Source organism: Cellulomonas taurus, from assembly GCF_012931845.1.
In the GTDB taxonomy this organism is placed as follows: Bacteria; Actinomycetota; Actinomycetes; order Actinomycetales; family Cellulomonadaceae; genus Cellulomonas; species Cellulomonas taurus.
In genome coordinates, this window is sequence record NZ_CP051884.1 from 1,935,332 (window position 1) to 2,050,674 (window position 115,343).

Genomic DNA, 115,343 nt, shown 5'->3' on the forward strand with positions numbered 1-115,343 from the left:
GCGCGTCCTCGAGTGGCTGCTCGGCGACGTCGACATCCTCCACCGCCACCCAGCGCTCCACCGTGTCGACCGCGCGGCCGATCGCGCCCGGTGCCGCCTCGAGCACGATCTGCGACCGGGAGACCTCCACCACCGTGACGCCCGTGAGCGCGCCGAGCTCGGCGACCTGACCGTCGGTCAACGGCTGCACGAAGCGCACCCGCACCCGTTTGTCCCGACCCGCCGTGGCACGGATCTCCGCCAATGAGCCGGAGAAGGTCAATCGTCCGTCGCTGATCGTGAGCACCCGCCCGCACAGCACCTCGATGTCCCGGAGGTAGTGGGAGGTGAGCAGCACCGACGCCTGCGTCTGGGCGACGTACTCGGCGATGAAGGTCCGAATCTGCTGCTGTGCCTCGAAGTCCAGCCCCAGGGTCGGCTCGTCCAGCAGCACCACCGCAGGACGGTGCAGCAACGCCGCGGCGAACTCGCACCGCATCCGCTGGCCCAGGCTCAACCGTCGGGCCTGTTGCATGACATAGGGACCGAGTCCCAGCATCTCGACCAACTGATCGCGGGTGTCGGCGAACTCCTGTTTGCCGAGCCGGTAGATCACCCGGTGCAGGTCGAATGACTCCCACACCGGCAGATCGACGTGCAGCTGCCAGCGCTGACCCATCACGAACCCGATCCGCCGCAGAAACTCGGAGTCGCGGGCGGCAGGGTCGTAGCCGAGGACCCTCACCCGCCCGGAGGTGGTGGTCAGCAACCCAGCGATGCACTTGAGAGTGGTGGTCTTCCCGGCTCCGTTGGGTCCGAGGAAGCCGACGATCTCACCCGCTCCCACCCGGAATCCGATGTCGTCGACGGCGGTGATGGTGCGCGACTCCCGGTGCACCACCGACCGCAGTGCGCCGCGCAGGCCGGGCGGGCGGACGGTGATGTCGAAGGTGCGGACAAGATGGTCGACCTCGATCATGCGGCAGCTCCTCGCAAGGCACCGACGAATGCCCCCACCAGGTCGCGCTCGTCGGCAGCGATCTGCTCGATCAGCACCGGTGCGTCATCGATCTGCGCGCGGTCGCCGGTCATCAGGACGGTGCGCAGCGTCCATGCCAGCCGCTCGATCCGGCGCAGCCCGGGCATCAGGTCCGCGACGTCGACACCCGCCCGCAGACAGTGGTCGGCGCGTTCCAGCATCACGTGCTTGTGCTCCCACAGCACCTGGGCGTCGATCACGCTCATGGTGGTTCCCTGCGCCGATCCTCTGAGCCGTTCGATCAGATAGGGGTACGCCTGAGCACCCCAGATCCGGTCCATCGGTTCGGCGGTTGCCTGGAATCGAGCGGACGTGTCGGCACCCGTCAGGTACTCCTCGAGCGAGTCGGCGATGAATCCGTGGTCCAGGCGGTAGTGACCGGACGGGCGCGGCCGGTACAACACGATTCCGGTGTCGTAGAAGGGCTGATCCCCGAGGTACTCGTACGCGTCCCGGAGCAGATCCTGGGGAATGGTCGTCGCCGCGAACTGCTGACGCTCGTCGTAGCCCAGGAGGTCGAAGTCGCCGGCGCTGTCGTCGCACCCGAAGATCAGCAGGTCGTGCGGGTAGTCGGTGTCGTCCAGGTGCGCGAGTCGGTGCGGCACGTACCGCTCATTCACGGTGAGGTAGACGTACCACCCGTCAGCCAGGGCGTCCCTGGCGACCGAGACGATGTCGTCACCGCGGCGTGCCAGCCACTGCCGGGTCAGGCGTTGGGTGTCCCACCACGGCGACCGGGTGTGGTCGTCGAAGTAGAAGCAGAACGGCACCGGTGAGCCGGGGTCGGGGTCGAGGGCGAGTTGGATGTAGTTGCTGAACACCCAGTCATCGCTGGCGGGTACCTGCTCGCACACCATCAAGGGGAACGCATAGAACTGGTAGGCGTAGGCCCGCGGCCTGCGCATCGGCAGCCGCATCCTCATGGCCGCTCCCCCTGCCGGTAGAGCTCGGTGATCGTCGCCAGGGTCCCCAACGCGTCGAGCGGGGCGAACATCATGGCGCGGTGCTCGCTCACCGCCGCGCAGAAGTCGGCGATCTGTCGACGGTGCGAGACCCCGTAGTAGGCGAGGCCGGGTGGGTCTTCCTGGACGCCTCGGGCCTGCTCCGCGCTCGCCCGCTCGCACAGCGCGGGCGATCCGTGCCAGTCGTGCAGTCGGCCCGGGTGATCGAGGTCGAAGCTGACCGACCCCTCGGTGCCGACGATCTCGATCCGGGTGCGCCACTGCGCGGCACTCGCCACGGTGATCCCGAGCAGCACGGGTGCGCCGGCCGACGTGGTCAGCAGTCCGCACAACGTGTCCTCGGTCTCGATCACGTCCGCGAGCGCCACGGTGCGCGACACCGCACGTTCCACCTCGAGGTCGCCGCACAGCCAGCGCAGGACGTCCAGGCAGTGGTACCCCTGGTTGATCAGTGCCGAACCGCCCTCCCCCGCACGCCGTCCGCGCCAGGTCGACTCGCTGTAGTAGTCCGGCGACCTGTGCGCCTGAAGCGTGGCGGTCGCATAGACGACCGTGCCGAGCAACCCTTCGTCCAACCAGGACCTGACGGCCGCCACCACCGGGTCGTAGCGGTGCTGCGACACCACCGTGAGGGTGAGGTCCTGGGTGGCGGCGTACCGCGCGAGGTCGCGGGAACGCTCCGGGTCCAGCCCGAAGGGCTTCTCCACGATCACATGCTTGCCCGCGCGCAGCGCCGCCTCCACCAGATCCGCGTGCGCGTGGTGTCCGACAGCGACCGACACGCTGGTGATGTCGTCATCGGCGAGCACGTCCTCGGCGCGGTCGGTCCAGGCGGGCACTGCGTATTCGGCCGCGAAGGCTGCCGCCCGGGGCTTCTCGTCGCAGACCAGAGCGACTTCCCAGCCGTCCACCGCGGCGAAAGCGTCGATGTGGTTGGGGGCGACTCGCCCGCAACCGATGATCGCGTGTCTCAGCATGTCGTCGTCCCCATGTCACAGATATCCATAGCTCAGCCAGCCCCCGTCCACGACGATCGTGTGGCCGGTGATGTACTCCGCCTCGTCCGAGGCCAGAAAGCGCACAGCGCCCGTGACGTCCGCTGGGGTGCCCCGGCGGCGCATCGGGATGCGGCGCACGATCGCGTCCTCGGTCAGGTCTCCGGCGACCACCGCCGGGTGCGGCGTCTCGATCCGGATCATCCCGGGTGCCACCCCGTTGACCGTCACCCCGAACTCGGCCCATTCCACTGCCAGCGCCTTGATCGTCTGGGAGACGGCACCTTTGCTGGCGGCATAGGCGGCCCGCCCGGGGAAGGCCGTATACGACAGCAGCGAGGCGAAATGGACGATCCGGCCGAACCCGGCCTCGATCATCGGGGCCGCCACCGCACGGGAGACCAGCAGCGGGCCGATCGCGTTCACCGCGATCATGTCCCGGGTCAGCTGCGGGTCGAGGTCGAGCGTGGGACCCATGCCGAAGACGCCAGCGCAGTTGACCACCGTGTCGAACGCTCCACCGAGCTGCTCGGCCAGCTCACCCACCCCCCGGGTCACCTGATCCGGGTCGGCGACGTCGACCACCGACCACGGAGCGGGACGACCACCGATCGAAGCGAGCTCACCGCTGACGGCGCGCAGCTCCCCCGCCGTCCGGCTGAGCACCGCCACTGCCGCTCCCTCCCGGGCGAAGGAGAGCGCGCAGGCACGGCCGATCCCACGACCGCCTCCGGTCACCAGGACGCGGCGTCCGTCGAACCTCGCCGTCATCCGGTGACCCGCTTGCGGTACACCGCGAGCCAGTGCCATTGGTCCGGCCGCTTCTCGGTGGGAAGGTTCCTGAACCGCCGCAGCTCGTCGATCTCGAAAGCGCCGATCCAGGGCAACACCATGTCGTCCGGCGACAGTCGGATCGGACCCGTTCCCGGGGTCATCCGGTCGGAGAACTCGGTCATCACCACAAGGCCGCCGGGCCGCAGCACACGTGCCACCTCGTCCGCGTAGCGCTGCCGGTGCTCGGGACGAATGTTGTGGTAGACGAACGAGTCGTGGACCACGTCCACGCTGGCGTCCGCGATCGGGATGTCCAGCACGTCGCCCTCGACCAGCGTGATGTCCTCGCCGTAGAAGTCAGCGAGCTCACGCGCCCGGCGCAGGGCCGCCGCCGACCGGTCGATGCCGGTGACGTGCATGCCGTGCCGAGCGAGGAAGACGGCTGTCACGCCGGGTCCGCAGCCCAGATCCAGCACGGTGGCCCCGCGTCGCAGGACCTGGTCGATCACCAGCTGCTCGACCGCCGGATTCACCGAGGTGGTGACCCATGACAGCTCGCCCAGCCGCTCCTCCTCGTACGCGTCGGTGAACTTGTCGACCCACCGTTCGGTGAAGGCATCCATCGTCATCTCCTCGCTTCCAGTTCGGACAGGTCCAGGTCCACGTACTCCGGCACCGTCAAGGTCGTGGTCCGGCCCAGGCGCATCCGCCGGATGCCATCGAGCTCACCGTCGACGGTGAAGCCAGCCAGCCGATAGACCAGGTACATCTGCCGGTTCACGTCATTGGGACGGAAGTCGGCGACCAGATCGCGACCGGCAGCCCCGGCCCGCTCGGCGAGCACCGCCAACACCGCCCCGCCGACGTTGCGTCCCATCACGCGGCACGACATCAGGAACAGCCGGATGCGCCACTGCCGCTCTTCCAGCGCGACCACCACCAGCCCGATCACGCCGTAGTCCCCGAACTGGTCGCTCAGCGACACCGACCACACCAGGCTGTCGGCATCGTCGATCAGCTCGGCCAACTGGGCGGCGCTCAGCTGCAGTCCGGTCGTATTGAGCTGATGGGTCCGTTGCGTCAGCTCGGCGGCTCGCACCAGATCCGCCGCGCGGGTGGGGCGCACCACCAGACGCATGTCCAGCGATCGCAGGAAGTCCGACCGCGGACCGACGAACCCCTCCTCGTACGTCCGGCGGGTGGCGGCTTCCCGGTACAGATGCCGTCGACGGCTCGCCTCGACGGTGATCGGGAGATCGAACTCGCTCCGTTCGGTCAGCCCCGACAGGTCGTCCAGGTCGAAGCACCGGACCTCGGGCAGCGCGTCGGCGACCTCAGCGCGCTCGAAGGCCGAGTCGTCGACGAATGCCACCGTGTCCACGCCGATCCCAAGCCCGGCGGCCACCCGTTCGATCAGGACGGACTTGGCGTCCCAGGAGATCTGAGGCACCAGGAAGTACTCCGCCAGGCCGAGGCGGTCGAGTCGGCGCAACGCCGGTCCCGGTTCGTTCTTGCTGGCGATGCTCTGCAGGACTCCGCGCCGGTCGAGTTCCAGGACGGTCTCGCGCACACCGTCGCGAAGTCGGGTGCCACCTCCCTCGGCCAGCACGCCGTGCCACAACGTGCCGTCCAGATCCCAGACCACACACTTCACCCTGGCGGCCGGACGCCGATCAGTCATCGTCGACCCCGCTCCGATGCCGGGCGATGACCTGGCCCGCGACCAGATCCTGGAGCAGCTGGGTGTTGCCCTCGATCACCTCGTACACCCGGGCGTCCCGCACCATCCGGTCGACCGGAGACCCGTCCAGCAGCCCGGCGGCCCCGGCGATCTGTGCGGCGACCGAGGTGGCGAGGGTGGCGGCCCTGCTGGCTGCCAGCTTGGCGATCAGCACGTCCTGGATCAGCCACTCGCCGCGGTCCTGCATCGAGTCGGCGGCGCGTCGACACAGATCCTCAGCCCCGTGCACCGCGACGGCTGCGTCGGCGAGCAGCCCGCGCACCAGCTGTCGCTCGTGCAGGGCGTGTCCCGACGGGTGCCGGGCGACCGCCCGCTCGGTCGCCGCACGCAATCCCGCCTGGGCGAGACCCAGCGAGGCGAACGCGACCGCGAGGCGGCCCAGGAGAAGCGCGTCCGTCGCCACATGCGCGAGGGCACTGCCGGTCCTGCCGACCTGCCGCGAGCTCGGTACCCGACATCCGTCGAATCTGATGGTCCCCAGTTCGGCCTCCGCGAACCCACTGGTGCGGGGGCACTCCTCCACCTGCACGCCGGGGGTGTCACTGTCCACCAGCAGCGCGACAGCGCCCCTCTCGGTCCCCGCGAACACGAGGAAGACGTCGGCGGCCCGACCGTAGGTGACCCAGTGCTTCGACCCGGTCAGCGACCACCCGTCCGCCTCTGGCTCACAGGCGATCGACAGGTTCTGGATATCACTTCCGGCCGTCTCCTCGGACAGCGCGAAAGCCGCGATCCGCTGCCCGGTCGCGAGCTGCGGCAGGTGGGCACTGCGCAGCTGCTCGTTCCCCCACCGTTGGACGGCCCGGCACACCATGGCGTGCACCGTCAGCAGTGCCTGCCGGGACGGGGACGACGCGGCGATCAGCCGGCAGACCTGGCCGAACTCCTGGTAGCCGCGGGCCGCACCACCGTATTCCGGCGACACCAGCAGACCGAGCGCCGACAGATCGCTGCCGTCGAGGAATCCCGCAGCCAGAGCGCGGGCGTCGGTCCCGGTCGTGACGCTCACCGGTCGAGCTTCCTGGTGACCAATGCGGTGATCGCGGCGAGGGAGTCGAAGTTCGCGATGTCAAGGTCCTCGTCCGCCACCTCCAGGCCGAACGACCGTTCGAGATGACCGATCAGTCCCACCGCCGCCAGCGAGTCCAGCCACCCGGCGGAGATCAGACGGTCCTGGTGCAGCACTGCCTCGTCGTCCACGTAGCGGGAGAGATAGGCCACGACGACGGAGCGGATCGCGTTACCGTCCTGGGGGTCGATCGATTCGCGGGTCGTGGTGGGCATCCAGATCAGCTCTCCTCGTAGTCGTAGAAGCCCGCCCCGGTTTTCCGGCCGAGCTTTCCCGTGCGCAGCATCTCCAGCAGGGCCGCGGAAGGGGTGAACCGTTCGGGCCCGTAGTGGTCGGCCAACACGTGCAGCGTGTCGACGATGGTGTCGATCCCGATCAGGTCGGCTGTACGGAGCGGCCCGGTGCGGTGACCGAGACATCCGCGGAACAGCGTGTCGACCTGGGGCACCGTCGCCACCGATTGATCAACCAGGTCGGCCGCCTCGTTGATGAACATCATCAGACAGCGGTTGATGACGAAACCGGCGGCGTCCTCGACCACGACAGCCGACTTGTCCAGTGCCCGGAGCAGCGCACCGAGGGTGGCGAGCGCATGCTCGCCGGTCGTCGCGGCACGGATCACCTCGACCATCGACGATGTCGCCACAGGGTTCATGAAGTGGGCACCGACCACTCGGCTCGGGTTGGAGTACCCCAGCGCAATCGAGGTGATCGGCACCGCCGAGGTGTTCACCGCGACCACCGCCTCGGCCGACAGCACCCGGTCCAGCTCGCGGTGGACGACAGCCTTGATCTCCGGGTCCTCGGTCACGTTCTCGATCACGAGTCGACAGCCGCCCACCGCGTCGAGCTCACCGGCAGTCCGCAGCGCGCCTGCGGCTCCTGTCTGGTCCCGGCCGGATGCCAACCGCGCGATCCGACGGTGTCGACCGATCTCGACCTCCGCCGACGCGCGCGCCGCATCGTCGGTGTCCACCACCACCGCCGGGATGCCCACGGCCGTGATCGCATGGGCCAGACTCAGTCCCATCACGCCGGCACCGACGATGCCGACCTCGGTCGACCAGCTGTCATCCATCGTGTCCGCCGTCCCCTCGTTCGTGTTCCACCCATCGGGTGATCCGCGCAGCCATCCGGTCGAATCGCGATTCCTCGAACATGACCACCGCCGGGACATGCACGCCGGTGCGGCGTTCGACCGCTCGGATGAGTTGCACGCTCATCAGCGAGTCACCGCCCAGATCGAAGAAGTCGTCCCGCGCGGTCGGGCTCGTGCCGAGGACCTCCTGCCACGACAGATCGAGCGACACGCTCAGCGCATGCGTCCGATCCGCCGGGTCCGGCTCACTCGCAGCGGATGTCGGCGCTGCGGGTGCTTCCGACTCCCGGTGCTCGCTCGGCCCCGCCGTGCCGCGTGCGCCGGTCGGTGCCCCGTCCAAGACCACCTGCTGGTCTGCGTCGATCCGGAGCAGCCGCTGGTCCGGAGCGGTCGTGGGCATCGACACCCGGCGTCCGCCCGTGGCAGGCAGCGCCGACCACCGGGGCTCCTCACCGTGTCGCCACAGCGTTCCCAGCGCGCGCAGTAGCACGTCCCGGTCCGGCTCGTCCTGGTAGTCGCGCCGCACCGTCCCCACGACGACCGCGCCCGCCAGGTCTCGCTGAGCCTGCGCGGCGAGGGTCCGCAACGGCCCCGGCCCCACCTCGACCAACGCCGACGACCCGGCCGCCACCGTCCGCAGCGCCGCACCGAAATGCACCGTGGAGGTCAGGTGCCGATGCCAGTACTCGGGGTCGGTGTACGCCTGGTCCGCCCAGCTGCCGGTCACGTTCGCCGCTGTGCGCACCCGGGCCTGCGACCGAGTCATCCGCGCCACCAGGGGGCGCAACGCGTCGGCGACCGGTCGCATCAACGGGGTGTGCAACGCCTGGGCGGACGACAGCAGCCGTGCCGGTGCTCCGCGCTCGGCCAGCTGGTCCGCGAGGGCGACCACCGCGCGACGTTCACCACCGAGCACACAACTGCGTGGCGAGTTGACGGCTGACAACCACACCCGGTCGCCCAGCAGTTCGACGGCCGCCTGCTCGGAGATGCCGACCGCCAGCATCGCCCCGTCGGTCAGCTCGGACAACAGTTCTGCACGCCGGATCACCAGCTCGATCGCGTCGCTCTCCTCGAACACCCCGGTGAAGGTCGCCGCGGCGAGTTCGCCCAGGCTATGGCCCACCACCGAGCTGATCGACAGACCCCATGCCTCCAGCTGCCGAGCGAGCGCGACCTCGACGCAGAACAGCGAGGCGTGCACCCTCACCGTGTCGATGTCAGCGAGGGAGGTGACGTCCCGCTCGGCCACCAGCCGACGCAGCCCGGGTGCGCGTGCTCCCGCCGGTGCCTTCGGCTCCGGCGGCGGGATCGTCAGTTCCCGGCCGGCGCGGTCCGAGCAAGCGGCCAGCAGTCGGGTGAGCTCGCGCTCGTAGTCGGGAAGCCACGTTCGTAGACCGGCGGTCATCCCGGCGTAGTGGTCGCCCACCCCGGGGAACACCAGGCTCACTCCCCGGCCTTCGGGATTGCCGGCCGGCGGCGTCGATTCCTCCAGCAGCCCCTGAGCCAGCGTCTCCGCATCCGCCCCGACGGCGAACCGCCGGACAGCCCGGTGGCGACGGCCCCGCTGCGACACGGCCGCGGCATCCTGCGGGGACGCGCCCGCGCGCAGCGCCTCGGCCCATCGTCCGGCAGTGTGCGACGTCGCCTGCTGGGAACCACCCGACACCAGCACGAGGGTCGTCCGGCGATCCGGATCCGCGACGGCGCGTTCCGGCGGCTGGTCGACCAGCACGTGCGCGTTCGTCCCGCCCAGTCCGAAGGCGCTGATCCCGGCGCGGCGCGTCCCGGACAACGGCCAGCTCTGCGCAACCCTGGCCAGCTGGAGGTGGGTGTCGGTCCGGGTGAAGTCGGCGGCGACACCCACGTTGATGACCGGGGGGACACGTCCCTCCCGCACGCTGAGGATCCCCCGCACCAGACCAGCAAGTCCCGACGCCTCACGCAGGTGCCCCAGGTTCGACTTCACCGAGCCGACCAGAGTGGTCTCCGCGCGGCCGTAGACGGATGCCAGAGCCGCCCATTCGGTCGCATCGCCCAGTGCGGTCCCGGATCCGTGCGCCTCGATGCTGCCCACCGAGTCGGCCTCGACCTCGGCGAACAGCAGCGCGTCGCGGATCACCGCGCGTTGCGCGTCAGCGCTCACCGAGCCGTACCCGCTCTTGGCCCCATCGTTGTTGACAGCCGACCCGCGCACGATCGCGTGGATCGGGTCGTCGTCGGCCACCGCTTCGTCGCCGCGCTTGAGCACCAGCGCCACTGCCCCGTCACCAGCAACGGCCCCGGTGGCGCGAGCGGAGAACGGCCGGCACACCCCGTCGGCCGACCCGATGCTTCCGGCGTAGTGGAGGTACCCGTGTACGTCCGGCACCCGCACCGCAGCGGCAGCGACCACCGCGACGTCACACTCGTAGGCAGCGAGCGCCTGACATGCCTGATGGAGGGCGACCAGCCCGGTGGAACAGGCGCTCTGCACGGTGACAGCCGGACCCGTCAGGTCGAAGCGAAACGCCACTTTGGTCGTCGCGTGGTCCTTCTCGTTGCCGATCTCCAGGGCGAGTTCGTCCGCCGGCTCTCCGGTGCCGGCCAGCACCGCGCGCACCAGATCCTGATGACGGTTCCGTCCGACCCCCGCGTAGACCCCGACCCGGGCACCAGGAGCCAGCACCAGCGCGGCGTCCTCGAGCGCCTCGGCGACCAGGGTGAGCAGCAGGCGGTGCTGCGGATCGGTGAGGGTCGCGGCCCGTGGTGACATCCCGAACCGAGCGGCGTCGAAGTCGAACGCACCCGCGATCCGGCCGGAGGCGCCGATCCAGCGCGCGTCGTCCAACAGGTCATCCGGGACCGAACCCCGCAGTTCCTGCACCGTTCGCCGGGTCAGACAGTCGCGTCCCGCCAGCAGCTGAGCCCAGTAGCTGGCGACGTCATCGGCACCCGGCAACCGTGCCGACATGCCGAGCACCGCGATCCCGTCGTTCACGACCGCGCCTCCCCATCGCGACGCAGCGCTGCTCGGCGTGCCCGCTCGTCGGCGAGCCGACCCACCCCGGCCCGTCCGACACCGACTCGTTCACCAGTCGGCAGCCCGCGGCCACCGGGCACCAGCAACGGCAGCTGGGACCTGACGGTGGTCGCTGCCATCAGCGCTGCGACGTCCACCGGGAGATCGAATTCGTCCTGCACCGCGGCGCGGAGCAGGAGGACACGCAACGAGTCGCCACCCAACGCGACGAAGTCGTCGTCCATCCCGACGTCGTCCGTTTGGAGGACCCGCCGCCACAGGGCGATCAGCCGCGCAGCCTCCGGGCCAGTGCCCGGGGTCGGACGTGGGAGCGTGGCCGGCCGGCGCCGCTCGGGCAGGCGGAGCGCACGACGATCGATCTTCCCGCTGGGCAGCGTGGGCAGCGACGCGACCACGACCAGATGCCGCGGGACCATCGCGGTGGGCACCCGTTCGGCCAGGAAGGCACGCAGTTCCCTGTCATCGACATCGCCACCCGGGGCGGCGACGAAGGCCACCAGCACGGCACCCTGATCGGGATCCGGGTAGCCGAGCACCGCGGCGTCGGCCGTCGCCGGATGCTGCCTGATCCAGTGTTCCACCTCGCTGGGTTCGACCCGCTGACCCCGGATCTTGACCTGGTGGTCGGCCCGCCCGCCGAACATCAGGGTGCCGTCCGCCAGCACGGTGGCCAGGTCACCGGTCTTGAACACCGTGCGCACCTGCGGATCGTCGAACGGATTCGCGATGAACCGCTCAGCCGTCCGGTCGGGGTCACCGAGGTAGCCGTCAGCGAGCCCGGGGCCGCCGGCCCAGATCTCCCCCACAGCGCCCACTGGCACCCGACGACCCACCGGGTCGCAGACATACACCCGCATGTCGAGGGGCCGTCCGATGTTCACCACGCTGCTGTCGGTCTGGACCGCCGGACCGCCTCGATGGCTGACGTAATCCGCCTCGGTCAAGGTGTAAGTGGTGTGCACCTGGGGTCCCAGCTCCCGCACCCGGGACTCCAGATCGCTGTGCAGCGCCTCCCCGCCGACGAAGACGTGCCGGAGCGAACGCAGTGCCGCGAAGCCGGCATCGGCGACGAGCACCCGCAGCATCGACGGCACGATGCTCAGCACCGACACCTCGCACCGCTCCATGATCCGGAGCAGGCGCTGATCGTCGCGGTCGTCCCCTGGGGGGACCACCACACAAGCGCCCCCGGTGGCCAGCGGCCAGAAGAATTCGCGGGCGCTCAACGGCAGCTTGAACAGGTGCCGATCACCCGGGCCCTGGGGGTACCTGCCTTGTTCCAGAAAGATCCGACTGGTGTGCAGGTGGTGGGATCGCCGCACCGCTTTGGGGACACCGGTCGATCCGGAGGTGAACAGCACGTAGGCCGGGTCGCGCGACGTGACCGCCACCGCCGGGTCGTCCTGGCTCGGCGCGGCGAGCAGCTCCGCCATCGCCGGCATCTCGACCACGACAGCGTCCGTCGGCACGGACTCGGGGGCACCGCCGCCGATGATCAGGTGCGTCGCCCCGCACACCCCGACAAGCTGGTGCAGCCGTTGCGGTGGCAGTTCCGGGTCGAGGAAGACGAACGCGGCACCGGCCTTGAGTGTGGCGACGATCGCCACGCACAACTCGAACGACCGCTCGGCGCACACGCCGACAGCGGCACCGACCTCGACGCCCGCGGCGACCAGCCGACCAGCCAGAACCGACGACGCGTGGTCGAGCTCCCGGTAGCTGATCGATGTGTGCTCGTCGAGCAGGGCGGGAGCGTCCGGGGTACGCCACGCCTGCAGCCTGACCAACTGGTGCAGGGTGAGGGCCGGATAGTCCGGCAGGCGCGCCGGTGTTCCGCCGTTGGCGACCCGTTCGGCGGGGGTCAGGACGTCCAGTCGGCCCAACGGCGGCACCGTGTCGGTCGACCAGTGCGCAACCAGCTGGGCGAGCTGCTCGCCGAGCAGCTCCGGCACACAGTCATCGATCGGGGCGTCGACCCAGACGTCGACCTCCGCCACCCCCGGCTGCAACCGGACTTCGGCGTCGGCCACATCGCTGCCGTCGTCCACCACGACCCGAGGCCGCACCCGCCCGGTGTCGGCAGCCGCTGACTCGACAGCAGCCAACAGCCCGCTCCAGGTCGCCTCCGCCCCCTGCGACTGGAGATAGGCCAGCGCCGCGGTGCCGGGCCCGGTATCCGCGCCCAGACCTACCGGGTCGCGACGACCGTGCCGGTCGAGCAGCACGCTGAGCGCTGCCAGGAGCAGCGTTGCCGGTGAGCTGCCCGGGTGAGCGCGCAGCACGTCCTGCCAGGCCGGAACCGGCCACCTGTCGTCACTCGCCTGCTGCACAGGTCGCACGGCATCCCCCTTCATCGCTGGAGGACCGCATCCGCCGCGACGACCCCGGTCGCCGCGCCATACGTCACTCCGATGATCTTCGACGAGCTGTCCCCGACGAAGTACAAGCCCGGCGCAGTGCTCTCCAGATCATGCGAGAGCACGATGTCGGGGAACACCCGTTCGATCACCGGGGCGGCCACGACCGTCTCCGGACCGATCAGGCCGGGCATCATCGGTTCGAGCAGCTCGCTCATCCGGCGCACGTCGTCCACCATTCCGGGTCCGAGCACCGCACCGAGGTCTGTCCAAGCGGCCCGCACCAGGCTGGTCCCGGGACGCTCGCCCCCCAGCGCACCGCCGAGCAGCTCCACCAGCGACTGGGCCACCGGGAGCCCGCCCCCGGCACGGGTGACTCGACGCGCGTAGTCCAACGCGAACTCGGTGCCGGAGGTCCCGTCGGGGACGGCGGCGGTGGTGATGACACCGAAGTTCGTGCGCCGGGTCGGCGTGGTGATGCAGTGCTGCCCGTCCAGCACCACCGCGTCGCCGAAGGCGTACTGCATGATCCGCCCGCCCTCGCAGACGCAGAACGTGCGCACCGGCTCGTCGCGCGGGTTCACGAAGGTCAGCTTCGGGTTCAGGCATCCATCGGTGAGCGGGGCCGCGATCTGCGCCAGCGTCTCCACCCGCACCCCGACATCGACCCGGCCGCTCGACCGATATTCGGCCCCTACCGCGTCCAGCAGCGTTGTCACCCACCCGACGCCCAATTTGCCGACACCGACGATGACCGACCGGGTGCGGATCTCCGCACCGTTCACCCGCACCATCCATGTGCCGTCCTCGACACGTTCCACCTGCTCGGCCCTGGCCGCGAGCCGCACGTCCGCACCGGCGGCGACCGCGGCGTCCAGCAGGGCGTCGACCAGCAGCAGCGACTCGTCGACGGTGATCGCCACCGAGGTCGAGGCGTCAGCGACGTCGAACCCCTCCGGCGGCACGGTCGGGGTCTGGCGGGGGGTGTCGTCGGCCTCGGGAACCGCCACGCCCATCTGACGCATCAGGCGGTAGATGTCGGCGACCGCTGCGGACGCCCGGTCGAAGTCCCCCAGCGCGCGTTCCAGCCCGCTGTAGGACCGGCGTCGCCCATCCGGTTGAACCTCAATCTTGGATCGGGACAGTCCGCCGACGTACCCGAGGTTCGTGTCGAAGTGGAAGGCGGCACCACCCACCCCGGTCAGGCAATCGCAGCGGTGGCACTGCAAGCGGAACTTCTCAGCTTCCCTGACCGTGCGGCCCTGGCGTTGCGCCTCGACCTTCGCGCACAAGCTGGCTCGCATCCCGCCACCCGCCTCCAGCAGCGTGACCCGGGCACCACCAGTGGCCAGTCGCCAGGCGGCGAACAGCCCCGAGGGTCCCGCACCGATCACCACGGCGTCCTGGACCGGGGCGGCGTTCATCGACCCACCGCCAGGTGCTCGTCCGGGCGAGCCGTGAACCGCCGACGCAGGGGGCCGAAGAACAGATGCTCGGTGGGCCGCCCCTCCGCCGCGATCCGGTGTTCCATCGCGGCGCAGAACACCGGCGTCAGTGCGAGGACGTGCTCGGGTGACTCACCGGTGAGCTCGCCGTAGCGCTGTAACGCCGAGCGTGCGGCGCTCTGGTACGGGCCCTCGTCTCCGTACATCCGGTCGAACAGCCACGCGAATCCACGTTCACGGTAGGCGGGATAGGCGATCAGACCGGCGGTCAGCACCAGATTCAGCACGTCGAGCCCGACCAGGCCATCAGGCTGGTAGTCCTCCCAGTCCAGCAGCCGGGTGGCCCCTGCCTCGTCCACCTGGACGTTCCACGGACCCAGGTCCCCGTGTACCGGGCCACGTCGGCTGCGCGCCACCGCGGAGAGGGTGACGTCGGGGAGTCCTGACAGGTCGTGCGTGCCGCCCGTCGGCGCCCCGACCGCGACGGGGACCGACCCGTGCACCGTGGCCGCCGTCGCCACCGATCGCTGGAGCAGCTCGTGCCACCGCTCGGCGTCCGCGTCGGCGAGGGCGGTCGGGAGGTCGCCGGTGCCGACGTGACCCATGACGAAGCCTCGTTCGATCGGACCCATCGGCTCAGGGACGTCGATCCGGCCGCGGAGCGCCATCAGATTCGCCCACTCGCCCGACACCTTCGCATCCGCGGGGTCGAGCGCCACCTTGGCGACGAACCGCGGGACACCGGCGACAGCGACGCCCACGAACAGCCGCTGTCGGTGTCGGCGTTCGCTGCGCGGAATCCACTGACGGAACTGCGGCTCACCGTCGAGCCTGTCACCGAGCAGATCGATCAGCTGGGCCGTGACCCGCTCGACCGCCTCCCCTGTCACGGCGCTCATCGACGGCTCACGAGCGGACGGCTCATCGCTCCCGCGACCAGGTCGGGGGCCGCCTCGCGCAACGCCTCCGCGAAAGTAGGGCCGAGGAGTCGGTCGCGCAGTTCGCGTACGCCGTCCTGCCGCTGCTGGTCGCTCAGGCCCAGATACCGCGCAATCCCCGTTGTCGCCCGGTCGGCGAACCGCCGGTAGGCGCCCTCGTCCGCCAGCAGCCGCCCCACGTGATCGGCGATCGCGGCCGTCCCGGCGAAGTCGTCGGCCGGGACCGCGTAGCCGTCGATCAGATCGTCGAACCGGAGGCCGTCCGCACCGAATCTGGTGCCTGACAGGCCCGCCAGGTTCGTGATGTGGCCGTAGTGCTCCTCGGGCAGTGCCAACGGGAACCGGCCGAGGGCGATCGACTCGTGCAGCGCCGTGAGCCCTGGCGTCACCAGATACGCCCGCGCGGACGCGAGCGCGGACATGAACTCGCGCTGGGGAAGACAGCCGAACGTGACCTCGCCACCACCGACCAGCTCGGTGTAGCCACGGGAGCCGCTGTAGGCGCCACCGCACACGGCGACTCGGCGGAACTGCGGGTGCCGGGCGACCAGTTCCGGGATCCAGCGCGAGATCAGGCGCACGTATTCGTTGTGCGTGTCGTAATCCAGCAAGAAGTTCTTGAACCCTCCGATGTTCACCAGCAGGTCGAGACCGTCCGGTTCGGGCTGGGGCAAGGCGAGGCCGACCTCGTCGACGATCGCACCGGAGAGCGTCGGTCTCGCGGCACCGAGCGCCGTCAGCTGCTCGATCCGCTCGGGCACACCGGGGAAGTTCTGTGCGATCGAGGCCGTCGCGGCCAGGTGGGCCGCGAACACCTGCTCGTGTGGGGTGAGCACCGACAGGGTTGTGCGCCAGTCGTCGAATCCCGCAGCGCGGATCCTGCCGACCACCTCGGCGATCTCGGCCGGGTCGCGTTCCACCAGCCAGAACGCCAACAGGCTGTCGATCAGGAGCACCGGGGTACCTGCCGCTAGCGCCGAGAAGACCAGGTCGACGTTCATCACCGACACCACCCAGTCGGCGCGCTCGATCTCCCGCGCGATCTCGGCCGCACTGGCCCCCTCGTCGATCAGGTGGTCGTAGGCGTCGGCGTTCTGCTCCGCGAAGTCAGCAGCCACCGTGGTCCCCACGAACACCCGGTCCGCGTGGTCCAGCAGTCGCGAGATCGCCGTCAGCTTCGACACCGGTCCGAAACCGCAGCTCTGAGCACCCATCACGATCCGCATCACAGTCCCCCATCCCCCTGATCGGTCATCGCGTGCAGGACGGAGTCCGCGTCGATGCCGTAGTGCCGTGCCAAAGCCTCGATCTCACCGGGCGGGGTCGGTCCCTCCCGAATCGCCAGGAACGCGGCAGTGCCGTGCCACCGGCCGCAGAGCGCCAACGCGGTCCGCGCACCGACGCCGGACCCCGCCAGGTGCTCCTCCACCACCACGATCCGGCGCGCCGACCTGAGCTGGTCCGCAACCGCCCGGTACGGGAAGGGCCAGACCTGCACCAGTTCGAGCACACCGCTGGAGATGCCGACCGCCTGTGCGCGCCGCACCGCCTCGTGGGCGGGTCCCACCGTGCTGCCGGTCGCGATCACCACGACCTCCGGTCGATCACCACCGCCACGGATACCTTGGGCAGAGGGCAGCGACTCCTCGTCGTGCACCGCTGCCACCTCCCGAGCCGCCAGGCGCACGTAGGCAGGGCCGGATCCGGTGATCGCCCGCTCGACAGCCCAGAGCGCATCGGGTATGTCGGCCGGACAGAACACCCGGGTGTGCGGCATCGCCATCATGGTTCCGAGGTCTTCGGGCACGTGGTGACTCGATCCGAGTCCGCCGTACCCCACACCGCCACCCACGGCGAGGATCGTCACGTCGAGTCCGGGACCGCAGACGTCGAGCCGGATCTGCTCCACCGCCCGGCGCACCAGGAACGGGGCCATCCCGCACACCACGACACGATGCCCAGCCCGTGCCAGCCCTCCGGCGACCCCCATCACGGTCGCCTCGGCGATGCCCACGTCGAAGAACCGGTCCGGGTGCCGTGCGGCGAACGGCAGAGCCAGGGCGCGGCCGTCGGCCGCGAGCACGACCAGATTCGGATCGGCATCGCCCATCGATGCCAGGAGCCCGGCGATCGGCGGACGCATCGATTGCCGGGGACGTGCCGGCATCGTCTCCAGGTCCGTCATCGAGCGATCTCGTTCAGGGCGGCGGCGTACTGGGCGTCGTCCAGTGTCCCGGTGTGCCATGCGGGCTGGTGCTCCATGAAGCTCACGCCTTTCCCCTTCACCGTGAACGCCAGCACGACGGCCGGTCCCGCGTTCCGGGCGTCGAGCAGCACCCGGCGCAGCGCGTCCACGTCATGGCCGTCGGCCCGGAACACCTGCCAGCCGAACGCTTGCCAGCGTCGCTCGGCGAGGTGCCCGGTCGGACCGTCCTGAGTCGGGCCTTCTTGTTGGAGGCCGTTGAGGTCCACCACGGCGACCAGCCGCCGCAGTCCCCTCCGGGACGCATACGCGGCGGACTCCCAGACGGTGCCCTCGTCGAGTTCGCCATCACCCATCACGACCACGACGGCCTCGTCGCTCCCGGAGAGGGCGCGCCCCTCGGCGACTCCGCAGCCGATCGCCAGACCGTGCCCCAGCGAGCCGGTGGACACCGTGATCCCCGGGTACCCCTCGTGGGGGTGGCCGGGCAGCTCGGTGGCGTCGGCATAGCGGGACTCACCGAGCGCTGCGAGCACCGCGTACCAGGCCCACACGCCGTGACCCTTACTCAGGATCACAGTGCCGACCGGACCCTCGGTGGCGGGATCCAGCGCCGCCGCGAGGATGTCGACCACCGACAACGAGGAGCCGACGTGGATGGTCCGCTGATGCGCGTACCGCAGGATCATCCGGCGCGCCTCGGCGCTCACATCGGCGGCGGAGCCGGTGCCGACCTGTTCAGTCACGGCGATAGACCGAGACATGCTGCCCGGAGCGCGCGGTGAACGGATCCTTGGTCCAGCTCCCGTAGCGGTGGACCAGGGAGAACCCCGCGAGTCGTGCCATCAGGTCCATCTCGGAGGGCCAGATGTAACGCAGGAACGCTGGGTAGAGCTCGATCTTGCCGTCCCGGATGTGGATGTGCTGCTCCAGGATCTGCTGGGTGGACGGGTCGTGCTTGTCAGCTTCGATCAACACGTGGTCCAGGCCGATGTCGTGCACCTGCGTCCACGAGTTTCGCCGGAACCGAGTCGGGTCCGGCATGAACGCCTCCACGATGAAGTGCCCACCGGGTTCGATCACCGACGCGGCGCTCTCGAAGCAGCTGATCTGCTCCTCCTGCGACTGGAGCGCGTAGATCGTGTTGAGGATCAGGAAGGCCATCGAATACTGGCGGTCGAGCGTGAATGAGCCGATGTCGGCCTGATGGACGACGATCTGCTCCTGGTCCTCTTTGGCGCGCAGGGCGGCGATCATCTCGTCCGAGGTGTCGATTCCCTCGATCTCGACACCACGCCGCGCAAGTGGGATCGCCACCCGCCCTGTGCCGATCGCCAATTCGAGCACAGGCCCAGATCCGACCCATTCAGCGAGGAAGTCGACCGTTTCGCTGGGCTCAGGCCACGGCAGCCCGTCGTAGATGCCCGACCAGCGAGAACCGTACGTCTGTGCGTTCCATTCCGACATTCGGCATCCGTTCATGGTGGGAGAATTGGGCACGCCAATTAAAGACCACCTTCGGCCCCCTCAGCGTCGCGCCGGTTTTCTTTCTCTTGTGAGACTACACTGATTGTTGATCGCGGTGAACCGTCAGGAACACTCGATTTCAGGTATGACCTGTAATGCGACCTGCTCAAGATGGTCGAGATCGCTCAGGTCCAGGAACTGGAGATAGATTCGACCGACACCGTGCGCGCGGTAGGACGCGATCTTCGCGACGATCGCCGCCGGGTCACCGGCCAGCCCGGTCGCACGCAACTCCGCCACGCCCCTGCCGATCGCCGCGGCACGTCGAGTCAGCTCCTCGCCCGTCCCGAGACAGACCACCAGGGCGACCGACAGGAGCAGCTCCGAAGGGTCCCGACCGTGTGCCGCACAGGCAGCTCGCGCCCGCTGGTACCGGTCAGCCGCGATGTCCGGCCGGACGAAACCGACGTTCAGCTCGTCCGCGTGGGCACCGGCCAGAGCAGGCGTACGCACCTCGCCGCGACCACCCACCACCAGCCGGGGAACCCCGGCCGCAGATCGAAGTCCCGGTGCAGACCGCACCTGGTAGTGCTCGCCATCGAACGAGAACTCGGCGTCGGGTGCGGTCCTATGCAGCCCTCGGATGATCGTGACCTGCTCCTCGAACCGATCGAAGCGTGGCCGATCGAACGGAATCCCGTAGGCGCGTTGTTCCTCTTCGAACCATCCCGCGCCGATACCCAGGGTCACTCGACCACCGGACATCGCATTCACCTGCGCGGATGCAATCGCCAGGTGCGCCGGATGACGCAGTGAGGCGGGCGACACTAGCGTGCCCAGACGCACTCTGCTGGTTTCCCGCGCCAACCCGGCCAAGGTGATCCACGCATCTGTCGGCGGCACGGCTGCGCCACGCCGTTCACCAACCGGGAGGTAGTGGTCCGAGCGGAAGAACCCGTGGAATCCGAGTTCGTCGGTGGCACGCGCGAAACTCAACTGCTCGTCGTACGTGGAACCTTGCTGTGGCTCGACGAACACACAGAAGTCCATTTTCCCCCTGACTCAACCAGGCAACACCGCGATGGTCCAGCACGTTCGATCGTGCCATGGCTACTGGCGCGGCGTGGGCGATTCGGCGATCGAGTTTGCGTCTTGGCCGAACTCGCCCCCATCCGCGATGAGCCGAGCTCGTCGGCGAGCCCCGTTGCTCGCCGACCTGCGGTGCCCACTCCGTCGCCGCGGCAGCCCGGTTCGCAGTCGACCGCGAGCAGGGCCGCCCACGGGGGTGCGTAGGTCAGTCGGCCACCGGGGTCAACAGCTCCTCCACCGCCGCCAGCACCTCGGGCGCGTTCGGCACGGTCCGCGGCCGGAACCGGCGCACCCGACCGTCCGGTGCCACCAGGAACTTCTCGAAGTTCCAGGTGATCCGCCCGGCCTTGCCGGAGTCGTCCGGTGCCTTGGTCAGCTCCTGGTACAGCGGGTGGGCGCGACGGCCGTTGACCGGTGTCTTCTCCAGCATCGGGAAGGTGGCGCCCCAGGTGGTCGAGCAGTACTCGGCGATCGCCTCGCCGTCGGAGAGCTCCTGCAGGAACTGGTTGCTCGGCACCCCGACCACGGTGAAGCCGCGCGGGCCGTACTCGCGGTGCATCGCCTCCAGCTGTTCGTACTGCGGGGCGAGGCCGCACCGGGATGCCACGTTGACCACCAGGGCGAGGCGACCGTCGACCAGGTCGCCGAAGGTGGTGTCCTCCCCGCGCAGGGTCCGGACCGGGATGTCGTCGAGCTGCATGCCTCGCAGCATCGCACCGGGAGGCGGGCGCGTCGAGGGGCGGGCACGTCGTCGAGAGACGATGGCACGTCGGGGACGAGCGGCACGTCGTGGTGGGCGGGCAGGTTGCGGACGCGGCACGTTGCGGGGTGTCGTCACTGGAAGTCCCGCGAGGTGCTGGCGACCTTCAACGACATCGGTGCCAGGTGTTCGGCGATCAGGTTGGTCGCCCCGTCGGCGCGTTCCACCCGGCCCCGGATCACCATCGCGCGGGCGGTGCGGGCGGTGTGCCGGAAGCGTTGCCACAGACCGGTGCTGCACACGATGTTGAGCAGCCCGGTCTCGTCCTCGAGGGACAGGAAGGTGACGCCGTTGGCGGTGCCGGGTCGTTGCCGGTGGGTGACCACCCCGGCCACCGCCACCCGGCGACCGGGGTCGTGCTCGAACACCTGGGACACCCGCAGCACCCCGGCACCGTCAAGGGCGTCCCGGACGAACTCGGTCGGGTAGGAGTCGACGCTCACCCCGGTGGCCCAGACGTCGGCGGCGGCGAGCTCGACCTGGCTCATCCCGGGCAGGGTGGGCGCGGCGACCCCGACCGAGACGCCGGGCAGGGTGTCCGGCCCCTCCTGGGCGAGCGCCCCGGCCGCCCAGAGCGCCTCCCGCCGGGTGACGCCGAGGGATTCCAGGGCACCACCGGTGGCCAGGGCCTCCAACTGGGCGGTGCTCAGTTCGACCCGGCGCACCAGGTCCCGCAGATCGGCGAACGGCCCGTGGGCCTCGCGCTCGGCGACCAGGCGTTCGGCGACCTTCTCCCCCACACCACGCACCGACGACAGGCCGATCCTGACGGCCAGACCGCGGCGGGCGCCCGGGGGCGACCCGGAGCCTCGGGTGGGGTCGGGGTCGGCACCGAAGCCCCGGACCGTCACCGGCCCGTCGGCGTCGTGGGCGGCGACGGGCAGCGCGGGCCCGACCGGTTCGGTGCCGGCCACCCCGGAGCGCAGCGGGGTCAGGGGTGGTTCACCCCCGTCGGGTTCCGGTCCGGTGCGTTCCACCGAGGCGAGCGACACGGAGTGCTGGACGTCGGCGCGCAGCACCGTGATGCCGTGCCGCCGGGCGTCGGCGACCAGGGTCTGCGGGGAGTAGAAGCCCATCGGCTGCGCGGCGAGCAGTCCGGCGTAGAAGGCCGCCGGGTGGTGCACCTTGAGCCAGGCGCTGGCGTAGACCAGGAAGGCGAAGGAGTAGGCGTGCGACTCGGGGAAACCGAAGTCGGCGAAGGCCTTGAGCTTCTCGAACACCTCCTCGCGGACCTGGGCGTCCAGTCCGTTGCGCGCCATCCCGGCCATCAGTCGCTCCCGCAGCGCCTCCATCTTGTCCAGGCTGCGCTTGGAGCCCATCGCCCGGCGCAGCTGGTCGGCCTCCGCCGGGGTGAAGTCGGCGACGTCGATGGCCATCTGCATCAGCTGTTCCTGGAACAGCGGGACGCCGAGGGTGCGTTCGAGCGACTTCTCCAGCTTCGGGTGCAGGTAGGTGACCGGTTCCCGGCCCTGGTACCGCTCGATGTACGGGTGCACCGAACCACCCTGGATCGGACCGGGCCGGATCAGCGCGACCTCGACCACGATGCCGTAGAAGCTGCGCGGTTGGAGTCGGGGCAGGGTGCCCATCTGCGCCCGGGACTCCACCTGGAACACCCCGACCGTGTCGGCGGCGCAGAGCAGGTCGTAGACCAGCGGGTCCTCGCTCGGCAGATCGTGCAGGTCCAGCTGGGGACCACCGCGGGCGGCGACCTCGGCGAACGCCAGCCGCAGCGCGGTCAGCATCCCGAGGCCGAGCAGGTCGAACTTCACCAGCCCGGCGTCGGCGCAGTCGTCCTTGTCCCACTGCAGGACGGTGCGGCCCTCCATCCGCGCCCATTCCACCGGGCAGACCTCGATCACCGGCCGGTCGCACATCACCATGCCGCCGGAGTGGATGCCCAGGTGACGGGGCAGCCGGAGCAGGCGGTCGGCCAGGTCGATCACCTGCGCCGGGATCTCCGCGAGGTCACTGGCCGGGGGCGGCCGATGAGCGGGCACCACGTCGTGCCCGTCGGCGGTGGGGGCACCGGCGGGGCGGAGTTCGTCGAGGGTCTCGTGGTTCCAGCCCCACACCACCCCGTCCGGGTCGCGCTGCTGGCGGGCGTACTGCTGCTGGGCGTTCAGCTGCTCGCTCCGACCGGCCGCCGACCACCAGGGGTGCTTCGGCTGCGGACCACGCAGCGTGCCCCAGCGTTCGATCGACTTGCTCCAGGCGTCCTGCTGACCGGTGTCGTAACCCAACGCGCGGGCGGCGTCCCGGATCGCCGACCGCGCCCGGTAGGAGATGACGTTCGCCACCTGTGCCGCATGGGTGCGCCCGTGGGTGGCGTAGACGTACTGGATCACCTCCTCCCGGCGGGCGGACTCGATGTCGACGTCGATGTCCGGCGGCCCGTCGCGTTCCGGAGCGAGGAAGCGTTCGAACAGCAGGTGGTGGCTGACCGGGTCGACGGCGGTGATCCGCAGGGCGTAGCAGACGGCGGAGTTCGCCGCCGACCCACGACCCTGCGCGAGGATGCCCTCCCGCCGACAGAAGTCGACCAGGTCGAAGACGACCAGGAAGTACCCCGGGAACCCGAGGTCCTCGATCACGCGCAGCTCGTGCTCCAACTGCGCATAGGCACCGGCGACCCGCTCGTCGTCGCGCGGTCCGTAACTGGCGGCGGCGCCCTGCCAGACCAGCTCCCGCAGCCAGCTCGCCTCGGTGTGCCCCGCCGGGACCGGGTACGGCGGCAGCTGCGGTGCGACCAGGTGCAGGTCGAAGGCGAGTTCGTCCGCCAGGTCGGCGGCGTTGCCCACCGCCTCGGGATGGCGGCGGTGCCGGTGCAGCATCTCGGCGGCGGACATCAGGTGTGCGCTGGGCGCGCCGGGCAGCCAGCCGTCCAGCTCCTCCATCCCGGATCGGGCCCGGACCGCCGCCAACGCCGCCGCCAGATCGGCGTCGACGGGGCTGGCGTAGTGCACGTTGCCGGTGGCGACCAGCAGCAGCCCGCACTCGTCCGCCAGGGCGGCCAGGGCGTCGGCGATCTCCCCGTCGTAGGGACCGCCGCCCTCGGTGATCTCGACCACGACGTTCTCCGCGCCGAACAGACCGATCAGCCGGTGCAGCTCGGTGCGGGCGCGGTCGATCCCGGCGGCGGTGACCGGGCCGGGTTGCGGGCCACCGTTCAGCGCCTGACGGACCGGCCCCTTACGGCACCCGGTCAGCAGCACCCACTGCCCGGCGGCCGCCTCGGCGAGATCGGACCAGCGGTAGTGCGCGGCGCCCTTCACCCCGGCCGACAGATGTGCCTCGGCGATGGTGCGGGACAGTGCCCGGTACCCGTCGGCGCCGCGGGCCAGCACCGGCAGGTGGATCGCCCGCGGGTCAGGGGTGCCGGTGGGCGGGTCCAGGACGTCGGGTCCGGTCGGATCGGGCACCGGCAGGTGCAGTTCGGCGCCGAAGACCGTCGGCATCCCCACTCGACGGGATGCCTCGGAGAACCGCACCACGCCGTACAGCCCGTCGTGGTCGGTCAGGGCCAGGGCGGTCAGCCCGAGCCGGTGCGCCTCGGCGGCGAGTTCCTCGGGTTGGCTCGCGCCGTCCAGGAAGCTGAAGGCCGAGTGCGCATGCAGTTCCGCGTAGCGGGGCGCCGTGGTGTCGGGCGGGGTCTCAGTCATAGACCGCCTCGCAGGTCCAGCCGTCCGGGTGGGCGGCGAGGAGCAGGGCACGACCGTCGTCCAGGGTGACCTGCAGGTGCACCCGGACCCGCGGACCGGACTCCTGCCACCACCCCTCGGCCAGCGGCCACGGACCCGCCCAGCCGGCGATCCGATGATCGGTGGTCCGCTGATCGGCGGTCCGGGTGCGGATCAGGGCGGGCGGGGCACTCATCAGCAACCGGGAGTCGAACCCCACCGAGGTGCCGTCGGCGTCGATCACCTGCACCGGGAACGGTTCCTCCGGCACGGTGGCCGGGGCGGGTGCCGGGAGCCGACCGGGCCAGGGGCGATCAGCCGGGCGTGCGACCTCCTGCTGGGCACCCCACGCGCGCAGGTGCACCTGGTCCCGGACATCGCGGCCGCCCTGCACCACGGCGGTCAGCACCCCGTCACCGCCGAGCAGCCCCTGCACCCGGTCCAGGGCACGATGCGCGCGCAGGTCACCGCCGGAGGAACCACCCCAGAGTCGACCCTGTTCGGCGCCGGCCGGTGCGACGTCCTCCGCCGTGACGGTGAGCCTCACGATGCCCACCGGGTCCCGCTGGTCAGCGTCGGCGTCGACCGGGCCGCTCAACGCACCGGCGGTCAGCCAGCCGTCGAGCTGCCACCGGATCCGGTCGGTGATCCGGGCCGCGGTGAGCCCACCGAGTCCACCGGTGTCGGTGCGCCAAGTACGGACCAGGTCGTCGCCGGTGTCGGTGCGCGCGGCGATCCGCAGCCGCCCGCAGCTCACCGCGTGCGCCGTCAGCAGGGCGTGCAGTTCCTCGGCCAGTCGACGTCCGACGAAGGTCGCGGTGTCCACCCGGTAGGCGGGCGGGTCCAGGGCGGTGTCCACCTCCAGATCGGCCTCGGGGCGGCGGCGGGCGGGTGGGCGCAGGTCATCGCCTCGGGCCAGGGTCCAGGCCCAGCTCCCCCAGTCACCGAACCTGGCGTGCACCTCGGCCCCCTGCAGCGCCGCCAGGTCCCCGAGGGTGCGCAGGCCGAGTCGGCGCAACAGGTCGATCAGGGCGACCACCGGGCGCTGGTCCTGCACGGCCGCCGCCACCAACTCGTCCACCGGGCGGGGGGCGAGGAAGGCGGCCGACTCCCCCACGGCGACCCGCTGTTCGGCGCGGGCAGCGACCAGTGCACCGAGCAGGCCGTCGGCGGTGCCGACCTGACACTCGTGCCCGGTGCGTTCGGCCACCGCGGAGACCAGTCGCTCGGCCAGCAGGTCCTCGGTGCCGTGGAACCGGGCTGCCCCGCCCGCGGGCAGCAACAGCAGTCCCGGACGCACCACCTCGATGCCGGGCACCACCGTCTCGACCGCGGCGGCGATCGGTTCGAACAGTCGGGCGTCCCGGTCGTCGTCGGCGGGCAGCACCACCAGCTCGGGGCACACCGACTGGGCCTGACGACGGCGCATTCCCCGGCGCACCCCCTCCCGACGGGCCAGGGCGGAGACGGTGTGCACCCGGGACCCGACCAGCACGGCGGCCGGGTGGTGCAGCGGGGTGCCGCTGGCCTCCAGAGCGGCGACCACGGGCCAGTCGGGCGCCCAGACCACCGTGGTGCGGCTGCCGGTGTGTGCGGCGCGGGTGCTCATCCGACCAACCGCAGGCCGGTGTCGGTGCGCCGGATGCGCGGCTGCTCCGGGGCGGGCAGCCCGTAGGGGTCGGTGTGACCGTCGTAGGGCAGGACCAGGCTCAGTTCCTCCGGGCGCCCCCCGGCGGCGCCCCGTCCGGTCCGGGTCAGGTGCAGTTCGCGCGCTCGCAGACGTCCGTCGCCCTCCCCCGGCCCGGTCCATCGGCCACCGGTGACGGTGAGCACGCAGCTCGCACCGGGCCAGGGCGTGGTGGCCAGCAGCACCGACCCCCGGTCCCGGGCCCGCGCCATCAGTCGACGACGATCGGTGTCCCGCAGGGCGGCACCCGGGCCGACCAGCACCACGTCCAGGCCGTCCAGCAGCGCCGCCAGCACACTGGGTGCGTCGGGGCCGGGCCGTGGCACCAGGGCGAGTCGGTCCAGCCCGACACCCGCCTCCTGCGCTGCCAGCAGTCCGATGCTCGGTTGTCCGACCACGGCCGCCCATGCCTCCCGGGTGGTGCAGGCGGCGGCGATCATGGCCAGCACCAGGGAGGTCGATCCGAGCACGGCGATGGTGCTGCCGCGGCGCAGGCCGTCGGGCAGCAGGGGCGTGAGCGCCGGGGGCGCCGGCAGGGGTGGCCGATCGGTGAGCAGCACCGACCCGTGGTGCACGGTCGAGGCGACGGTCGATGCGGCTGCCGACGCGACTGTCGGTGTCTGCGAGGTCGGCGGCGGCGGGGCGACGGCGCGGATCGACGTCATCTGAGTGTCCGCCCGAGGTGGCACCCTCGGTGACGCCATGGGCCGCAGCTCCGACACCGCCTGCCGAGCACCGGTCCGCAGTTCGGCGGTGGCCAGGGCGGCCCGGGCCAGGGCGATCCGCTCCTCCCGATCCGTGGTCGTCGTCATCCCGCACCTCCTCCCGATGGCAGTTGTTCGAACATGTGTTCGATTCTGCCAGTAGACGCCGACACTGCCGGAGGTGTCAATCCGGCTTCCGGTCGAGGCCGCGGAGCGTGCGCGGCATGATGACGCAGACGTCCGACAACCTTCAGGAGCGCCATGTCGTCCTCACTCGACCGCCCGCAGGCACCGGAGCCGTACACCCTGCTTCCGACGGTGCCCACCTTCGATCTGACCAGCACCGATACCACAGAGGGCGAGCAGCTCGACCCCCGGTTCACCGGTGACGGCGGAGACATCTCCCCCGCACTGGAGTGGTCAGGTTTCCCGCCGGAGACCCGGTCGTTCCTGGTGAACTGCTTCGACCCGGACGCCCCGACCCCCGCCGGGTTCTGGCACTGGACGGTGGTGAACGTGCCGGCGAGCACCCTCTCCCTGCCGCAGGGTGCCGGCGACCCCGAGAGCGGCCTGCTGCCGACCGGCGCGATCCAGCTGCGCAACGACGGGGGCGGCGTCGGCTACCTGGGCGCGGCGCCGCCGAAGGGTGACCGTCCGCACCGCTACGTGTTCGCGGTGCACGCCCTGGACGTGGAGCACCTGGACCTCGGCTCGGACGCCACACCGACCGCCGCCGCCTTCACCGCGCTGTTCCACACCATCGCCCGCGCGACCCTGACCCCGACCTACGCGCACTGACCCGTGATCGCGGCCCGCTCAGCTGTCCACAGCCGGGCGGGCCGCGCGTCGTCCCCACCGACCTGGACGATCGGTGCCGACCGTCGGTGGGGCGGATTAGCCTGCCGCCATGTCTCTCGGAAGCCTGACCTGGCACCCCGCCGTCGACCACCTCGACCTACTCGCCGCACCCACCGCCGCCGCCATCACCGCCTGGGCCGCCGCCGAGCCGGAGGTGGCGACCGCCCTGGTGGTCACCGCGATCGACCCGGAGCTGGCCGACACCGCCGCGCTCACCGAGGCCTACGACCTGCCGCTGTCAGGTTCCGGCAACTGCGTGCTGGTGGCCGGGAAGCGCGAGGGGCAGGAACGGATCGCCGCCGCCGTGGTGCGCGCGACCACCCGCGCGGATGTCAACAACGCGGTCAAGCGCCTGCTGGACGTGCGCAAGGCGTCCTTCCTGCCGATGGATCGGGCGGTCGCCGACTCCGGGATGGAGTACGGCGGCATCACCCCGATCGGACTCCCGGAGGAGTACCGGGTGCTGATCGACTCCCGCGTCGTGGCGCCGAACCCGGAGGCGGAGGACCTGGTCATCATCGGGTCCGGGCTGCGCCGGTCGAAGCTCGCACTCCCGGGCAGCCTCCTGGCCCGACTGCCCGGGGCGGAGGTGATCGACGACCTGGCGATCTGAATCCGAGCGACGCCATCGGCCGACCCCAGCGCGCTCTGCGATCCGGTGCGCGGTCAGCTAACCCCTGCGCGCTCGGCGGTGCGACGGGCCACGGCGTCCAGGTGCTCGGCCCGGGCGTCGATCACCCGGCGGTAGTGCCCGAACAGCTCGAAGGTCACCGTCCCCACCAGCTCCGTCCAGCCGTCGATCACCGCGAGCGCCCGTTCGGCCGGCACCTCGGGCAGCTCCAGATCCGGGCGGGCCACCCGCAGGAAGTCGATCAGCCGCTCGGCATCCGCCACCAATCCACCGGTGGTGCGCTGCGCCGAGTCGGCGGCGAAGGCGGCGGCCAGTTCGGCGCGTGACTCGACATCGGTCCTCGGCCCTGCTGTCGGCTCGGCCGTTGCCTCGCCCCTCGGTTCGACCCTGGCCACGGTCCTCGGTGCGGCCGTCGACGCGGCTCCGTCGAGTTCGGCGGCCCATGCCTCGCAGGCGATCCCGGCCAGCAGCACCGGCACCCGTGATGCCGGCTCGGCCGTCTCCTCCGGTGCGACATACCCGGGCACCGGCGACCCGTAGATCAACGCGTACTCGTGCGGCCGCGCCAGCCCCCACTCGCGGACGGCGCGGAACACCGCCCGCCACCGCCCGATCAGGTCGGCACGGTCCACCACACTCTCGGCCGCGGCCACTGCGTCGGCCAGTCCGGCATAGGCATCGACGATCAGGGTGGTGAGCAGCGCGTCCCGGCTCGGGAAGTACCGGTACACCGCCGACGGCGCCATGCCGAGCTCCCGGGTGACGGCCCGGACCGAGAGCCCTGCCGCTCCGACCTCGGCCAGCTGGGCGCGGGCGGTGTCGGCGATCCTGCGGACCGACTCCCGTCTGGCCCGCGCACGGACGCCCTCGTGTTCCACCACGGCCCCAGCCTTTCATCTCCCAGCACTGGATGAACGACCCCAGCCATCCGAGCCTTGCACTTCCGGCGCAAAAGGTGAACAGTGCTCACATCCGCGAACACTGTTCACACAAGGAGTCAGCATGGCACACCGTCTGGTCGTCGGCGCCGGGCCGATCGGCAGCGCCCTCACCCGCCGCCTGGCCGCCGACGGAGACACCGTCACCGTCGTCACCCGCTCCGGCCGCGGCCCCGATCTGCCGCAGGTCACCCGGATCGCCGCCGACGCCACCGATCCGGAGCGTCTCACCGCGCTGGCCACCGGTGCGGCCACGATCGTCAACTGCGCCAACCCCGGCGACTACACCCGCTGGGAAGCCGAATGGCCGCCGCTGGCCGCCGCCCTGCTCACCGCGGCGGAACGCAGCGACGCCACGCTGGTCACCCTGGGCAACCTCTACGGCTACGGACCGGTCGACGTGCCGATCAGCCGCGATCTCCCCCTGGCCGCCACCGGACACAAGGGCCGCCTGCGCAACCGGATGTGGCAGGACGCCCTGGATCGGCACCGCGCGGGACGGATCCGCGCCACCGAGATCCGCGCCTCGGACTACATCGGGCCCGAGGTGACCGTCGCCAGCGCGATCCTGCGCCGGTACGCCGATGCGACCCTGCACGGCCGTACCGCGTGGGTCTTCGGCGACCCGGATCAGCCGCACACATTCAGCGACACCGAGGACGTGGCCGCGATGCTCGCCATCGCCGCGGACGACGAACGGGCCTGGGGGCAGGCCTGGCACGTTCCGGCGGCCGCCCCGCGAACCCTCCGGCAGGCGCTGACCGACCTGGCCGAGCAGGTCGACGCACCGACCCCGCGGCTGCGGCGGGTGCCCGGTGCGGCGGTGGCGATGCTGACGCCGGTGGTGCCGATCATCCGGGAGCTGCGCGAGGTGCTGTGGCAGTTCGAGCGCCCGTACGTGCTGGACGCGTCGGTGACCACCGAGGTGTTCGGCGTGGTCGGGACGCCGTGGGCGGAGTCGGTGGCGCGGGCGGCGGCGGCGTGGACCACGACCGACTGACCTGCGCCCGGCTGCGGCTCCGCTTACCGTCGAGGCATGACATGCGACGCCGTGGTGGTCGGTTCGGGCCCCAATGGACTCGCGGCGGCCGTCACCCTCGCGCGTGCCGGGCTGGAGGTCGTCGTCCTCGAGGGACAACCGACAGCCGGTGGCGGGTCACGCACCGTCGACCTGGGCCTGGCCGAAGGCATCCGGCACGACCCCTGTTCCGAGGTGCACCCGATGGCGTGGGCGTCGCCGTTCTTCCGCGCGCTCGGACTCGCAGACCGGGTCGAGCTGCTCACCCCGGAGGCATCCTTCGCCCATCCACTCGACGGCGGCCGGGCCGCAGTGGCGTGGCACGACCTGGAGCGGACCGTCGACGAGCTCAGCCTCGCAGGAGGGGCGTGGTGGCGCCGGACGATCGGACCGCTCGGCGACCACGGCGCCCGGGTCGCCGAGCTGTTGCTCGAGTCACCGACCACGCAGCTCCGGCCCGATGTCCTCGCCCCGACCGTCGCCGTCGCCCGCGCCACCGCGACCCTCACCCTGCGTCCGCCCACGGCACCCGATGCCGCCGGCCTGATCTCGGGGGTAGCCGCCCACGCGATCGCGCCCCTGCGCAGGCCGACCGCCACCGGAACCGCGGTGCTGCTCGCCGGGCTCGCCCACACGGGTGCCGGCTGGCCGATCCCCCGCGGCGGTTCGCAGGCCATCGCCGATGCGCTGATCGCGGACCTGTTGGCGCACGGCGGCCGCATCATCACCGACCATCCGGTGCGCGGTCCAGCGGATCTTCCCCCGGCCCGCGCGACCCTGTTCGCGACAGCTCCCCCAACGGTCGCAGCCGCCCTCGGCAGCGCCCTGGCACCGGAGACCTCGCACCGGTTGTCCCGCCACCGAGCGGGCCCGGGTGCCGCTGCCAAGGTGGACCTGGTGGTGCGGGGACCGATCCCGTGGACCGACCCGCGGATCGGCGAGTCAGCGACCGCCCACCTCGGAGGGGGTCGCGGCCAGATCGACGCCGCCGAACGCCTGGTGTCCAGCGGCCAACACCCCGAGCATCCCTACGTCCTGCTCGGTGACCCGGCAGTCGCCGACCCGGATCGCGCCCAGGGCGAGCTGCGGCCGATCTGGGCCTACGCTCACGTCCCGCTCGGATCCACCCGCGACCCGGTGCCGATGGTGCTACGGCAGGTGGAGCGGTTCGCCCCCGGTTTCCGGGACACCGTGGTCGCCGCCCAGGGCATCCCCGCCGCCCAGATGCCGCTGCACAACAGCTCCCTGATCGGGGGCGACATCGCCGGTGGCACCCTCACCCTGCGTCGACTGCTCGCCGGCCCGTTGTGGCGACACGGCCCCTACCGGGTCGGGCTCGAGGGGGTGTACCTCTGTTCCGCCTCCGAACCGCCGGGCCCCGGGGTGCACGGGATGGCCGGCTACCGCGCAGCACGGCTGGCCCTCCGCGAGGTCTGGGGGCTCGACGACCCGCTCAGCGCATCCTGATCCCGAACGGCGTCTCGCCGGAGCTCAGCGCACCGACGCTCACCGCGACCTCACAGCTGGACTCCGGCTGCTCGGCCAGCACGCGGATGCCGATCACCTGGGCAGCGTTGCAGGCGGAGACCGTCACACCGTCCAACCCGGTGCCCCCGGTGAGCGAGGTGAGCAGATCGACCTCCATCCCGTCCGTGGTGTCCTGAGTGAACAGCTCGGTCTCGCTGCCCTCCGCCCCCGACGACCAGGTCGCCAGCACGCGGTACGGCACCACGGTGGACGAGCCGGTCAGGGTGACATCGGTCGGCTCGACCCGGATGCCGCTGACGCGTTGGATCGGGAACACCGTCCCGGTCGCCGCCGACAGCCCGGCATCCGTCGCTTGCTGGACGCTGGTCAGCCAGTCGTGGAAGTCGTCGGGAACTGTCCCGTCGACACCGACCAGCTCCAGGTCCGCTGCCAGGTCGATGGTCGTGGACTGCCCCGCCGCGATCGTGACGTCCTCCAGCCGGTAGCCGCACTCGATGTCCAGGCCGTCCGACGACGCCTTGACCCGTGCGACGACCCCCTGCTCCTCGGCCACCTCCGCACAGCCGGTGCCACCAACGCCGGGCGTGACCAGCAACAGGTCTCCCTGCAGGGGAGCATTCGGCGCGGCGGAGACCGTCACTGTCAGTCCGGTCGTGCCGGCGTTCGTGTCATAGGCGGCATCCAGATCCATCCGCAGCCCGGTGGGCGACGTCGTCCCGCTGAGGTGCGCGGCGGACGTCGTGATCTCCACCTCGGCGTCGGTGGTGCTCGACTCGAACACGCCCGTCTGCCAGAGCACCAGACCGGCACCCGCCATCAGCACGGCTGACCCCGCGCCGATCAGCACCTTCCTGCCGGTCGACATCCGGGCCTGCTCCGGACGCCGGGGGGCCAGCCGAGCGTCCGGACGGGCTGCCGCCTTCATCATGGTGGCGCCGGAGTCGTCCGGCTGGTCCGATTCGGCCAGCATCGGCGTCGGACGGCCCAACGGCTTCATGGGCTTGATCGACGTCGCGTCCATCCCGCCAGCAGCAGGTGCGTCATCCGGTACGGCGGATGCCACGCCCCCGAGGGCACGCTCGACATCGACCTTCGACGGCAGCACGATCGTGCTCTCCACCCAGTCTTCCGGCAGCGCCTGCACCGGCAGCGCCTCGGTCGACAGGACCCCGGACGGCAGCCGTCGCAGCAGACCCGCGGTGGAGGCAGCCGACGACCGTTGCGCCGGGTCCTTCGCCAGCATCAGGTCGATGATCCGCCACAGCGCATCGTCGATCGGCAATCGCGGAGGCGCCGCGTTCACCTGCCGCATCGCGATCGTGACATTCGTCCCCAGCCCCGCGAACGGAGTACGACCGCTGAGCATCTCGTAGAGCACGACGCCGACCGCGTACACATCCGACGCGGGGCCGAACTTGCCGTAAGAGACCAGCTCCGGCGGCATGTAGTTCGGGGTGCCGATCAGCTCGGTCGCCGGTGCCGCCTCGTCCAGCATGATCCCGGCGATGCCGAAGTCGGCCAGGCGGACGTCCTCCGGCGACGGCTCACCCGGGCGGGCCAGCATGATGTTGTCCGGCTTCACATCCCGATGGATCACACCCTGCCGGTGCGCACTCTCCAGGGCGTCCAACACGGAGGCGGCCAGTGGCACCGCCAGCGACGCCGGTAGGGTGCGCTGTTCCTGCAGCACACTGCCGACGCTCGGGCCCTCGATCAGGTCCATCACGATCGCGAGGTCCTGGCCCTCGACCACGAAGTCGTGCACCTTGACGATGTGCGGGTGGTCGAGCCCCAGAAGCACCGACCGCTCGTTGACGAACCGGGCCAGGATCTCCGGGTCTGAGCTGTGCTGCGGCCAGAGCAGCTTGGCCGCGACCGATTCCCCGGTCAGTCGATCCTCCGCGCGCCACACCTCGCCGGAAGCGCCCTGACCGATTCGCTCGGTCAGGGTGTACCGACTGCCCAGAGCTCGCCCGACACCTGTTGAGGTCACGACGCCTTCCCGACGAACCAGAACAGCGACGCCGCCGCGGCACCCTGGGGGTCGAGCGGACGCAGCCCCGGGTCGGAGGTCGAGGCGTGCAGCACCACGACGTCGTCGTCCGACAACGCCTGGGTCCGCCCGAAGTCGAGTGCCGGGCCAGCCAGGCCGTCGGTGTGGTCGAGCCGGAGCGACTCGAGCGCGACCCGCACCTGCGCAGGATCAGTCGACTCCGCCTCGTCCACCGCCCGGACCAGGGCCACCGCGGCATCGTGGCTGGCCACATCGGCCCGGGGTGCGCCCGCCGCACAGCTGTCGTCGCCGTACACATTCAGGCAGTCGACATCACCCGCCGCCAACCGCAGCGCCGCGAAGAAGACGGCCCCGTACTCCCCCTGCTCCGATTCGGCCGCCGACACGTGGTCGCCGGAGTCGGTCCCCGCGCTGTACAACCACCCCGCGGTGGTCCCGCCGCTGCTGAGCAGATCACCGAATGCCGGGGTCAGAGCCTCCGGGGTCAGCACGATCGGCAGCTGCCGGGCACCCAGTCGGCCCTGGAGCGCCACGACCAGCGCCGCCTGCTGCTCCGCCGCCGCGTCGATGACGACCGAGTCGATCTCCCGCGCTTCCAGGGCCGCGATGATCTCGTCCGCCAGCGCGGTGGCGTCGCCGAGCGTCCCGGTCCTGGTGGCGTTGATGTCCGGCGCACGCCCTTCGGCGACCGCCAGATACGGCCGCTCGGCATCCGCCTCGACCAACCCCGCTTCGATCTGGGTGACCACGGCTTCGGTGCTCGGTGCCAGCGACCATGCGGTGGCGGACCCGGCATCGGTGTAGGGCAGGAGAACGGCGGTCTCCGCCTGGTCGGCCAATGCCAGGGCCGACGTCGTGTGCTCCCCCTCGGCCGCCATCACGACGCCGGCCACCCCCGCGTCCAGCAACGACGACATGGCGGCCCGAGCTCCATCGGCAGTGCCATCGTCCAACGCCACCTGGTACTCCACCTCCGTGCCACCCAGGTCGAAGCGGTACCCGGCGACCCGCACGCCCTCGATCATCGATCGGAATTCCGACCCTTCGCCCTCCACCGGCGGGACCAGCACGCCGATCCGGATCGGACCGTCCTGACCGTGGGTCAGGCGCAGCTCCGGGCTCAGCGCCTCCGCCGCCGGTGGTGGTTCCTCGGTGCCACATGCCGTCAGCGCGAGCAGCACACCGGTCAGGACTCCCGCGATCATCGTGCGCTTCATCAGTGCTCTCCCCGCAGCTGGAAGACGAACACCGTCTCCAGATCGTCGTCCACCTGCGCGAACGGTCGGTAGCTGGCGCGTCGCGCCTCGGCCGCATCGAATTGGGCGGCCCGCAGATCGATGTCCCGCAGCTCGCCGGAACGCACGTTGCCGTAGGCGGTGGTGGTGGTGCCGACCGCGTCGAGCACCGTGCCGGTCTCACCCACCTGCGTGGTGATGCTGTGCAGCTTGCCCAGCATGCCGCCGCGGCTGGTCGGGTCCGGCGATCCCAGGTTCGCCAGCAGGTTGGTGAAGGCTTCATCGAGGGTGGCGGCCACCTGCGTCGACTGCGAGGCCGACCGCTGCATCGAGTCGGTGAGCTGCTGCAGCACCTGGCTGGACGTGAGGTCGTAGGAGGCGAGGATCGCGTCCAGCTCCTGCGTCATCTGCGCCTGGGACGCCGCGATCATCGCCAACGACCCCTCGGTGGCGGCGGCTCGCTGCTGGTCCAGGTTGGACGCCAGCTCGCCGGACATCAGGTCGATCTGCGCCTGCGCGCGGTCGAGCGCGCTCTGGGTCTGGGTCGCGGTGAGTGCGAGCTGGGAGTCGGTGCTACGCGTGGTGGTGTCGATCTGGTTGTCCAGGACCGTCAGGCGTTCACCGAGGGTGTGCTGCACACAGAGCAGACGATTGCTCAGCCAGATCACGCTCTGGCCGGCGGCGGTGGGCGGCTGGGCCGCATCCGCTGAACAGCTGCCGGTCCCGGTGAGCGGCTGCACGGCATCGTCCGGCCAGATCCCCTGGACGATGGTCACCAGATCTGCCAGGTCGGCGGCCAGGGCGCTCATGTCGCCGGCGGAGGCCGAGTCGGCCAGGGTCTGCACCCTGTCTGCCAGCTCGATCAGCACCCCGGAGGTCCCGTCCGGGTCGGACAACGCGGTCAGGGCCGCACTGAGGGTGCCACCGTCCACGGTGAGCGACTCGACCTCGCCGATCGCCACGTCCAACGTGTCGAAGCTGGTCCTGAGTGCGGCCAGGGTGTCGGTGGCGGCATCCGCATCCGCGTCCATCGCGGTGATCGTGCCGACCGTCAGGGCGTACCCGGTCACCATGTCCTGGCTGGCCACCGCGAGATCACGCGCCGGGCACCCGGCGACATCCAGCTGACCCAACGCGGCCACGATCTCCTCCGCCGAGGAGAAGGCGCTCAGCTCGGTCGCCCAGTCCGCCGCACAGCCGTCGACCGATGTCACCAGTGCGGTCAGGCCGGCTGCGTACTCGGAGTCGACGAACCACTCACCCACCGATGGTGTCCCGGTGTTGGCGGCCGCGATCGCGTCCAGACGACCGGCCACCGCGTCGGACCCACCGAACAGACCCGCATACAGTGCGTCGCGGGTGGCGCGCAGCGTGGAGACCGCCGTCCTGGCGGCCTCGACCTGAGTCCGAGCCGACCGGGTGGTCTCCCGGGCGCTGTCGACCAGAGCCGCGGTCTCCTGTGCCCAGGCCGCCAGGTCCGAGGAGACACTCGACGCATCGCCGCTGGCAGCGACCAGGCGATCGCGCAACGACGACAACGTCGCCGCGAGCCCGTCGACACCGCTCAACGCGCTGTTCAGCCCCTGCACCGGCAGCTGATCGTAGGACTCACGCACCTGGGTGCTGATGGCCGCCAGCTCGCCGAGGTCGTCCTCGAGCGCCCGGCGGGCGACCGCCAGCGTGCACGCGACGGTGCGCTGATCGGCGGGTGTCGCGACACAGCCCGCCATCGCATCCGGATCGTCCAACACCGACGGATCACCGATCGTCGCCCGCACCATCTCCTGCAACGCGGTCCGGCAGTTGTCGTCGGGCGCTCTGTTACCTGAGGCGAACAGATCCGTGATCGCCCGCAGCTGGGCATCTGCGACGAACACCGTGGCCGCGACCGTGCGGTCCTCCCCCTCGGCGAGGGCCGGCATCGTCACCGAGCACCCCGCGATCGCGGTCGGTGTCATGGCCGGCGCGCTCCTGGTGTTCCCCAGGATCGCGGTCATCGACCGGGACACCGCCTCGATCCCGGAGTGGGTCTGCATCCCCACCTGTTGGATCCCGTTCTGTGTGCTGCCCAGGATCGACTCCAGGTCGGCGGCGGTCGACTCCAGGTGGTCCAGCACCGTCTGCGCACTCGACTCCAGCTCGCCGTAGGTCTGCTCGCCGAGCTGTGACACGTCCTGTTCCAGCGTCTCGTGCACCTCATCCACGAACCGCAACGCCTCGGTCAGCTGCCCGTTGACGTTCTGCACCAGGCTGATCGTCGACGACTCCAACTGCGCCGAGTAGCCGTCGGCGCCGAAGGCACGGTCGACCAGCGCCGACACGGACGGGTCAGTCACCAGCCCCGGCTGCACCGTGATGTCGAAGTCCGGTGCCTGGAAGTCCTGGGTGTCGATCACCAGAGTGAAGTCGGCCGTCGGCGACAGCATCGGCGGGGCCAGGAATGCCGCCCACTGCACTGCACGCCCGGTGTCCGTGGTCTCGGCGAGCACCCCGTTGGTCACCCGCGTGTCATCGGCACCGTCGGCCACCTGCACCACCCGGTCACCCGACCCGACGCTCGCGCTGGCCACGACCGTCAGCGGCACTCCGACCAGCGCCTGCTGCCGATAGTGCGCGCCGTCGGTCTCGAAGCTCAGCTCGGTGGCCTCCGCCGTCAGGTCCTGCACGCTCACCTGCACCACGAACCGGCCCGACTTCCCGGTCAGCGCCGACAGGTCGGTCCCGGCGGCACCGTCGTGCCACCACGATGTCTGCACCCGGACCGGCAGGTCGGCGACCGCGTCGGTCGGGTCGATGTCCACGACGGTCTCGGTGACGTGGTCGTCGGCGTCCTTGGTCACGCTGGCGGTGCGGACGGAGGTGATCGTGGTGTTCGTATCCATGCCGACATTGATGGTCTGCAGGCCGTACTGCTCATTGGCGGCGGCGGGGCGAGTGAGGAAGACGGTGGCGAGAATCGCCAAAATCGCCAAAATGGCGACGGCAGCAATCACGCGCCGCCGACCCCAGCGGGCTGGATGAAACGAACGAGTCCCGGACACACGATCCCCTTGGAGTGACGGGTGACGACCGACGGAAACCGCCGAGTCGCACGGCACAGTGACAACGAGATCGTAACGTATCCGCAGCTCAGAGCGCGTTGACTCGCATCGTCGAACACCTAGGTGACACCACTCAGTTAAGCGATCGACCACCTAGTCAGACCGTCGCGAACACCCACATCATTCGGACATACCGCCATGTTCGCCGAACACGCGACGGTCGCCACACTCAAAAACCGTTCACAGTCGCGAACAGCGCCACATGCGGTCAACCACGACGGCTATCCTGCACCGCCCGGGCATTTTCCGTCCGTTCGATCACCACACAGGGGAGAATTCATGGCCAACTTGAACGTCAGCTACGCCGAGCTCGACAGCGCCGCCAACCAGCTGACCTCCGGTCAGTCACAGCTCGAGCAGCAGCTGCACCAGCTGCAGTCCTTCATCCAGAACCTGGTCTCGTCCGGCTTCGTCACCGACCAGGCGTCGGGTGCCTTCAACGAGACCTACGAGAAGTTCAACACCGCTGCCAGGAGCACGGTGGCGAACCTGGAGATCCTGGCCCAGAACCTGCGGACCACCGCCCAGGTGCTGCAGGACACCGACCAGCAGATCGCCTCCCAGCTGCGCGGCTGAGCCACCCCGGGTCGCGGGCGCGTCCCGCCCGATGACCTCACGTCCACGACCGCCCCCCTCAGCTGAGGGGGGCGGTCGTGCTGGTACCAGCACACCCGGCATCTGCCCTGAGGAACCATGCGCACGCGAGTCGTCCTGCGCCGTCCGAACGCGACGGCGACCCCGGTCACCATCACCACCGACGCCACCGCCACCGCCGGCGACCTCGCCGACGCGCTGGTCCGCGCCGATCCGAGTTCGGCTGTCGACGGTGCTCCCGAGCTTCGCATCCATCGACCCGACGACGTGGACTTCCGCCGGATCCGCCGGGCGACCAGCCTCACCGAGGCGGGCTTCCGTGCCGGCTCGACCATCGTGGTCTCCGCGCGCGACGCCTCGGAGGGCACCTCGGGCTCGGTGGCGGTCGCTCGACTGGTCGTGGTGGCGGGCCCCGACTCCGGTCGCGAGATCGAGCTCGGTGCGGGCATCGCCACCATCGGCCGGGGAGCCGACTGCGACCTCCAGCTGACCGACTCGCAGGTCTCCCGGCTGCACGCCCGCCTCCTGGTCGGCGACCAGATCGAGATCATCGACGCCGGGTCGGCCAACGGTGTGCTGATCGGCGACGGCCCGGTCACCCGGGGGGTGGTGCGCCCGGACGACATCATCGTGCTCGGCACCACCCAGCTCCAGGTCCTGGTCATCGACCCCGACGCCTCCCAGCACAAGGTCGGTGCGACCGGCGCTGTCCTCGCCTTCAACCGCTCACCCCGACTCGTCGAGCGCTACCCCGAGCGCAACGTGCCCGCACCCGAGGTGCCCACACCGCCGCAGCCGACGAAGTTCCCGATGCTGGCACTGGTCGCCCCGGTGATCATGGGCACGGTGGTGTTCAGCGTCACGCGCAACCCGATGTCGCTGATGTTCGTCGTCCTGAGCCCGATGATGATGCTCGGCAACTGGTGGAGCGGTCGCAGCACCGGGCGCAAGAAGCTCGCGGCCGAGACCCTCGCCTTCACCGAGGGCCTGGACCTGCTGCGACAGCAGATCGCCACCGATCACGCCATCGAACGTGAAGCCCGCCTCGCCGAGTCCCCCGCCACCCGCGAGACCGTCGGGGCGGCCCTGGGCATGGCACCGGTGCTCTGGTCGGCCCGTCCCCGGGAAACCGGCTTCGGCTCGATCCGGCTCGGCACCGGGACCGCCCCGTCCCGCACCACCATCGACGCCCCGCCGCGCGGCCAGGCCGATGCCACGATGTGGGCCGAGCTCCAGGCGGCGATGGCCGAGATGGCAGACGTTCCGGATGTCCCGCACGTCGCCGAGCTCACCGCACTCGGGGTGCTGGGTATCGCCGGAGAGCTCGCCGCCGCCGAACCCGTCGCCCGCGCGATCATGGCGCAGATCGCCTGCCTGCACTCGCCCGCCGAGCTGGTGATCGCCGGCGTCGCCTCCCACACCAGCGCCGCGCGCTGGGAGTGGCTGTCCTGGCTACCGCACGTGGATTCGTCGCACTCCCCGCTGTCGGCACACCTCGCGACCAGCCCGGCGGCCTGTGCCACCGTCGTCACCCAGCTCGAGGAGCTGATCGCCGCGCGGCTGGGCGTGGGCGGTGCGCGCAACGACCCCGCCCTGCCCTGGGTGGTCCTGCTGGTCGAGGACGACGCGCCGGCCGAACGCGGGCGTCTGGTCCGGATCGCCGAGGAAGGCCTGGCCGCCGGAGTGCTCGTGATCTGGCGCGCCGACACCCAGCGTCGGCTGCCGGCCTCGTGCCGCGCCGTCCTGGTCACCGAGGGCACGGGTGCCCGCACCGGCCGGACCGAGGACGGCATCTGGTACGACATCGTCCCCGAAACCCTGGATGCCGAGGCCGCGATGACTCTGGCCCGGCACCTGGCTGGTGTCACCGACGCCGGTGCCCTCACCGTCGACGAATCCGACCTGCCCCGAGCCGTCGGTTACCTCGCCGTCGCCGGAGCCGAGATCGCCTCCGACCCACGCGCCGTCATCGAGCAGTGGAACGAGACCGGGTCCATCCTCAACCGCACTGGCGACCCCGTGCGCCGCAGCTCCGACGCCCACCTACGCGGCATCATCGGCCAAGGCACCGACGGCGAATTCGTCCTCGACCTGCGCTCCCAAGGCCCACATGCCCTGGTCGGCGGCACCACCGGAGCCGGGAAATCCGAGTTCCTGCAAGCCTGGGTGATGGGGATGGCAGCCGCCCACTCCCCCGACCGCGTCACCTTCCTGTTCGTCGACTACAAAGGCGGCGCCGCCTTCGCCGACTGCGTCAAACTCCCGCACACCGTAGGCCTGGTCACCGACCTCGCCGGACACCTGGTCCGCCGCGCCCTGACCTCGCTGCGCGCCGAACTGCGCTACCGCGAACACCTCCTGGCCCAAGCACAAGCCAAAGACCTGCTCGCCCTCGAACGCACCGGCGACCCCCGCACCCCACCAGCCCTGATCATCGTCGTCGATGAATTCGCCGCCCTCGTCCACGAGATCCCCGAATTCGTCGACGGCGTCGTCGACGTCGCCCAACGCGGCCGCTCCCTGGGCCTGCACCTGGTCCTGGCCACCCAACGACCCGCCGGCGTCATCAAAGACAACCTGCGAGCCAACACCAACCTCCGCATCGCCCTACGCATGGCCGACGAATCCGACTCCTCCGACGTCCTGGGCACCCCCATGGCCGCCCACTTCGACCCCCGCATCCCCGGCCGCGGCGCCGTCCGCACCGGCCCCGGACGCCTCGCCATGTTCCAAACCGGCTACGTCGGCGGCCGCTCCGACTCCGCACCCCCACCCGTGTCCATCGGCATCGAATCCCTCACCTTCGGACCCGGCGAAGAGTGGACCATCCCCCCAACACCCGAATCGCTGCTGCCCCGACCCGCCGACGGCCCCACCGACGCCGCCCGCATCGTCGAGACCCTGCGCCGCGCGGCCACCGAGGCCGGTATCCCCGCGCCCCGACGACCCTGGCTGGACGAAATGCCCGCCGTAATCGCCCTGGACACCGAATCCGGACACAACGACGGCGACCTGCCTCTGGGCATGATCGATGTCCCCGCCGACCAAGCGCAGGTCACCTTCCGCTACCGACCCGACGAGGAAGGCTCGTTCGCCGTTTACGGCAACTCCGGTGCCGGAAAATCCACCGTGCTGCGCTCCCTCGCCGTGGCCGCCGCCACCGCCCAAGGACACGTGCAGATCTACGGACTGGACTTCGCCGGCGGGGCACTCGACATGCTTGATGCCCTGCCACAGGTCGGATCCATCGTCTCGGGCAATGACCTCGAACGGGTCCTGCGCGTCACCCACGACCTGGTCGACAACCTCGACGCCCGCGCCGAGACCTTCTCCGCAGCCCGCGCCTCCTCCGTCACCGACTACCGCCGACTCACCGGCAAAGACGAACCCCGTATCTTCCTGCTCGTCGACGGACTCGGCGCACTACGCGAAGCCCTCGACGCCGATCCGCAGCGCAAGTCCGCCTCAGCCGCACTCTCACGACTGGTCGCCGAGGGCCGCCCGCTCGGCATCCATGTGATCCTCTCCGCCGAACGCCCCAACGCGATGAGCTCCGCGATGGCCGCCTCCATCTCCAGCCGCATGATCATGCGGCAGAGCGAAGAGAACACCTACGGCACCCTCGGCGTCGCCAAAGACGCTCTCGGCACCGACCCACTCCCCGGACGCGCAGTCATGGCCGGCACCAGCGACGAAATCCAGGTCGCCGTACCCGACGGCATCGTCGACACCGCCCACCAGTCCCAAGTGATCGAACGCATCGGCGAGCGACTGCGCACGGACGCCACAACCCCCGCGGCACCGGAAGTGCGCCGACTGGAGATCATGATTTCTGCCAGTGCCATGCCGTCATCGGTCGGAGACGATCCCGTCCTCGGTGTCCCAGAAACCACCCTGCGCCCCCTGGGATTCGAACGCCGCGGTGCACTCCTGATCGCAGGAATGCCCGGGTCTGGACGAACCACCACCGTGATCAGCATGGCGTACTCGCTCAAGCGCCACATGCCCGACGCTCCCCTCTACTACATAGGAGGACGACGCAGTCCGGCCTTCCAGAACGACGTCTGGACCCAAGCGGTCCGGCGCGCGGAACACATCAAGACGCTCCTCGACGAACTGCAACCACACCTGGACACACCCGCCGAGGACGGCCAGCCCCTCACCCTGATGATCGAAGCGATCGGCGACCTCGCCGGAGGCGAGCACGAACTCGCGCTCGCTGCGGCGGTGCGTGCAGCCAAGCGCAACGGACACCTGATCATCGCTGAATCCGAGACACCCACCTGGACCACGATGTCCAGCACCCTCAGCGAAATCCGTGCATCGCGGCGCGGAATCGTCCTGCAACCCGCACAAGAAGACGGTGCCAGCGTTCTCAGAGTCGGATTCCCTCGCCTACGCACCGCCGACTTCCCGCCCGGCCGCGGCATGTACGTCGCCTCCGGCACCATCACCACCGTCCAGATCCCGTACCCCTTCACCAGCATCGACTGAGGCACACCATGGCAACCCTCCGCTTCGACGACGCCACGATCCGCGAGATCGGGGCCAGTCTCACATCCAACTCACAGAGCCTGGACTACACCACGCAATGGAACAACGCTTGCGACCTCGGCGACGAAGGGCTCAACGACTTACTGGCCCAGGTCCGCTCGACGATCAACAACGGTACCCATGGCGCGCAGACCGCATTGTTCTCCCTCGGCAGTGCCGCGATCGACAGTGCCGATGCGTGGACCGCGGCCGACCAAGCACAGGCAGGCTGATCATGTCCCAATGGAATAAGAACCACCCCGGCGAAGGCCAGCCCGGCGAAGTCACCACCGCAGCGACCACCATCCGGGAGATCGCCACCAAACTCGAGCAGGTCAAAGACAAGCTCAGCGCCGAGACAGCACGCGTCACCGACGCCACCTGGCAAGGCACCTCCGGCACCACCTTCCGCGACCGGGCCATCAGCACCCAGACGGACCTGCACCTGTTCGCACAGTGGCTCACCGACACCGAGACCGCGCTCAACGTCTACGGGCCTGGCCTGACGGACATCAAAACCCAACAAGCACACCTGCGTGCCAAGATCAAAGCCGACGAAGAAGAGAAGGCGGCCGCGCGCAACGGATCGACCGTCACCGCCGCGTACAGCACCGCCACTGCCGACCTCGCCGCCCATAGGACTCAGTGGGACGCGCTCGAAACCCAACGCATCAACCTGAACGCGGCACTGCGAGGGCAGCTCTCGACGATGCCGTCGGTCAGCCTCATCCAACTCGGTGCTGTCATGGCGGCCTCCGGGCACAAAGCCGGCAAGCCTCTCACTAACAGCGACATCCTCACCGCCCTGATCGACAACAGCGAAGACATCGCCGACGGCAAGAATGACCCGACCACTCTCGCAGGCCTGGCCGAACTCCTCCGCTACACCACCATGGACCCGGAACTCGCCGATTCGTACATGCAAAAGACCGGCGGCACCGAGCTGACCAACTTGCTCGACCGACTCGACGTCATCGACGCTAACGGCGGAACACACCAAACCATCGTCGACATCCAGTGCCGACTGCGCACCACGTTCTCGGTCGCGTCAGCCACCTGGGACCGCGACGCAGCCGACTCATTCAACTCCGCCATGATGGAAGGCACCAACGCACCCCTGGCCGTCGCCTACCTCTATTACGACGCCGCCAACGCCCCCATGAGCCAGACCATGAGCCAATCCATCGCCGAGCTCATCCAGATCAAGGAACTCGCGGACGGACGACCGTGGGTCTGGAGCGGCAACGTCACGGCGATGGCCGGGCAGATGGACGCGTTCGTGCTGACCAACGGAGTTGACCGCAGCACACTCGCCGACCCCGCATACAGCGCGCTCGTCCAGATCGCCAACCAACCCGACGCAGCACTCGACTGGATCACCAGCGACGACCACCTGGAGTTCTGGTACTCACAACGAGACTGGAACCACGGCGAAGGTGCCAGCGCACCCTCCATCCTGTGGGCGTCCATCCAAGACACACCCGGCGCGCTCCTTGGCGAGGACTGCGACATCGACCGCGTCCGGCAACTCGCCAAGGCTAATGCCGACATCATCAACTACTGGAAAGACACCGTCCTCACTGGTAAATCGAGCATCAATGAAGACGGGCTCCAGGCCCTTGCGCACGTTGTGACCACCCAGATGCCCTATTGGATCGAAACCGGAATCTGGCAGGTCAACGGGTTGAAAGAAGGCGCACGATACGACCCGAGGCAGGAAATCGACTGGATGAACGGGATCACCGGACCCGCGTGCGTCATCTCTGACAGGGCTCTGATCGATTTGCTCCGCTTGATCAGCAATTCCGACACTGCGACGGAGACCGTGATCGAGGGAACAGAAGGCCTTGCGCACGCAATGATGACCAACACCCAAGGTCAGATCGAAGCCAGTAGTTACAGCGAATCCCTGGGCAAGGTCGCAGCCATCTATGGGCTGATCGACGGATCTGGGATCGCGCATTCGCTAGCGGCAGCACAACTACACGATGCCATCGCCCAAGGCTGGATCGACTCACTCTCGTTTGCGTCTGGATTCGCCCCCGGCGGCACGGTCAAGGACGCAATCGCCGCCGGCGGCGCGACCGTGGCTTCCAACGCCTGGGCCGACACCTACGCCACCCGAGTGAGTGAACTATTCAATGGCACCAATCCCAACGACCAACAACTAGAAGAAACCCGCAACAGCCAACTCGCCGACCTCGCTAACCAATTCATCCCCGTGGAGATCCTTGCGAATAAGGAGGGTGGCTCTCAAGACTTTGCCGACGAGGCTGCGTCCCGCTACGAACTCAACCGCTACCCCGGAGCCATGTCGTGAACCGCCGCCCCACATTCATCGCCGTAATCTGCACAGCCGCCGCCGTAGTTGCTGGTTGTGCAAGCCCTCAAACCTGGCCATCCCAAGATGCCAACGGCTTGCACATCCCATCCATCGTCTGGCCCGAAGGCCCACCAAAACTTGAGGACGAACGCGTTTCCACAATCATCAACGCCGAGGTGATCCTCGCGGCCGCCAACAACGCCCACGACTATTCCAGCCCCACATTGCGTCTATACCTCACCGAGGAATACATCAGACGCCAAGCCAAACTCTCTGGCGGGTCTGCTGTCGACCCCGGCGGTGCCTCCGCTGACTTTCCCTACTATTTCACAGCAGGTCCAGACCCGTTGAAAGTCGAAGAAGTCCGAGACACCGGTACTGGAGCCGAAGTCGACGTTTGCACCGGCGGGGGTGGCTATCCGTGGATCAACAACAATGATGATGTAAATCCTGTCGCATATCTGGGTGAACACAAAACTGGCGTCGCTTGGATCTATGTCCTCACGCGGCAATCGGACGGCACGCTTCTCGTCTCTGACTCACATCTCCGCAGCGCGGACGACTGCAGTACCAACAATATCAAGTATGGGATCTTCGACCCGCAGCCACCCTACGGTGACGTAGTGCACGAGGACGAGTTTATCCAGCCCGACGGATCCCACGGCCGTCTAGACGAAGGTGACGCTTCCTGATACGTCGTCCCTACAACATTTTCAAGCCAGGCGAGAACGGGAATCACAATACGGGATCGGCCATGAGAGGAGACGTGTCGTGACCTGGATTCGTTCGCACCTAGCTCTAGTAGTCAGTTCAATCGCAGTCGCAGTTGCCGTGTGCGCTATCGCGGTGCTCTACGCGACCGCCCCTGCACGGCGAAATGCCGCAGCACAACCAAGCCCCGTACCAACCATCGACCTCAGCGCTCCTGCACCCGACTACGAACTCACCCCAGCACTTGACGCATCCAACCCTCTCGAGGACACCGACGCGGTACGCACGATCCGCGAGACCTATTCAGCCTCAGCCTGGGCAAACCTTACAAACAACAACAATTTCGCCCAGTACCGCCTCTATGTCGCACACTGGAACTCGCCAGTGGCCGGTAACGGTGCACCCGGGCAACGCATCAAGAGCGATCTTGTCCCAATAGGTCCAGTCCCTTTCACCCCCGTTTCAGTTACCGAGAACACTGATGGTTCCGCCACGGTGTCCGTCTGCATGAAGGGTGATACGCAGTCTTTTAAGCCGTCTACAGGCGAGTCCGGGTCGCAAGGGCTCGGCGCCCTGGTTCAAGAAACCTATGCGGTCTCGCCGCTAACCGAGTCCGAACGGACGGAGCTCGCCGCATTTAACCCGCCAGCAGATTTCCTGCGGATGAGGGACACCGACGATACCGCACCGCCTGTCGACTGCTCCCGTGTCCCGGTCGTGACGCAAACGTTTGCGAATTGGAAGACACTATATGTTGACTAGGCCGTTCCACCCGTGCGCGCGTCTGCTTCGGCAGCCACGCGGGCGCAAGTGGGTATTAGGCACCAGCAGACTCTCGGGCCGTGTCGGCTATAGCAACAGACCACAGCAGTGGCAACCTAGAACGCTGGCACCAATCCCCACGACCAGCAACTAGAAGACACCGGCGACAGCCAACTCGCCGACCTCGCTAACCAATTTATCGCCGTGGATATCCCTGCGAATAAGGAGGGTGGCTCTCAAGACTTTGCCGACGAGGCTGCGTCCCGCTACGAACTCAAACGCTACCCCGGAGCCATGTCGTGAACCGCCGCCTCTCAATCATCGCCGCACTCTGCACGGCGGCCGCCGTAGTTGCTGGTTGCGCAAGCCCTCAGACCTGGCCATCCCAGGACGCTGACGGCTTGCACATCCCATCCATCGTCTGGCCCGAAGGCCCACCAAACCTCGACGACGAACGCGTATCCACCATCATCAATGCCGAGGTGATCCTCGCGGCCGCCAACAACGCCCACGACTATTCCAGTCCCACGTTACGTCTATACCTCACCGAGGAGTACATCGCACGCGAAGCCGAACGTTCGAGCCGCTCCGCGGTCAATCCCAAGGGAAGCTCCACGGACCTCGCATACTACTTCTTCGTCGGGCCGTCGCCCTTGATAGTCGGGAACACTCGCGACACCGACGCTGGCGCAGAGGTGGACGTATGCCTCGCCGGAGGCGGGTACCCCTGGCGCAACGATAAAGGCGACCCTGACCCTGTCGCTTATTTGGGCGAGCACAAAACTGGCGTCGCGTGGAGATATATCCTCTCACGACAATCGGATGGTTCGCTTGTTGTTTCCAATTCCTACTCTCGCCATCTCGACGATTGTGGTATCAACAATGTGAAGTACGGCGTGTTCGACCCGCAGCCACCCTACGGTGACGTAGTGCACGAGGACGAGTTTATCCAGCCCGACGGATCCCACGGCCGTCTAGACGATGGTGACGCTTCCTGATGCGTCGTCGATGCCCTCACCGTCGACACATCCGAAATGAGCTGCACAATACTGGCTCGACCGCGAGGAGGGACATGCCATGACCTGGATTCGAGCACACTTTAGTACACTCGTCATCGTAGGCATTTCCTTGGCCTTGATCTGCCTGATGGCTCTATTGTATTCGAGCGCCGAGCAGCGCCAGAAAACGGCGCATCAACCAACGTCTGTACCGACCATCCCCCTTAGCCCCCCAGCACCGAACTATGAACTGACCCCCGCCATCGAAACGACCGATCCTCTCGAAGCCACCGAAGTGGTACGCACTATCCGTGAAACCTACGCAGCCCGAGCGTGGGCGAGTCTCGTTAATAGCGAGGATTGTGCTCAATACCGCCTATACGAAACCCCACCCAGCTCGCCAGTCGAAGACGGCGACCCCAGGGGAGACCGCGTCGAGAGCTATCCTGTATCGATTGGACCTACCCCGTTCACCCCTGTTTCGGTCACGAGCTCCGAAAACGGTGGTTTCGTAGTATCGATCTGTGTCGAAAGTGACACGCAAGTGTATTATCCGTCGAGTCAAACTGTCGAGTCAATCGGACTAGGCGTGGTGCACCAGGAAACGTTCGAAGTCTCCCCTCTGACCGATGCTGAAAGGCTTGCCCTCGCTGCATACGACCCGTCAACGAGTCTTCTCCGCATGCGGGACACCGACGCCACGGTGCCGCGCGTGGACTGCTCCACCGTTCCGGTCATCACTCAGACTTTCGCGGAGTGGAAGAAGCACTTTGTTGAATAGTTCACTTGGTTGGCGGCCCGAGTCGGGACGATGAGCGGTGAATGGAGTGCTCGCTTCACCGGACGCCGAACCGACGACGGAGGTCAATCTGGGCAGGGTGTCCGAGTACACGGTGCGGCCGAACGTCTCCGGTGGCGGCCAGTTCACCGACCTCGAACCGTCGACGTATGAGGGCAGCGCCCGCTGCTGACTCGAGGGGGGTGACGGTCGGTTGTTTCGAGCCGACGCTCACCGTGCCTGCGGAGGCCCCGTAGCTCACACCACCCCAGCCGCCCGCAGCCGCTCCGCCAACACCGTCCCGTTCTCCCCGCTCACCACCACCGCGTCCCCGCGTTCCAGCCCCGCCATCCCCTCCCGAGCGATGGGCAGCGGCACCGGCGTACCGCTGGCGACCACCTGCTCGACCGCCGACAGCTGCCGGATCGCCACCGCCTCGACTCGCCCGGGCCGTGCCTCGTCGAAGGCCCGGTAGATCTCCGGGTCGTGCTGTCCGTCGTCGCCGATCAGCACGAAGCGCAGGTCGGGGAACTCGTCGGCGAGCTGGACCAGGGTGTTGGCCTTGTGTTCGCGGCCGGAGCGGAAGAGTGCGGTGCCGGTGGGTCCGAAGTCGGTGAGCAGGAGGGCTCCGGCGGGCAGGCCGACCCGGGTGAAGAACCTGCCGAGCGCCCCGGCGGTGTTCCAGGCGCCGTTGGACAGGTAGAACATGCCGGTGTCCTGGTCGGCGGTGAGGGCCTGGTAGAGGTCGGCCATGCCGGGGACGGCTTGGCGACTGGTCTCGCTGCGGACCAGGAAGTTCCAGGCGGCGACCCAGGGCCGGGGCATGTAGGTGACCAGCACGGTGTCGTCGATGTCCGAGACCACGGCGCGGCGGGCGTCCGGCGACAGGACGTGGATCGGCGCCTCAACGTCCTGGTCGCCGCCGGGGACGGAGAGCAGCAGGGTGCGCCGTCCGGGGTCGAGCGCGAGCGGGACGACGGCGTCGACGTACCCGCCGCGATCGGTGCGCACGATGTCGATCAGGGTGCCGTCCGGGTAGCGGATCTCGACCTCGGCACCGGGGTACTCGGCGGTGATCAGGTTGCGCCAGCCGCGGCGGGCGGTGGATCCGGGTCCGGGAGCCAGCGGGTCGCCGAGCAGGACCCGCGCCCGGACCCGGACCCAGCTGGTCGAGCCGTAGGACGGGTAGGCGGCGATCCGCGGGATGTAGCCCTGCTGGCCCAGGTGCCGCACCACCCGGGCGACGACGCGGTCCTCGGTGCTGGCGACCCACTCGGCGAAGCTCATCGCAGCAGTATCACCGCAGGTGGGTGGCTGCCGCCGCTCGAACGGCCTCCCCGGTGCGGTCGAGCGCCCGGGTGGCGAGGGACCACTGTTGCCAGTACAGCGTCACGTCGATGCTGTGCTGGTCCAGGACGGTCAGACCGGTGTCCGGTTCGGTGTCCGGGAGCATCCCCCAGCCCATCCCGAGCCGGACCGCGGCGGCGAAGTCGGCGGAGGCGGGGACGTGGTGGCGGGGTGGTGCGGCGGGGTCGACCCGGTGCGCCCGGAGGTAGGCATCCTGCAGGTCGTCCTTGCGGTCGAAGACCACCACCGGGTTCCGGCTGAGCGCCTCCCGGGTCGGCCCGTCGGGGAACGACTCGGGGCGCGCGGTCATCGGTCGGTAGCGCAGGGAGCCGAGGCGGTGCACCGTGCAGCCCTGCACCGGTCGGCCGCTGGTGGTGATCGCCGCCATCACGCTGCCGTCGCGGAGCAGGCTGATCGAGTGCGCCTCGTCCTCCCGGTGCAGGTCGAAGGCGATCTCGGCGGCCAGCGGCGCGAGGGCGGGGAGCACCCAGCTGCCGAGTGAGTCGGAGTTCACCGCGATCGGCAGCAGGGGCGCTGACGCGGCTCCCCCGGCCTCCTGGTGCGCCTGGTCGCTGAGCGCGGTCATCTGCCGGGCCAGTCGCAGGTACACCTGTCCCGCGTCGGTGACCCCGGCCGGGCGGGTGCGCCGCACCAGCACCTGCCCGACGCTCGACTCCAGCGCCCGGATGCGCTGGCTGACCGCGGACTGGGTGAGCCGCAGCTCGTCGGCGGCCGCCTCGAAGGAGCCGTGGTCGATGACCGCGAGCAGGGTGCGCAACTGGCTCAGTTCCATCAGTTCAGCTTATGGCCATGCGATCCGAGTCATTGGACTACTGGGCGTGCGCCGCCCTAGCGTCCAGGCCATGACCTCGTTGCTGGCCGGTTTCGCCTTCGGACTGTCCTTGATCGTCGCCATCGGCGCGCAGAACGCCTTCGTGCTCCGGGTCGGTCTGTCCAGGCGACATGTCGCCGCGGTGGTGGCGGTCTGCGCGCTCAGCGACCTGGTGCTGATCGGTGCCGGGGTCGCCGGGCTGGGTGTCGTCATCGACCAGCACCCGACCGTGCTCACCATCGCCCGGATCGCCGGCGCCGCGTTCCTGGTCGGCTACGCGGCCCTCGCCCTCCGCCGGGCCGCACGTCCCACGGTGCTGGCGGTCGAGGACGAGCGACCCGCCGTGAGCTTGGCCGGGGTGGTCAGCACCGCACTCGCGCTCACCTGGCTGAACCCGCACGTCTACCTGGACACCGTGGTCCTGCTCGGATCGGTCGCCGCGGGCTACGACGACCTGCGCTGGTGGTTCGGCGCGGGGGCGATGCTGGGGTCGATCGTCTGGTTCACCGCGCTGGGGTACGGGGCGCGGCTGCTGACCCCGCTGTTCGCCCGGCCGAACGCCTGGCGGGTGCTGGACGGGGTGATCGCGGTGGTGATGCTGGCCATCGCGGGCAGTCTGCTGGCCGGGCTGCGGGGCTGAGCCACCCCCGCCACCGGGCCCAACGAGCCCACCGAGCCCACCGAGCCCACCGAGTTCAACGAACCCGTCAGGCCCAACGAACCCGCCAGGCCCAACGAGCCCAACGAACCCACCGAACCCGCCAGACCCACCGGGCCTACCGAATCCGCCGGGCCCGACCGAGGCGGCGATATGTCGCCTTCAGGAGACCGGCGTTCCGCGCCCCCGTCGCCACGCCGTCACCCCGTACACCGCCACGATCACCCCGACCAGCCCGGCCGTGGCCGCCAGCTGCCCCCGCGCCGTCGAGTCCGCGAGCATCAGCGCCACCAGCCCGCCGAGCGCGACCAGCGTGGCCCAGGTCAGCCAGGGGAATCCCCACATCCGCAGCGTCATCGGCTTTCCCGACCGTTCCAGGGTCGGCCGCAGCCGCAGCTGGGCGACGGCGATCAGCACCCAGACCACCAGGAGTGCGGAGCCGACGGCGTTCAGCAGCAGGCCGAGCAGGTCGTCCGGCAGCAGCCAGTTGAGCGCGACGGCGACCACGGCGAAGAACACCGAGACCAGCACCGACACCCAGGGCACGTCCTGCTTCGACACCCGGCGCAGCGCGGCCGGGCCGTCGCCGCGTCCGGCCAGGGAGTAGGCCATCCGGGAGGTGCCGTAGACGTTGGCGTTGAAGGCGGACAGCAGCGCGATCACCACGACCACCTCCATCAGCTTCGCCGCACCGGGCAGCCCCGCCAGGTCGAGCACCGCAACGAACGGACCGGACTGGAGGGCTGGGGCGTTCCAGGGCAGGACCAGCACCATGATGGCGACCGAACCGATGTAGAACAGCAGGATCCGCCAGACGATGGTGCGGGTGGCGCGGGCGACGGCGCGCTGCGGGTCGCGGGCCTCGGCGGCGGCGATGGTGACGATCTCGATCCCGCCGAAGGCGAAGACGACCACCAGCAGACCGGCCGCGACCCCGCCGATCCCCTCGGGGGCGAAGCCGCCCTGGCCGAGCAGGTTGCTGGTGCCGACCGGGTCGGTGCCGGGCAGCAGGCCGAAGACCAGCAGGGTGCCGACGATCAGGAAGCCGACGATCGCGGCAACCTTGATGAAGGCGAACCAGAACTCCAGCTCACCGAACTGCCGGACACCGGACAGGTTCACCACGGCGAACAGCCCCACGAACACGGCCGCGACCACCCACTGCGGCACGCCGGGCAGCCAGCCGGTGACGATCTGGGCCACCCCGGTGATCTCGGCGCCGAGCACCATGATCAGGGTGAACCAGTACAGCCAGCCCAGGGTGAAGCCCGCCCACCGGCCCAGGGCCTTCTCCGCGTAGACCGAGAACGATCCGCTGGCCGGCAGCGCGGAGGCCATCTCGGCCAGCATCCGCATGATCAGCACGACCAACAGCCCGGCGATCCCGTAGGACACCAGCACCGCCGGTCCGGCGGTGGCGATGCCGGCACCGCTGCCGAGGAACAGCCCGGCACCGATCGCGGAGCCCAGGCCCATCATCGTCAGGTGCCGGGTCCGCAGGCCGGTGCCCAGGTGGTCGGTGGAGGTATCGCTGCTCACGGAGGAACAGGCTAGTGGTCTAGTCGCGCGGGCCCCGCACCCGGCGCCACCACCGCGCCCCGCTGTCGTCGCCCTCGGTCAGCTGCGCCTCGACGTGCTGGGTGACATGGGCGGTGATGCTCGCCCGCACCCGACGACGTTCTGCCCGGAGGAAGGCGGTGTGTTCGATGTGCAACGCCTTGGAAGTGGCGAACATCATCCCGATCACCACGACGGAGAACGGCAGTGCGATCAGGATCGCCGCGGTCTGCAAGGCGGTGAGACCACCGGCCAGCAGCAGCGCGATCGCGAGCACGCCGACCAGCGAGGCCCAGATCACCCGGAGCCGGGTGCCGGGGTCCGGGTTGCCACCGGCCGAGAGCATGGCGACGACCAGTGCGCCGGAGTCGGCGGAGGTGATGAAGAACAGCGCGATCAGGATGATGGCGCCGATGGACAGCGCGGCACCGCCCGGCAGCCCGGAGAGCAGATCGAAGAGCGCGTTCTCCGGCACCACCTCGCCGTCGGCACCGACCAGACCGCCGTCGCCGAACAGCTGCTGGTAGAGCGCGGAACCGCCCAGCACCGAGAACCACAGGAAGGTGACGATGGTCGGCACCAGGAGCACCCCGCCCACGAACTCGCGCACGGTCCGGCCCCGGGAGATCCGCGCGATGAACACCCCGACGAAGGGCGACCAGCTGATCCACCAGCCCCAGTAGAACGTGGTCCACTTCGCCTGCCATGCCTCACCCTCGGCGCCGGAGTAGGCGCTGACGTTGAAGGTCAGGGACAGGAAGGACGACAGGTAGTTACCGATCGACTGCACGAACTCACGCAGCAGGAACAGGCTCGGCCCCAGGATCAGGACCAGCACCATCAGCACCCCGGCGAAGGACACGTTGATGTTGGACAGCCACTTCAGGCCCTTGTCCAGCCCGGAGACCACGGACAGGGTGGCGGCGGCGGTGACCACGATGATGAGCACCACCTGCAGGCCGGTGCTGGACTCGATGATCCCGGCGTGTTCCAGCCCGGCGGCGATCTGCAGCACACCCAGGCCGAGGGAGGTCGCCACACCGAAGACGGTGCCGACCACCGCGGTGACGTCGATCGCGTCGCCGAGTCGCCCCTTCACCCGGTCACCGAGCAGCGGTTCCAGCGCCCACCGGATCGACACCGGCCGGCCCTTGCGGTGGATCGTGTACGCCAGCGCCAGACCCACCACCACGTAGATCGCCCAGGCGTTGACCCCCCAGTGCAGGTAGGTCTGGGTCATCGCGGTCTGCGCGAGCTGGATCGGGCTGCCCTCGACGCCGGGCTTCGGGCTGGCGAAGTGGCTGAGCGGCTCGGCGACCCCCCAGAACACCAGGCCGATGCCCATCCCGGCGGCGAACAGCATGGAGAACCAGGTGCCGAGGCCGTACTGCGGCTCGTCGTCGTCCTGACCGAGGGTGATGTCCCCCCACCGCCCCACCCCGACCCAGATCGAGAACGCCACGAAGGCGGCCACGATCAGCACGTAGTACCAGCCGAAGCCGCTGACGACGTTGGTCTGCACGGCGGAGATGAACCGCTCGGCGGGTCCCGGGAAGGCGATGGTCAGGCCGGCCACCGCCGCGACGATCGCCGCGGACGGCCAGAACACGGCGGGGGCGATGCCCCAACGCTCACGGAGTGTGGACATCGGAACCTCACGGTGCAAGGGGAAAAAGAACGCCCCAGGGTGGCATCCGTGGCACGTTCGCGCACGCCAGGGCGGAGATCCGTCGACGTCGGGCGGCGGTCGGCCCCGCACTGGATGCGGTCAGCCCCGCCGTCCCGACGCCCCGGCCCGGGCGGCTGATCCCCCCGGTGTCGGCCCTCCCCCGGCGCGTGCGACTCAGCGCACGCCCACCCAGGTGAGGAGTGTGGTGGCGTCGACAGCGGCCATGCCGTCGCGGATCAGGAGGTCGGCCTGCTCGAACCGCGGGTCCAGCGGATCGGTGATCGACGGGATGGCGATGCATCGCATGCCCGCAGCCTTGGCGGCCAGCACCCCGGGCACGGCATCCTCGATCACGACGCAGTGCTCGGGTGCGACACCGAGCCGCCGCGCCGCCGCCAGGAACACGTCGGGGGCCGGCTTCCCGGCGCCGACCTGGTCCACCGACACCCGCTCCGGCAGCAGGTCGGCCAGCCCGACAGCGGTGAGCGAGGCGTCGATGGCCGACAGGGGTGACCCGGAGGCGACCGCCATCGGCATCCCGGCGGCCGCCAGCTCGCGGACCAGGGTGCTGGTCGGCTCGAACGCCTGGAGGCCGGGGTAGAGCGCGTGCACCAGGTCCATCTTGCGTTCGACCCAGCGCGGCAGGTCGGCTTCGATCCCGTAGTGCGCGGCGAGCGCCGCCAGCACCTCCGTGCCGCCGAGTCCGACGAACCCGGCCTTCACCTCCGCGGTGAGGTCGACCCCCGCCTCGGCGAACACTTGCCGTTCGGCCTCGAACAACAGCGCCTCGCTGTCGACCAGCACGCCGTCCAGATCCCAGAGCACCGCCTCGACCGGTGCCGCACCCGCTTCGCCCATCGTCACTCCTCTGTGCCGCGCTCGGGCCAAACCCTACCATCTGGTCGGCATCTAGTGCGGATGCGCCCCGACCCGGACTCGGCGACGCTCGAGGTACCCCAGCCCGAGAGGTCCGCCATGTCCCAGCACAGCTCCCCCCGCAGCCCGCTCCCCGCCCAGCTCGCCGAGCAGCTGGAGAACGCCGACACCCTCGACCCCGCGGTCGAGCGCCTCGACGCGGCCAGCCGCCCCCTGCTCGCCCACGAAGGCCTGGCCAGGCTCCTGCGCGGTCGCCCGCTCGGGCACGCCGCGCACCCGCTGCTGACCGACCTGCCGCTCGGCTTCTGGTTCAGCAGCGTCACCCTGGACCTGGTCGGCGGCAAGGACGCGCGGGCCGCCGCCGACCGACTGCTCGGGCTCGGCATCCTGAGCACCACGCCCGCCACGGTCACCGGTATTGCCGACTGGGCGTTGGGCAGCCAGCAGGTGCGGCGGGTCGGGGTGGTGCACGCCGCACTGAACTCGGCGGCCACCGTCGGCTTCGGCGCGTCCTGGCTGCTGCGACGTCGCGGCCACCGGGCCGCCGGGGTGCTGGCATCCCTCGCGGCGGTCGGCGTGGTCGGCGCGGCGGGCTTCCTCGGCGGACACCTGGCATTCGCCCAGCAGTCCCCCACCCCGGACGCGGCCGACCCCGAGCGGACGCCCGACATGTGACTTCCTGCGCGACACGCGGTGCGTCGATTTCTGTGACGGGTCGTGCTCCACCTACCCTCTGACCAGCGCGGTACCCCGGGGTCGGGCCAAGGCCCCCGTGACGCCGCACCAGCACGAGGGCCGCAACGACATTGTCGGAACAGAACCACCCACGACAGGCACCCGGGACTGGCACCCCGACCGGTGCCTACCGGCTTGATCCGCACACGGGCACCTGGTGGTGGTCCGAGTCGATCTATCGCATCCACGGCTTCGCCCCGGGTGACGTCGTCCCCACCACCGACCTGCTGCTCGCACACGCCCACCCCGACGACCGCACCGACCTGACCGCGGTGCTCGCGGCGCCTCCGGTCACCCTCAGCGCCGTCTATCGGATGATCGACGCCGATCATCGTGAACGGCTCTGCGTCCTGGTCGGCGAGCGACGCGACCGCGAGGTGCGCGGGTATCTGATCGACCTCACCGACCTGGTCGACCGGCACGGCCAAGCCGTCGCCACCTCCGCGATCACGGCAGCGGCCACCTCGCGGTCGGTGATCGAACAGGCGGTCGGCGCAGTGGCGTTCAGCCAGCAGACCGACCCGCCCACCGCCTTCGCCCTGCTCCGGGCGGCCTCGATGGACGCGAATGTCCCGGTGCGCGCACTGGCGGCGGCCATCGTGGAGGCGCTGCCCGACCTCGGCGCCGACGCCGAACGGGTGCGCAAGTTCCTGGACGAGCTGCGCAGCCCGGGCAAGCGGACCGTCGCCGAATAGGTACTCAGCCCCGCCGGTGCGGCTTGACGAAGGGGAAGGCCAGGGTCTCGCGGATCGACGCCCCGATCAGCATCATGTAGACCCGGTCCACCCCGAGCCCGAGCCCACCGGTGGGCGGCATCCCGAACTCCAGCGCCGACAGGAAGCCCTCGTCGACCTCCATCGCCTCCGGGTCACCGGCCGCCGCCAGCAATGACTGCTGGGTGAGCCGCTCCCGCTGGTCCACCGGGTCGATCAGCTCGGAGTAGGCGGTGCCCAGCTCGGCACCGAAGGCCACCAGGTCCCAGCGCTCGGCCAACCGCGGGTCGTCGCGGTGCACCCGGGTCAGCGGTGAGGTCTCCACCGGGAAGTCGGTGTAGAAGGTCGGTGCGACGGTCCTGCCCTCGACCAGCCGGTCGTACAGCTCGGTGACCAGCGCACCGTGCGACTCCTCCGGCCCGAAGGCGATCTGGTGCGCCGCGCACACCCGGTGCAGCTCGGCCAGCGGGGTGTCCGGGGTGATCGGGGTGCCGACCGCGCGGGACACCGCCTCGTGCACCGTCACCACCGGCCAGTCGCCGTCCAGTCGCACCACGCTGCCGTCGGCACGGCGGGAGATCGGTTCGCCGTGCACGGCGATCGCGGCGGCCACGATCAGCTCCCGGGTCAGGTGCCGCATCGTGGTGTAGTCGCCGAACGCCTGGTACGCCTCCAGCGAGGTGAACTCCGGGTTGTGCGTGGCGTCGGCACCCTCGTTGCGGAAGTTGCGGCCCAGCTCGAACACCCGCTCCATCCCGCCGATCGCCAGCTGCTTGAGGAACAGCTCGGGTGCGATCCGCAGGTACAGGTCCATGTCGTAGGCGTTGATGTGCGTGGTGAACGGCCGGGCGTTCGCCCCACCGTGCACGCGTTGCAGGATCGGGGTCTCCACCTCGGCGAAGCCGCGCTCCACCAGCGTGCTGCGCAGGGCGTGCACCGCCCGCGAACGACCGCGCAGGGTGCGGCTGGCGGTGGTGTCCAGGGCCAGGTCGACGTGCCGCAGGCGGAGCCGGGTCTCCGGGTCGACCAGGCCGCGCACCTTGTCCGGCGGCGGGGTGAGTGCCTTGGCCGCCATCACCCAGCTGGTGGCGTGGACGGTGAGCTCGCCGGTGCGGCTGCGGGTGACGATGCCGGTGACGCTGACGTGGTCGGCCAGGTCCACCGCGCGCCGCCACAGGTCGATGTCAGCTGCCCCGTCGGCGGTCAGCATCACCTGGCGTTCGGTGTTCTCGGCTCGGAGCACGGCGAAGCACACGCCACCGAAGTCGCGCAGTCGGACCACCCGGCCCGAGATCGACACCGAGCTGCCCAGCAGCTCCGGCCCCACCTCGCCCAGGGCATGGGTGCGCGGCACCGCCACCGGGTAGGCGGGCATCCCGGCCGCGGTCAGCACCTCCAGGGTGTGCCGCCGGGCGCGTTCCTGGTCGGTGAGCCGGGGGGTGGGCACCGCGAGCGCCAGCAGCCGGGCCTCCTGCTCCCGCACCGCCTCGCCCAGCTCCCGTTCCTGCTCGGGGGTCGGCCGGGCGGGCACCCGGCGTACCGTCCACGCCGGGACGAAGCCCTCCGCCTGCCCGGCCGCCAGGGTGACGGCGGTCAGCTGACTGGATGCGCCGTAGCAGAGGTAGCGCGGCCGCCAGCGCGGGGCGTACTTCTGGTTCGAGCGGTACAGCTGGTCCAGCTGCCACCAGCGGGAGGCGAACAGGATCACCCGGCGGCCGAGCCGTTGCAGCGGACCCGCCGCCACCGACTCGCCCTGCTCGATGATGCCGCGGAACATCGCGAAGTTCAGCGACACCCGGTCCACCGCGATCCCCGGACCCTGGGTCGCCAACGCGGTGATCATCAGCTCGGTCACCCCGGGCACTGCCTCCGGCGACCGGCGCATGTAGTCGAGCGACACCCCGGTGCGTCCCCAGGGCACGAAGCTCAGCAGGCCGCGCAACGCCCCGTCGGCGGCGTGGGCCGTGACCACCAGGACGCGCGGGTCCCGGGGGCTGCCCAGCCGCTCGGAGGCCATCGAGAACCCGCGCTCATCGTCGCCGTGCCGCCATTGGTTCGCCGCCTCGACCAGGGCGGACAGCTCCTCGGCCGGGATCTCCGCCTGCCGCCGCAGCCGGACGGTGTACCCCTCACGCTGGGGCCGGGCCACCGCATGGCGCACCGCGCGCATGGAGGGCGCCGACAGCTCGAAGTCCCGGGTGCTGAGGATCGCCTCGTCCCCCATGGTCAGCACCGAGAGCCCGGCGTCCCGGTAGGCGCGCGCACCGCGTTCGGAGGCGGACAGCACACCCGGCGCCCAGCCGTGCTGCCGCGCCCGGGCCAGCACCCGGTCGATCGCATACGGCCAGGAGGCGGGGTCGCCGAGCGGGTCACCGGCGGCGAGCAGCACCCCGCTGACCACCCGGTAGGACACCGCGGCGCGGCCATCGGCGGAGAACACGGTGGAGCGGTCGTCCCGGGTCGCGAAGTAGGCGAGCGAGTCGTCGCCGGGGAACTCCAGCAACAGGCGGCGCACCGCGAGCTCGTCCTCCGCCGTCCGCGCCGACTCGCCCGGTCCGGCATGCAGGTACACCACCACCGCCGCCACCAGTCCGAGGCCGCTGATCCCTCCGGCGATCCAGGCCAGCCCGACCGGCGCGGCGCCGGAGAGCGCGAAGGGTTCCTCGTGCGGGTTCAGGCCCAGGGAGACGCTCAGCCCGTCGAGCACCCGCTGCCACTGTCCGGGCAGCGTGTTGGGCACCACCTGGAGCAGTGCCCACACCACACCGGTCGCGGTCAGGATGCCGGTCAGCACCACCCCAGCCGCCCGCCACCAGGCGCCGGGGGCGATCCGGGCCGGGAACGCCGACCGCGCGGCGATCAGCAGCACGGTCAGCACCAGGCCCACCCCGGCGCCGACCCAGGTGCTCCAGTGCACCCCGTCCAGCACCCCGGCGGAGGGATCGAGCGCGTCCAGCAGCACCGCGAGCGCCATGATCCCGGCCGAGGGCAGCTGCCAGAACACGATCACGAACCACAGCGCGATCCGGCGGCGACGCAGGAACCCGCTGGCGACCAGCCCGACCAGCACCGCGCTGAACAGTCCCGGGATCACCGGCACGTTGGTCACCGACAGCAGCAGCGCCAGCTCACGTTCCATCCGGCCGATCGGGCGGAACAGCATGCCGAGCAGCAACCACGCCGCATAGAACTGGAGCACCCGCCCGCCCCAGAGCGCCACGGTCTCCGCCCAGGCCGGCGCCCGGTCCTCGCTGGTGTCTCGCATGCGCCACATCGTGCCGTACCCGCGCTACCGTCCGACAGGACACCCCACCCCGACCCGGAGGTTCGCCCGATGCTGCTGGCCCTGTGCGCCGCGGTGGCCGCGAGCCTCGGCTACGGCATCTCCACGATCATGCAGGCCGTCGCCGCCCGGCGGGCCTCCGGCCTGGCGGTGATCGTGCAGCCGCTGGTGCTGGGTGGTTTCGCCGTGGACGGGCTGTCCTGGCTGCTCACCCTGGTGGCCCTGAATCGGCTGCCGCTGTTCGTGGTCCAGTCGATCGTGTCGGCCTCCCTGGTGGTGGTCGTGCTGCTGGCGTCCCGGCTGCTGCACGTGCGGCTGCGGCGGCTGGACGTGATCGCGGTGGCGGTGGTGATCGCCGCCCTGGTGGTGCTCGCGCTCGGCTCCGGCGAGCAGCCCGCCGCCACGCCGCCGCCCGGGTTCCTCGTCGGGGCGGCCGTCGCCGGCGGCCTGCTCACCCTCACCCTGCTGCTCGGCTACCGGCGCGGGCACCCGCTGCTGTTGGCGTCGGTCGGCGGGCTGGGCTACGGGCTCGCGGCGATCGCCGCCCGGGCGGCCGACACCTCGGGCTCCCTGGCGCAGATCGTCTGGCAGCCGATGGTCGGGGTGCTGGTCGTCGGGGGCGTGGTGGGCACGCTCGGTTACCTGCGGGCGCTGGAACGCGGGCCGGTGGGCAGCGCCGCCGCCGTCATGTCGGTGCTCGAGGTGATCGTGCCCGGCGCCGTCGGGCTGTGGGTGCTCGGCGACGAGGTGCGCGGCGGCTGGGTCCCCGCGGTGGCGGTGGCCGGGACGCTGGCCCTGGCCGCCTGCGTGGCGCTCGCGACCAGCCCGGCCAACCGCGAGGCGTCCGAGGCCTGACCCCCAGTGACCCGGACGCGAGCGTCAGTCCCGGTCGAGCACCCGCGTCGCCCAGGTCGCCACCGCGACCGCGGAGGCCACGTTCAACGAGTCCACCCCACCGGCCATCGGGATCCGCACCGTCGCGTCGCAGGCGGCGATGGTCTGCCGCTTCAACCCGTCGCCCTCGGTGCCGAACACGGTGGCGAGCTTCGGAGGCGGATCGGCCGCCAGCTCGTCCAGGCTGATCGAGTCCTCGTCCAGTGCCAACGCCGCGACGGTGAAGCCGAGGTCGTGCAGCTGCTCCACCCCGCCCGGCCAGGACGGGATGCGGGTCCACGGCACCTGGAACACCGTGCCCATCGACACCCGGATCGCCCGGCGGTAGAGCGGGTCGGCGCAGGACGGGGTGATGAGCACGGCGTCCACGCCCATCGCCGCGCACGCCCGCATCGCCGCGCCGACGTTCGTGTGGTCGACGATGTCCTCCAGCACCACCACCCGACGCGCCCCGGCCAGGGTCTCCGCCACCGACGGCAGCACCGGCCGGTGCATCGACGCCAGTGCGCCCCGGTGCACGTGGAAACCGGTGATCGCCTCCAGCACCGCGGGCTCCCCCACGTAGACCGGCACCGGCTCACCGTCGGCGGGGAGTCCGGCCAGCAGCTCCTCGACATCCGGCAGCCAGCGCGGGGAGACCAGCACCGACCGCGGCCGGTGCCCGGCGGCCAGTGCCCGGGTGAGCACGGTCGAGCTCTCCGCGATGTACAGCCCCTTCTCCGGCTCGTGCTTGGAGCGCAGGGCCACGTCGGTCAGCCGCAGGTAGTCGGCGAGCCGCTCGTCGGCGGGGTCGGTCAGCGGGACGATCTGATACGCGGGCACCGGACCATTCTCCCGGCTGGTGTAGCCCGTCCCGACCACGCCACACTGCGAGCATGATCGATGAGCACGGTCGCCCCGAACCCCCGCTGGCAGCCGACGAGGCCACGATGCTGCTCGGCTACCTCGACTTCCACCGGGCCACCCTGGAGTGGAAGACCCGCGGCCTGGACCCGGCCGGACTGGCCACCACCGTCGGCCGCTCCACCATGACCCTCGGTGGCATGCTGGCGCACCTGGCCTACGTCGAGGACTCCTGGTCGACCTGGAGACTGCGTGGCGAGCCGCTGCCCCAGCCGTGGACCGACGTCGACTGGGACACGGACGTCGACTTCGACTGGCACCTGTCCCGCACCCTGCGTCCGGCCCAGCTGCGCACCCTCTGGGACGACTCCGTCGCCCGCTCCCGTGCCGCCATCGACGCCGCACTCGCCGAGGACGGGCTGGACGCTCCGGTGCGCCGCCCGTGGGCCGACGGTCAGGCGCCGACCGTGCGGTGGGTGCTGGTGCATCTGGTCGAGGAGTACGCCCGGCACAACGGTCACGCCGATCTGCTGCGCGAGCAGGTGGACGGCCAGGTCGGCGAGTAGGCCGCCCCGCCCTCGACGGACGCGGGTCGGGCCTCCCGAGTGGGCCCCAGGTCAGATCAGCAGGTCAGCGCCCGCCGAGGATCGCCGCGCGCAGCCCGGGGTCCAGGTCCAGCGACGTCCCCGACCGCAGCAGGTCGCCCACCAGCGGGTCGTCCAGGTCCCGGCACCGGGGACAGTCCTGCGCGTGCTGGGCGTTCTCCACCTCGACCGCGCCGACCTGGAGCGGCAGCACCTCGACGACCTGACGCAGCAGCTCCCAGCGGTCGCACGGTGCCGTGGCGAGACCCAGTGCCACGCTCACCGCCTCGGCGGGCTGGACGTCCGGCAGATCGAGTTCGGCCAGCGCCGCCGGGATCGCCGCCTCCAGCTCCGACCAGGTGGTGCCCCGTTCGGCGCCCGCCAGCTCGGCCAGCAGCGCCCCGCCATGACCCAGCCCGACCAGATGCGCCGCCACCGTCGGCCAGGCGTCCAACCCGATCAGCCCGCACCGGGCGACCACCGCCACCACCCGCAGCTCGTCGCCCATCCGCCCAGCCTGCCACGGCCGGCCCGGGGCAGGGCTCAGCGGCGCCGGAAGCCGCCCAGCCCGTCCGGCTCGACCAGTGCCGCCGCCTCCCGGTCCGCGATCAGGAGCAGGTTCGGGTGGGTGCGCAGGATCGTGCCCGGGCGGTCCTCACCGATCGGGCCGGTGAGGATCTCGGCCAGCGCCTGCGCCTTCGACGACCCGCTGACGATCAGCACCGCCTGCTTCGCCCGCAGCACCATCGGGAAGCCGAAGGTGACCACCTGCTCCGGCCGCGGGTCCATCGCCTCGACCAGGTGGTACCAGGGCAGATCGGCGTGCACGTCGTAGACGTAGATGTCCTGGTCGTACCGGGTGGTGCCGGGCATGTTGCCGCAGAAGTGGCAGTCGCCGCCCAGGCCCATCACCATCAGGTCCAGTCCGCCGTGTGTGGCCAGGTCGGACCGGATCGCGTCCGCGTTGTCCAGGGTCAGCCCGTGGATGTTCGCCTCCGCGATCCGCGCCGGACCGTAGATCTGCTCGTCCAGGCTGGTCCGGGTGACGCCCCGGTCGGTGCCGTTCGGGATCTCGTCGAAGTTGTAGAAGTGCACATTCGCGATGTCCTGCCCGCGCTCGGCCAGCAGCGGCGCGAGCAGCCGGTACGCACCGGCCGGGGTGGCACCGGCGGTGACCGACAAGTTGACCCGGCGGTCCTGCAGCATGGCGCCGACCAGCACGGCGGCGGTGGTGCGGCTCAGCGCCGCGTAGTCGTCCTCGACGACGAACTTCATGGGTGTCTCCTTCGACGAACCCGGTCGCGCGCGGCTGACTGCGCGCCGGAACTCCTGCCGCGGGGCGCCGCGACGGCGAGTCCTCGGGCGGATCGCTCCTCACCCGGACGCGACCCAGACTAACCCAGACCACTCGGTAGGGATTGGGCATCCCGCCACCCCGGGCTGTCACGCCCCCGTCGCCACCCAGACATGCCGATGCCGCCGCCCCCGCAGGAACGGCGGCATCGGTGCACCTCACTCCGCGACGGCCGCCGCGAACTGCGAGCTGTACAGCCGGGCGTACGCGCCACCGGCCGCCAGCAGCTCGTCGTGGCTGCCCTGCTCCACGATCGACCCGTGTTCCATCACCAGGATCAGGTCGGCGTCACGGATGGTGGACAACCGGTGCGCGATCACGAAGGACGTGCGGTTCGCCCGCAGGGCGTTCATCGCCTGCTGCACCAGCACCTCGGTGCGGGTGTCCACCGAGCTGGTCGCCTCGTCCAGCACCAGGATCGACGGGTCGGTGAGGAACGCCCGGGCGATGGTGAGCAGCTGCTTCTCCCCCGCCGACAGGCTGGACGCCTCGTCGTCGATCACGGTGTCGTAGCCGTCCGGCAGCGCCCGGACGATCTGGTCGACGTGGGTCGCCTCGGCCGCCCGGACCAGATCGGCGTGGTCGACGCCCTCCACCCCGTAGGCCAGGTTCTCCGCGATGGTGCCGTTGAACAGCCAGGTGTCCTGCAACACCATCCCGACCCGCGAGCGCAGGTCGTCCCGGGTCAGCGCCCGGGTGTCCACGCCGTCCAGGGTGATCCGGCCGGAGTCGATCTCGTAGAACCGCATCAGCAGGTTGACCAGGGTGGTCTTGCCGGCACCGGTCGGCCCGACGATCGCCACCGTCTGTCCCGGCTCGGCGACCAGGTCCAGGTGCTCGATCAGCGGGGTGTCCTCGCGGTAGCGGAACGACACGTCGTCGAAGACCACCCGGCCGGCCACCTTCGCCGGCAGCGCCAACGGCTGCGCGGGGTCGGCCTCCTGCTCCGGCGCGTCCAGCAGCTCGAACACCCGCTCCGCGGACGCCACGCCGGACTGCATCAGGTTCATCATCGAGGCGATCTGGGTGATCGGCTGACTGAACTGCCGCGAGTACTGGATGAACGCCTGCACGTCACCCAGGCTCATCGTGCCGGAGGCGACCCGCAGGCCACCGACCACCGCGACGATCACGTAGTTCAGGTTCGCGATGAAGCCCATCGCGGGCTGGATGATCCCGGAGATGAACTGGGCCTTGAACGACGCGGAGTACAGGGCCTCGTTCTGGCGGTCGAACTCGGCGATCGCCTGCTCCTTGCGACCGAAGACGGTGACCAGGGTGTGCCCGGTGAACATCTCCTCGATGTGCGCGTTCAGCCCGCCCGTGGCGGCCCACTGCTGGACGAACTGCGGCTGCGACCGCTTGGCGATCAGCATCGTGACCACCAGCGACAGCGGGATCGTCACCAGGGCGACCAGGGCCAGCAGCGGGGAGATCCAGAACATCATCGCCAGCACACCGATCACGGTCAGCACGGCGGTGACCAGCTGGGAGAATGTCTGCTGCAACGTCTGGGACAGGTTGTCGATGTCGTTGGTGACCCGGCTGAGCACCTCACCGCGCGGCTGGGAGTCGAAGTACTTCAGCGGCAACCGGGACAGCTTCGCCTCCACCCGGCGCCGCAGGTCGTAGACCGTGCGCTGCACGATCCCGGTCAGCAGTAGGCCCTGCAGGTAGCTGAGCAGCGCCGCGGCCACGTAGACCACGATCACCCAGACCAGCACCGCGCTGAGGTCGGCGAACACGATCCCCTGGCCCGGTGTCACCCCGGTCATCCCGGAGAGCATGTCCGCCAGCTGGGTCTGCCCCTGCTCGCGGAGCCGGTCCACCGCCTCGGCCTGGGTCACCCCGGCGGGCAGCATCGAGCCGACGACGCCGTTGAAGATCACGTTGGTCGCGTTGCCGAGCAGCTTCGGCCCGGCGACCGAGGCCGCCACCGACGCGATGCCGAGCAGCACGACCAGGGACAGCCGCAGCCGCTCCGGGCGCAGTACGCCGAGCAGACGCTTCAACGAGCCGGTGAAGTCCATCGACTTCTGGGTGGGCATCCCGATGCCCGCACCCGGGCCGTGCCCTCGTGGCCCCCGGGCCGGTGCCTGCGCGCTCATGCTGCTTCCTCCGCACTCAACTGGGAGTAGACGATCTCCTGGTAGGTCTCACAGGACGCCAGCAGCTCGTCATGGGTTCCGGTGCCGACCACCCGTCCTTCGTCCAGCACCACGATCCGGTCGGCGGTGCGGATGGTGGCGACCCGCTGGGCGACGACCAGCACCGCCGCGTCCCGGGTCTCCGGCACCAGTGCCGCCCGGAGTGCGGCGTCGGTGGCGAAGTCCAGGGCGGAGAAGCTGTCGTCGAACAGGTAGACGGCCGGCTTGCGGACCAGCGCCCGCGCGATCGACAGCCGTTGCCGCTGACCGCCGGAGACGTTGGTGCCGCCCTGGGCGATCGGGGCGTCCAGCCCGTCGGTCATCTCCCGCACGAAGTCGGCCGCCTGGGCGACCTCCAGCGCGTGCCAGAGCTCGTCGTCGGTGGCGTCCGGGTTGCCGTAGCGCAGGTTGCTGGCCACGGTGCCGCTGAACAGGTAGGGCTTCTGCGGCACCAGCCCGACCTGCCGCCACAGGTCGTCCAGGGCGAACTCGCGGACATCCGTGCCGTCCAGCAGCACGTGCCCCCCGGTGACGTCGAAGAGCCGGGGCACCAGGTTGAGCAGGGTGGTCTTCCCCGCTCCGGTGGAGCCGATGATCGCGGTGGTCTGCCCGGGTTCGGCGACCAGGTCGATGCCGGTCAGCACCGGGCGCTCGGCTCCGGGGTACCGGAACTCCACCGCGCGCAGCTCCAGCCGACCCGAGGCCCGGCCCGGCAGCGCGGTCGGGGTGACCGGTTCGGCCACGGTGCTCTCGGTGTCCAGCACCTCGACGATCCGCTCCGAGGAGACCACCGCCCGCGGCAGCATCACGAAGATCATCGCGGACATCATCACCGCGGACAGGATGTACATGATGTAGCTGATGAAGGCGGTCAGCGCCCCGACCTGCATGTGCCCGGAGTCGATCCGGCCGGCCCCGAACCAGATCACCCCGACGCTGGTCAGGTTCATGATCAGCATGACCACCGGGAAGATCAGCGCCATCAGCCGCCCGGCCCGCAGCGAGGTGTCGAACAGCGCGTCGTTGGCCTCGGCGAAGCGCGCCGCCTCCCGACGCTCGCGCACGAACGCCCGGATCACCCGCAGCCCGGCGAGCTGCTCGCGCATCACCCGGTTGATCGCGTCGATCCGCTTCTGCATCTGGCGGAAATACGGCACCATCTTGCGCACGATCAGCCCGACCACCACGGCCAGGATCGGCACCACGACCAGCAGCAGCGAGGACAGCGTCACGTCCTGGCGCAGTGCCAGGATCACCCCGCCGACCAGCATGAACGGCGCCATCACCAGGATGGTCATCGACATCAGCACGACCATCTGGACCTGCTGGACGTCATTGGTGGTCCGGGTGATCAGCGACGGTGCACCGAAGCCGCCGACCTCCTGCGCGGAGAAGTCCTGCACCCGGCGGAACAGTCCGGATCGGATGTCCCGGCCGAAGGCCATCGACACGTGGGCGCCGAAGTACACCGCCGCGACCGAGCAGACGACCTGCAACAGGCTGATCGCCAGCATCACGCCGCCGATCCGCATGATGTAGCCGGTGTCGCCGACGGCCACGCCCTTGTCGATGATGTCGGCGTTCAGGGTGGGCAGATACAGGGTCGCGATGGTCTGGGCGAGTTGCAGCACCATCACCGTGACCGCCTGACGCCAGTACGGCCTCAGGTACTCCGTGATCAGTCTCATCAACACGTGGAACTCCCGTGGGGGCGCGGGTCGGACAGGGGCGCGGCGGCGGTGCCGTGCAGCAGCACGTCCACCAGCAGGTCCACCGAGAGGTCGTCGTCCTCGGGCATCCCGGGCGGGACCCGACCCATGACGGTGGACAGCAGCAGCCGGGCGAGGACCTGCGGCGGGAACCGCAGGTCGGCGCGGAAGGGGTCGAACCGGCGCGTGAGGGCGTCGTTCAGCTCCTGAAGGGCACGGGACCGGGCATCCCGGGCCGGTGGACGATGGGGCCGAGGGGGCGGGGCGTCGCCGGACTCGGCGACGGCCAGGGCGTGCACGGCGATCATGATCCGGCGCACCCGCCGGGCAGTGGCGTTCAGCAGCTCGACCACCGCCCGCACCTCGGCGGTGAGATCGGTGCCCGTCGGCAGCGCCTCGATCTCCGCGATGGCGGCGCTGGTGTCGAACACCCGGGACGCGGCGGCCATCAGCAGTTCACGCTTGTCGTCGAAGGCCTTGAACAGCGTGCCCTCGGCGACCCCGGCGGCCTCGGCGATCTGCCGGGTGGTCACCGTGGACCCGAACTGCTCCAACAGCGGCACCGTCGCCTCCGCGATCGCGGCGCGGCGGTCGTCCCGGTTCATCGGACGTGCTCGACGGTTCTCGGCCATGCGCAGCAGCATAAGTGAGTGAGCACTCACTCGCCTAGGCCGTTCGCCCCGGGCCGAATACGACGACGCCCGCCGCACCGGGATCGGTGCGACGGGCGTCGGGACGGATCGACTCAGAGCAGCGGGTTCTCCGGCTCGGCCCGGTGCGGGCGCTGGCCCGCCTCCGCACCCGGGTCCGCCGGCTTGCCACTGAACGTGCCGGCGCGGGTGGCGTCGGCGGTGGCCGCCTGCGACTCGCGCCGCGCCTCGGCCAGCGCCTGCGCCGGATCGGTCAACGCGGAGGTCGGCAGGTCCTCCGGCCGCACCGGGGAGGCCCCGGCCGGACGCTCGGAGTCGCCCGCGCCGCTGCCGGAGAACGCACCGGTGAAGCCCTGGGTCAGCTGACCCAGCGCGCCGGTGAGCTCGGACGGCACGATCCAGACCTTGTTCGCCGGGGTCGACGCCAGCTTCGGCAGCGCCTGCAGGTACTGGTAGGCCAGCAGCTTCGGGTCGGCGTCGCCGCGGTGCACGGCGTCGAAGACCTGCAGGATCGCCCGGGACTCACCCTCGGCCTCCAGGATCGCCGCCTGCGCGGAACCCTCGGCGCGCAGGATCGCCGCCTGCTTCTCACCCTCGGCGGTGAGGATCTGCGACTGCTTGACACCCTCGGCGGTCAGGATCGCCGCACGACGGTCACGCTCGGCGCGCATCTGCTGCTCCATCGCGCCCTGCACCGACTGCGGCGGGTCGATGCTCTTCAGCTCGACCCGGTTCACCCGGATGCCCCAGCGGCCGGTCGCCTCGTCCAGCACCCCGCGCAGCTGACCGTTGATCTGGTCACGGCTGGTCAGGGTCTGCTCCAGGTCCATCGAGCCGATCACGTTACGCAGCGTGGTGACGGTCAGCTGCTCGATACCGGTGATGTAGTTCGCGATCTCGTACACCGCGGATTTCGGCTCGTTGACCGAGAAGTAGATGACGGTGTCGATGCTGACCACCAGGTTGTCCGACGTGATCACCGGCTGCGGCGGGAAGCTCACCACCTGCTCGCGCAGGTCGACCATCGCCCGCACCCGGTCGAAGAACGGGATCAGGAAGTGCAGGCCCGCTTGCATGGTCCGGCTGTAACGACCCAGGCGCTCGACCACGAGCGACCGGGACTGCGGCACCACGCGGACCGCCTTGCTCAACGTCACGACGACGAAGATGACCAGGGCGGCCAGAACGATCCAGCCCACCACCGATCCGACGCTGATGTCCTCCACCACGTCTCCCTCCCGGCTGATCGTCACCGACCGCCGACTCGGTCACGGTGTCCGTCGGTCGGCACCGTGGTCTTCCACGAACAGTCAGGGACGCTCGGCGTCCTCGGTCGTCGACGGGGCCGACTGTGCCGACGGGGCTGACGGTGCCGACGGGGCGGCGATCTTGGCCACCACGGCGGTCGCACCGTCGATCCGGCTCACCCGCACCTGGTCGTCGGCTGCCAGCACCACACCGTCCTCGGTCCGTGCCGACCACACCTCGCCACCGATCTTCACCCGGCCGCCGGAGCCGTCGGTCGGCTGCAGGACCGTGCCCAGCTTGCCGACCATCGCGGCGACGTTGGTCTCCACCAGGTCGACCCGGGTGCGCAGGTGCCGCAGCAGGAACGGCCGCAGCGCGAACAGCATCAGCAGCGCCACGGCGGCGGCCAGCACGATCTGCCAGACCAACGGCAGCCCGGCGGCAGCCCCGATCGCTCCGGCAGCGGCACCCGCCGCCAGCATGATGAACAGCAGGTCCAGGGTGAAGATCTCCAGCACTGCCAACAGCAGCGCTCCACCGAGCCACAACAGCCAGCCCATGATCGTCACTCCCTCTCAGGTCACACCGTGTCCGGAATGATCCTAGAGGATTTCTTTGCGATTCGCAGACTTTATTCTGCCGCCCGGGCCGTCCACCGATCACCACGACGCTCGACCTGCAACGGCGTGTCGAAGGCGGCGGTCAGATGCGCGTCGGTCAACACCTCGTCGATCGGACCGGCCGCGTGCACATGACCGTCCTTCATCAGCATCAGATGGGTGAAGCCCGGCGGGATCTCCTCGACGTGATGGGTCACCAGCACCAGAGCCGGGGACTTGCGGTCGGCCGCCAGCTCGGACAGCGCGGCGATCAGCTCCTCGCGCCCACCCAGGTCCAGCCCGGCGGCGGGCTCGTCCAGCAGCAGCAGCTCGGGGTCGGCCATCAGCGCGCGGGCGATCTGCACCCGCTTGCGCTCGCCCTCGCTCAGGGTGCCGTACAGCCGCTCCGCCAGGTGGGTCACCCCGAAGGCGGCCATCAGATCCGCCGCCCGCGCCTCGTCCACCGCCTCGTAGCTCTCCCGCCACCGACCGGTCACGCCGTAGGCGGCGGTGATCACCACGTCGCGCACCAGCTCGTCGCCGGGGATCCGCTCCGCCAGGGCCGCCGACGCCAGACCGATCCGCGGCCGCAGCTCGAAGACGTCCACCCGGCCCAACCGGCTGCCGAGCAGTTCGGCGGTGCCGGAGCTCGGGTGCATCCGACCGGAGGCGATCTGCAGCATCGTGGTCTTGCCCGCACCGTTGCGGCCCAGCACCACCCAGCGCTCCCCCTCGCGGACCCGCCAGGACAACCCGTCCAGGATGGTGGTGGTGCCGCGGCGGATGGACACGTCCTGGAGGTCGAGCACGTCGGTCATGGTCACGACCCTAACGGCCGGAGGCGAGCCGTGGTGGCGTGGACCCGCCCGGCGGCGTCTTACCGTGGTGGCGTGGACTCGCTGACCCTGCCGCGCTCCGTGCTGCTCGCCCTCTGGCTGGCCGAACCCTCCCCCGGCTCCGGCCCGGTCCAGCGCCTGCTGGACGCCGTGCAGGGCGAGGACGAACCGCACCGGGTGTCCACCACCGACGACGGTGACACCCCGGCGAGCCTCGCCGACCTGGTCGCGGTCTGGGCCTCCGGCCCGCGCACCGTCGCGGCCGTGCTGCCCGCCCCGGGGGACCCCGCCGGAGCGCCCGCCTCGGTCGCCGGAGCGGCGCAGGAGGCCGGCGAGGCGGTGCTGGTCAGCACGGTCGACGGCGACTGGGCGGCGGTGCCACGGGTGCAGTCCTTCGGCTCGGTCTACGAACCCGGGTACCTGGTGACCTGGCAGGTGTCCCGGGTGCCCGCCTGGCAGAACGCCCTGGTCGGCCAGGTCGGCACCCTGCGCGAGGCCGAGCGCGAGCTGACCGGCGCGCTGTCCCGGGCCACCGAGGCGCTGACCTCCCTGGACGTCGCGCGGTGGCGCGAGGACGCCGCCGAGCAGATCGCGGCCCTCAGCGCCGGGGCCGATCCCCGGTGGTCGCTACCGCCGGGGATGGACCAGCGCCGGGTCCGGGTGCTGACCCAGGCCGCCCGGCTCCGGGCGATCGTGGACCTCGCGACCGGGGACGACGGGGCCGCGGTCAACCTGTGGCAGGTGGACCAGCGCAGCACCGCCCTGCGCGATGTCGACCGGGCCGCCCGGCGCGCGCTGGCCGTCGCCACCCACCCGGCACCGCCCGTGCGCTGAGCCGCGCCGTCGGTCTCAGCCCAGCACCGAGCGGTAGACCTCCACGGTCCGGTCGGCGATGGCGTCCCAGGAGAAGTGGTCCTCGACCCGGGTACGGGCGGCCCGACCCCAGGCACGGGCACGGTCGGGGTCGGAGACCGCCTCGGTCAGCGCCGCCGCCAGATCGGCGACGAACCGGTCCGGGTCCACCGGGGTCCCGGTGCCGTCGGTCAGCTGCTCGATCGGCACCAGCCACCCGGTCACGCCGTCGTCGACCACCTCCGGGATGCCACCAGTGGCGGAACCCACCACCGGCAGACCCACCGCCATCGCCTCCAGGTTCACGATGCCCAGCGGCTCGTAGACCGAGGGGCACACGAAGACGGTGCCGGAGGCGAGCACGGCGATGAGCTCGTCCCGGGGCAGCATCTGCTCGATCCAGACCACCCCGTCCCGGCGGGCGCGCAGCCCGTCGACCAGCGCGGTGACCTCGGCCAGGATCTCCGGGGTGTCCGGCGCACCGGCGCACAGCACCAGCTGCACCTCCGGCGGCAGCGCCTCGGCCGCGCGCAACAAGTACGGCAGCCCCTTCTGCCGGGTGATCCGACCGACGAAGACCACCGCCGGTCGTTCCGGGTCGATGCCGTGCGACCGGGCGATCCGGGCGGTGGCGGCCTCGTCTGTCGGCCGCTGCCAGCCGGTCAGGTCGATCCCGTTGTGCACCACGTGCACCCGCTCCGGGTCGAGGTCGGGGTAACAACGCAGGATGTCGTCCCGCATCCCGGCACTGACCGCGATCACCGCGGCCGCGGACTCGAAGGCGGTCCGCTCGGCCCAGGACGACAGCGCGTAGCCGCCGCCGAGCTGCTCGGCCTTCCACGGCCGCAGCGGTTCCAGGCTGTGCGCCGAGACCACATGCGGCACCCCGTGCAGCAGACCGGCCAGGTGCCCGGCCAGGTTCGCGTACCAGGTGTGCGAATGCACCAGTTCGGCACCGGGTTCGATCCCGGCCACCATGCTCAGGTCCACCCCGAAGGTGCCGAGCGCCGGGTTCGCGCCCACCAGGTCGGCCGGCACGTCGTGACCGGTCACACCCGGCTCGTCGCGTGGGCCGTCGAAGCAGTGCACCCGCACGTCCAGCCGATCGCGCAGCACCGCGGCCAGTTCGGCCACGTGCACCCCCGCACCGCCGTAGATGTGGGGCGGGTACTCCCGCGTGAGCAGATCGACTCGCACAGCTCCTCCGTCCGTGTCGCGCCGGTGCGCGTTCGCGACACGCTAGCGCGAATCCGGCGGTTCCCCTCGCTCGGGAGCGCGGCGAGCCCTAGGGTCGGGGGCATGGCAGCGCCGCGCATCCTGGCAATCGTCCTCGCAGGTGGGGAGGGCAAGCGGCTGATGCCGCTCACCGAGAGTCGGGCCAAGCCCGCGGTCCCCTTCGGCGGTATCTACCGTCTGGTCGACTTCGCCCTCTCGAACCTGGTCAACTCCCGGTACCTGCACATCGTCGTGCTGACCCAGTACAAGTCGCACAGCCTCGACCGGCACGTGTCGAAGACCTGGCGGATGTCGACCCTGCTCGGCAACTACGTCTCCCCGGTCCCGGCGCAGCAGCGGGTCGGCAAGCACTGGTACCTGGGCAGCGCCGACGCGATCTACCAGTGCCTGAACATCCTCGACGACGAGAAGCCGGACATCGTGGTCGTGGTCGGCGCCGACCACGTCTACCGGATGGACTTCTCCCAGATGGTCGACCAGCACATCGCCTCCGGCGCCGAGATCACCGTCGCGGGCATCCGGCAGCCGATCGGGATGGCCGACCAGTTCGGGGTGATCGAGACCGACGCCGACGACCCGGTGAAGATCGCCGCCTTCCGGGAGAAGCCCACCGACCCGGTCGGCCTGCCCGACTCCCCCGGCGAGATCCTGGCCTCGATGGGCAACTACGTCGTCAACACCGACGCCCTGATCCGCGCCGTCACCGAGGACGCCGAGAACCCGACCTCCCGGCACGACATGGGCGGGGACCTGGTCCCGGCCTTCGTCGAGCGCGGGACGGCGGCGGTGTACGACTTCATCCACAACGACGTGCCGGGGTCCACCGACCGCGACCGGCAGTACTGGCGGGACGTCGGGACCCTGGACTCGTTCTACGACGCGAACCAGGACCTGATCTCCATCGAGCCGGTGTTCAACCTGTACAACGACCAGTGGCCGGTCTACACCGGGTACACCGGTCTGCCGCCGGCCAAGTTCGTGCACGCCGGTGCCGGTCGGCTCGGCCACGCCGCCGACTCGATCGTGTCCCCCGGTGTGATCGTCTCCGGCGCGACGGTCTCCGGTTCGGTGCTCTCCCCGGGCGTGTACCTGCACTCCTGGTCGCAGGTGACCGACTCGGTGCTGATGGACGGCTGCATCGTGAACCGGTACGCCCAGGTGCACCGGGCGATCCTGGACAAGAACGTCATCCTGGAGGAGCGGGCACGGGTCGGCATCGACCGGGAGGCGGACCTGGCGCGCGGCTTCACGGTCACCGAGTCCGGGATCACCGTGGTGCCGAAGAACACGGTGATCACCAGCTAGACGACCGGCCGGCGGGCAGGGTGATTCCGGTTACCCTGCCCGCGTGAACTCCTTCCCGCGCCTGGTCGTGATGGACGTCGACTCCACCCTGATCACCGCCGAGGTGATCGAGCTGCTGGCCGCGCGCGCCGGGTCGCTGGCCGAGGTCGCCGACGTCACCGAGCGGGCGATGCGCGGTGAGCTCGACTTCACCACCTCGCTGCGGGCGCGGGTGGCCACCCTGGCGGGTCTGCCCGAGTCGGTGTTCGCCGAGGTGCTGGCCGAGGTCGAGCTGACCCCCGGCGCCGAGGACCTGATCGCGGCCCTGGGACAGCGCGGCTGCGCGGTGGGCCTGGTGTCCGGCGGCTTCATCGAGGTCGTGGCGCCGCTGGCCGAACGGCTCGGCATCACCCGGACCCGGGCCAACGCCCTGGAGGTGGCCCGGGGTCACCTGACCGGCCGGGTCGCCGGGGAGGTGGTCGACCGCGCGGTGAAGGCGCGGACCCTGCGCGACTGGGCCGAGGCCGACGGGATCGACCTGGCGGACACGGTGGCGATCGGCGACGGGGCGAACGACCTGGACATGCTGGCCACGGCCGGATTCGGCGTGGCGTTCAACGCCAAGCCCGTGGTCGCGGCGCAGGCGGACGCCTCCGTCGACGGCCGATTGGACGCGGTACTCGACCTGCCGCCCTTCGCCGCCTGACCCACCAGGCCACCCGCCCCCACCGCCCGCCCAACACCCGCGCCCCGGCCACCCGGCGCGCGCGCCCGCCCCGCCCAGCGCCAGAGCCCCGCCCAGCCTCGCCTCGCGTCGAGCGCGAGGTCGGCACTTCCGCCCCGAAGTCGGCAGCTCAGCTCACGACCTGGGGGCCGACGTGCCGAACTCGACGCCGGGGACCCGGCCAGCCCGACCCCAGGCGACGGACACGCCGGGGTGCCGGACTGGGTGGCTGGCGGTCAGGCGGGGGCGACGACCGCACGCAGGTGCGCGGCGCCCGGGGCCCAGGCGGCGAACGGCGCGGCCGACTCCAGGACGCTGAACGTCGCGGTCGGCACCCCGGCACGCACCCGCGCCAGAGCCGCCGGGTCGGACTCCGCGGCGTCGGCCAGGGTGGCGGCGGTCTGCGAGACGGTGGGCTCGTGCCCGACCACCAGCAGGCGGTGAGTCGACTCCGGCACCGCGCGCACCAGCTCCAGCAGCTCACGCACCCCCGCGTCGTAGACCGCGTCGCTCAGGGTGGCGACCTCCGCCGGGACCTCCAGCCCGGTGCGCACCAGGTCCCAGGTCTGCCGGGTGCGCACCGCGGAGGACACCAGCACCGTCTCCGGCACCAGGCCGGCATCCCGCAGCGCGGCGCCGACACCGGTCGCCTGCCGACGCCCGTCCAGGGCCAGCGGACGCAGATGATCGGCCAGCGACTCAGCGGCCTCGGCCTTGGCGTGCCGCAGCAGGACGAGCTGGTAGGTAGTGGTCACACGGAACAGGGTCGCACGTCACTGACCCATGGCGTGCACACCGCCGTCGACGTGCACCATCTCTCCGGTGGTCATCGGGAACCAGTCGGAGAGCAGGGCGGCCACCGCACGGGCGGTCGGCTCCGGGTCGTTCACGTCCCAGCCCAGCGGCGCGCGCTCGCCCCAGTTCTCCTCCATCGCGGCGAAGCCGGGGATCGACTTCGCGGCGGTGGTGCGGATCGGCCCGGCGGAGACCAGGTTCACCCGGATGTTGTCAGCGCCCAGGTCGCGGGCCAGGTAGCGCGAGGTGTTCTCCAGCGCGGCCTTGGCCACACCCATCCAGTCGTAGACCGGCCAGGCGAACCGCGCGTCGAAGGTCAGGCCGACCAGCGATCCACCCTCGACCATCAGCGGCTTGGCGGCGACGGCCAGCGACTTGAAGGAGAACGCGGAGATCTCCAGTGCGGTCGCCACGTCCTGCCACTCGCCGGCCAGGAAGTTGCCGCCCATCACCGACTGCGGCGCGAAGCCGATCGAGTGCACCACGCCGTCCAGGCGGTCCACGTGCTCGCCGACCCGGGCCGCCAACTGGTCCAGGTCCTCGGCGCTGGTCACGTCGAGCTGCACCACCGGCGCCTCCTTCGGCAACCGGCGCGCGATGGCCTGGGTGAGCCGGAACTGGCGGCCGAAGGAGCTGAGCACGACCTCCGCGCCCTGCTCCTGCGCCAGCCGCGCGACGTGGAACGCGATAGAACCGTCGGTGAGCACACCGGTGACCAGCAGCTTCTTGCCTTCGAGCAGACCCATGAGTCGTCGTCCTGTCCTGTAGTCGTGAGAGAAGTTCAGTGGCCCATGCCGAGGCCGCCGTCGACCGGCAGTACGGCACCGGAGATGTACCCGGCGGCGGGCGAGGCGAGGAATTCCACGGCGGCGGCGATGTCGTCGGCGGCACCGAACCGTGCGGCTGGGATCGACGACAGGTACGCCTGCTGCCGGTCGTCGGGCAGCGACTCGGTCATCGCGGTCTCGATGAAGCCGGGTGCGACCACGTTGGCGGTGATGCCACGGGCGCCGAGCTCGCGGGTGATCGAGCGGGCCATGCCGACCAGGCCGGCCTTGCTCGCGGTGTAGTTGATCTGCCCGGCGTTGCCGTAGAGGCCGACCACGGAGCCGATCATCACGATCCGTCCGCGACGCAGCCGGATCATGCCCTTCGAGGCGCGGCGCACGCAGCGGAACACCCCGGTCAGGTTGACGTCCAGCACCGCCTCGAAGTCCTCGTCGGTCATCCGCATCAGCAGACCATCGCGGGTGACCCCGGCGTTCGCGACCAGCACCTCGACCGGACCGTGCTCCGCCTCGATCTGCGCGAAGGCGGCGTCGACGGCGGCGGTGTCCGACACGTCACCGGGCACCGCGAGCACGCCCTCGGGCACGTCGCCGCCGGAGCGGACCAGGGTCGCGACCCGGTCGCCCTGGGCGACGAAGCGCTCGGCGATCGCCCGTCCGATGCCACGGGTGGCACCGGTGACGAGCACGCTGCGGGGCTGGGATTCTGGGGTCTGGGTCACGGACATCGACGCTAACCGAGTCCGCAGGCGCACACCGTGCAACACGGCGGCACAGGTTGCGGGCCGGTCGTTGTCCGAATCGCACAATCCGGTGACCAGCGCCACGATCCTCGACCCGTCGCTGCGCGCAGGACACGCCTACGATCAGATGTGCCCAGGCGGACCCCTCCCGCAGTCAGCGTCACCAGCGCTCCCCAGTCGCTGGCCGCCGACCAGTCGCGCCGCGCCTCCCGGTACCTGCTCCAGATGGGCGTTCGGGTGGCCTGCTTCCTGCTCGCGGTGCTGCTCTGGCGGCACGTCCCGGTCTGGGTGAGCATCCTGCTGATCGTCGGCGCCGTGGTCCTGCCGTACACCGCCGTGCTGTTCGCGAACGCCGGTCGGGAACGGGTGGCCGGGGGCACGGCGGTCGACCTGCCGCAGTTGAGCGCCGGACCCGCCACCCGGCCGGCCGCGCCGCGTCCCACCGACGGCCGGACCACCGACCACAGAGCGGCGCCGAAGGACACTGGTGCCAGCCGGGCGTCCGGGGACTCCGACGACCGCGCGTCCCACGACCGCACCACCGACGAGCGGAGCACCGATGACCGCTGAGCCGACCGCCGACGACGCACCCGAGCTGCTCTGCTCGGCCCGGGGCTGCCACGCCGACGCGACCTGGGGCGTGCTCTGGAACAACCCGAAGCTGCACACCCCGGACCGGCGCAAGGTCTGGCTGGCGTGCGACGACCACCGTGTCCAGCTGGAGGAGTACCTGGGCGCACGGCTGTTCTTCAAGGAGTCGGTGCCGGTCGCGGCCCTGGACTCGATGGACCTGGGCACCCGGCCGGGAGCCTTCGGCCGATGACGCTGTCCCCCGCCACCCGTCGCGCCGTCGGACTGGTCCTGCTCGCCGTCGTGCTGGCCACCGCCTGCACCTTCCTCGGCCGCTGGCAGTGGAACCGGCACGTGCACCGCGACGCCGCGATCCGGCTGGTGCAGACCAACTACGACGCCGACCCGGTCCCGCTGACCGATCTGCTGCCCACAGTCGACGACGCCCTCGACCCGGCGAAGGTCTGGCACCCGGTGACGGTCACCGGCCGCTACGACGCCGACGGCACCGTCCTGCTGCGCAACCGACCGGTCAACAGCCAGCCCGGCTTCCACGTCCTGGTGCCCCTGGTGCAGGACGACGGCAGCACCCTGGTCGTCGACCGGGGGTGGGTCGCCTGGGACGCGGACGCCTCCGGCGAGGTCGATGTCCCCGCACCGCCCGCCGGCGAGGTCACGGTCACCGCGCGGCTGCGACCGCAGGAGGTGGCCAGCACCCGCAGCGCCCCGGCCGGACAGGTGCAGGCGATCAACGTCGACCAGGTGCTCGCCGCCGGTGGCGACAGCGAACTCGACGCATACACCGCCTACGGCGCGCTGGTCAGCGAATCACCGACCGCCGCCACCGCCCTCGGCCCGTTGCCCACCCCCAGCACCGACCCCGGCTCCCACCTGTCCTACGCGTTCCAGTGGTGGACGTTCGGCATCGGTGCCCTGGTCGGGTTCGGCTGGATGGCCCGACGGGAGATCCGGGACGAGCGCGGCATCCCCCGCGGGCCGGGCGTGGCGCTGGGCGATCTGATCCCCGACGAGCAGGGCAACCTGCGCGCCCCGCGCACCCGCCGGGTCTCCGACGAGGACACCGAGGACGCGCTGATCGACGCGCAGCTGCGCTGAGCGCCCGGCCCCATCACCGGGCACTCCGAGCAGGCCGGGCGGCGTCCGTCGCGTCGAGGGGGCATGTCCCGATCCACGTGCCGCTCCGAATCGCCTCGGGTGCTGCGACTGCGCACGTGATCCGCGCTTTCGCACGCGGCAGGGTGCCATCGCCCGGTCCTGGGGCGGGGTCTGACAGAGTGGGCGGATGGAACGGGGGCGAAGGCGCGCGCTGCCGCTGACCGTGATCGGGGCGGCGGTGCTGGTGCTGGTCGTGGGGCAGATGGTCGTGCCGTCGTCGCACCGCATGCTGCTTGGGATGCTGGGACCACCCGCCGCCACCGCGCTGCTCTGGCTGCTGGGCTCCCGCGATCGGCGCCCTGGGGGCCCGGGCACCCGCCCGCACGCCTCCGAGGGCGGCCCGGACGGCGGACCGTCCTCGCAGGTGCCCGCACGTCCTCTGCCGCGCGATGCCGACGCCGCCGCCAGCGCACCGGGCTACGGACTGACCGCGGTGCTGACGGCGCTGCTGTGCCTGCTCGCCACCCCGGTCGTGCTGCTGTACCTGCCGGGTCCGATCGCTCCGCTCGCCCTCGCCCTGGCGGTGCTTGGTGCCCGCGGCCGTGACGGGTGGCTGCTGATCGCCGCCGGGGTGCTCGCGATCGCCTCGCCGTTGCCGGGTCTGCCACCCTCGGTGTGGATGGACACCCCGCGCAGTACCGCCGCTGTCGCGGCGCTGGTCGCGCAGGCCGCCGTGGGAGGCGGGATGCTCCTGGCTGCCCGACGCGCGGCAGGCGACACCTCCCGGATCGCGCACACCGAGCCGCCCGTCCGGACCTGAACGCCGGCACTGACCACCGCCCCCGCCCGGGGTCAGGCGGTCAGGGGGTCAGGGGGTCAGGCCAGCGTGACCAGGTCCAGGTAGCTCGGGTTCCAGAGGTCCTCGTCGCCGTCGGGCAGCAGGACGACCCGCTCGGGCTGGAGTGCCTCGACGGCACCCTCGTCGTGGGAGACCAGGACGACGGCGCCGGTGTACGAGCGCAGCGCCGCCAGGATCTCCTCGCGCGAGGCCGGGTCGAGGTTGTTGGTCGGCTCGTCCAGCAGCAGCACGTTCGCGCTGGAGACGACCAGGGCCGCGAGCGCCAGGCGGGTCTTCTCGCCGCCGGACAGCACCCCGGCGATCTTGTCCGCGTCGTCGCCGGAGAACAGGAACGAGCCGAGCACCGATCGCACCTGGGTGTCGGTCAGGTCGGGGGCCTGCGAGCGCAGGTTCTCCACCACTGTCCGGTCCAGGTCCAGGGTCTCGTGCTCCTGGGCGTAGTAGCCGAGCTTGAGTCCGTGGCCGGGGATGACCTCGCCGGTGTCCGGCTCCATGATCCCGCCGAGCATCCGCAGCAGCGTGGTCTTACCCGCACCGTTGAGTCCGAGCACCACCACCCGGCTGCCCTTGTCGATGGCCAGGTCGACCCCGGCGAACACCTCCTGCGAGCCGTAGGACTTAGACAGGTCGGCGGCGGTCAGCGGTGTCTTGCCGCAGGGAGCCGGCTCGGGGAACCGCAGCTTGGCGACCTTGTCCTGGGCACGCACCTCGTCCAGACCGGACAGCAGACGCTCGGCGCGACGGGCCATGTTCTGGGCGGCGACGGTCTTGGTGGCCTTGGCGCGCATCTTGTCCGCCTGCGCCATCAGCGCCGAGGCCTTCTTCTCCGCGTTGGCGCGCTCACGGCGACGGCGCTTCTCGTCCGTCTCTCGCTGCTTGAGGTAGGCGTCCCAGCCCAGGTTGTACTGGTCCAGCTCGCCCCGGTTGGCGTCCAGGTGGAAGACCTTGTTCACGGTGGCGCGCAGCAGCTCGACATCGTGGCTGATCACGATGAACCCGCCCGGGTACACCTTGAGGTAGTCGCGCAGCCAGCTGATCGAGTCGGCGTCCAGGTGATTGGTCGGCTCGTCCAGCAGCAGGGTGTCGGCGCCGGAGAACAGGATGCGGGCCAGCTCGACCCGTCGGCGCTGACCACCGGAGAGCGTGCCGAGCGTCTGCCCGAGCACCCGGTCGTCCAGACCGAGGTTCGCGGTGATCCGGTGCGCCTCGGACTCGGCGGCGTAGCCACCACCGGCGGTGAAGCGCGCTTCCAGCTTCTCGTAGCGGTTCATCGCCTTGGTGCGCACGGTGTCGTCCTCGGAGGCCATCTCCGCCTCGGTGGCGCGCATCTTCGCGATCACCTCGTCCAGGCCACGGGCCGACAGCACCCGGTGCATCGCGAGCTGGGCGGGGTCGCCCGCCTTGGAGTCCTGCGGCAGGTAGCCGATGTCCCCGGCGGAGGTGATCGTGCCCCCGGTGGGCTGGGTCTCCCCCGCGAGCGTCTTGGTCAGGGTCGTCTTGCCCGCACCGTTACGACCGACCAGCCCGATCCGGTCCCCCGCCGCGACCCGGAAGGTGGTGGCGGACAGCAGCGTGCGTGCCCCGATCTGCAGCTCGACGCCCTGCGCTGTGATCACCGTGTTACTCCTGACGGGCCGTGCCCGATCGCGGCACCGGCCCACCGGTGGCGGGTGCGCCGTCCGGACGGGCTCGGCGACTGTGCGGAAACCTCCTGGTGCCGACCACCGTCGACACAAACGCCGCCCAGTCTACGGGCGGCCCGGGTGAGGGAGCACGCAGATTCTCCGCTGGCGAATTCCTCCAACTCCGCGCCGGGGGCTCTGTCCGTGCGGTGGGTGCTGTGCGGTGGTCCGGCGAACTAGCGTGGCCGCTCGGTGCATCCCGCATCGACGACTGGAGGCCCCGTGACCGACCCGCAGCCGCACACCACCCCTGCCACGTCCGGCGCCCTCCCCGCCCCGGCCACGTCCGCCACGCTCCCGGCGCCGGCCACTCGCCGGTCGGCGGCGACGGATCTGGCGCTGATCGCGTCCTTCGCCGCCCTGGTCGCCGTGTGCGCCGTGCTGCCCGCGATCCCGGTCGGTGGTCCGGTCCCGATCACCCTGCAGACCTTCGCGGTGGCCCTCACCGGCCTGGTCCTCGGCCCGCGTCGTGGGTTCCTGGCGCTGCTGCTGTACGTGGTCGTCGGCCTGGTCGGGCTGCCGGTGCTCTCCGGTGCGGTCGGTGGCCTCGGCGTGTTGGCCGGGCCGTCGGCCGGGTACCTGCTGTCCTTCCCCCTGGCTGCCGCGCTCGCCGGTGCCGGATCGCTGCTGGCCCGCCGGGTCGCCGGACGGTGGCAGGTACCCGCCCTGTTCGCCGCCGCCACCGTCGCCAGCCTGCTGGTCGTGCACCCGCTGGGCATCGCGGTGATGGGCTGGCGGCTGGGCCTGTCGCCGACCGAGGCGCTGACCGCCGGGGCGGTGTTCCTCCCGGGCGATGTCGTGAAGAACGTGCTGGCAGCCGTGGTCGCCGCCGCCGTGCTGCGCGCGTACCCGGAGCTGCGGCGCCGGTGATCGAGCTCCGGGGTGCGCTGGTCACCGCCGATCCACCGCGGTCCGCCGACGAGCGGGGTCGTCGGGGACGGCGTGCCGGTACCGCCGCGGAGCCGATCGCACGCCACGACGGACCGCTGCGCATCCTCGGCCCGATCGACCTCACCCTGACCGAGCAGCGGATCGCCGTGGTGGGTGCCAACGGTTCCGGCAAGTCGACGCTGGCCCGACTGCTGAACGGCCTCACGCTGCCCGCCGCAGGCCAGGTGCTGATCGACGGCCTGGACACTCGCCGCGACGGTCACGCCGTGCGTCGCCGAGTCGGCTTCCTGTTCACCGACCCGGACGCACAGATCGTCATGCCCACCCCGGTCGAGGACGTCGCGCTCTCCCTGCGCCGCACCGGGGTGCCCCCCGCCGACCGCGATGCTCGTGCCCGCGACGTGCTGGCGCGGGTGGGGCTGGCCGAGCGCGCCGACCTTCCGGTGCGCGCGCTCTCCGGCGGGCAGCGCCAGTTGCTCGCGCTGGCCGCCGTGCTCGCCACCGAACCGGACATCCTGGTCTGCGACGAGCCGACCACGCTGCTCGACCTGCGCTGGCGGCGGGTCGTGACCGACCTGATCGCCGGGTTGTCGCAGCAGGTGGTGCTGGTGACCCACGACCTGGACGCGGCGGCTCGGGCCGACCGGGTGCTGGTGGTCGACGACGGCCGGATCGTCGCGGATGGCGCCCCGGAGGCGACTTTGGCGACATATCGCCTGCTGATGGGCGTGGACGACGAGGCCCGTCGCGGATGAGGCAGCCCGCGCACCCGGAGCACGACGCATCCGTGCCGAGCCAATCGAGCCAGCCGAGCCAGACGAGCCAGACGAGCCAGCCTGCGTCGACGCGGCTGAACAGTGCGCCCGCCGCGTCGGCAACCCGCCCCACCGTCGCCAAGCTGCTCGCACTCGCCCTGCTCGGCATCGCGGTCGTCGCTCTCCGCGGCCCGCTGTCCGCGTTGCTCCTTCTCACCGCCGTCCTCACCTGCGCAGCCCTCGCTCGGCTTCCGGTGCGTGCCACCGCCCGCGCGCTGCTGCCGATCCTGGTCACCGCCGCCCTCGCCGCCGGTTACCAGTGGTGGGCCCGCGGCCCGGCCGCCGCCGTCGAGGTCGCCGCCGACCTGCTCACCCTGGTCCTGGCCGCCGCCGTGCTCACCGCCACCACTCCCGCCGACCAGCTGCTGGACGTGCTGTCCGCCGCCGTCCGCCCGCTGCGCCGGGTGGGCGTGAACCCGGACGCCCTCGCACTGGCCGTCACTCTCCTGCTGCGGACGGTCCCGGAGATCGCCCGGGTGGTCGGCGAGGTGCGAGATGCCGCCCGGGCGCGCGGGTTGTCGCGGGACCCCCGGCTGTGGCTCACCCCGGCGGTGCTGCGGGTGGTCGGACGCGCCCGGGATCAGGGCGAGGCGCTGGCGGCGCGCGGGATTCTGGACTGAGGGGCGTTCCCACGCCAGGATCGGAACGTGTCCTTCACCTCGGCCCCGGAACCCACCCTCGCCCAGCTCGGCGACATCATGCTGTCCGAGCACTGGATCAGCACCCCATGGGGCTCCGCGCCGCTGAGCGGCGCACAGTGGCACGCATCCGACCAGGCGTACCCCACCGAACGGATCCCGGTGTGGGCGATCGTGCTGGCGGTCGTGCTCTTCCCGCTCGGCTTGTTCTTCCTGCTGATGAAGGAGACCCGGTGGGAGGGCTGGATCGAGGTCACGGTCCGGGCATCCGGCCTGGCACACACCACGCGGCTGCCCTACACCCCGGCGGCCTCGGCGTACGTCGCGCAGACGCTGGCCTGGGCGCAGTCGCGCTCCTGACCCCGAGACGGGGAGCGACCGGCCCGCCGCGCGCCGTGCCAGGCACGGCGTTACCGTCCCGGACATGACGTTCCAGCAAGGCGGGCAGTTCGAAGGCGGTCGGGTGCAGACCCGGCGCGGTGGTGGCCGTGGCCGTGGCGTCGCGATCGGCGGTGGGGTCGGCGGGTTGGTCGTCGTCCTGCTGGTGGCACTGCTTGGCGGCGACCCGACCCAGCTGCTGTCCGGCGACGGGGGTGGCGGCACCGAGGAGCAGGGCGTGATCGCCGCCTGCGACGCCGAGCAGGCCAACAGCCAGCGCGAATGCCGCCTGAACGCGACCATCGAGGCCCTGGACACCTATTGGACCGACGCGCTCCCCGCAGCGGGCGTCGCGGTCTCCCCGGAGCAGGTGCAGCCCGGTGTGGTGTCCTTCGATCAGGCCACGTCGACCGGCTGCGGACAGGCGTCGTCGAGCACCGGGCCGTTCTACTGCCCGCCCGACCGCACCATCTACCTGGACCTCGGCTTCTACGACCTGCTGTCCAGCCAGTACGGCGCCTCCGGCGGCAGCCTCGCGGAGATGTACGTCGTCGCGCACGAGTACGGCCACCACATCCAGCAGCTCACCGGCGTCTTCGACCGCACCGACCGCTCCGGCACCGGCGATGACTCCGACTCGGTCCGGGTCGAACTCCAGGCCGACTGCTACGCCGGGCTGTGGGCGGGCCACGCGGCGACCACCGAGGACCCGCAGACCGGCGTCACCTACCTGGAGCCGATCAGCCAGACCGAACTCGCCGACGCGCTGTCGGCCGCGGCCGCGGTCGGTGACGACCACATCCAGCAGCAGTCCGGCGGCGGGGTGAACCCGGACAGCTGGACGCACGGGTCGAGCGAGCAGCGGCAGCGGTGGTTCACCACCGGGTACGAGCAGGGGACGCTGGGGGCGTGCGACACCTTCGCGGCCGCCACCCTCTGATACCGCAGCCCCATCACCTCGCGCTCGGCACAGCGAAGCACACCGCGATCCCGCCCCGCCCCAGCGCGAGTTCGGCACTCCGGCCCCGAGATCGGCAGCTCAGCTCACGACCTGGGGGCCGACGCGCCGAACTGGACCCAAGGCCCCGGCACGGACCCAAGGCCCCGGCACGGACGCGGTGCCCGGACACGACGAAGCGCCCGCCGGTCCCCCGACGGGCGCTCCCCCACGTCACTGCCTCAGATGTTGAACCCCAGCGCCCGCATCATCGCGCGCCCGTCGTCCGTGATCCGCTCCGGCCCCCACGGCGGCATCCACACCCAGTTGATCCGGAAGCTGTCGACCAGCCCTTCCAGGGACTGACCGGCCTGGTCCTCGATCACGTCGGTGAGCGGGCAGGCGGCCGAGGTCAGGGTCATGTCGATGGTGACGTGCCGGTTCGGTTCCAGGGCGATGCCGTAGATCAGGCCCAGGTCGACGATGTTGACGCCCAGCTCGGGGTCGATGACGTCGCGGAGCGCTTCCTCGATGTCGGCCGCGTTCGGCGGGGCGGCCTGGACGGATTCGGTCATCGTGTCTCCTCGCTCATGGCGGCCTGGGAGACCGCGTCCTTCATCGCCGACCAGCCCAGGAGAGCACACTTGATGCGCGCCGGGTAGCGGGCGACCCCGACGAAGGCGACGGCGTCGCCCAGCGGGTCGTTCTCGTCGTCGGCCCGGGCTTCCCAGCCGTCGGGCAGTTCACCCCGGGAGTCCATCAGGTCGCGGAACTCGCCGGAGAGCTCCATCGCCTCGTCCACCGGGCGGCCGGTGACGGCCTGGGCCATCACGGACGCGGATGCCTGGGAGATGGAGCAGCCCTGGCCGGTCCAGGTGAGTTCGGCGATGTTCCCGCCGTCGACCCGGACTCGCAGGGTGACCTCGTCACCGCAGGTGGGGTTCACGTGGTGCACCTCGACGTCGTACGCCTCCTGCTCGCCGCGGTGGGCGGGGTGCTTGGCGTGGTCGAGGATGAGTTGCTGGTACAGCGATTCCATTCCGGTGCTCATGTCAGTCCTCCAGACCGAAGAACGTCCGGACCCCGGCCAGAGCTTCCCGGAACACCGCGATCTCTTCGACCGTGGTGTAGACGGCGGCCGAGGCGCGGGCGGTGGCGGCGACCCCGAACCGGCGGTGCAGCGGCTGCGCGCAGTGGTGACCGACCCGCACGGCGACCCCGGCGTCGTCCAGCACCTGGCCGACGTCGTGCGCGTGCACCCCGTCGACCACGAAGGACACGGCGGCGAGCCGGTTCTCCGGGGTGGTCGGGCCGATGATCCGCACGCCGGGCACCGAGGCCACCGCGTCCAGCAGGGCGACGGTCAGCTCGGCCTCGTGGGCGGCGACCGCGTCCATCCCGAGCTCGGCCAGGTAGGTGGCGGCGGCACCCATCGCGACCGCTTGGGACACCATCTGGGTGCCGGCCTCGAACCGGCGGGGCGGCGGCGCGAAGGTGGTCGATTCCATGGTCACGACCTCGACCATCGACCCACCGGTGGTCACCGGGGGCATCGCCTCCAGCAGCTCGCGGCGGCCGTACAGCGCGCCGACACCGGTCGGTCCGAGCATCTTGTGTCCGGAGAACGCGGCGAAGTCCACGCCGAGGGCGTGCAGATCGACCGGCAGGTGCGGCACCGACTGGCAGGCGTCCAGCACGGTGAGGGCGCCGACCTCGCGGGCGCGGGCGACCAGCGGGGCGACGTCGGTGATCGCACCGGTGACATTCGACGCGTGGGTGAACGCGAGCACCTTGGTCCGCTCGTTCACCACGGTGGCCAGCTCGGACAGGTCGAGCCGTCCGTCGTCGGTGACGCCCAGCCAGCGCAGGGTCGCGCCGGTGCGGGCGGCCAGCTCCTGCCAGGGCACCAGGTTCGCGTGGTGCTCCAGCTCGGTGGTGACGATCTCGTCCCCGGGACCGAGCACGAACCGCTGGGCCGCCGCTCCCCCGCGCCCGGCGGTGGCGTTGGACATCGCGTAGGCGACCAGGTTGATCGCGGCGGTGGCGTTGGAGGTCCAGACGATCTCGTCCTCGTCCACGCCGACGAACGAGGCGACCTGGGCGCGCGCGGTCTCGAAGGCCTCGGTGGCCTCCTCCGCGAGCTGGTGCGCACCGCGGTGCACGGCGGCATTGCGCTGGGTGTAGAAGTCCTGCTCGGCGTCCAGCACCACCTCGGGCTTCTGCGAGGTCGCGCCGGAATCCAGGTACACCAGCGGCTTGCCGTCGCGCACTGTCCGGGTGAGCAACGGGAAGTCCGCGCGCACGGCGGCCAGTTCGGCCGCCCCCAGGGTCGTCGTCACATCAGTCCTCGTTCGTCTGGATGATCGGGGATGCGAGGGATCAGGCCGAGGCGCCGGTGGTCAGGAACCGGTCGTAGCCCTCGTTCTCCAGCCGCTCGGCCAGCTCCGGGCCGCCCTCCTCGGCGACCCGACCGTCCACGAACACGTGCACGAAGTCGGGCTGGATGTAGCGCAGGATCCGGGTGTAGTGCGTGATCAGCAGCACGCCCACGTCGGAGGTCTCCCGCACGCGGTTCACGCCCTCGGACACGATGCGCAGCGCGTCGACGTCCAGGCCGGAGTCGGTCTCGTCCAGGATGGCGATCTTCGGCTTGAGTAGCTCCATCTGGAGGATCTCGTGCCGCTTCTTCTCACCACCGGAGAAGCCCTCGTTCACCGAACGCTCGGAGAACTCGGGGTCCATCCGCAGCTTCTCCATCGCCACGTTGACGTCCTTGATCCAGGACCGCAGCGCCGGGGCCTCACCGTCGATGGCGGTCTTGGCGGTGCGCAGGAAGTTCGACACCGACACCCCCGGCACCTCGACCGGGTACTGCATCGCGAGGAACATCCCGGCGCGGGCACGCTCGTCGACGCTCATCTCCAGCACGTCCTCGCCGTCCAGGGTGACGGTGCCAGAGGTGATCTGGTACTTGGGGTGACCGGCCAGCGAGTACGCCAGGGTCGACTTGCCGGAGCCGTTCGGCCCCATGATCGCGTGCGTCTCGCCGGAGCGGATGGTCAGGTCGACACCGCGCAGGATGGGCTTGGGGCCCTCCTTGGTCTCGACGCTGACGTGCAGGTCGCGGATCTCCAGGGTGGACATCTCTATCTCCTCGAAAGTCTGGTGCAAGCTTCTCAGCCGACGTCGACGAGCACGCGCTCGCCGTCGACGGTCAGGGGGTACACGGGGACGGGGCGGACGGCGGGCGGGCCGAGCGGCTCACCGGTCGTCAGGTCGAAGCGCGAGCCGTGCAGCCAGCACTCGACCGTGCAGCCCTCGACCTCGCCGTCGGACAGCGAGACGGCGCCGTGCGAACAGATGTCGCTGATCGCGTGCAGGGTGCCGTCCTCGGCGCGGACCACGGCGACCTCGACGGTGCCGTTCGGCCCCTCCAGCTCGACACGCAGCGTGCCGGCCTCGGGGACATCCGCGGTGTAGCAGGCGAGCTGAGCGGTCACAGCTGCTCGTCCGCGCTGGTCACGCTGGCCGGCTCGGACAGGATCGCCCGCTCGGCGTCGGTCTGGTCGGTCACGTCCGAGGCGAAGTCCCCACCCGTGGGTGCCGCCAGCGCGTCGGCGAACTCCGACATCGACTGGGCCAGCTCGCGCTCGATCGCCGCGATCAGTCGCTCCTCGACCTCGGGCACGCCGATCTCGTTGATCAGCTCCGCGAAGAAGCCGCGCACCACCAGACGGCGGGCGTCGGTCTCCGGGATGCCCCGGGCCTGCAGGTAGAACAGCTGCTCGTCGTCGAACCGGCCGGTGGCGCTGGCGTGGCCGGCACCCTCGATCAGACCGGTCTCGATCTCCAGGTTCGGCACCGAGTCGGAGCGGGCCCCGTCGGTGAGCACCAGGTTCCGGTTCAGCTCGTAGGTGTCGGTGCCCTCGGCCGCCGCGCGGATCAGCACGTCACCGACCCACACCGTGTGCGCGCCCTCGCCCTGCAGCGCGCCCTTGTAGGTGACCCGGGACTTGCAGTTCGGCACCGCGTGGTCGACGAACAGCCGCTGCTCCTGGTGCTGCCCGGCGTCCGCGAAGTACACGCCGAGCATCTCCACCGAGCCGCCCTCACCGACGAACTCCGCGTCCGGGGTCAGCCGGACCACGTCGCCGCCGAGGGTGACCACGATGTGCTTGACGGTGGCGTCGCGGCCGATCCGGACCCGGTGCGCGGCGTTGTGCACGGCGCCCTCGGCCCAGTCCTGCACGGTGACGACGGTCAGGTGCGCACCGTCCTCGGCGACGACCTCGACGGTCTCGGTGAGGTTCGCCCGGCCGACGTGGTCCAGCACCACGGTGGCCTGGGATAGCGGCTTGGCGTGCACCAGGATGTGCGCCGCGCTCGGCTCGTCGTTGCCCTCGACGCCCTCCACCCGCACCGAGGTGACGGTGGACGCCACCGCCTCGGTCGGGATGGTGACGACGGTGGCGCGGCTGGCCGAGGCCCAGGCGACGGCGGCCGCACGGTCACCGGGCTTGCCGGCCAGACCCAGGCGGGTGTCGTCGCGGTCCACGATCTCGACCTCGACCTCGGGCGCGTCCACCACGGTGGTCAGCACGCCGTGGCCGGTGAGCTTGCCGTCGGTGTCCGCGGCGAACAGCGGAGCCAGGCGGTCGACGGGGCTGAACCGCCATTCCTCCTCGCGGCCGGTCGGCACCGGGAAGTCGGTCACCTCGAAGGAGGTCAGCCGCGCGGCACGCGACGACTCCGGGGCCGAGCCGACCCCGTGCGAGTGCGCCTCGTCGGCGGTCGCGCGGGAGTGGTCGGTCGACAGGTTCTGTGTGGTGGTCGACATCAGCCGACGGCCCCTTCCATCTGCAGCTCGATCAGGCGGTTCAGCTCGAGGGCGTACTCCATCGGCAGCTCACGGGCGATGGGCTCGACGAACCCGCGCACGATCATCGCCATGGCCTCGGTCTCGGTCATGCCGCGGGACATCAGGTAGAACAGCTGGTCCTCGGACACCCGGGAGACGGTCGCCTCGTGCCCCATCGACACGTCGTCCTCGCGGACGTCGACGTAGGGGTAGGTGTCGGAGCGGGAGATCTGGTCGACCAGCAGCGCGTCGCAGAGCACGTTGGACGCCGAGTGGGACGCGCCCTCCAGCACCTGCACCAGACCGCGGTAGGAGGTCCGGCCACCGCCGCGGGCGACCGACTTCGACACGATCGAGGAGGAGGTGTGCGGGGCGGCGTGCACCATCTTGCAGCCGGCGTCCTGGTGCTGGCCCTCACCGGCGAAGGCGATCGACAGCGTCTCGCCACGGGCGTGCTCGCCCAGCAGGTAGATCGCCGGGTACTTCATGGTGACCTTGGAGCCGATGTTGCCGTCGACCCACTCCATGGTGGCGCCCTCGGCGGCGGTCGCCCGCTTGGTGACCAGGTTGTACACGTTGTTCGACCAGTTCTGGATGGTCGTGTACCGCACCCGGGCGTTCTTCTTCACGATGATCTCGACCACCGCGGAGTGCAGCGAGTCGGACTGGTAGATCGGCGCGGTACAGCCCTCGACGTAGTGCACGTAGGAACCCTCGTCCGCGATGATCAGCGTCCGCTCGAACTGGCCCATGTTCTCGGTGTTGATCCGGAAGTAGGCCTGCAGCGGGATCTCCACGTGCACACCCGGCGGGACGTACACGAAGGAGCCACCCGACCACACGGCGGTGTTCAGCGAGGCGAACTTGTTGTCGCCCGGGGGGATCACCGAGCCGAAGTACTGCTCGAACAGCTCGGGGTACTCGCGCAGACCGGTGTCGGTGTCCACGAAGATCACGCCCTGCGCCTCCAGGTCCTCACGGATCTGGTGGTAGACGACCTCGGACTCGTACTGGGCGGCGACCCCGGCGACCAGGCGCTGCTTCTCCGCCTCCGGGATGCCGAGCCGGTCGTAGGTGTTCTTGATGTCCTCGGGCAGGTCCTCCCAGGAGGTCGCCTGCTTCTCCGTGGACCGCACGAAGTACTTGATGTTGTCGAAGTCGATGCCCGACAGATCCGCGCCCCACCAGGGCATCGGCTTCTTGTCGAACAGGCGCAGCGCCTTGAGCCGGGTCTTGAGCATCCACTCCGGCTCGTTCTTCAACCGGGAGATCTCCCGCACCACGTCCTCGTCGACACCACGACGGGCCAGGGCCCCGGCGGTGTCGGCGTCGTGCCAGCCGTACTCGTAGTTCCCGATCGAGGCGATCGCCTCGTCCTGGGTCATCGGCTCTGTGGTCATGCTGAATCGTCCTTCCGTGTCCTCACGGGGGTGGGGGCGGCGTCGTCCGGGCGGACCGGGATGATCGGGATGTTCGTGGTGCAGACGTGTCCACCATGCGCCAGGGTCGCCAGTCGCTGCACATGGACGCCGAGCATCCGGGAGAACGCCCGGGCCTCGGCCTCGCACAATTCGGGGAACTCGGCCGCCACCGACTGCACCGGGCAGTGGCCCTGGCACAGCTGGATCGCGGCGGCGCCGGGCACCGGTCGGGCACTGGCGGCGAAGCCGTCCTCGGACAGCCCCTCGGCCAGCACCTCGGCGCGTCGGGTCAGGTCGGCCCCGGCGTCGGCGAGCGCTCCGGCGTGTCGCTGTTCCAGCTCCTGGACCCGACGGGCGGCGAAGTCGCGCACGGCGTCCGCGCCGCCGATCTCGGCCAGGAACCGCATCGCCTGGGTGGCCAGCTCGGAGTACTGCTGGCTGAGCGCCGACTGGCCGTCGGTGGTCACCACGTAGCGCTTGGCCGGACGACCGCGACGGGCCGGACCGGACGCACCACCGGCGTGCACCCCGATCAATCCGTCGGCTTCCAGCAGCGCCAGGTGGCGACGGACGGCGGCGGCGGTGAGGTCCAGGTGCGACGCGAGTTCGGCGGCGGACACCGGGCCGTCGCTGGCGATCAGGTCGAGCACCCGACGACGGGTTCCGGCCTCCTCGGCGTCCAGCTCGGCGCGGGCACCAAGGACGGGTGACGACGATGACATGCCACCCCTCCCTTCGCCGGTCGATATCGGCAACATCCTTGTTGCCGAATTCGTTCCCCGCAAGGAAGGACTACCTCACATCCGCGCTGCTCCTACACTCTCCCGAGTGTCATCCTCAGCCGCCCTGGAGGTCCGGGGCCTCGTCAAACGCTACGACGGTCGCGCGGTCGTCGACGGCCTGGACCTGACGGCATCGTCCGGGCAGGTCACCGCGGTGCTCGGACCGAACGGTGCCGGCAAGACCACCACCATCGAGTGCTGCGAGGGCCTGCGCACCCCGGACGGCGGCATGATCCGGGTGCTCGGCCTGGACCCGGTCGCCGACGCCGCGGCGTTGCGGCCCCGGGTGGGCGTGATGCTGCAGGATGCCGGGCTGCCCACCGGGGCACCCGCGCTGGCGGTGCTGCGGCACGTCGCGTCGATGTACGCCGACCCGCGCCCGGTGGACGAGCTGGTGGATCGGCTCGGCATCGCCCCGTTCGCCCGGACCACGGTCCGACGGCTGTCCGGCGGGCAGCGGCAGCGCCTGGCACTGGCGGCGGCGGTCGTCGGCCGACCCGAGCTGGTGTTCCTGGACGAGCCGTCGGCGGGGATGGACCCGCAGGCGCGCCGGGCGGTGTGGGACCTGGTCGCCGAGCTGCGCGCCGACGGGGTTGCCGTGCTGCTGACCACCCACCTGATGGACGAGGCCGAACAGCTGGCCGACCGGGTGGTGGTCGTCGACCACGGTGCGGTGATCGCCGAGGGCACCGTGGACGAGCTGGCGACCGGCGGCACCTCGGTCACCTTCCGCGCCGCCCCCGGACTCGACGTGGCCGCGCTGGACGCGGTGCTCTGGGCGCTGCCCGGCCTGCCGCCCGCCCGCACCACCGCTGTCCAGGAGCGGGCACCGGGGCACTACGCCGTCGACCTGCCCGCCTCCCCCGCCCTGCTGGCGGCACTGACCGCCTGGTGCGCCGAGCGCGGGGTGCAGATCACCCGGTTGGACGCCGGTCGCCGCACCCTGGAAGACGTGTTCCTCGACCTGACCGGACGGAATCTGCGATGAGCGTTGCTGCTCCCTCCCTGACCCGGGTGCTGGCCCAGGGACGGTTCGAGACGTTGGCGGTGCTGCGCAACGGCGAGCAATTGCTGGTCACCCTGATCATCCCTGTGGTCGCGCTGATCGCCCTCGGCCGGTCGTCCTTCGTCGACATCGGGGTCGGCGCCGCCGCGCGGATCGACGTGGTCACCCCCGGGATCCTGGGGCTGGCGGTGATGGCCGGGTCGATGACCTCGCAGGCGATCGCCACCGCCTTCGACCGGCGCAACGGCGTGCTCCGGCTGCTGGCCACCACCCCGCTCGGCCGGGGCGGGCTGCTGGCGGGCAAGGCGGTGGCGGTGCTCGCGGTGGCGGCGGTGCAGGTGATCGCGGTCGGCGTGGTCGGACTGGTGCTGGGCTGGCGACCCGCCCCGGCCGGCATCGCGACCGCCGTACTCGCGCTGCTGCTCGGGGTCGCGGCGTTCACCGCGCTGGCGCTGCTGCTGGCCGGGACCCTGCGCGCCGAGGCGGTGCTGGCGGCGGCGAACCTCCTGCTGGTGCTGCTCGCCGTGGTCGGCGGTGTGGTGCTGCCGGTCTCCGACCTGCCCGGCTGGTGGGCCGACATCGCGGTGTGGCTGCCGCCGGGCGCGCTCGGCGAGGCGCTGCGGACCGCGCTGGTCGACGGTGGGTTCCCCGCCGTGCACCTGCTGGTGCTGGCCGGGTGGACGCTCCTGCTCGGCGCCGGGGTGCGGCGCTGGTTCCGCTGGTCGTAGCCGGAGCGGCGCGTCTGCGGGCCCTGCTGCACCCGCCGCTGGGCCTCCCCCGAGGCACATGACGTGATGCGTTCCTCACCCCCGGGCCCGACGAACCGCCTCGAACCGCCCGGCCCGCCTCGTACCCTGGACCGGTGAGCCGTACCGAGGTCGACACCGCCACCGCCGCCCCCAGCACCTTCGCGATCTGGCGTGACCGCCTGACCCGTCCGGTGCTGATCGCCAACGTGATCGCGCAGATCGCCATCGTGGTCACCGGCGGCGCTGTGCGTCTGACCGGTTCCGGTCTGGGCTGCTCGACCTGGCCCCAGTGCGAGCCGGGGCACTTCACCCCGAAGTTCCACGAGGCGACCACGATCCACCCGTACATCGAGTTCGGGAACCGCACCCTCACCGGCGTGCTCGGGATCATCGGCGTGCTGGTCGCGGTGCTGGTCTGGTCCCGGCGCGACCGGTCCCGCTCCTACCGCTGGCTCGGCTTCGCCCCGCTGATCGGTGTCGCACTCCAGGCCGTGATCGGTGGGGTGACCGTGCTCTTCGACCTGCACCCGGCCTGGGTCAGCACACACTTCCTGGTCTCGATGCTGCTGATCGTGGCCTCCGCGGTGCTGCTGGACCGGTCGGCCGAGGGCGACGGCCCGGCGGTGCCCACCGTCGGGCAGTGGTCGCGCCGACTGGCCCCGGTGTTCGCCGTGCTGCTCGCGGTCGTCCTGGTGCTCGGCGCGATCACCACCGGCGCCGGTCCGCACTCCGGCGACGAGGAGGTCGGCTACCGCTTCGCCATCGACCCGCTGCTGATGGCCCGACTGCACGCGGCCGCCGTGTGGCTGTTCGTCGCCGTGCTGGTCGCGCTGCTGGTGCTCAACCGCCGCGCTCCCCGCCCGGTCCCCCGGCTCGGCGCGATGATGGTCTGCCTGGTGGTGCTGCAAGGGGTGATCGGCTACGTCCAGGTGGCGACCGACCTGCCGATCGTGCTGGTGCTGCTGCACATGGCGGCGGCCGGGATGCTCACCGCCGGGTCCACCCGCTACCTGATGGCCTTCCGCACCCGCGCCTGACCACCTCCGCGCGCCCCCAGGCCGGCCGCGCAGCCCCCACCGGGCGCGCGGGCGGCGTGCCGGGTAGCCCGCCGCACACCGCCTCTCGGGCGGTCCGCGCCGAAGTCGGCAGTTGGCCCCCGAAGTCGGCACTACGCCACGCCCGTCCTGGCGCCAGCTGCCGACTTCGCCCGCGGTCCCGACCGGCCCGGGCCTCGACAGCCTCGGGGTCAGGCTGGGCACCGGTGCCGCGACAGGCCCGGGGCCGCGCCGCCACACCGGTCCCGGACGCCGAAGGCCCCGGAGGAACGATCCTCCGGGGCCTTCGGTGTCAGGCTTCGCGCAGCGTCATCCAGCCGCGATCCCGGGCCGCCGCGGCGGCCAGGATGCCGACGGTGGCCGACGGGCTGTGCAACCGGCCGGTCAGCACCGCGTCCACCGCGTCGTCCAGCGGGACCCAGACCGGCACCATCCCGGCCTCCTCGTCCTCGCGGGTGAAGCGCTCGCCCTCCGGCACCGGTGACAGGTCGCGGGCCAGGTAGACCAGGATGCTCTCGTTCGACCCACCCGGGCTGGTGTGGAACTCGGTGAGCAGGTGCCACTGCCCGGCACGCAGGTCGGCCTCCTCGGCCAGTTCCCGCGCGGCGGCCAGTACCGGCGCCTCGCCCTCGACGTCCCGCAGCCCGGCGGGCGGCTCCCACAGCTCCGCACGCACCGGGTGCCGGTACTGCCGCAACAGCAGCACCCGCTCCTGGTTGTCCAGCGCGATGATCGCCACCGCCCCGGGGTGGTCGACGAACTCCCGGACCACCTGCGACTCGCCGAGGTCGACCTGCTCCGAGACCAGGTCCCAGATCTTGCCGTGGTGCAGCAGCTCGTGCTCCAGCACCGGCCGCGGCGCGTGCTGATCGGTGGTCTCGGCGGTCATCTCAGCCCCGTGCCTTCAGCGCGGCGCCGACCAGACCGGCGAACAGCGGGTGCGCGTCGGTCGGCCGGGACTTGAACTCCGGGTGGGCCTGGGTGGACACGTAGTACGGGTGCGCCTCGCGCGGCAGCTCGACGAACTCGACCAGCGAGGAGTCCGGCGACGTCCCGGAGATGACCAGACCGGCCGCCTCCAGCTGGTCGCGGTAGGAGTTGTTCACCTCGTAGCGGTGCCGGTGCCGCTCGGACACCCGGGTGCTGCCGTAGGCCTCGGCGACCACCGAGTCGTCGTTCAGCACCGCGTCGTAGGCACCCAGGCGCATGGTGCCGCCCAGGTCGCCCTCGCCGCCGACGATCGCCAGCTGCTCGGCCATGGTGGCGACCACCGGGTCGGTCGGGTTGTCGTCGAACTCGGAGCTGGACGCCCCGGGCAGGCCGAGCACGTTGCGGGCGTACTCGATCACCATGCACTGCAGGCCGAGGCAGATGCCCAGGGTCGGCACGCCGTTCTCCCGGGACCAGCGCAGCGCGCCGAGCTTGCCCTCGATGCCGCGCACGCCGAACCCGCCGGGCACCAGCACCGCGTCCACGCCGCCGAGCGCGGACTGCGCGCCCTCGGGGGTCTGGCAGTCGTCGGAGGGGACCCAGCGGATCTTGACCTTCACCCGGTGGTGGAAGCCGCCGGCCCGCAGCGCCTCGGTCACCGACAGGTAGGCGTCCGGCAGGTCGATGTACTTGCCGACCAGCGCGATCTCGACCGAGTCGGTCGACCCGTGCACCCGGCCCAGCAGGTCCTCCCAGCCGGCCCACTCCACGTCACGGAACGGCAGGCCGAGCCGCTGCACCACGTAGGCGTCCAGGCCCTCGGCGTGCAACACCTTCGGGATGTCGTAGATGCTCGGCGCGTCCTTGCAGGAGATGACGCCCTGAGTGTCGACGTCGCACATCAGGCCGATCTTGGCCTTGATCGAGGCGGGCAGATCGCGGTCCGAGCGCAGCACGATCGCGTCCGGCTGGATGCCGATGCTACGCAGCTGCGCCACCGAGTGCTGGGTCGGCTTGGTCTTCAGCTCACCGGAGGGGCCGATGTAGGGCACCAGGGACACGTGCAGGAAGAACACGTTGTCCCGGCCCAGCTCGTGCCGGACCTGTCGGGCCGCCTCCAGGAACGGCTGGGACTCGATGTCGCCGACCGTGCCGCCGATCTCGGTGATGATCACGTCGACGTCGTCGGCGGCCTGGGACCGCATCCGGTTCTTGATCTCGTCGGTGATGTGCGGGATGACCTGCACGGTGTCACCGAGGTACTCGCCGCGCCGCTCCTTGGCGATCACGTGCGAGTAGACCTGACCGGTGGTCACGTTCGCCGAGCCGACCAGGTTCACGTCCAGGAAGCGCTCGTAGTGACCGACGTCCAGGTCGGTCTCCGCGCCGTCCTCGGTGACGAAGACCTCGCCGTGCTGGAACGGGTTCATCGTCCCAGGGTCGACGTTCAGGTAGGGGTCGAGCTTCTGCATCGTGACCCGCAGGCCGCGCGACCGGAGCAGTCGCCCCAGACTGCTGGCCGTCAAGCCCTTGCCAAGTGAGGAGGCGACGCCTCCCGTGACGAAAATGTGCCGGGTCCCGGATTCCGACCGCCCGGAGAGTCGATTTGCGCGCTCTGCCACGGGCTTCAACCCTACCCCACCGGAGCCGATCCGGTGGGGTGCGTTCCGTCACCCCTGGTAGATCGCCCGCAGTTGGGCACGAACATCGGCCGGGGCGGGCAGTTCCGTCGCCCGTGCGGCGGCCGCTGCACGCAGTCGGTCGCGCTCGTCGCTGTCGGTGAGCACCCGCCGGACGGCCGTCGCCAGCCCGAGGTCGTCGCCCACCGGGACCAGCACCGCCGCGTCACCGGTGACCTCCCGGGTGCCTCCGGCGTCGGTCGCCACCACCGCCGCGCCCTGCCCGAGTGCCTCCTGCACCGCCAGGGGCTGGCCCTCCCAGACGGCGGTGGACACCACGACATCCGCGGCGGCGAACAGCTCGAGCACGTCGGCGCGCCGACCCAGCACCCGCACCGGGGCACCCGACGCCTCGACCTGGGCCCGGACCGACGACTCCAGCGGGCCGTCCCCGGCCAGCAGCCAGACGAAGCCCGGCAGCTCCACCCGGGCGGCGGCCGACACCAGGGTGTCCAGCCCCTTCTGCGGCGCGAGGCGCGCCACCGTCACCGCCACCCGCTGCTCGGAGCTGAGGCCCAGCTCGGCCCGGGTCTGCTCGGCGCTGCTGGACGCCGTACGACGGGCCGGGGCGGGCACCAGTGCCCGTTCGGCCCGCCGGGCACCCTGGGCGGCACTGAGCGCGACCAGATCACCGGAGACGCCGAGCACCACGTCCGCGCCGTGGGCGACCACCCGGCCGAGCACCGCGGACACCGTCCTGATCGCCCGGCCCCCCACCGGCAGGTTGTGCAGGGTCACCACGATCCGCGGCCGATGCCGACGGGTCCGCAGTGCGAGCACCGCCAACGCTCCGGCGCGCAGTCCGTGCGCATGCACCACGTCGGCCTCCCGACCCACCGCCGCGAGTCGACGGATCGCGGTCAGGTCCGAGGCGTGCGGCCGGTCGGCGATCTCCACCGACTGGAAGGCGCCGCCCTCGGGCAGCACGGTCGCCCGCACCGACGACGGGCCCGCGACCAGCACCCGGTCCCCCGCCGCTGACAGTTCCGCGACCACCTGGGCGACGTGCCGGGCGACCCCGCCGGCGCTCGACCCCAACACCTGGACCACCCGCATGCTCATCCCTTCCGTCCCCGGCGCAGCAATCCGGTGATCGCGCTCCGATCGGTCAGCCACACCGCCGCCAGCAGCACCAGTGCTCCGATCCCGGCACCGACCACGGCCGCCAGCACCGCCGACACCACCCCGTCATCGCGCAGCAGGTCCACCACCAGGCGACCGGCCACCGACCCGAGGGCCCCACCCAGGATCAGGACCACCGCCGACCGGGCGATCCGATGCACCGCCTCCGCCCCGGCCGCACCGCGCAGCAGCGTCAACAGGACCACACCGGCGGTGAGCATGCCGATGCTGTTCCCCACTGCCAGCGCCCGCAGCGTCGCGGGCCCGTCGGTGCCGTTGCCGACCAGCAGCAGGCAGCCCAGCCAGGACGCCACGATCACCACCGCCCAGCCGACGCTGGCGCCGATCACCGCCAGCCGCCCGCGTTCCAGCGCGTACAGCGCCCGGGAGACGTGGAAGATCAGCCCGAAGCCCAGCAACCCGGGGGCGATCAGCGACAGCGGCTCGGTCAACGACGCCAGCAGTGCGGCGTCACCGTTCCCAACCCTGCCGAAGACGGTCGTCACCGCCGGAGCGGCGGCGATCAGCGCCACCGCGCCCACCGTGCTGGCGGTCAGCACCCCCCGCGTGGTCAGCGCGGTTAGGGACGCGAAGCCCTCCCGGCCCGGCCGTCCGGCACGTTCGGCCAGCCGCGGGAAGGTGCTGGTCGCCAGCGGCACCGCCAGCACCGCGTAGGGCAGCAGGTACACCGGCTGGATCAGGGTCTGCCAGGCCACCAGGGTCGGCGCGTCACCGTAGACATCCACCAGCTTGAGCACCGCCAGCACCGACGCCTGCTGCGCCACCAGTCCCCCGACCCCGGCGAGGGCGAGGTTCGACGCCCGTCGGCCCACCCCGTCCGGGAACCGGTAGGACGGCAGCAGGCGCACCCCCGACCGCAGGACCGGGACCAGCAGCGGCACCCCCATCGCCAGCACCCCGGCCGTGGTGCCCCAGGCCAGCAGCTCGATCGCCCCGTCCGGCAGCCCGTCGGGTCCGGCGGTCACCGGCACCCCGTCGCGGCGCAGCAGGACGCCGTACCCGGCGTAGGTGGCGATCACCACCAGGCTGGAGAGCACCGGCACGAACGCCGGCCAGAAGAACTTCTTCTGCGCCTGCAGCACCCCGGAGAGCACCACCGCGAGACCGTAGAGCGGGATCTGCACCGCGAACACCCGCAGGAAGAAGATCACCAGCTCGGGGTCGCTGTGCGAGGCGGTCAACCGGGCGACCGGTGCCGCGAACACCGCCAGCAGCCCACCGATCAGCACCAGGCCGGTCAGCGTCCAGGTCAGCATCGCCGAGGCGATCCGGGACACGTCGTCGCGCATCCCCCGGGCCAGCGGAGCGGCGATCACCGGGATCAGCGCACCGGCCAGCGCGCCACCGGCGGCGACCTCGAACAGGACGTTCGGGATCGTGTTCGCCGCGTTGTACGCGCCACCGATCCCGGTGAGCCCCACCGCGGAGCTGAACACCAGACTGCGGACGAAGCCCAGCAGTCGACTGACCACGGTCACCGCCGCGATCAGCGCCGCGGCACCCGCCAGCCCCGACAGCAGTCGGCGGCGGTTCACGTCAGCGGCGACCCGTCAGACGGCGACCCGGCGTCGGAGGCCGAGGCGGCCGCGGTCGTCGGCTCCGCCGGTCGACGACCCCAGCCGTCGATCTCGCGCAGCACCGGGGTCCGGGCGATCACCTGGGTGAAGGACACCTTCTCCGAGGCCACCGTCAGGCCGATCACCCCGGCCAGCACCGTCCACCGTGCGCTGCGGGGCAGTCGCCGCACGGCGATAACGCCCAGCGCCGCGCCGATCCCGTTCGCGCCGGAGTCGCCGAGCATGTCGCGCTCGGCGAGGTCGTCCGGCAGCTCACCGACGACGGCACCCAGCACGGCGGAGGCCGGACCCGATCCCGGGCCACCGACCAGAGCCGTCGGTGCGGCGGCGATGGCCGCTGCCTTCAGCGCCCGGCCAGGCCGCAGGTCGAGCAGGTTCACCAGGTTCGCGGAGGCGGCGATCAGCGCGCCGTCCAGCCCGATCTCGGTCAGCCGGAGCAGCGCCCGGCTGCCACGGCCGGCGGGGCGGGGACCGTGCGGCTGGCTCAACGCGGCGGCCAGCAGTGCGCCGGCACCGATGCCGAGCACCTTGAGACCGCCGGTGGTCACCTCACCGTGCGCGAGCGCGCCCAGGTGACCGCGCAGCCCCTTGGCGACCGCCCCGGTGCGATCCTCGGTCAGGTCGTCCACCAGGCCGAAGCCGGTGCCGCTCACCGTGGCCATGGTCAGCGCCGCACCGTCCCGCACACTCGACGCCCCGACCAGTCCCCCGGCCAGCACCCCGGCCGCGGCCGAGGGCCCGCCGAGCAGGCTCACCGGTTCGCCGCGGTGATTGGTGCGCAGCCACTGCCGCGGGCCGCCCGGGGGTTCGTCCTCGAGCAGACCGCGCACGGCCGTGGTGGTGATCCGGGCGGTCGTCGCGGCGATCACCCGGCGCAGCACGCTGGTCACCCCTGCGCCCCGTCCGCCGCGGCGTCGCCCGCGTTCGGGTCCGCCGCGTTGGCGTCGGCCGAGGGGTTGCGGTCCACCGGTGCGAGGGTCGTCGTCGTCGGGATCACTGTGAGGCCGTCACCGGACCCGTAGTGGCCGACCGAGCCACCGGCGTCGGCGTTCAGGGCCAGCGGCACCGACACCTGCCCGGCGATGGTGCCGGCGGCGTTCACCGTGCTGATCGCGGACGCCAGCTCGCTGTCGGCGACGATCGCGGAGATCAGTGCGTCGTCGGCCACCGGCCCACCGGCCACCACCGCGCCGGCCGCGCGGGCCGCGGTCACCCGGACCAGGGCCGCCATCGAGTCCTGGGTGGCCTGCACCTGGTCCTTGTCGGCGTTCGAGGCGGTGGTCCGCGCCGCGATGTCGTCGGTGAGCAACAGGACGTCGTCCGCCGGAGCACTCAGGTCCGCGGCCAGCTGCACCAGCGGGTCGTCCCCGGTGGTGAGCAGCTTGATCAGGGTGGTGGCGTCGCCGCTGACCTTCGTCGGGTCGGCGGCATCGGCACCGGTGAGCGCCTGGATCAGCGCCTCGGCCAGCGCGGTGTCGGCACCGGTGCCCGACTGGGGCTGCGGGTCCAGGTAGGAGGTCAGGTTGGCGACCAGCGCCTGCCGGAAGCTGCGCAGGTCGGTGTCGGACCAGGAGTCGGTCAGCGTGACGTCGGCGGTCACCGTGGCACCGGCGGCGGTCAGCTGGTCCTCGATCGCCTGCCGCGACTCGTCGTCGACCGTGCCCATCGCGACCACGGCCACGTTCCGGTCGGCCAGCGTGCCGTCCACCAGGGACGGTCCAGCGGCGGCGATGTAGTCCTCGGCGGCGGTGGTCGCCGCCTTCGAGGTGTCGAGCTCGGTGCGCAGCGCGTCCTTCTCCTCCCGGAGCTGGTCGACCTGGCCGGTGAGCGTGTTGCCGATGCTCTCCCGGAGCGGACCGGCGCCGAGGACGATGCCCACGGCCAGCGCCAGGAACACCGAGATCAGCGAGACGAGGTGGTAACGGAAGTCGATCACAGCGAGGGCTCTCGGTAGCAGGAGTCAGTCATCACGCGCCCCCGAACAGGGAGCCGAACCAGCGCACCAGGTCGTCCCAGCGCGCGCCGAGCAACCCGATCAGGGTCTGCCCGGCGGTGGTGGAGGCCAGCGCCACCCCGAGCGCCAGCAGACCTGCCAGCACCAGGAGGGTCAGCTGCACGTTGGAGATCCGGTTGCGGTACAGCCGGGACACGCCCTTGGCGTCCACCAGCTTGCCGCCGACCCGCAGCCGGGTCAGGAAGGTGCTCGCCATGCCCGCACGCCCCTTGTCCAGGAACTCGACCAGCGTGGCGTGCGTGCCGACCGCGACGATCAGCTCCGCGCCCTTGTCGTCGGAGAGCAGCATCGCGATGTCCTCGCTGGTGCCGGTCGCCGGGAACACGATGTGCGGCACGCCGAGCTGGTCCACCCGGCTCAGGCCCGGCGCGCGGCCGTCCCGGTAGGCGTGCACCACGATCTCCGCACCGCACTTGAGCGCCCGGTCGGAGACCGAGTCCATGTCGCCGACGATCATGTCCGGGGTCCACCCGGCGTCGATGATCGCGTCGGCGCCACCGTCCACCCCGATCAGCACGGGGCGGTACTCACGGATGTAGGACCGGAGGGTGACCAGGTCCTCCTTGTAGTGGTAGCCGCGCACCACGATCAGGACCTGACGTCCCTCGATCTGGGTGGTGATGTCCGGCACGCCCACGCCGTCGAGCAGCAGGTCCCGCTCACGACGCAGGTAGTCCATCGTGTTGGCGGCGAAGGACTCCAGCTGGGTGGACAGCCCGGCGCGGGCCTCCTCCTGGTCGCTGGCCACCGTCTGCTCGGTCTGCACCACGCCCTCGGCGAGGAGCGTCTCGCCGTCGTAGACCTTGCCGTCCACGATCCGCAGGTCGCGGCCCTCGCGGGCGGTCATGATGTCCGACCCGAGGTCGTCGATCAGCGGGATCCCCGCCTCGACCAGGATGCCCGGACCGAGGTTCGGGTAGCGGCCGGAGGTGGAACGGGCGGCATTGAGCACCGCGGCAGGTGCGGCGGCGACGAGTGAGTCGGCGGCGACCCGGTCGATGTCGACATGGTCGATCACGGCGATGTCACCAGGGCGCAGTCGCTTGGTCAGCGCCTTGGTCCGCGGATCGACCCGTGCGGGTCCGACGATCTCACCCGCGCGGGCAGCGGCGGGGCGTCGGCGCGAGGGCAGGAGTTTCATCGCCGTTCATCGTGCCATGTTTCGTTGCACCAATAGCTCTGCTGCGTGTGCGCGCGCCGCGGGCGAGTCGTCGCCGGAGAGCATCCGGGCCAGCTCGCTCACCCGGTCCTCGCCCTCGACCGCACGCACGTCCGAGGCGGTCACCACGTCCGCGCTGCCATCCGCTCCGCCGCGGGACTTGGTCACCACCAGGTGGCGATCGCCGAAGGCGGCGACCTGCGCCAGGTGGGTCACCACCAGCACCTGTGCCCCGGTGGCCAGCGCCGACAACCGGCGTCCGACCTCGGTCGCGGCCCGGCCGCCGACCCCCGCGTCCACCTCGTCGAAGACGAAGGTGCCCGGCCGGTCGTCGCCCTGATCCGGCGAGGTCGCCAGCGCCACCTCCAGGGCCAGCATCACCCGGGAGAGCTCACCGCCGGAGGCCCCCTTGCCCAGCGGGCGGGCCGGCGCACCGGCGTGCGGCAGCAGGAGCATCTCCACCGAATCTCCACCGTGCGGACCCAGCTCACCCGCGTCGGCGACCCGGACCTCCAGCCGCGCACCGGCCATCGCCAGCCCGGCCAGCTCCTCGGAGACGGTCTCGGCCAGTCGCCCGGCGGCGTCCCGGCGTGCGGCCCCGATCTGTGCGGCGAGCTCGGTCAGTCGCCGGTCCAGCCCGTCACGCTGCTCGTGCAGCGCGGTCAGCCGGTCCTCGCCGCCGTCGATCTGCAGCAGACGTTCGGCGCTCTCCTGCGACCAGCGCAGCACCGCCTCGATGTCCTCGCCGTAGCTGCGGGTCAGGGCGACCAGCTCGGCCCGTCGACCGAGCGCCTGCTCCAGCCGTGCCGGGTCGGCCTGCAGGTCCTGCAGGTAGGACGACAGCTCGGTCGCGGCATCCGCCAGCAGGTACCCGGCCTCGGCGACCCGGTCACGCAGCTCGATCAGCTTCGGGTCGTGCCCGCCACCGGCTTCCAGCTGCCGACGCGCCTGCTCCACCGCACCGGTCGCCGACAGGTCGGCGGTGGCGTCCTCCTCGCCCATCAGGATCTGGTGCGCGCCGGCCGCCGCCTGCCGCAGGTCCTCGGCGTGGGACAGTCGCTCGATCTCCGCGGTGAGCGCCAGGTCCTCCCCCGGCTGCGGGTCGACCCGCTCCACCTCGGCCAGGCCGAGCCGCAACAGCTCCGCCTCCCGGGCGAGTTCCTGCTTGCGCGAGGTCAGGTCCTCGATCTGCGCGTGCACCTGCCCTCGCTCGGCCCAGGTCGCCCGGTACTCGTCCAGCAACCCGCCGTGCGCCTGACCGGCGTAGGCGTCCAGCGCGTCCCGCTGGTGCGCCGCCGACCGCAGCCGGGTCTGGTCCATCTGCCCGTGCACGGTGATCAGGCTGTCGGCGAGTTCGGCGAGCACCGACTGCGGCACTGACCGGCCGCCCAGGTACGCCCGCGACCGACCCGGAGTGCCGTCGGTCCCGGCACCCACGGTGCGGAGCAGCAGCAGGCTGCCGTCGTCGTCGAGCGCTGCTCCGGCCTCCATCGCGCGGGCGGCCACCGTCGAATCCGTCGGCACGACGATCCGGCCCTCGACCACCGCCGACTCGGCACCGATCCGCACCGTCGCCGGGTCGGCCTTGCCGCCGAGCAGCAGGTTCAGTGCGGTCAGGACCATCGTCTTGCCCGCGCCGGTCTCACCGGTCAGCACCGTCAGACCCGGGTGCAACTGGATCCGGGCCTCGCCGATCACACCCAGGTCACTGATCGTGATCTCGTCGAACACTCTCGCCCTCGTCGTCTCGTCGTGTCGTGATGGTCCGGGTGGTTACTGCTCGTCCGACCGCCCGCGCCAGCCGACCACCGGCAGGTCGAACTTCTGCACCAGCCGGTCGGTGAACGGCGCCGGGGTCAGTCGGGCCAGCCGCACCGGCACCGGGGACCGCCGCACCTCGACCCGCGACCCGGCCGGCACCTCGATCCGGCGTCGACCGTCGCAGACCAGCACCGCCGGTGACGGCGACCGGGTCAGCACCTCGACCGCGATCACGCTGCGTGGACCGACCACCAGCGGCCGGGCGAACAGCGCGTGCGCCGACAGCGGCACCACGATCAGGCTGTCCACCTCCGGCCACACCACCGGCCCGCCCGCGGAGAACGCGTGCGCCGTCGACCCGGTGGAGGTCGCCAGCACCACGCCGTCGCAGCCGAAGGAGGACAGCGGCCGGTCGTCGACCTCGATGACCACCTCGACCATCTTGGCCGGCTCGGCCTTCTCCAGCGCCGCCTCGTTCAGCGCCCACCCCACGATCGGGTCCTTCGCCCCGGGGACCTGCACCTGGACCTGGAGCGTCGTCCGCTCCTCGACTCCGTAGTCGCCCGCGGCCACCCGACGCACGGCGTTCACGATGTCGTCGCGCTCGCTCTCCGCCAGGAAGCCGACATGGCCCAGGTTGATCCCGAGCAGCGGCACACCCGCGGCGCGGGCCAACTCCGCCGCGCGCAGGATGGTGCCGTCACCGCCGAGGATGATCGCCAGCTCGATGTTGTGGAAGCTCATCCCGGGCATGTCGTCCCCGGCACGCACCGGCTCGAAGCCGTGCGCCTCCAGCGCGGCGCAGGTCTCCTGCTCCGCGGTCACCGCCTCCGCGCGACCGCTGTGCGTCACCACCAGGACCCTGCGGGTCATGCGACCACCTGCTCCACGCGCTGCTCCCATTCCCGACTCGACTCCCCGGCGCCCAGCCGGAGGAAGAACTCCACGTTCCCGCTCGGACCGGGCAACGGGCTCGCCGCCACGCCCAGGACGCCCAGACCCAGCTGCTGCGCCCGCCGGCCGACGGTCAGCACCGACTCGATCCGCAGCTGGCGGCTGCGCACCACCCCGCCGGAGCCCAGTCGCTCCCGCCCGACCTCGAACTGCGGTTTCACCATCAGGACCAGGTCACCGCCCGGTGCCACCACCGCGGCGAACGCGGGCAACACCAGCGTGAGCGAGATGAACGACAGGTCGGCCACCACCAGCTCGGGTACGGGATCGAACTGCCCGGCGACCAGCTCCCGGACGTTCATCCCCTCGTGCACCACCACCCGCGGGTCCGACCGCAGCCGGTCCACCAGCTGGCCGTGGCCCACGTCGACCGCGAACACCTGCGCCGCGCCCCGGCGCAGCAGCACATCGGTGAAACCACCGGTGGAGGCACCCGCGTCCAGACAGACCCGTCCGGCCGGATCCACCCCGAACGCGTCCAGTGCACCGACCAGCTTGTAGGCGCCGCGCGACGCGTACCCGTCGTCGGCCTCGTCGTCGGAGACCCCGAGGACCTGCCCGGACGACCAGGTCGCCGACGCGCGTCGCACCGGTCGCCCGTCGACGGTGACGCGACCGGCCTCGATCAGCTCGGTGGCATGCCGACGCGACCGGGCCAACCCGTCCCGCACCAGCACCGCATCCACCCGCACGCCGCTCAGCCCTCCGCCTCCGCGAGCCGCCCCTGCAATCCCGCGTGCACCGCCTCGAACACGTCCAGCTGCTCGCGCGGCGACAACTCACTCACCTCGGCCAGCCGCCGCACCAGTCCGTCGACCTGCTCGTCACCCGTGGATTCCATCACCGCTCCTCTCTGGCCCCACGCTACCGGCGCCCACTGACGTCGGGGCGGTCGAAGCGGTGGTGGTCCCCAGGCCGCGACATCCCGTCACCCGTGGGTGACGGGGGTGGCGCGGACTCAGTTCCCGATCCGGAACTGCGGCACGCTGTCCGCGTCCAGCCCGGCACCGGAGTCCACGGCGGCCCAGGCGGCCGCACAGGCGGCGCGCACCAGGTCGACACCGCGATCGGCACCGCCGTCGGTTCCGTGCAGCTCCAATCGCCGGTCGGTGACCCGCGCGGCGGCGTCCCGCACCTGCCACCAGCCCTCGGCGACCTGCACCGGCTCCGGATGCGGCAGCAACAGCTCGCCCAGATCCGCCGCGATGAAGTGCGGGCGGAAACTCGGATCGGCCAGCACGTCGTCCCGGGCTGTCGACACCCCGGTCAGCACATGCAGTCCGGCGTAGCCCCCGGTCCGGGCGCCCGCCAGATCGGTGTCCAACCGGTCGCCGACCACCAGCGGGTGGGACGCCCCGGCACGGTCGACCGCCAGCTGGTACATCGTGGACGCCGGCTTCCCGGCGCTGTCCGGCCGCACCCCGGTCGCCGCCGTCACGGTGCCGACCAGTGCACCGTTGCCCGGCGCGAAGCCCCGGGCGGTCGGCAGGCTGAGGTCCAGGTTGCTCGCGACGAACCACGCACCACCGGCCACCGCGTAGGCCGCCTCGGCCAACTGGGCCCAACCGAGCTCGGGTGCGAAGCCCTGCGCCACGGCGTCCGGCTTGTCATCCGCCGAGTCCACGATCGTGAAGCCGGCCTCCCGCACCGCGGTGTACATCCCCGCGCCGCCGACCACCAGCACCTTCGCGCCCGGCGCCAGGCGGGTGCCGAGCAGCTGCGCACATGCCTGCGCCGCGGTCATCACGTCCCCCGCCTGCGCCGGGATGTCCAACCCGGTCAGCTGCTCCGCCACCGACCCCGGCTCGCGGGACGCATTGTTGGTGACGAACACCAGCCGCATGCCCGCGGCGCGCGCACCGCCGAGACCGGCGGACGCCCCCGCGATCGGCTCGTGACCCTTGTAGGCCACACCGTCCAGGTCGACCAGCGCCAGGTCGTAACGCTCGGCCAGCGGGATGTCGCTGCCGATCAGTCGTGCGTCGCTCACGCGTCCTCCGCTTCCTCGTCCGAGGCACCGGCCCCGGTCTCCTGATCCGGCCCCGACGCGTCGTCATCCGAGACGTCCTGACGGGCGGGGGCAGTCTCCTGCGTACCCGACGCGTCCTCGACGACCTCGGCGGTCGGGGCGTCCCCCGCGCCCGGCTCGACGGGCACCGCGGTGTCCTCCTCGCCGTCCAGCTCGGCGGACGCCGTGGCGTCGTCGTCCCCACCCAGCTCGACAGATGCCGCCGTCTCGTCGTCCAGCGCCTCGCCGTCGTCGGAGTCCTCGTCCTCTTCGAGGTCGTAGAGCAGCACGTCCTCGTCCTCATCCTCGACGACACCGGATGCACGCGCCAGGAGCGCCGCCGAGAATCCGGCCGTCGCGGCCTCGGCGTCCTGCTCCCGACCGGCCGCCCGCAGCGCCTCGGCCTTCGCCTGCGCCACCCGGGCCGCCAGCAGCGTCTGACCACCGACCCGGAAACCGGACAGGGACGCCAGCGCCCCGTCCACATCCCCCAGGTCGAGACGGGCACCGGAGACGACCATGGCCAGCTCAACCCTGGCCACATCGTCCAGGTGCTCGGCCTCCGGCGACTGGGCCAGGGCGATCGCACGCTCCGGTCGACCCAGGCCGCGCTCACAGTCCGCCATCACCGCGAGATGCTCCGACGAGCCGTTCAACCGTCGCACGGTCCGCAGCTCACGCAGCGCCTCGGCGAATCGGCCGGTGCGGTACGCGGTCAGACCGGCCGCCTCCCGGACGACGTCCACCCGCCCGCCGCGACGCGCCGCCGCCTGGGCATGCTGGTACGCCAGTTCCGGGTCCTCGTCGATCAGCCGCCCGGTCATCACCAGGTGCAGACCGACGATCTCCGCGTTGTCCTTGCTGAGAGTGCGCAGACGGGCCCGCACATCGCGGTCGAGCATGCTGAACGTGATGTCCTCGGGCAGCTCCGGACCGGGCACCCGCACGGACTGCGGCGGACGGCTCGGCCGACGCTCGTCCCCGAAGCCCCGGTCATCCCGACGCGGCCCACGATCACCAAAGCCCCGGTCATCCCGACGCGACCCCCGATCGCCGCTGAAGCCACCACGGTCAGCACCCGGACGACCCGGGCGCTCGTCCCGGCCACGACCACGGTCGTCCCGGAAACCGCCCCGCGGGCCTTCGCCGCCGCGCGCGGGACGGAAGCCACGCGAGGCCTCGCCACCGCGCCCATCACGGGCACCACCGTCACGGGGCCCTCGGTCACCGGCGCCGAACCCGCGGTCAGACCGCTGCCCGCGGTCCCGGTCACCACCGAAGCCCGCACCGTCGCGGCGGGGACCCCGCTCGTCCCGCGCACCGAAGGAACGCTCGCCGCGCCCATCGCGCCCACCGGACCCGAACGAACGTCCACCATCACGTCGCCCGTCCCGCCCGGCCGCGCCGTCAGCGTCGACCCGCCGCGGAGCACCGTCACGCCCAGCCCCCGGACGACCGCCACGCTCGCCCCAGGATCCGCGCCCGGCATCCCGCGCACCACCGAACCCGTGACCGCCGCGCTCGTCCCGTGCACCACCGAAACGCTGACCGCCGCGATCGTCTCGCGCACCGAACGAGCGCCCCTCGCGGGACCCCGCGTCGCGGCCACCACGAGCCGCGCCCTCGTCGCGCGAGCGGAAACCAGACCCATCGCGCCCATCGCTCGCCCGGAACGGGCGCCCGCCACGCTCATCGCGACCGCCGAACGGACGACCGCCGTCGCGCCGCTCACCGCCCGGACCGCCCTGACTCCGCGGCCCGGCAGATCGCCCATCGCGGTCCCCACGCGGCCCACGCTCATCACGACCGGCGAACGGACGGCCCCCGCGCTCATCACGAGCGCCGAACGGACGGCCCCCGCGCTCCTCACGACCGCCGAACGGACGCGCACCACGCTGGTCGCGGTCGCCGAACGGACGCGCACCACGCTGGTCGCGGTCGCCGAACCCACGGCCGCCCCGCTCACCAGCGCCGCCGCCGAACGAGCCTGTTCCGCGCTGCCCGCCGTCCCGCACCCCGGAACGCTCCCCGCCGCCGACCGGGCCACGCGCCCCCTCGCGCCGCTCCCCGCCGACACCACGCTCATCACGGCCACCGAAACGCTGCCCGCCACGCTCGTCGCGAGCAGTGAAGGGCCGCCCACCGCGCTCGTCCCGCCGCTGATAGCCACCGCGCTGGTCGCCGCTCCGACGCTCGCCCCCGGAGAACCCACCGGAATCACCACGCCGGTCGTCACCGCGGGAACCAGCGCCACCGCCCCGCGATCCTGCGCCCGTCACCGGGCGCCGCTCGTTCGAGTCGGCGCGACCGCCACCGGAGGAACGGTCGGAACGCTCCTGGCGCGCACCAGGGCGTCCCGCATCCCGTGCGCCGCCCTGCGCACCGCGCGTCCCCCGCTCGTCACGCACCGGTCGCGCGCCGCTGCGGCCAGCGCCGCCGGTCGACCCGCTGTCGTCCGTTCGACCCCGTCCGCGCGTCCCCGCGACCCGGGGAACCCGAACGCCCTCCGTGGAACCACCGGGCCGGCCTACCCGGGTGCGCCGGGGACCGCCGCTCCGCTGGTCGTCAGATCCGCCGGTCGTGCCACCGGAACGCTCGCGTGCGTCACTCATCGTCGTCCATCTCCTCGTCAGACACCTGCGCGTCATCGTCTCATCCGCGGACCCGACACCCCACACGGGGCGTCGCCACGGCGCGCGTCCAGGCCGGTCCACCACATCTGCCGTGCCCAGCACGGTCCGAAAACGACGAAAGGCCACCCCATGAGGGGTGGCCTTTCGTTGAAAGGTGTCCGGCGGCGTCCTACTCTCCCACACCCTGGCGAGTGCAGTACCATCGGCGCTGAGGGGCTTAGCTTCCGGGTTCGGAATGGGACCGGGCGTTTCCCCCTCGCTATGACCGCCGTAACTCTATCGAACTATCAAACACCTCTCCTGCAACCCGGTCGGGTCAGGGGTGTTCGCGGTTCGGGAACCGCACAGTGGACGCGTAGCAATGATGTTGTGGTGAAGTTGTCGGCTTATTAGTACCGGTCAGCTGCGGCAGTCGTTAGTCCTGCCTTCCACATCCGGCCTATCTACCCAGTGGTCTAGCTGGGAGCCTCTCACCCACAAGGGGCATGGAAACCTCATCTTGAAGCAGGCTTCCCGCTTAGATGCTTTCAGCGGTTATCCCTTCCGAACGTAGCTAACCAGCCGTGCTCCTGGCGGAACAACTGGCACACCAGAGGTTCGTCCGTCCCGGTCCTCTCGTACTAGGGACAGCCCTTCTCAAGTTTCCTGCGCGCGCAGCGGATAGGGACCGAACTGTCTCACGACGTTCTAAACCCAGCTCGCGTACCGCTTTAATGGGCGAACAGCCCAACCCTTGGGACCTACTCCAGCCCCAGGATGCGACGAGCCGACATCGAGGTGCCAAACCATGCCGTCGATATGGACTCTTGGGCAAGATCAGCCTGTTATCCCCGGGGTACCTTTTATCCGTTGAGCGACGGCGCTTCCACAAGCCACCGCCGGATCACTAGTTCCGACTTTCGTCCCTGCTCGACCTGTCAGTCTCACAGTCAAGCTCCCTTGTGCACTTGCACTCGCCACCTGATTGCCAACCAGGCTGAGGGAACCTTTGAGCGCCTCCGTTACATTTTAGGAGGCAACCGCCCCAGTTAAACTACCCACCAGGCACTGTCCCTGATCCGGATTACGGACCGAGGTTAGATATCCAGAGCGACCAGAGTGGTATTTCAACGTTGACTCCACGAACACTGGCGTGCCCGCTTCACAGTCTCCCACCTATCCTACACAAGCCGCACCGAACACCAATACCAAGCTATAGTAAAGGTCCCGGGGTCTTTCCGTCCTGCTGCGCGTAACGAGCATCTTTACTCGTAGTGCAATTTCGCCGAGTTCGCGGTTGAGACAGCGGGGAAGTCGTTACGCCATTCGTGCAGGTCGGAACTTACCCGACAAGGAATTTCGCTACCTTAGGATGGTTATAGTTACCACCGCCGTTTACTGGGGCTTAAATTCTGAGCTTCGCCTTACGGCTAACCCGTCCTCTTAACCTTCCAGCACCGGGCAGGCGTCAGTCCGTATACATCGTCTTGCGACTTCGCACGGACCTGTGTTTTTAGTAAACAGTCGCTTCCCCCTGGTCTCTGCGGCCCTCCACGCTCCCCAAGCAAGTCGGTTCACGCTTCAGGCCCCCCTTCTCCCGAAGTTACGGGGGCATTTTGCCGAGTTCCTTAACCACGATTCACTCGATCGCCTTAGTATTCTCTACCTGACCACCTGAGTCGGTTTAGGGTACGGGCGGCTAGAACCTCGCGTCGAAGCTTTTCTCGGCAGCATAGGATCACCCTCTTCCAGCATACGCTGTCACCATCAGTTCTCAGGCTATGTGAGTGGCGGATTTGCCTACCACTCGCCCTACGACCTTGGACGTGGACAACCATCGCCACGCTGGGCTACCTTCCTGCGTCACTCCTGTTAATACGCTTACCTACTACCGGATCGGGTCACGCGCTCCCCCACACGGTGACCACCGAAGTGGTCGATGTGCGGGCTCGGGCGTTTAGCATCACCGGGCTCGGTATGGGCGGTTCTTCGCCGGTACGGGAATATCAACCCGTTGTCCATCGACTACGCCTGTCGGCCTCGCCTTAGGTCCCGACTTACCCAGGGCGGATTAGCCTGGCCCTGGAACCCTTGGTCATTCGGCGGACGGGTTTCTCACCCGTCATTCGCTACTCATGCCTGCATTCTCACTCGTGTAGCGTCCACCACTGGGTTACCCCGCAGCTTCACCCGCCACACGACGCTCCCCTACCCATCCACACGCCTGGACCACGAAGGCCTAGCAGTATGTGTGAATGCCACAGCTTCGGCGGTGTACTTGAGCCCCGCTACATTGTCGGCGCGGAATCACTTGACCAGTGAGCTATTACGCACTCTTTCAAGGGTGGCTGCTTCTAAGCCAACCTCCTGGTTGTCTGTGCAACTCCACATCCTTTCCCACTTAGCACACGCTTAGGGGCCTTAGCTGGTGGTCTGGGCTGTTTCCCTCTCGACTACGGAGCTTATCCCCCGCAGTCTCACTCCCGCGCTCTCACTTACCGGCATTCGGAGTTTGGCTAACGTCAGTAACCTGGTAGGGCCCATCGGCTATCCAGTAGCTCTACCTCCGGCAAGAAACACGCGAGGCTGCACCTAAATGCATTTCGGGGAGAACCAGCTATCACGAAGTTTGATTGGCCTTTCACCCCTAACCACAGGTCATCCCCTCGGTTTTCAACCCAAGTGGGTTCGGTCCTCCACGCGGTCTTACCCGCGCTTCAACCTGCCCATGGCTAGATCACTTCGCTTCGGGTCTAGAGCACGCGACTATGATCGCCCTATTCGGACTCGCTTTCGCTACGGCTTCCCCACACGGGTTAACCTCGCCACGTACCACTAACTCGCAGGCTCATTCTTCAAAAGGCACGCTGTCACCCCTGCTAAGGAGGCTCCAACGGATTGTAGGCACACGGTTTCAGGTACTATTTCACTCCCCTCCCGGGGTACTTTTCACCTTTCCCTCACGGTACTTGTCCGCTATCGGTCACTAGGTAGTATTTAGGCTTAGCAAGTGGTCTTGCCAGATTCACACGGGATTTCTCGGGCCCCGTGCTACTTGGGATCCCCTTCAGGAGGCCATGCCATTTCGTCTACGGGGGTACCACCCTCTGTGCCGGGCCTTTCAATGCCCTTCGACTATGACACGACTTTGTAACTCCTTGGTTGCTCGGCAGAACAACCCGAAAGGTCCCACAACCCCGCATACGCAACGCCTGCCGGCTATCACACGCATACGGTTTGGCCTCATCCGCTTTCGCTCGCCACTACTCACGGAATATCTCTTCCTGCCGGTACTGAGATGTTTCACTTCCCGGCGTTCCCTCCACACACCCTATATATTCAGGTGCAGGTCACACGACATGACTCGTGCGGGGTTTCCCCATTCGGAAATCCTCGGATCACGGTTCGTTTGCCAACTCCCCGAGGCTTATCGCAGGCTACAACGTCCTTCTTCGGCTCCTAGTGCCAAGGCATTCACCCTGTGCCCTTAAAAACTTGACCACAAAGACATACAAAGATGCTCGCGTCCACTGTGCAGTTCTCAAACAACGAACGATCCCCAGATACAACCCGCACCTACCCACACCAACAGTGTGAACGGTTTGACACGGTCAACCAGGCCCGTACTGAAGTCACCACCCTCGCGGGCTGTTCCCTCAGGACCCAACAGTGCGCCCAAGGCCACCACCCCATCACCAGCCTCGTTCCACACCCCCACAGGAGTTGTACTAGACGCCAGCCACGAAACAGTGACCGCAGTTGATGTTCCACCCATGAGCACCACCCCAGACACGTACGGCC

At 70.7% G+C, this 115,343-nt stretch carries 100 protein-coding genes, 2 rRNA genes and 1 pseudogene (1 of these 103 cut by a window edge); 33 read left to right on the plus strand and 70 right to left on the minus strand.

Annotated elements, in window-relative coordinates:
- From HGK68_RS09045 to HGK68_RS15950, 22 genes are all read right to left on the minus strand, one after another.
- Nucleotides 1-958, minus strand: the 5' portion of a protein-coding gene (locus tag HGK68_RS09045) for an ABC transporter ATP-binding protein (RefSeq protein WP_169165666.1). 32 nt of this gene lie to the left of the window's left edge; 958 of the gene's 990 nt are visible here — the first part of the coding sequence; its start codon is at nucleotides 956-958; its stop codon lies off the left edge, out of view.
- Complete coding sequence (locus tag HGK68_RS09050) at nucleotides 955-1,941, minus strand: hypothetical protein (protein WP_169165667.1); 987 nt, start codon at nucleotides 1,939-1,941, stop codon at nucleotides 955-957. The genes HGK68_RS09045 and HGK68_RS09050 overlap by 4 nt, the downstream gene beginning before the upstream one ends.
- Nucleotides 1,938-2,957, minus strand: a complete 1,020-nt coding sequence (locus tag HGK68_RS09055; RefSeq protein ID WP_169165668.1) for a Gfo/Idh/MocA family protein — start codon at nucleotides 2,955-2,957, stop codon at nucleotides 1,938-1,940. Before HGK68_RS09055 ends, HGK68_RS09050 begins: the two co-directional genes overlap by 4 nt.
- A 15-nt stretch (nucleotides 2,958-2,972) precedes the next feature.
- Nucleotides 2,973-3,746, minus strand: a complete 774-nt coding sequence (locus HGK68_RS09060) for an SDR family NAD(P)-dependent oxidoreductase (protein WP_169165669.1) — start codon at nucleotides 3,744-3,746, stop codon at nucleotides 2,973-2,975.
- Entirely contained in the window at nucleotides 3,743-4,372 is a 630-nt protein-coding gene (locus HGK68_RS09065; protein ID WP_169165670.1) for a class I SAM-dependent methyltransferase, read from the minus strand. Before HGK68_RS09065 ends, HGK68_RS09060 begins: the two co-directional genes overlap by 4 nt.
- Before the next feature lie 2 nt (nucleotides 4,373-4,374).
- Nucleotides 4,375-5,394, minus strand: a complete 1,020-nt coding sequence (locus tag HGK68_RS09070; RefSeq protein WP_169165671.1) for an HAD-IIIC family phosphatase — start codon at nucleotides 5,392-5,394, stop codon at nucleotides 4,375-4,377.
- Nucleotides 5,395-5,422: 28 nt separating this feature from the next.
- On the minus strand, nucleotides 5,423-6,499 hold the full coding sequence (locus HGK68_RS09075; protein ID WP_169165672.1) for an acyl-CoA dehydrogenase family protein: 1,077 nt from the start codon (nucleotides 6,497-6,499) through the stop codon (nucleotides 5,423-5,425).
- Nucleotides 6,496-6,774 (minus strand): acyl carrier protein, encoded by a 279-nt coding sequence (locus HGK68_RS09080; RefSeq protein ID WP_169165673.1) that lies wholly within the window; start codon nucleotides 6,772-6,774, stop codon nucleotides 6,496-6,498. The genes HGK68_RS09075 and HGK68_RS09080 overlap by 4 nt, the downstream gene beginning before the upstream one ends.
- A 5-nt stretch (nucleotides 6,775-6,779) precedes the next feature.
- Nucleotides 6,780-7,637, minus strand: coding sequence for a 3-hydroxyacyl-CoA dehydrogenase family protein (locus HGK68_RS09085; RefSeq protein WP_169165674.1), 858 nt, complete (start codon nucleotides 7,635-7,637; stop codon nucleotides 6,780-6,782).
- Entirely contained in the window at nucleotides 7,630-10,638 is a 3,009-nt protein-coding gene (locus tag HGK68_RS09090; protein ID WP_169165675.1) for a type I polyketide synthase, read from the minus strand. The genes HGK68_RS09085 and HGK68_RS09090 overlap by 8 nt, the downstream gene beginning before the upstream one ends.
- Nucleotides 10,635-13,010, minus strand: coding sequence for a non-ribosomal peptide synthetase (locus HGK68_RS09095; RefSeq protein WP_206155729.1), 2,376 nt, complete (start codon nucleotides 13,008-13,010; stop codon nucleotides 10,635-10,637). The genes HGK68_RS09090 and HGK68_RS09095 overlap by 4 nt, the downstream gene beginning before the upstream one ends.
- 20 nt (nucleotides 13,011-13,030) lie before the next feature.
- Nucleotides 13,031-14,461, minus strand: coding sequence for an NAD(P)-binding protein (locus HGK68_RS09100; RefSeq protein WP_169165677.1), 1,431 nt, complete (start codon nucleotides 14,459-14,461; stop codon nucleotides 13,031-13,033).
- Nucleotides 14,458-15,381 carry a phosphotransferase family protein gene (locus HGK68_RS09105; protein WP_169165678.1) on the minus strand — a complete coding sequence of 308 codons (924 nt, stop codon included), beginning with the start codon at nucleotides 15,379-15,381 and terminating at the stop codon, nucleotides 14,458-14,460. Before HGK68_RS09105 ends, HGK68_RS09100 begins: the two co-directional genes overlap by 4 nt.
- On the minus strand, nucleotides 15,378-16,604 hold the full coding sequence (locus tag HGK68_RS09110; protein WP_169165679.1) for a hypothetical protein: 1,227 nt from the start codon (nucleotides 16,602-16,604) through the stop codon (nucleotides 15,378-15,380). The genes HGK68_RS09105 and HGK68_RS09110 overlap by 4 nt, the downstream gene beginning before the upstream one ends.
- 41 nt (nucleotides 16,605-16,645) lie before the next feature.
- Nucleotides 16,646-17,605, minus strand: a complete 960-nt coding sequence (locus tag HGK68_RS09115) for a transketolase family protein (protein WP_169165680.1) — start codon at nucleotides 17,603-17,605, stop codon at nucleotides 16,646-16,648.
- Entirely contained in the window at nucleotides 17,602-18,369 is a 768-nt protein-coding gene (locus HGK68_RS09120; RefSeq protein ID WP_169165681.1) for a 1-deoxy-D-xylulose-5-phosphate synthase N-terminal domain-containing protein, read from the minus strand. Before HGK68_RS09120 ends, HGK68_RS09115 begins: the two co-directional genes overlap by 4 nt.
- A complete protein-coding gene (locus tag HGK68_RS09125) occupies nucleotides 18,362-19,090 on the minus strand; it encodes a class I SAM-dependent methyltransferase (RefSeq protein WP_169165682.1) in 729 nt (242 codons plus the stop codon). The genes HGK68_RS09120 and HGK68_RS09125 overlap by 8 nt, the downstream gene beginning before the upstream one ends.
- Nucleotides 19,091-19,213: 123 nt before the next feature.
- Nucleotides 19,214-20,140, minus strand: a complete 927-nt coding sequence (locus HGK68_RS09130) for an LLM class flavin-dependent oxidoreductase (protein WP_169165683.1) — start codon at nucleotides 20,138-20,140, stop codon at nucleotides 19,214-19,216.
- A gap of 244 nt (nucleotides 20,141-20,384) precedes the next feature.
- A complete protein-coding gene (locus HGK68_RS09135) occupies nucleotides 20,385-20,879 on the minus strand; it encodes a glutathione peroxidase (protein WP_169165684.1) in 495 nt (164 codons plus the stop codon).
- Between the two features lie 134 nt (nucleotides 20,880-21,013).
- Nucleotides 21,014-24,601, minus strand: coding sequence for an error-prone DNA polymerase (locus tag HGK68_RS09140; RefSeq protein WP_169165685.1), 3,588 nt, complete (start codon nucleotides 24,599-24,601; stop codon nucleotides 21,014-21,016).
- A complete protein-coding gene (locus HGK68_RS09145) occupies nucleotides 24,594-26,228 on the minus strand; it encodes a DNA polymerase Y family protein (protein ID WP_169165686.1) in 1,635 nt (544 codons plus the stop codon). Before HGK68_RS09145 ends, HGK68_RS09140 begins: the two co-directional genes overlap by 8 nt.
- Nucleotides 26,225-27,118: a hypothetical protein gene (locus tag HGK68_RS15950; protein ID WP_206155730.1), complete on the minus strand. Its 894-nt coding sequence runs from the start codon at nucleotides 27,116-27,118 to the stop codon at nucleotides 26,225-26,227. Before HGK68_RS15950 ends, HGK68_RS09145 begins: the two co-directional genes overlap by 4 nt.
- 153 nt (nucleotides 27,119-27,271) lie before the next feature.
- Between HGK68_RS15950 and HGK68_RS09155 the strand changes: the two genes are divergently transcribed.
- Together HGK68_RS09155 and HGK68_RS09160 are read left to right on the plus strand one after the other, a co-directional pair.
- Complete coding sequence (locus tag HGK68_RS09155; protein ID WP_169165687.1) at nucleotides 27,272-27,808, plus strand: YbhB/YbcL family Raf kinase inhibitor-like protein; 537 nt, start codon at nucleotides 27,272-27,274, stop codon at nucleotides 27,806-27,808.
- Nucleotides 27,809-27,917: 109 nt separating this feature from the next.
- Complete coding sequence (locus HGK68_RS09160) at nucleotides 27,918-28,481, plus strand: YbaK/EbsC family protein (RefSeq protein WP_169165688.1); 564 nt, start codon at nucleotides 27,918-27,920, stop codon at nucleotides 28,479-28,481.
- Nucleotides 28,482-28,534: 53 nt separating this feature from the next.
- On the opposite strand, the gene HGK68_RS09165 is transcribed toward HGK68_RS09160, so the two are convergent.
- Nucleotides 28,535-29,380, minus strand: a complete 846-nt coding sequence (locus tag HGK68_RS09165) for a TetR/AcrR family transcriptional regulator (RefSeq protein WP_169165689.1) — start codon at nucleotides 29,378-29,380, stop codon at nucleotides 28,535-28,537.
- A gap of 121 nt (nucleotides 29,381-29,501) precedes the next feature.
- Here HGK68_RS09165 and HGK68_RS09170 point away from each other — a divergent pair, with 121 nt between their 5' ends.
- Nucleotides 29,502-30,437 (plus strand): NAD-dependent epimerase/dehydratase family protein, encoded by a 936-nt coding sequence (locus HGK68_RS09170; protein ID WP_169165690.1) that lies wholly within the window; start codon nucleotides 29,502-29,504, stop codon nucleotides 30,435-30,437.
- Nucleotides 30,438-30,473: 36 nt separating this feature from the next.
- Nucleotides 30,474-31,922, plus strand: a complete 1,449-nt coding sequence (locus tag HGK68_RS09175; RefSeq protein ID WP_169165691.1) for a phytoene desaturase family protein — start codon at nucleotides 30,474-30,476, stop codon at nucleotides 31,920-31,922.
- On the opposite strand, the gene HGK68_RS09180 is transcribed toward HGK68_RS09175, so the two are convergent.
- From HGK68_RS09180 to HGK68_RS09190, 3 genes are read right to left on the minus strand one after another with little or no spacing between them, the layout of a single operon-like run.
- Entirely contained in the window at nucleotides 31,909-33,936 is a 2,028-nt protein-coding gene (locus tag HGK68_RS09180; protein ID WP_169165692.1) for a serine/threonine-protein kinase, read from the minus strand. The two genes, HGK68_RS09175 and HGK68_RS09180, sit on opposite strands and share 14 nt — an antisense overlap.
- Entirely contained in the window at nucleotides 33,933-35,174 is a 1,242-nt protein-coding gene (locus tag HGK68_RS09185) for a type 1 periplasmic-binding domain-containing protein (protein ID WP_169165693.1), read from the minus strand. The genes HGK68_RS09180 and HGK68_RS09185 overlap by 4 nt, the downstream gene beginning before the upstream one ends.
- A complete protein-coding gene (locus tag HGK68_RS09190; RefSeq protein ID WP_169165694.1) occupies nucleotides 35,174-38,185 on the minus strand; it encodes a hypothetical protein in 3,012 nt (1,003 codons plus the stop codon). Before HGK68_RS09190 ends, HGK68_RS09185 begins: the two co-directional genes overlap by 1 nt.
- Nucleotides 38,186-38,572: 387 nt before the next feature.
- On the opposite strand from HGK68_RS09190, the gene HGK68_RS09195 reads away from it, so the two are divergent.
- From HGK68_RS09195 to HGK68_RS09230, 9 genes and pseudogenes are all read left to right on the plus strand, one after another.
- Entirely contained in the window at nucleotides 38,573-38,869 is a 297-nt protein-coding gene (locus tag HGK68_RS09195; RefSeq protein ID WP_169165695.1) for a WXG100 family type VII secretion target, read from the plus strand.
- A gap of 117 nt (nucleotides 38,870-38,986) precedes the next feature.
- Nucleotides 38,987-39,484: pseudogene (locus HGK68_RS16350) on the plus strand (FHA domain-containing protein); the annotation flags it as partial.
- 213 nt (nucleotides 39,485-39,697) lie between these two features.
- Nucleotides 39,698-43,381, plus strand: a complete 3,684-nt coding sequence (locus HGK68_RS09200; protein WP_246260238.1) for an FtsK/SpoIIIE domain-containing protein — start codon at nucleotides 39,698-39,700, stop codon at nucleotides 43,379-43,381.
- Nucleotides 43,382-43,389: 8 nt separating this feature from the next.
- Nucleotides 43,390-43,653 carry a hypothetical protein gene (locus HGK68_RS09205; protein ID WP_169165697.1) on the plus strand — a complete coding sequence of 88 codons (264 nt, stop codon included), beginning with the start codon at nucleotides 43,390-43,392 and terminating at the stop codon, nucleotides 43,651-43,653.
- Between the two features lie 2 nt (nucleotides 43,654-43,655).
- Nucleotides 43,656-45,740 carry a WXG100 family type VII secretion target gene (locus HGK68_RS09210; protein ID WP_169165698.1) on the plus strand — a complete coding sequence of 695 codons (2,085 nt, stop codon included), beginning with the start codon at nucleotides 43,656-43,658 and terminating at the stop codon, nucleotides 45,738-45,740.
- Complete coding sequence (locus tag HGK68_RS09215) at nucleotides 45,737-46,435, plus strand: hypothetical protein (protein ID WP_169165699.1); 699 nt, start codon at nucleotides 45,737-45,739, stop codon at nucleotides 46,433-46,435. The genes HGK68_RS09210 and HGK68_RS09215 overlap by 4 nt, the downstream gene beginning before the upstream one ends.
- A 1,080-nt stretch (nucleotides 46,436-47,515) precedes the next feature.
- Nucleotides 47,516-48,214: a hypothetical protein gene (locus HGK68_RS09220; RefSeq protein WP_169165700.1), complete on the plus strand. Its 699-nt coding sequence runs from the start codon at nucleotides 47,516-47,518 to the stop codon at nucleotides 48,212-48,214.
- Between the two features lie 79 nt (nucleotides 48,215-48,293).
- The gene (locus HGK68_RS09225) at nucleotides 48,294-48,995 is read left to right on the plus strand and encodes a hypothetical protein (protein WP_169165701.1); all 702 of its coding nucleotides are present in this window, start codon (nucleotides 48,294-48,296) and stop codon (nucleotides 48,993-48,995) included.
- Nucleotides 48,996-49,041: 46 nt separating this feature from the next.
- Nucleotides 49,042-49,185 (plus strand): hypothetical protein, encoded by a 144-nt coding sequence (locus HGK68_RS09230; protein ID WP_169165702.1) that lies wholly within the window; start codon nucleotides 49,042-49,044, stop codon nucleotides 49,183-49,185.
- 65 nt (nucleotides 49,186-49,250) lie between these two features.
- On the opposite strand, the gene HGK68_RS09235 is transcribed toward HGK68_RS09230, so the two are convergent.
- Nucleotides 49,251-50,279, minus strand: coding sequence for an App1 family protein phosphatidate phosphatase (locus HGK68_RS09235; RefSeq protein WP_169165703.1), 1,029 nt, complete (start codon nucleotides 50,277-50,279; stop codon nucleotides 49,251-49,253).
- A gap of 10 nt (nucleotides 50,280-50,289) precedes the next feature.
- Nucleotides 50,290-51,132: a LysR family transcriptional regulator ArgP gene (locus tag HGK68_RS09240; protein WP_169165704.1), complete on the minus strand. Its 843-nt coding sequence runs from the start codon at nucleotides 51,130-51,132 to the stop codon at nucleotides 50,290-50,292.
- A gap of 70 nt (nucleotides 51,133-51,202) precedes the next feature.
- On the opposite strand from HGK68_RS09240, the gene HGK68_RS09245 reads away from it, so the two are divergent.
- Nucleotides 51,203-51,811, plus strand: a complete 609-nt coding sequence (locus tag HGK68_RS09245) for a LysE/ArgO family amino acid transporter (RefSeq protein ID WP_169165705.1) — start codon at nucleotides 51,203-51,205, stop codon at nucleotides 51,809-51,811.
- Nucleotides 51,812-51,991: 180 nt separating this feature from the next.
- On the opposite strand, the gene HGK68_RS09250 is transcribed toward HGK68_RS09245, so the two are convergent.
- The 3 genes from HGK68_RS09250 to HGK68_RS09260 all read right to left on the minus strand — a co-directional run bounded on the left by HGK68_RS09250 (nucleotide 51,992) and on the right by HGK68_RS09260 (nucleotide 55,913).
- Nucleotides 51,992-53,308, minus strand: a complete 1,317-nt coding sequence (locus tag HGK68_RS09250) for an amino acid permease (protein WP_169167038.1) — start codon at nucleotides 53,306-53,308, stop codon at nucleotides 51,992-51,994.
- Nucleotides 53,309-53,387: 79 nt separating this feature from the next.
- Nucleotides 53,388-55,034 carry a BCCT family transporter gene (locus HGK68_RS09255; RefSeq protein ID WP_169165706.1) on the minus strand — a complete coding sequence of 549 codons (1,647 nt, stop codon included), beginning with the start codon at nucleotides 55,032-55,034 and terminating at the stop codon, nucleotides 53,388-53,390.
- 195 nt (nucleotides 55,035-55,229) lie between these two features.
- Nucleotides 55,230-55,913, minus strand: a complete 684-nt coding sequence (locus tag HGK68_RS09260; protein ID WP_169165707.1) for an HAD family hydrolase — start codon at nucleotides 55,911-55,913, stop codon at nucleotides 55,230-55,232.
- 117 nt (nucleotides 55,914-56,030) lie between these two features.
- Between HGK68_RS09260 and HGK68_RS09265 the strand changes: the two genes are divergently transcribed.
- Both HGK68_RS09265 and HGK68_RS09270 read left to right on the plus strand, forming a co-directional pair.
- Nucleotides 56,031-56,606: a DUF2231 domain-containing protein gene (locus tag HGK68_RS09265; RefSeq protein ID WP_169165708.1), complete on the plus strand. Its 576-nt coding sequence runs from the start codon at nucleotides 56,031-56,033 to the stop codon at nucleotides 56,604-56,606.
- Between the two features lie 131 nt (nucleotides 56,607-56,737).
- Complete coding sequence (locus HGK68_RS09270) at nucleotides 56,738-57,361, plus strand: ANTAR domain-containing protein (protein ID WP_169165709.1); 624 nt, start codon at nucleotides 56,738-56,740, stop codon at nucleotides 57,359-57,361.
- A gap of 4 nt (nucleotides 57,362-57,365) precedes the next feature.
- Here the strand turns inward: HGK68_RS09270 and lysX are convergent, their stop codons facing one another.
- Nucleotides 57,366-60,644 (minus strand): bifunctional lysylphosphatidylglycerol synthetase/lysine--tRNA ligase LysX, encoded by a 3,279-nt coding sequence (gene lysX / locus HGK68_RS09275; protein WP_169165710.1) that lies wholly within the window; start codon nucleotides 60,642-60,644, stop codon nucleotides 57,366-57,368.
- A gap of 69 nt (nucleotides 60,645-60,713) precedes the next feature.
- On the opposite strand from lysX, the gene HGK68_RS09280 reads away from it, so the two are divergent.
- A complete protein-coding gene (locus tag HGK68_RS09280; RefSeq protein WP_169165711.1) occupies nucleotides 60,714-61,517 on the plus strand; it encodes a hypothetical protein in 804 nt (267 codons plus the stop codon).
- Nucleotides 61,518-61,541: 24 nt separating this feature from the next.
- On the opposite strand, the gene HGK68_RS09285 is transcribed toward HGK68_RS09280, so the two are convergent.
- Nucleotides 61,542-62,378, minus strand: coding sequence for a TrmH family RNA methyltransferase (locus HGK68_RS09285; protein WP_169165712.1), 837 nt, complete (start codon nucleotides 62,376-62,378; stop codon nucleotides 61,542-61,544).
- Between the two features lie 53 nt (nucleotides 62,379-62,431).
- On the opposite strand from HGK68_RS09285, the gene HGK68_RS09290 reads away from it, so the two are divergent.
- A complete protein-coding gene (locus HGK68_RS09290) occupies nucleotides 62,432-62,965 on the plus strand; it encodes a DinB family protein (RefSeq protein WP_169165713.1) in 534 nt (177 codons plus the stop codon).
- 64 nt (nucleotides 62,966-63,029) lie between these two features.
- Here HGK68_RS09290 and HGK68_RS09295 read toward each other — a convergent pair whose 3' ends face one another.
- The 8 genes from HGK68_RS09295 to HGK68_RS09330 all read right to left on the minus strand — a co-directional run bounded on the left by HGK68_RS09295 (nucleotide 63,030) and on the right by HGK68_RS09330 (nucleotide 71,508).
- Nucleotides 63,030-63,491 carry a hypothetical protein gene (locus tag HGK68_RS09295; RefSeq protein ID WP_169165714.1) on the minus strand — a complete coding sequence of 154 codons (462 nt, stop codon included), beginning with the start codon at nucleotides 63,489-63,491 and terminating at the stop codon, nucleotides 63,030-63,032.
- 35 nt (nucleotides 63,492-63,526) lie between these two features.
- Nucleotides 63,527-64,258 (minus strand): 6-phosphogluconolactonase, encoded by a 732-nt coding sequence (locus HGK68_RS09300; RefSeq protein ID WP_169165715.1) that lies wholly within the window; start codon nucleotides 64,256-64,258, stop codon nucleotides 63,527-63,529.
- 237 nt (nucleotides 64,259-64,495) lie between these two features.
- Nucleotides 64,496-66,445: an ABC transporter ATP-binding protein gene (locus tag HGK68_RS09305; protein WP_169165716.1), complete on the minus strand. Its 1,950-nt coding sequence runs from the start codon at nucleotides 66,443-66,445 to the stop codon at nucleotides 64,496-64,498.
- On the minus strand, nucleotides 66,442-68,178 hold the full coding sequence (locus tag HGK68_RS09310) for an ABC transporter ATP-binding protein (RefSeq protein WP_169165717.1): 1,737 nt from the start codon (nucleotides 68,176-68,178) through the stop codon (nucleotides 66,442-66,444). Before HGK68_RS09310 ends, HGK68_RS09305 begins: the two co-directional genes overlap by 4 nt.
- On the minus strand, nucleotides 68,172-68,825 hold the full coding sequence (locus HGK68_RS09315) for a TetR/AcrR family transcriptional regulator (protein ID WP_246260239.1): 654 nt from the start codon (nucleotides 68,823-68,825) through the stop codon (nucleotides 68,172-68,174). Before HGK68_RS09315 ends, HGK68_RS09310 begins: the two co-directional genes overlap by 7 nt.
- A gap of 113 nt (nucleotides 68,826-68,938) precedes the next feature.
- The gene (locus HGK68_RS09320) at nucleotides 68,939-70,069 is read right to left on the minus strand and encodes an SPFH domain-containing protein (protein ID WP_169165719.1); all 1,131 of its coding nucleotides are present in this window, start codon (nucleotides 70,067-70,069) and stop codon (nucleotides 68,939-68,941) included.
- Nucleotides 70,070-70,153: 84 nt separating this feature from the next.
- Nucleotides 70,154-70,651 (minus strand): NfeD family protein, encoded by a 498-nt coding sequence (locus HGK68_RS09325; RefSeq protein WP_169165720.1) that lies wholly within the window; start codon nucleotides 70,649-70,651, stop codon nucleotides 70,154-70,156.
- Between the two features lie 71 nt (nucleotides 70,652-70,722).
- A complete protein-coding gene (locus tag HGK68_RS09330; protein ID WP_169165721.1) occupies nucleotides 70,723-71,508 on the minus strand; it encodes an ABC transporter ATP-binding protein in 786 nt (261 codons plus the stop codon).
- A 72-nt stretch (nucleotides 71,509-71,580) separates the two neighbouring features.
- Here HGK68_RS09330 and HGK68_RS09335 point away from each other — a divergent pair, with 72 nt between their 5' ends.
- Nucleotides 71,581-72,360 carry a hypothetical protein gene (locus HGK68_RS09335; RefSeq protein ID WP_169165722.1) on the plus strand — a complete coding sequence of 260 codons (780 nt, stop codon included), beginning with the start codon at nucleotides 71,581-71,583 and terminating at the stop codon, nucleotides 72,358-72,360.
- Between the two features lie 15 nt (nucleotides 72,361-72,375).
- Here the strand turns inward: HGK68_RS09335 and glgA are convergent, their stop codons facing one another.
- Nucleotides 72,376-73,575 carry a glycogen synthase gene (glgA, locus tag HGK68_RS09340; protein WP_169165723.1) on the minus strand — a complete coding sequence of 400 codons (1,200 nt, stop codon included), beginning with the start codon at nucleotides 73,573-73,575 and terminating at the stop codon, nucleotides 72,376-72,378.
- A gap of 102 nt (nucleotides 73,576-73,677) precedes the next feature.
- Between glgA and HGK68_RS09345 the strand changes: the two genes are divergently transcribed.
- Together HGK68_RS09345 and serB are read left to right on the plus strand one after the other, a co-directional pair.
- Entirely contained in the window at nucleotides 73,678-74,919 is a 1,242-nt protein-coding gene (locus tag HGK68_RS09345) for a glucose-1-phosphate adenylyltransferase (RefSeq protein ID WP_169165724.1), read from the plus strand.
- 70 nt (nucleotides 74,920-74,989) lie between these two features.
- Entirely contained in the window at nucleotides 74,990-75,604 is a 615-nt protein-coding gene (gene serB, locus HGK68_RS09350; RefSeq protein WP_169167039.1) for a phosphoserine phosphatase SerB, read from the plus strand.
- 254 nt (nucleotides 75,605-75,858) lie between these two features.
- On the opposite strand, the gene HGK68_RS09355 is transcribed toward serB, so the two are convergent.
- From HGK68_RS09355 to fabG, 3 genes are read right to left on the minus strand one after another with little or no spacing between them, the layout of a single operon-like run.
- Entirely contained in the window at nucleotides 75,859-76,377 is a 519-nt protein-coding gene (locus HGK68_RS09355) for a SixA phosphatase family protein (RefSeq protein ID WP_246260241.1), read from the minus strand.
- An 18-nt stretch (nucleotides 76,378-76,395) separates the two neighbouring features.
- Nucleotides 76,396-77,163 carry an enoyl-ACP reductase FabI gene (gene fabI, locus HGK68_RS09360; protein ID WP_169165725.1) on the minus strand — a complete coding sequence of 256 codons (768 nt, stop codon included), beginning with the start codon at nucleotides 77,161-77,163 and terminating at the stop codon, nucleotides 76,396-76,398.
- Nucleotides 77,164-77,198: 35 nt separating this feature from the next.
- Nucleotides 77,199-77,927, minus strand: coding sequence for a 3-oxoacyl-ACP reductase FabG (gene fabG, locus HGK68_RS09365; RefSeq protein WP_425483646.1), 729 nt, complete (start codon nucleotides 77,925-77,927; stop codon nucleotides 77,199-77,201).
- A 150-nt stretch (nucleotides 77,928-78,077) separates the two neighbouring features.
- Here fabG and HGK68_RS09370 point away from each other — a divergent pair, with 150 nt between their 5' ends.
- The 4 genes from HGK68_RS09370 (at nucleotide 78,078) to HGK68_RS09385 (ending at nucleotide 80,454) form a co-directional block, all read left to right on the plus strand.
- A complete protein-coding gene (locus tag HGK68_RS09370; protein ID WP_169165727.1) occupies nucleotides 78,078-78,518 on the plus strand; it encodes a DUF3099 domain-containing protein in 441 nt (146 codons plus the stop codon).
- Nucleotides 78,508-78,771: a hypothetical protein gene (locus HGK68_RS09375; protein ID WP_169165728.1), complete on the plus strand. Its 264-nt coding sequence runs from the start codon at nucleotides 78,508-78,510 to the stop codon at nucleotides 78,769-78,771. The genes HGK68_RS09370 and HGK68_RS09375 overlap by 11 nt, the downstream gene beginning before the upstream one ends.
- On the plus strand, nucleotides 78,768-79,634 hold the full coding sequence (locus HGK68_RS09380; RefSeq protein ID WP_169165729.1) for an SURF1 family cytochrome oxidase biogenesis protein: 867 nt from the start codon (nucleotides 78,768-78,770) through the stop codon (nucleotides 79,632-79,634). The genes HGK68_RS09375 and HGK68_RS09380 overlap by 4 nt, the downstream gene beginning before the upstream one ends.
- Before the next feature lie 187 nt (nucleotides 79,635-79,821).
- Nucleotides 79,822-80,454: a hypothetical protein gene (locus tag HGK68_RS09385; RefSeq protein WP_169165730.1), complete on the plus strand. Its 633-nt coding sequence runs from the start codon at nucleotides 79,822-79,824 to the stop codon at nucleotides 80,452-80,454.
- A gap of 56 nt (nucleotides 80,455-80,510) precedes the next feature.
- On the opposite strand, the gene abc-f is transcribed toward HGK68_RS09385, so the two are convergent.
- A complete protein-coding gene (abc-f, locus tag HGK68_RS09390) occupies nucleotides 80,511-82,109 on the minus strand; it encodes a ribosomal protection-like ABC-F family protein (RefSeq protein ID WP_169165731.1) in 1,599 nt (532 codons plus the stop codon).
- 288 nt (nucleotides 82,110-82,397) lie between these two features.
- On the opposite strand from abc-f, the gene HGK68_RS09395 reads away from it, so the two are divergent.
- The 5 genes from HGK68_RS09395 (at nucleotide 82,398) to ypfJ (ending at nucleotide 85,837) form a co-directional block, all read left to right on the plus strand.
- Entirely contained in the window at nucleotides 82,398-83,045 is a 648-nt protein-coding gene (locus tag HGK68_RS09395) for a biotin transporter BioY (RefSeq protein WP_169165732.1), read from the plus strand.
- Nucleotides 83,046-83,140: 95 nt separating this feature from the next.
- On the plus strand, nucleotides 83,141-83,821 hold the full coding sequence (locus tag HGK68_RS09400; protein WP_246260724.1) for an energy-coupling factor ABC transporter ATP-binding protein: 681 nt from the start codon (nucleotides 83,141-83,143) through the stop codon (nucleotides 83,819-83,821).
- A 32-nt stretch (nucleotides 83,822-83,853) separates the two neighbouring features.
- Nucleotides 83,854-84,501 carry a CbiQ family ECF transporter T component gene (locus HGK68_RS09405; protein WP_169165733.1) on the plus strand — a complete coding sequence of 216 codons (648 nt, stop codon included), beginning with the start codon at nucleotides 83,854-83,856 and terminating at the stop codon, nucleotides 84,499-84,501.
- 27 nt (nucleotides 84,502-84,528) lie between these two features.
- Entirely contained in the window at nucleotides 84,529-84,879 is a 351-nt protein-coding gene (locus tag HGK68_RS09410; RefSeq protein ID WP_169165734.1) for a hypothetical protein, read from the plus strand.
- Nucleotides 84,880-84,943: 64 nt separating this feature from the next.
- Nucleotides 84,944-85,837, plus strand: coding sequence for a KPN_02809 family neutral zinc metallopeptidase (ypfJ, locus tag HGK68_RS09415; RefSeq protein ID WP_169165735.1), 894 nt, complete (start codon nucleotides 84,944-84,946; stop codon nucleotides 85,835-85,837).
- 239 nt (nucleotides 85,838-86,076) lie between these two features.
- On the opposite strand, the gene HGK68_RS09420 is transcribed toward ypfJ, so the two are convergent.
- The 8 genes from HGK68_RS09420 to HGK68_RS09455 are packed head-to-tail and all read right to left on the minus strand — an operon-like array spanning nucleotide 86,077 to nucleotide 92,835.
- Nucleotides 86,077-86,409 (minus strand): metal-sulfur cluster assembly factor, encoded by a 333-nt coding sequence (locus HGK68_RS09420; RefSeq protein ID WP_169165736.1) that lies wholly within the window; start codon nucleotides 86,407-86,409, stop codon nucleotides 86,077-86,079.
- Nucleotides 86,406-86,885: a Fe-S cluster assembly sulfur transfer protein SufU gene (gene sufU / locus HGK68_RS09425; RefSeq protein ID WP_206155731.1), complete on the minus strand. Its 480-nt coding sequence runs from the start codon at nucleotides 86,883-86,885 to the stop codon at nucleotides 86,406-86,408. The genes HGK68_RS09420 and sufU overlap by 4 nt, the downstream gene beginning before the upstream one ends.
- Before the next feature lies 1 nt (nucleotide 86,886).
- Complete coding sequence (locus HGK68_RS09430; RefSeq protein ID WP_169165737.1) at nucleotides 86,887-88,173, minus strand: SufS family cysteine desulfurase; 1,287 nt, start codon at nucleotides 88,171-88,173, stop codon at nucleotides 86,887-86,889.
- Nucleotides 88,174-88,213: 40 nt separating this feature from the next.
- Complete coding sequence (gene sufC, locus HGK68_RS09435) at nucleotides 88,214-88,978, minus strand: Fe-S cluster assembly ATPase SufC (RefSeq protein ID WP_169165738.1); 765 nt, start codon at nucleotides 88,976-88,978, stop codon at nucleotides 88,214-88,216.
- A gap of 32 nt (nucleotides 88,979-89,010) precedes the next feature.
- Nucleotides 89,011-89,334 (minus strand): non-heme iron oxygenase ferredoxin subunit, encoded by a 324-nt coding sequence (locus HGK68_RS09440; RefSeq protein WP_169165739.1) that lies wholly within the window; start codon nucleotides 89,332-89,334, stop codon nucleotides 89,011-89,013.
- On the minus strand, nucleotides 89,331-90,671 hold the full coding sequence (sufD, locus tag HGK68_RS09445) for a Fe-S cluster assembly protein SufD (RefSeq protein WP_169165740.1): 1,341 nt from the start codon (nucleotides 90,669-90,671) through the stop codon (nucleotides 89,331-89,333). The genes HGK68_RS09440 and sufD overlap by 4 nt, the downstream gene beginning before the upstream one ends.
- Nucleotides 90,671-92,092: a Fe-S cluster assembly protein SufB gene (sufB, locus tag HGK68_RS09450; protein ID WP_169165741.1), complete on the minus strand. Its 1,422-nt coding sequence runs from the start codon at nucleotides 92,090-92,092 to the stop codon at nucleotides 90,671-90,673. The genes sufD and sufB overlap by 1 nt, the downstream gene beginning before the upstream one ends.
- Nucleotides 92,089-92,835, minus strand: coding sequence for a helix-turn-helix transcriptional regulator (locus tag HGK68_RS09455; protein ID WP_169165742.1), 747 nt, complete (start codon nucleotides 92,833-92,835; stop codon nucleotides 92,089-92,091). The genes sufB and HGK68_RS09455 overlap by 4 nt, the downstream gene beginning before the upstream one ends.
- 106 nt (nucleotides 92,836-92,941) lie before the next feature.
- Here HGK68_RS09455 and HGK68_RS09460 point away from each other — a divergent pair, with 106 nt between their 5' ends.
- The 3 genes from HGK68_RS09460 (at nucleotide 92,942) to HGK68_RS09470 (ending at nucleotide 95,687) form a co-directional block, all read left to right on the plus strand.
- Nucleotides 92,942-93,883 (plus strand): ABC transporter ATP-binding protein, encoded by a 942-nt coding sequence (locus tag HGK68_RS09460; protein WP_246260243.1) that lies wholly within the window; start codon nucleotides 92,942-92,944, stop codon nucleotides 93,881-93,883.
- The gene (locus HGK68_RS09465; RefSeq protein ID WP_169165744.1) at nucleotides 93,880-94,629 is read left to right on the plus strand and encodes an ABC transporter permease; all 750 of its coding nucleotides are present in this window, start codon (nucleotides 93,880-93,882) and stop codon (nucleotides 94,627-94,629) included. Before HGK68_RS09460 ends, HGK68_RS09465 begins: the two co-directional genes overlap by 4 nt.
- Nucleotides 94,630-94,763: 134 nt before the next feature.
- The gene (locus HGK68_RS09470) at nucleotides 94,764-95,687 is read left to right on the plus strand and encodes a COX15/CtaA family protein (protein WP_169165745.1); all 924 of its coding nucleotides are present in this window, start codon (nucleotides 94,764-94,766) and stop codon (nucleotides 95,685-95,687) included.
- A gap of 310 nt (nucleotides 95,688-95,997) precedes the next feature.
- Here the strand turns inward: HGK68_RS09470 and HGK68_RS09475 are convergent, their stop codons facing one another.
- The 16 genes from HGK68_RS09475 to HGK68_RS09550 all read right to left on the minus strand — a co-directional run bounded on the left by HGK68_RS09475 (nucleotide 95,998) and on the right by HGK68_RS09550 (nucleotide 115,043).
- On the minus strand, nucleotides 95,998-96,594 hold the full coding sequence (locus HGK68_RS09475) for an NUDIX domain-containing protein (protein WP_169165746.1): 597 nt from the start codon (nucleotides 96,592-96,594) through the stop codon (nucleotides 95,998-96,000).
- Between the two features lies 1 nt (nucleotide 96,595).
- Nucleotides 96,596-98,257: a CTP synthase gene (pyrG, locus tag HGK68_RS09480; protein ID WP_169165747.1), complete on the minus strand. Its 1,662-nt coding sequence runs from the start codon at nucleotides 98,255-98,257 to the stop codon at nucleotides 96,596-96,598.
- A 48-nt stretch (nucleotides 98,258-98,305) separates the two neighbouring features.
- Nucleotides 98,306-99,376, minus strand: coding sequence for a glycosyltransferase family 4 protein (locus tag HGK68_RS09485; protein ID WP_169165748.1), 1,071 nt, complete (start codon nucleotides 99,374-99,376; stop codon nucleotides 98,306-98,308).
- Nucleotides 99,373-100,992, minus strand: a complete 1,620-nt coding sequence (gene murJ / locus HGK68_RS09490) for a murein biosynthesis integral membrane protein MurJ (protein WP_169165749.1) — start codon at nucleotides 100,990-100,992, stop codon at nucleotides 99,373-99,375. Before murJ ends, HGK68_RS09485 begins: the two co-directional genes overlap by 4 nt.
- Nucleotides 100,989-101,924: a hypothetical protein gene (locus HGK68_RS09495; protein ID WP_246260245.1), complete on the minus strand. Its 936-nt coding sequence runs from the start codon at nucleotides 101,922-101,924 to the stop codon at nucleotides 100,989-100,991. Before HGK68_RS09495 ends, murJ begins: the two co-directional genes overlap by 4 nt.
- Nucleotides 101,921-102,970: a copper transporter gene (locus tag HGK68_RS09500; RefSeq protein ID WP_169165750.1), complete on the minus strand. Its 1,050-nt coding sequence runs from the start codon at nucleotides 102,968-102,970 to the stop codon at nucleotides 101,921-101,923. The genes HGK68_RS09495 and HGK68_RS09500 overlap by 4 nt, the downstream gene beginning before the upstream one ends.
- Nucleotides 102,971-103,001: 31 nt before the next feature.
- On the minus strand, nucleotides 103,002-104,189 hold the full coding sequence (gene steA, locus HGK68_RS09505) for a putative cytokinetic ring protein SteA (protein ID WP_169165751.1): 1,188 nt from the start codon (nucleotides 104,187-104,189) through the stop codon (nucleotides 103,002-103,004).
- A 6-nt stretch (nucleotides 104,190-104,195) separates the two neighbouring features.
- On the minus strand, nucleotides 104,196-105,938 hold the full coding sequence (gene recN / locus HGK68_RS09510) for a DNA repair protein RecN (protein WP_169165752.1): 1,743 nt from the start codon (nucleotides 105,936-105,938) through the stop codon (nucleotides 104,196-104,198).
- A gap of 42 nt (nucleotides 105,939-105,980) precedes the next feature.
- On the minus strand, nucleotides 105,981-106,841 hold the full coding sequence (locus HGK68_RS09515) for an NAD kinase (protein WP_169165753.1): 861 nt from the start codon (nucleotides 106,839-106,841) through the stop codon (nucleotides 105,981-105,983).
- Complete coding sequence (locus tag HGK68_RS09520; RefSeq protein ID WP_343036864.1) at nucleotides 106,838-107,614, minus strand: TlyA family RNA methyltransferase; 777 nt, start codon at nucleotides 107,612-107,614, stop codon at nucleotides 106,838-106,840. The genes HGK68_RS09515 and HGK68_RS09520 overlap by 4 nt, the downstream gene beginning before the upstream one ends.
- Nucleotides 107,615-107,619: 5 nt before the next feature.
- Nucleotides 107,620-107,763: a hypothetical protein gene (locus HGK68_RS09525; protein ID WP_169165754.1), complete on the minus strand. Its 144-nt coding sequence runs from the start codon at nucleotides 107,761-107,763 to the stop codon at nucleotides 107,620-107,622.
- A gap of 117 nt (nucleotides 107,764-107,880) precedes the next feature.
- Nucleotides 107,881-108,912 (minus strand): HAD-IIA family hydrolase, encoded by a 1,032-nt coding sequence (locus HGK68_RS09530; RefSeq protein ID WP_169165755.1) that lies wholly within the window; start codon nucleotides 108,910-108,912, stop codon nucleotides 107,881-107,883.
- Entirely contained in the window at nucleotides 108,909-109,832 is a 924-nt protein-coding gene (locus tag HGK68_RS09535) for a tetratricopeptide repeat protein (RefSeq protein WP_169165756.1), read from the minus strand. The genes HGK68_RS09530 and HGK68_RS09535 overlap by 4 nt, the downstream gene beginning before the upstream one ends.
- On the minus strand, nucleotides 109,754-111,184 hold the full coding sequence (locus HGK68_RS09540; RefSeq protein ID WP_169165757.1) for a hypothetical protein: 1,431 nt from the start codon (nucleotides 111,182-111,184) through the stop codon (nucleotides 109,754-109,756). Before HGK68_RS09540 ends, HGK68_RS09535 begins: the two co-directional genes overlap by 79 nt.
- 535 nt (nucleotides 111,185-111,719) lie before the next feature.
- Nucleotides 111,720-111,836 (minus strand): 5S ribosomal RNA (rrf, locus tag HGK68_RS09545).
- A gap of 96 nt (nucleotides 111,837-111,932) precedes the next feature.
- Nucleotides 111,933-115,043, minus strand: a 23S ribosomal RNA gene (locus tag HGK68_RS09550).
- Nucleotides 115,044-115,343 lie beyond the last annotated feature (300 nt).

Excerpts from the sequence above, each read along its gene's own strand:
- HGK68_RS09050 (WP_169165667.1), bottom strand. The coding sequence starts at position 1,941 with ATGAGGATGCGGCTGCCGATGCGCAGGCCGCGGGCCTACGCCTACCAG.
- HGK68_RS09055 (WP_169165668.1), bottom strand. The coding sequence starts at position 2,957 with ATGCTGAGACACGCGATCATCGGTTGCGGGCGAGTCGCCCCCAACCAC.
- HGK68_RS09060 (WP_169165669.1), bottom strand. The coding sequence starts at position 3,746 with ATGACGGCGAGGTTCGACGGACGCCGCGTCCTGGTGACCGGAGGCGGT.
- HGK68_RS09065 (WP_169165670.1), bottom strand. The coding sequence starts at position 4,372 with ATGGATGCCTTCACCGAACGGTGGGTCGACAAGTTCACCGACGCGTAC.
- HGK68_RS09080 (WP_169165673.1), bottom strand. The coding sequence starts at position 6,774 with ATGCCCACCACGACCCGCGAATCGATCGACCCCCAGGACGGTAACGCG.
- HGK68_RS09085 (WP_169165674.1), bottom strand. The coding sequence starts at position 7,637 with ATGGATGACAGCTGGTCGACCGAGGTCGGCATCGTCGGTGCCGGCGTG.
- HGK68_RS09100 (WP_169165677.1), bottom strand. The coding sequence starts at position 14,461 with ATGAACGCCGCCCCGGTCCAGGACGCCGTGGTGATCGGTGCGGGACCC.
- HGK68_RS09105 (WP_169165678.1), bottom strand. The coding sequence starts at position 15,381 with ATGAGCGCCGTGACAGGGGAGGCGGTCGAGCGGGTCACGGCCCAGCTG.
- HGK68_RS09115 (WP_169165680.1), bottom strand. The coding sequence starts at position 17,605 with ATGACGGACCTGGAGACGATGCCGGCACGTCCCCGGCAATCGATGCGT.
- HGK68_RS09125 (WP_169165682.1), bottom strand. The coding sequence starts at position 19,090 with ATGTCGGAATGGAACGCACAGACGTACGGTTCTCGCTGGTCGGGCATC.
- HGK68_RS09130 (WP_169165683.1), bottom strand. The coding sequence starts at position 20,140 with ATGGACTTCTGTGTGTTCGTCGAGCCACAGCAAGGTTCCACGTACGAC.
- HGK68_RS09135 (WP_169165684.1), bottom strand. The coding sequence starts at position 20,879 with ATGCAGCTCGACGACATCCCGGTCCGGACCCTGCGCGGGGAGGACACC.
- HGK68_RS09140 (WP_169165685.1), bottom strand. The coding sequence starts at position 24,601 with ATGACTGAGACCCCGCCCGACACCACGGCGCCCCGCTACGCGGAACTG.
- HGK68_RS09145 (WP_169165686.1), bottom strand. The coding sequence starts at position 26,228 with ATGAGCACCCGCGCCGCACACACCGGCAGCCGCACCACGGTGGTCTGG.
- HGK68_RS15950 (WP_206155730.1), bottom strand. The coding sequence starts at position 27,118 with ATGACGACGACCACGGATCGGGAGGAGCGGATCGCCCTGGCCCGGGCC.
- HGK68_RS09155 (WP_169165687.1), top strand. The coding sequence starts at position 27,272 with ATGTCGTCCTCACTCGACCGCCCGCAGGCACCGGAGCCGTACACCCTG.
- HGK68_RS09160 (WP_169165688.1), top strand. The coding sequence starts at position 27,918 with ATGTCTCTCGGAAGCCTGACCTGGCACCCCGCCGTCGACCACCTCGAC.
- HGK68_RS09170 (WP_169165690.1), top strand. The coding sequence starts at position 29,502 with ATGGCACACCGTCTGGTCGTCGGCGCCGGGCCGATCGGCAGCGCCCTC.
- HGK68_RS09175 (WP_169165691.1), top strand. The coding sequence starts at position 30,474 with ATGACATGCGACGCCGTGGTGGTCGGTTCGGGCCCCAATGGACTCGCG.
- HGK68_RS09185 (WP_169165693.1), bottom strand. The coding sequence starts at position 35,174 with ATGAAGCGCACGATGATCGCGGGAGTCCTGACCGGTGTGCTGCTCGCG.
- HGK68_RS09195 (WP_169165695.1), top strand. The coding sequence starts at position 38,573 with ATGGCCAACTTGAACGTCAGCTACGCCGAGCTCGACAGCGCCGCCAAC.
- HGK68_RS09200 (WP_246260238.1), top strand. The coding sequence starts at position 39,698 with ATGCTGGCACTGGTCGCCCCGGTGATCATGGGCACGGTGGTGTTCAGC.
- HGK68_RS09205 (WP_169165697.1), top strand. The coding sequence starts at position 43,390 with ATGGCAACCCTCCGCTTCGACGACGCCACGATCCGCGAGATCGGGGCC.
- HGK68_RS09210 (WP_169165698.1), top strand. The coding sequence starts at position 43,656 with ATGTCCCAATGGAATAAGAACCACCCCGGCGAAGGCCAGCCCGGCGAA.
- HGK68_RS09225 (WP_169165701.1), top strand. The coding sequence starts at position 48,294 with ATGACCTGGATTCGAGCACACTTTAGTACACTCGTCATCGTAGGCATT.
- HGK68_RS09235 (WP_169165703.1), bottom strand. The coding sequence starts at position 50,279 with ATGAGCTTCGCCGAGTGGGTCGCCAGCACCGAGGACCGCGTCGTCGCC.
- HGK68_RS09240 (WP_169165704.1), bottom strand. The coding sequence starts at position 51,132 with ATGGAACTGAGCCAGTTGCGCACCCTGCTCGCGGTCATCGACCACGGC.
- HGK68_RS09245 (WP_169165705.1), top strand. The coding sequence starts at position 51,203 with ATGACCTCGTTGCTGGCCGGTTTCGCCTTCGGACTGTCCTTGATCGTC.
- HGK68_RS09250 (WP_169167038.1), bottom strand. The coding sequence starts at position 53,308 with ATGATGGGCCTGGGCTCCGCGATCGGTGCCGGGCTGTTCCTCGGCAGC.
- HGK68_RS09255 (WP_169165706.1), bottom strand. The coding sequence starts at position 55,034 with ATGTCCACACTCCGTGAGCGTTGGGGCATCGCCCCCGCCGTGTTCTGG.
- HGK68_RS09260 (WP_169165707.1), bottom strand. The coding sequence starts at position 55,913 with ATGGGCGAAGCGGGTGCGGCACCGGTCGAGGCGGTGCTCTGGGATCTG.
- HGK68_RS09265 (WP_169165708.1), top strand. The coding sequence starts at position 56,031 with ATGTCCCAGCACAGCTCCCCCCGCAGCCCGCTCCCCGCCCAGCTCGCC.
- lysX (WP_169165710.1), bottom strand. The coding sequence starts at position 60,644 with ATGCGAGACACCAGCGAGGACCGGGCGCCGGCCTGGGCGGAGACCGTG.
- HGK68_RS09280 (WP_169165711.1), top strand. The coding sequence starts at position 60,714 with ATGCTGCTGGCCCTGTGCGCCGCGGTGGCCGCGAGCCTCGGCTACGGC.
- HGK68_RS09290 (WP_169165713.1), top strand. The coding sequence starts at position 62,432 with ATGATCGATGAGCACGGTCGCCCCGAACCCCCGCTGGCAGCCGACGAG.
- HGK68_RS09295 (WP_169165714.1), bottom strand. The coding sequence starts at position 63,491 with ATGGGCGACGAGCTGCGGGTGGTGGCGGTGGTCGCCCGGTGCGGGCTG.
- HGK68_RS09300 (WP_169165715.1), bottom strand. The coding sequence starts at position 64,258 with ATGAAGTTCGTCGTCGAGGACGACTACGCGGCGCTGAGCCGCACCACC.
- HGK68_RS09305 (WP_169165716.1), bottom strand. The coding sequence starts at position 66,445 with ATGAGCGCGCAGGCACCGGCCCGGGGGCCACGAGGGCACGGCCCGGGT.
- HGK68_RS09315 (WP_246260239.1), bottom strand. The coding sequence starts at position 68,825 with ATGGCCGAGAACCGTCGAGCACGTCCGATGAACCGGGACGACCGCCGC.
- HGK68_RS09325 (WP_169165720.1), bottom strand. The coding sequence starts at position 70,651 with ATGGGCTGGCTGTTGTGGCTCGGTGGAGCGCTGCTGTTGGCAGTGCTG.
- HGK68_RS09330 (WP_169165721.1), bottom strand. The coding sequence starts at position 71,508 with ATGACCGACGTGCTCGACCTCCAGGACGTGTCCATCCGCCGCGGCACC.
- HGK68_RS09345 (WP_169165724.1), top strand. The coding sequence starts at position 73,678 with ATGGCAGCGCCGCGCATCCTGGCAATCGTCCTCGCAGGTGGGGAGGGC.
- serB (WP_169167039.1), top strand. The coding sequence starts at position 74,990 with ATGGACGTCGACTCCACCCTGATCACCGCCGAGGTGATCGAGCTGCTG.
- fabI (WP_169165725.1), bottom strand. The coding sequence starts at position 77,163 with ATGGGTCTGCTCGAAGGCAAGAAGCTGCTGGTCACCGGTGTGCTCACC.
- HGK68_RS09375 (WP_169165728.1), top strand. The coding sequence starts at position 78,508 with ATGACCGCTGAGCCGACCGCCGACGACGCACCCGAGCTGCTCTGCTCG.
- HGK68_RS09380 (WP_169165729.1), top strand. The coding sequence starts at position 78,768 with ATGACGCTGTCCCCCGCCACCCGTCGCGCCGTCGGACTGGTCCTGCTC.
- HGK68_RS09385 (WP_169165730.1), top strand. The coding sequence starts at position 79,822 with ATGGAACGGGGGCGAAGGCGCGCGCTGCCGCTGACCGTGATCGGGGCG.
- ypfJ (WP_169165735.1), top strand. The coding sequence starts at position 84,944 with ATGACGTTCCAGCAAGGCGGGCAGTTCGAAGGCGGTCGGGTGCAGACC.
- HGK68_RS09420 (WP_169165736.1), bottom strand. The coding sequence starts at position 86,409 with ATGACCGAATCCGTCCAGGCCGCCCCGCCGAACGCGGCCGACATCGAG.
- sufU (WP_206155731.1), bottom strand. The coding sequence starts at position 86,885 with ATGAGCACCGGAATGGAATCGCTGTACCAGCAACTCATCCTCGACCAC.
- sufC (WP_169165738.1), bottom strand. The coding sequence starts at position 88,978 with ATGTCCACCCTGGAGATCCGCGACCTGCACGTCAGCGTCGAGACCAAG.
- sufD (WP_169165740.1), bottom strand. The coding sequence starts at position 90,671 with ATGTCGACCACCACACAGAACCTGTCGACCGACCACTCCCGCGCGACC.
- sufB (WP_169165741.1), bottom strand. The coding sequence starts at position 92,092 with ATGACCACAGAGCCGATGACCCAGGACGAGGCGATCGCCTCGATCGGG.
- HGK68_RS09455 (WP_169165742.1), bottom strand. The coding sequence starts at position 92,835 with ATGTCATCGTCGTCACCCGTCCTTGGTGCCCGCGCCGAGCTGGACGCC.
- HGK68_RS09465 (WP_169165744.1), top strand. The coding sequence starts at position 93,880 with ATGAGCGTTGCTGCTCCCTCCCTGACCCGGGTGCTGGCCCAGGGACGG.
- HGK68_RS09475 (WP_169165746.1), bottom strand. The coding sequence starts at position 96,594 with ATGACCGCCGAGACCACCGATCAGCACGCGCCGCGGCCGGTGCTGGAG.
- HGK68_RS09485 (WP_169165748.1), bottom strand. The coding sequence starts at position 99,376 with ATGAGCATGCGGGTGGTCCAGGTGTTGGGGTCGAGCGCCGGCGGGGTC.
- steA (WP_169165751.1), bottom strand. The coding sequence starts at position 104,189 with ATGAAACTCCTGCCCTCGCGCCGACGCCCCGCCGCTGCCCGCGCGGGT.
- HGK68_RS09515 (WP_169165753.1), bottom strand. The coding sequence starts at position 106,841 with ATGACCCGCAGGGTCCTGGTGGTGACGCACAGCGGTCGCGCGGAGGCG.
- HGK68_RS09525 (WP_169165754.1), bottom strand. The coding sequence starts at position 107,763 with ATGGAATCCACGGGTGACGAGCAGGTCGACGGACTGGTGCGGCGGCTG.
- HGK68_RS09535 (WP_169165756.1), bottom strand. The coding sequence starts at position 109,832 with ATGCTCGACCGCGATGTGCGGGCCCGTCTGCGCACTCTCAGCAAGGAC.